Origin of the sequence: Pseudomonas sp. MPC6 (assembly GCF_006094435.1) — a bacterium.
GTDB lineage: Bacteria > Pseudomonadota > Gammaproteobacteria > Pseudomonadales > Pseudomonadaceae > Aquipseudomonas.
In genome coordinates, this window is record NZ_CP034783.1 from 6227134 (window position 1) to 6342476 (window position 115343).

Annotated in this window: 113 protein-coding genes, 6 tRNA genes, 3 rRNA genes and 1 pseudogene (2 of these 123 only partly in view); 31 read left to right on the top strand and 92 right to left on the bottom strand. The window is 58.8% G+C overall.

What is annotated here, in order from left to right; all coding sequences use genetic code 11:
* The 3 genes from ispA to ELQ88_RS31015 form a co-directional block, all read left to right on the top strand.
* Positions 1–627: the 3' portion of a (2E,6E)-farnesyl diphosphate synthase gene (ispA, locus tag ELQ88_RS31005; RefSeq protein ID WP_128872464.1), read on the top strand. The gene continues 261 nt to the left of window position 1, outside the view; 627 of the gene's 888 nt are visible here — the last part of the coding sequence; the start codon falls outside the window, past its left edge; its stop codon occupies positions 625–627.
* Between the two features lie 92 nt (positions 628–719).
* Positions 720–2618, top strand: coding sequence for a 1-deoxy-D-xylulose-5-phosphate synthase (gene dxs / locus ELQ88_RS31010; RefSeq protein ID WP_128872465.1), 1899 nt, complete (start codon positions 720–722; stop codon positions 2616–2618).
* A gap of 122 nt (positions 2619–2740) precedes the next feature.
* On the top strand, positions 2741–4624 hold the full coding sequence (locus ELQ88_RS31015; RefSeq protein WP_138969221.1) for a TonB-dependent receptor: 1884 nt from the start codon (positions 2741–2743) through the stop codon (positions 4622–4624).
* A 39-nt stretch (positions 4625–4663) separates the two neighbouring features.
* On the opposite strand, the gene ELQ88_RS31020 is transcribed toward ELQ88_RS31015, so the two are convergent.
* The 12 genes from ELQ88_RS31020 to nrdR all read right to left on the bottom strand — a co-directional run bounded on the left by ELQ88_RS31020 (position 4664) and on the right by nrdR (position 13483).
* Complete coding sequence (locus ELQ88_RS31020) at positions 4664–5464, bottom strand: cobalamin-binding protein (RefSeq protein ID WP_128872467.1); 801 nt, start codon at positions 5462–5464, stop codon at positions 4664–4666.
* On the bottom strand, positions 5464–5883 hold the full coding sequence (locus ELQ88_RS31025) for an MFS transporter (RefSeq protein WP_128872468.1): 420 nt from the start codon (positions 5881–5883) through the stop codon (positions 5464–5466). Before ELQ88_RS31025 ends, ELQ88_RS31020 begins: the two co-directional genes overlap by 1 nt.
* Complete coding sequence (gene ribA / locus ELQ88_RS31030) at positions 5880–6497, bottom strand: GTP cyclohydrolase II (RefSeq protein ID WP_128872469.1); 618 nt, start codon at positions 6495–6497, stop codon at positions 5880–5882. Before ribA ends, ELQ88_RS31025 begins: the two co-directional genes overlap by 4 nt.
* A 257-nt stretch (positions 6498–6754) precedes the next feature.
* Entirely contained in the window at positions 6755–7483 is a 729-nt protein-coding gene (locus tag ELQ88_RS31035) for a transporter substrate-binding domain-containing protein (protein WP_138969222.1), read from the bottom strand.
* A gap of 22 nt (positions 7484–7505) precedes the next feature.
* A complete protein-coding gene (locus tag ELQ88_RS31040; RefSeq protein WP_128872471.1) occupies positions 7506–8009 on the bottom strand; it encodes a phosphatidylglycerophosphatase A in 504 nt (167 codons plus the stop codon).
* Entirely contained in the window at positions 8006–8971 is a 966-nt protein-coding gene (gene thiL, locus ELQ88_RS31045; protein WP_138969223.1) for a thiamine-phosphate kinase, read from the bottom strand. Before thiL ends, ELQ88_RS31040 begins: the two co-directional genes overlap by 4 nt.
* 18 nt (positions 8972–8989) lie before the next feature.
* Entirely contained in the window at positions 8990–9490 is a 501-nt protein-coding gene (gene nusB / locus ELQ88_RS31050; protein WP_008153530.1) for a transcription antitermination factor NusB, read from the bottom strand.
* Positions 9487–9963: a 6,7-dimethyl-8-ribityllumazine synthase gene (gene ribE, locus ELQ88_RS31055; protein WP_128872473.1), complete on the bottom strand. Its 477-nt coding sequence runs from the start codon at positions 9961–9963 to the stop codon at positions 9487–9489. The genes nusB and ribE overlap by 4 nt, the downstream gene beginning before the upstream one ends.
* Before the next feature lie 91 nt (positions 9964–10054).
* A complete protein-coding gene (ribBA, locus tag ELQ88_RS31060) occupies positions 10055–11146 on the bottom strand; it encodes a bifunctional 3,4-dihydroxy-2-butanone-4-phosphate synthase/GTP cyclohydrolase II (RefSeq protein ID WP_064680021.1) in 1092 nt (363 codons plus the stop codon).
* Positions 11147–11176: 30 nt separating this feature from the next.
* On the bottom strand, positions 11177–11842 hold the full coding sequence (locus ELQ88_RS31065; RefSeq protein ID WP_128872474.1) for a riboflavin synthase: 666 nt from the start codon (positions 11840–11842) through the stop codon (positions 11177–11179).
* A 46-nt stretch (positions 11843–11888) separates the two neighbouring features.
* Positions 11889–13022, bottom strand: coding sequence for a bifunctional diaminohydroxyphosphoribosylaminopyrimidine deaminase/5-amino-6-(5-phosphoribosylamino)uracil reductase RibD (gene ribD, locus ELQ88_RS31070; RefSeq protein WP_138969224.1), 1134 nt, complete (start codon positions 13020–13022; stop codon positions 11889–11891).
* On the bottom strand, positions 13019–13483 hold the full coding sequence (gene nrdR / locus ELQ88_RS31075) for a transcriptional regulator NrdR (RefSeq protein ID WP_003228656.1): 465 nt from the start codon (positions 13481–13483) through the stop codon (positions 13019–13021). The genes ribD and nrdR overlap by 4 nt, the downstream gene beginning before the upstream one ends.
* 128 nt (positions 13484–13611) lie before the next feature.
* On the opposite strand from nrdR, the gene ELQ88_RS31080 reads away from it, so the two are divergent.
* From ELQ88_RS31080 to trxA, 3 genes are all read left to right on the top strand, one after another.
* Entirely contained in the window at positions 13612–14070 is a 459-nt protein-coding gene (locus ELQ88_RS31080; RefSeq protein WP_138969225.1) for a YbaY family lipoprotein, read from the top strand.
* Complete coding sequence (locus tag ELQ88_RS31085) at positions 14067–14723, top strand: 50S ribosomal protein L11 methyltransferase (RefSeq protein ID WP_138969226.1); 657 nt, start codon at positions 14067–14069, stop codon at positions 14721–14723. The genes ELQ88_RS31080 and ELQ88_RS31085 overlap by 4 nt, the downstream gene beginning before the upstream one ends.
* Positions 14724–14908: 185 nt before the next feature.
* Positions 14909–15781: a thioredoxin gene (gene trxA / locus ELQ88_RS31090; protein ID WP_128872478.1), complete on the top strand. Its 873-nt coding sequence runs from the start codon at positions 14909–14911 to the stop codon at positions 15779–15781.
* Positions 15782–16162: 381 nt separating this feature from the next.
* Here the strand turns inward: trxA and ELQ88_RS31105 are convergent, their stop codons facing one another.
* Complete coding sequence (locus tag ELQ88_RS31105; protein ID WP_128872479.1) at positions 16163–16507, bottom strand: hypothetical protein; 345 nt, start codon at positions 16505–16507, stop codon at positions 16163–16165.
* A gap of 134 nt (positions 16508–16641) precedes the next feature.
* Between ELQ88_RS31105 and ELQ88_RS31110 the strand changes: the two genes are divergently transcribed.
* From ELQ88_RS31110 to ELQ88_RS31130, 6 genes and pseudogenes are all read left to right on the top strand, one after another.
* Positions 16642–17220 carry a DUF2796 domain-containing protein gene (locus ELQ88_RS31110; protein ID WP_138969227.1) on the top strand — a complete coding sequence of 193 codons (579 nt, stop codon included), beginning with the start codon at positions 16642–16644 and terminating at the stop codon, positions 17218–17220.
* Between the two features lie 39 nt (positions 17221–17259).
* A pseudogene (locus ELQ88_RS34905) lies at positions 17260–17337 on the top strand (YqgE/AlgH family protein); the annotation flags it as partial.
* Positions 17338–17365: 28 nt separating this feature from the next.
* Positions 17366–18076, top strand: coding sequence for an ABC transporter ATP-binding protein (locus ELQ88_RS31115; protein WP_128872481.1), 711 nt, complete (start codon positions 17366–17368; stop codon positions 18074–18076).
* Between the two features lies 1 nt (position 18077).
* Positions 18078–19343, top strand: a complete 1266-nt coding sequence (locus ELQ88_RS31120) for an ABC transporter permease (protein WP_138969228.1) — start codon at positions 18078–18080, stop codon at positions 19341–19343.
* Positions 19344–19354: 11 nt separating this feature from the next.
* A complete protein-coding gene (locus tag ELQ88_RS31125) occupies positions 19355–19873 on the top strand; it encodes a DUF3299 domain-containing protein (protein ID WP_138969229.1) in 519 nt (172 codons plus the stop codon).
* 221 nt (positions 19874–20094) lie between these two features.
* On the top strand, positions 20095–20793 hold the full coding sequence (locus ELQ88_RS31130; RefSeq protein ID WP_128872484.1) for an OmpW family outer membrane protein: 699 nt from the start codon (positions 20095–20097) through the stop codon (positions 20791–20793).
* 112 nt (positions 20794–20905) lie between these two features.
* On the opposite strand, the gene ELQ88_RS31135 is transcribed toward ELQ88_RS31130, so the two are convergent.
* Together ELQ88_RS31135 and ELQ88_RS31140 are read right to left on the bottom strand one after the other, a co-directional pair.
* Positions 20906–21844, bottom strand: a complete 939-nt coding sequence (locus ELQ88_RS31135; protein ID WP_128872485.1) for an NAD-dependent epimerase/dehydratase family protein — start codon at positions 21842–21844, stop codon at positions 20906–20908.
* A complete protein-coding gene (locus ELQ88_RS31140) occupies positions 21837–22721 on the bottom strand; it encodes a sugar nucleotide-binding protein (RefSeq protein WP_128872486.1) in 885 nt (294 codons plus the stop codon). Before ELQ88_RS31140 ends, ELQ88_RS31135 begins: the two co-directional genes overlap by 8 nt.
* Before the next feature lie 215 nt (positions 22722–22936).
* Between ELQ88_RS31140 and ELQ88_RS31145 the strand changes: the two genes are divergently transcribed.
* A complete protein-coding gene (locus ELQ88_RS31145; RefSeq protein WP_138969230.1) occupies positions 22937–27253 on the top strand; it encodes a DEAD/DEAH box helicase in 4317 nt (1438 codons plus the stop codon).
* A gap of 135 nt (positions 27254–27388) precedes the next feature.
* Here the strand turns inward: ELQ88_RS31145 and ELQ88_RS31150 are convergent, their stop codons facing one another.
* On the bottom strand, positions 27389–29506 hold the full coding sequence (locus ELQ88_RS31150) for a mechanosensitive ion channel domain-containing protein (RefSeq protein WP_138969231.1): 2118 nt from the start codon (positions 29504–29506) through the stop codon (positions 27389–27391).
* 286 nt (positions 29507–29792) lie between these two features.
* Between ELQ88_RS31150 and ELQ88_RS31155 the strand changes: the two genes are divergently transcribed.
* The 5 genes from ELQ88_RS31155 to ELQ88_RS31175 all read left to right on the top strand — a co-directional run bounded on the left by ELQ88_RS31155 (position 29793) and on the right by ELQ88_RS31175 (position 34785).
* Positions 29793–31004: an MFS transporter gene (locus ELQ88_RS31155; protein ID WP_138969232.1), complete on the top strand. Its 1212-nt coding sequence runs from the start codon at positions 29793–29795 to the stop codon at positions 31002–31004.
* 205 nt (positions 31005–31209) lie between these two features.
* The gene (locus ELQ88_RS31160) at positions 31210–31725 is read left to right on the top strand and encodes a DUF72 domain-containing protein (RefSeq protein ID WP_138969233.1); all 516 of its coding nucleotides are present in this window, start codon (positions 31210–31212) and stop codon (positions 31723–31725) included.
* The gene (locus ELQ88_RS31165; protein WP_138969234.1) at positions 31722–32519 is read left to right on the top strand and encodes an endonuclease/exonuclease/phosphatase family protein; all 798 of its coding nucleotides are present in this window, start codon (positions 31722–31724) and stop codon (positions 32517–32519) included. The genes ELQ88_RS31160 and ELQ88_RS31165 overlap by 4 nt, the downstream gene beginning before the upstream one ends.
* Positions 32516–33799: a cardiolipin synthase ClsB gene (clsB, locus tag ELQ88_RS31170; protein ID WP_138969235.1), complete on the top strand. Its 1284-nt coding sequence runs from the start codon at positions 32516–32518 to the stop codon at positions 33797–33799. Before ELQ88_RS31165 ends, clsB begins: the two co-directional genes overlap by 4 nt.
* On the top strand, positions 33799–34785 hold the full coding sequence (locus ELQ88_RS31175) for a lysylphosphatidylglycerol synthase domain-containing protein (protein WP_138969236.1): 987 nt from the start codon (positions 33799–33801) through the stop codon (positions 34783–34785). Before clsB ends, ELQ88_RS31175 begins: the two co-directional genes overlap by 1 nt.
* Positions 34786–34886: 101 nt before the next feature.
* On the opposite strand, the gene ELQ88_RS31180 is transcribed toward ELQ88_RS31175, so the two are convergent.
* The 3 genes from ELQ88_RS31180 to ELQ88_RS31190 form a co-directional block, all read right to left on the bottom strand.
* Positions 34887–35645, bottom strand: a complete 759-nt coding sequence (locus ELQ88_RS31180; protein ID WP_128872493.1) for an alpha/beta fold hydrolase — start codon at positions 35643–35645, stop codon at positions 34887–34889.
* Positions 35635–36744, bottom strand: a complete 1110-nt coding sequence (locus ELQ88_RS31185; protein ID WP_138969237.1) for a DUF3182 family protein — start codon at positions 36742–36744, stop codon at positions 35635–35637. The genes ELQ88_RS31180 and ELQ88_RS31185 overlap by 11 nt, the downstream gene beginning before the upstream one ends.
* 204 nt (positions 36745–36948) lie before the next feature.
* Entirely contained in the window at positions 36949–37941 is a 993-nt protein-coding gene (locus ELQ88_RS31190; protein ID WP_128872495.1) for a GlxA family transcriptional regulator, read from the bottom strand.
* Positions 37942–38042: 101 nt separating this feature from the next.
* Here ELQ88_RS31190 and ELQ88_RS31195 point away from each other — a divergent pair, with 101 nt between their 5' ends.
* Positions 38043–38597: a cysteine hydrolase family protein gene (locus ELQ88_RS31195; RefSeq protein WP_128872496.1), complete on the top strand. Its 555-nt coding sequence runs from the start codon at positions 38043–38045 to the stop codon at positions 38595–38597.
* Between the two features lie 149 nt (positions 38598–38746).
* Positions 38747–40951 carry an OsmC domain/YcaO domain-containing protein gene (locus ELQ88_RS31200; protein WP_128872497.1) on the top strand — a complete coding sequence of 735 codons (2205 nt, stop codon included), beginning with the start codon at positions 38747–38749 and terminating at the stop codon, positions 40949–40951.
* A 186-nt stretch (positions 40952–41137) separates the two neighbouring features.
* Here the strand turns inward: ELQ88_RS31200 and ELQ88_RS31205 are convergent, their stop codons facing one another.
* Positions 41138–41662: a single-stranded DNA-binding protein gene (locus tag ELQ88_RS31205; RefSeq protein WP_007896798.1), complete on the bottom strand. Its 525-nt coding sequence runs from the start codon at positions 41660–41662 to the stop codon at positions 41138–41140.
* Positions 41663–41671: 9 nt separating this feature from the next.
* Positions 41672–43069 carry an MFS transporter gene (locus ELQ88_RS31210; protein ID WP_138969238.1) on the bottom strand — a complete coding sequence of 466 codons (1398 nt, stop codon included), beginning with the start codon at positions 43067–43069 and terminating at the stop codon, positions 41672–41674.
* 191 nt (positions 43070–43260) lie between these two features.
* On the opposite strand from ELQ88_RS31210, the gene uvrA reads away from it, so the two are divergent.
* On the top strand, positions 43261–46095 hold the full coding sequence (gene uvrA, locus ELQ88_RS31215) for an excinuclease ABC subunit UvrA (protein ID WP_138969239.1): 2835 nt from the start codon (positions 43261–43263) through the stop codon (positions 46093–46095).
* Positions 46096–46235: 140 nt separating this feature from the next.
* On the opposite strand, the gene bfr is transcribed toward uvrA, so the two are convergent.
* The 55 genes from bfr to tyrS all read right to left on the bottom strand — a co-directional run bounded on the left by bfr (position 46236) and on the right by tyrS (position 88761).
* The gene (gene bfr, locus ELQ88_RS31220; protein ID WP_128872499.1) at positions 46236–46700 is read right to left on the bottom strand and encodes a bacterioferritin; all 465 of its coding nucleotides are present in this window, start codon (positions 46698–46700) and stop codon (positions 46236–46238) included.
* A gap of 149 nt (positions 46701–46849) precedes the next feature.
* Entirely contained in the window at positions 46850–48304 is a 1455-nt protein-coding gene (locus ELQ88_RS31225; RefSeq protein WP_128872500.1) for a catalase, read from the bottom strand.
* 204 nt (positions 48305–48508) lie between these two features.
* Complete coding sequence (gene rplQ, locus ELQ88_RS31230; protein ID WP_008145500.1) at positions 48509–48895, bottom strand: 50S ribosomal protein L17; 387 nt, start codon at positions 48893–48895, stop codon at positions 48509–48511.
* Between the two features lie 42 nt (positions 48896–48937).
* Entirely contained in the window at positions 48938–49939 is a 1002-nt protein-coding gene (gene rpoA / locus ELQ88_RS31235) for a DNA-directed RNA polymerase subunit alpha (protein WP_003176403.1), read from the bottom strand.
* 22 nt (positions 49940–49961) lie between these two features.
* Positions 49962–50582 carry a 30S ribosomal protein S4 gene (rpsD, locus tag ELQ88_RS31240; protein WP_003210056.1) on the bottom strand — a complete coding sequence of 207 codons (621 nt, stop codon included), beginning with the start codon at positions 50580–50582 and terminating at the stop codon, positions 49962–49964.
* A gap of 18 nt (positions 50583–50600) precedes the next feature.
* Positions 50601–50990, bottom strand: a complete 390-nt coding sequence (gene rpsK / locus ELQ88_RS31245) for a 30S ribosomal protein S11 (protein WP_002555466.1) — start codon at positions 50988–50990, stop codon at positions 50601–50603.
* 30 nt (positions 50991–51020) lie between these two features.
* Positions 51021–51377 (bottom strand): 30S ribosomal protein S13, encoded by a 357-nt coding sequence (rpsM, locus tag ELQ88_RS31250; protein WP_003186020.1) that lies wholly within the window; start codon positions 51375–51377, stop codon positions 51021–51023.
* Positions 51378–51506: 129 nt separating this feature from the next.
* Positions 51507–51623, bottom strand: a complete 117-nt coding sequence (gene rpmJ / locus ELQ88_RS31255; RefSeq protein ID WP_002555468.1) for a 50S ribosomal protein L36 — start codon at positions 51621–51623, stop codon at positions 51507–51509.
* A gap of 28 nt (positions 51624–51651) precedes the next feature.
* Positions 51652–52980: a preprotein translocase subunit SecY gene (secY, locus tag ELQ88_RS31260; RefSeq protein ID WP_128872501.1), complete on the bottom strand. Its 1329-nt coding sequence runs from the start codon at positions 52978–52980 to the stop codon at positions 51652–51654.
* Positions 52981–53418 carry a 50S ribosomal protein L15 gene (gene rplO / locus ELQ88_RS31265; RefSeq protein ID WP_064680056.1) on the bottom strand — a complete coding sequence of 146 codons (438 nt, stop codon included), beginning with the start codon at positions 53416–53418 and terminating at the stop codon, positions 52981–52983.
* A gap of 3 nt (positions 53419–53421) precedes the next feature.
* Positions 53422–53598 carry a 50S ribosomal protein L30 gene (gene rpmD / locus ELQ88_RS31270; protein ID WP_003186033.1) on the bottom strand — a complete coding sequence of 59 codons (177 nt, stop codon included), beginning with the start codon at positions 53596–53598 and terminating at the stop codon, positions 53422–53424.
* 2 nt (positions 53599–53600) lie between these two features.
* Positions 53601–54101: a 30S ribosomal protein S5 gene (gene rpsE / locus ELQ88_RS31275; RefSeq protein ID WP_007943782.1), complete on the bottom strand. Its 501-nt coding sequence runs from the start codon at positions 54099–54101 to the stop codon at positions 53601–53603.
* A gap of 3 nt (positions 54102–54104) precedes the next feature.
* Complete coding sequence (gene rplR, locus ELQ88_RS31280; protein WP_003186037.1) at positions 54105–54455, bottom strand: 50S ribosomal protein L18; 351 nt, start codon at positions 54453–54455, stop codon at positions 54105–54107.
* Between the two features lie 10 nt (positions 54456–54465).
* Positions 54466–54999, bottom strand: coding sequence for a 50S ribosomal protein L6 (gene rplF / locus ELQ88_RS31285; protein ID WP_003176412.1), 534 nt, complete (start codon positions 54997–54999; stop codon positions 54466–54468).
* A gap of 12 nt (positions 55000–55011) precedes the next feature.
* Positions 55012–55404 (bottom strand): 30S ribosomal protein S8, encoded by a 393-nt coding sequence (gene rpsH / locus ELQ88_RS31290; protein ID WP_003186040.1) that lies wholly within the window; start codon positions 55402–55404, stop codon positions 55012–55014.
* A gap of 209 nt (positions 55405–55613) precedes the next feature.
* Positions 55614–55919 (bottom strand): 30S ribosomal protein S14, encoded by a 306-nt coding sequence (rpsN, locus tag ELQ88_RS31295; RefSeq protein ID WP_003176414.1) that lies wholly within the window; start codon positions 55917–55919, stop codon positions 55614–55616.
* A 13-nt stretch (positions 55920–55932) separates the two neighbouring features.
* Positions 55933–56472, bottom strand: a complete 540-nt coding sequence (gene rplE / locus ELQ88_RS31300) for a 50S ribosomal protein L5 (protein ID WP_003176415.1) — start codon at positions 56470–56472, stop codon at positions 55933–55935.
* A 22-nt stretch (positions 56473–56494) separates the two neighbouring features.
* The gene (gene rplX / locus ELQ88_RS31305) at positions 56495–56809 is read right to left on the bottom strand and encodes a 50S ribosomal protein L24 (protein WP_003176416.1); all 315 of its coding nucleotides are present in this window, start codon (positions 56807–56809) and stop codon (positions 56495–56497) included.
* An 11-nt stretch (positions 56810–56820) separates the two neighbouring features.
* Positions 56821–57189, bottom strand: coding sequence for a 50S ribosomal protein L14 (gene rplN, locus ELQ88_RS31310; RefSeq protein ID WP_002555479.1), 369 nt, complete (start codon positions 57187–57189; stop codon positions 56821–56823).
* Between the two features lie 23 nt (positions 57190–57212).
* On the bottom strand, positions 57213–57479 hold the full coding sequence (gene rpsQ, locus ELQ88_RS31315; protein WP_003176419.1) for a 30S ribosomal protein S17: 267 nt from the start codon (positions 57477–57479) through the stop codon (positions 57213–57215).
* Between the two features lie 2 nt (positions 57480–57481).
* Positions 57482–57673, bottom strand: a complete 192-nt coding sequence (rpmC, locus tag ELQ88_RS31320; protein ID WP_008030901.1) for a 50S ribosomal protein L29 — start codon at positions 57671–57673, stop codon at positions 57482–57484.
* On the bottom strand, positions 57673–58086 hold the full coding sequence (gene rplP / locus ELQ88_RS31325; RefSeq protein ID WP_007943783.1) for a 50S ribosomal protein L16: 414 nt from the start codon (positions 58084–58086) through the stop codon (positions 57673–57675). The genes rpmC and rplP overlap by 1 nt, the downstream gene beginning before the upstream one ends.
* 12 nt (positions 58087–58098) lie before the next feature.
* The gene (gene rpsC / locus ELQ88_RS31330) at positions 58099–58785 is read right to left on the bottom strand and encodes a 30S ribosomal protein S3 (RefSeq protein WP_003176422.1); all 687 of its coding nucleotides are present in this window, start codon (positions 58783–58785) and stop codon (positions 58099–58101) included.
* 13 nt (positions 58786–58798) lie between these two features.
* Positions 58799–59131, bottom strand: a complete 333-nt coding sequence (gene rplV, locus ELQ88_RS31335) for a 50S ribosomal protein L22 (protein WP_003103908.1) — start codon at positions 59129–59131, stop codon at positions 58799–58801.
* A 13-nt stretch (positions 59132–59144) separates the two neighbouring features.
* On the bottom strand, positions 59145–59420 hold the full coding sequence (rpsS, locus tag ELQ88_RS31340; protein ID WP_002555486.1) for a 30S ribosomal protein S19: 276 nt from the start codon (positions 59418–59420) through the stop codon (positions 59145–59147).
* 16 nt (positions 59421–59436) lie between these two features.
* The gene (rplB, locus tag ELQ88_RS31345; RefSeq protein WP_032884535.1) at positions 59437–60261 is read right to left on the bottom strand and encodes a 50S ribosomal protein L2; all 825 of its coding nucleotides are present in this window, start codon (positions 60259–60261) and stop codon (positions 59437–59439) included.
* Positions 60262–60275: 14 nt separating this feature from the next.
* Positions 60276–60575 carry a 50S ribosomal protein L23 gene (rplW, locus tag ELQ88_RS31350; RefSeq protein WP_002555488.1) on the bottom strand — a complete coding sequence of 100 codons (300 nt, stop codon included), beginning with the start codon at positions 60573–60575 and terminating at the stop codon, positions 60276–60278.
* Complete coding sequence (rplD, locus tag ELQ88_RS31355; RefSeq protein WP_007896707.1) at positions 60572–61174, bottom strand: 50S ribosomal protein L4; 603 nt, start codon at positions 61172–61174, stop codon at positions 60572–60574. The genes rplW and rplD overlap by 4 nt, the downstream gene beginning before the upstream one ends.
* 12 nt (positions 61175–61186) lie before the next feature.
* Positions 61187–61822 carry a 50S ribosomal protein L3 gene (gene rplC, locus ELQ88_RS31360; protein ID WP_003186059.1) on the bottom strand — a complete coding sequence of 212 codons (636 nt, stop codon included), beginning with the start codon at positions 61820–61822 and terminating at the stop codon, positions 61187–61189.
* An 80-nt stretch (positions 61823–61902) separates the two neighbouring features.
* Positions 61903–62214 (bottom strand): 30S ribosomal protein S10, encoded by a 312-nt coding sequence (gene rpsJ / locus ELQ88_RS31365; protein WP_003186070.1) that lies wholly within the window; start codon positions 62212–62214, stop codon positions 61903–61905.
* 158 nt (positions 62215–62372) lie between these two features.
* A complete protein-coding gene (gene tuf, locus ELQ88_RS31370) occupies positions 62373–63566 on the bottom strand; it encodes an elongation factor Tu (RefSeq protein ID WP_007896660.1) in 1194 nt (397 codons plus the stop codon).
* A gap of 31 nt (positions 63567–63597) precedes the next feature.
* Positions 63598–65703 (bottom strand): elongation factor G, encoded by a 2106-nt coding sequence (gene fusA, locus ELQ88_RS31375; protein ID WP_128872502.1) that lies wholly within the window; start codon positions 65701–65703, stop codon positions 63598–63600.
* A 30-nt stretch (positions 65704–65733) separates the two neighbouring features.
* The gene (gene rpsG, locus ELQ88_RS31380; protein ID WP_002555493.1) at positions 65734–66204 is read right to left on the bottom strand and encodes a 30S ribosomal protein S7; all 471 of its coding nucleotides are present in this window, start codon (positions 66202–66204) and stop codon (positions 65734–65736) included.
* 118 nt (positions 66205–66322) lie between these two features.
* A complete protein-coding gene (gene rpsL / locus ELQ88_RS31385; protein WP_002555494.1) occupies positions 66323–66694 on the bottom strand; it encodes a 30S ribosomal protein S12 in 372 nt (123 codons plus the stop codon).
* Between the two features lie 216 nt (positions 66695–66910).
* A complete protein-coding gene (gene rpoC, locus ELQ88_RS31390; RefSeq protein ID WP_128872503.1) occupies positions 66911–71110 on the bottom strand; it encodes a DNA-directed RNA polymerase subunit beta' in 4200 nt (1399 codons plus the stop codon).
* A 64-nt stretch (positions 71111–71174) separates the two neighbouring features.
* Positions 71175–75248 carry a DNA-directed RNA polymerase subunit beta gene (rpoB, locus tag ELQ88_RS31395; RefSeq protein WP_128872504.1) on the bottom strand — a complete coding sequence of 1358 codons (4074 nt, stop codon included), beginning with the start codon at positions 75246–75248 and terminating at the stop codon, positions 71175–71177.
* Positions 75249–75468: 220 nt separating this feature from the next.
* Entirely contained in the window at positions 75469–75834 is a 366-nt protein-coding gene (rplL, locus tag ELQ88_RS31400; RefSeq protein WP_128872505.1) for a 50S ribosomal protein L7/L12, read from the bottom strand.
* Between the two features lie 80 nt (positions 75835–75914).
* Positions 75915–76415: a 50S ribosomal protein L10 gene (gene rplJ / locus ELQ88_RS31405; protein WP_008145489.1), complete on the bottom strand. Its 501-nt coding sequence runs from the start codon at positions 76413–76415 to the stop codon at positions 75915–75917.
* A gap of 198 nt (positions 76416–76613) precedes the next feature.
* Positions 76614–77309 carry a 50S ribosomal protein L1 gene (rplA, locus tag ELQ88_RS31410; RefSeq protein WP_128872506.1) on the bottom strand — a complete coding sequence of 232 codons (696 nt, stop codon included), beginning with the start codon at positions 77307–77309 and terminating at the stop codon, positions 76614–76616.
* A complete protein-coding gene (gene rplK / locus ELQ88_RS31415; RefSeq protein WP_128872507.1) occupies positions 77309–77740 on the bottom strand; it encodes a 50S ribosomal protein L11 in 432 nt (143 codons plus the stop codon). The genes rplA and rplK overlap by 1 nt, the downstream gene beginning before the upstream one ends.
* A gap of 117 nt (positions 77741–77857) precedes the next feature.
* Entirely contained in the window at positions 77858–78391 is a 534-nt protein-coding gene (nusG, locus tag ELQ88_RS31420; RefSeq protein ID WP_007896622.1) for a transcription termination/antitermination protein NusG, read from the bottom strand.
* Positions 78392–78400: 9 nt separating this feature from the next.
* A complete protein-coding gene (gene secE, locus ELQ88_RS31425; RefSeq protein WP_128872508.1) occupies positions 78401–78769 on the bottom strand; it encodes a preprotein translocase subunit SecE in 369 nt (122 codons plus the stop codon).
* 45 nt (positions 78770–78814) lie between these two features.
* Positions 78815–78890: transfer RNA gene (locus ELQ88_RS31430), tRNA-Trp, on the bottom strand.
* Positions 78891–79059: 169 nt separating this feature from the next.
* Positions 79060–79135, bottom strand: a tRNA-Thr gene (locus tag ELQ88_RS31435).
* 26 nt (positions 79136–79161) lie between these two features.
* Positions 79162–79235, bottom strand: a tRNA-Gly gene (locus ELQ88_RS31440).
* Positions 79236–79259: 24 nt separating this feature from the next.
* Positions 79260–79344: transfer RNA gene (locus ELQ88_RS31445), tRNA-Tyr, on the bottom strand.
* A gap of 142 nt (positions 79345–79486) precedes the next feature.
* Positions 79487–79927: a hypothetical protein gene (locus ELQ88_RS31450; protein WP_128872509.1), complete on the bottom strand. Its 441-nt coding sequence runs from the start codon at positions 79925–79927 to the stop codon at positions 79487–79489.
* 7 nt (positions 79928–79934) lie between these two features.
* Positions 79935–80684 (bottom strand): pantothenate kinase, encoded by a 750-nt coding sequence (locus tag ELQ88_RS31455; protein WP_138969240.1) that lies wholly within the window; start codon positions 80682–80684, stop codon positions 79935–79937.
* Entirely contained in the window at positions 80674–81633 is a 960-nt protein-coding gene (gene birA, locus ELQ88_RS31460) for a bifunctional biotin--[acetyl-CoA-carboxylase] ligase/biotin operon repressor BirA (RefSeq protein ID WP_138969241.1), read from the bottom strand. The genes ELQ88_RS31455 and birA overlap by 11 nt, the downstream gene beginning before the upstream one ends.
* A 136-nt stretch (positions 81634–81769) precedes the next feature.
* Positions 81770–81885, bottom strand: a 5S ribosomal RNA gene (gene rrf, locus ELQ88_RS31465).
* Positions 81886–82041: 156 nt separating this feature from the next.
* Positions 82042–84933, bottom strand: a 23S ribosomal RNA gene (locus ELQ88_RS31470).
* A gap of 239 nt (positions 84934–85172) precedes the next feature.
* A tRNA-Ala gene (locus ELQ88_RS31475) sits at positions 85173–85248 on the bottom strand.
* Between the two features lie 10 nt (positions 85249–85258).
* Positions 85259–85335, bottom strand: a tRNA-Ile gene (locus ELQ88_RS31480).
* A gap of 125 nt (positions 85336–85460) precedes the next feature.
* Positions 85461–86997 (bottom strand): 16S ribosomal RNA (locus ELQ88_RS31485).
* Together the 16S, 23S and 5S rRNA genes with 2 tRNA genes alongside form the textbook arrangement of a ribosomal RNA operon.
* A gap of 564 nt (positions 86998–87561) precedes the next feature.
* Positions 87562–88761 (bottom strand): tyrosine--tRNA ligase, encoded by a 1200-nt coding sequence (gene tyrS / locus ELQ88_RS31495; RefSeq protein ID WP_138969242.1) that lies wholly within the window; start codon positions 88759–88761, stop codon positions 87562–87564.
* A gap of 214 nt (positions 88762–88975) precedes the next feature.
* Between tyrS and ELQ88_RS31500 the strand changes: the two genes are divergently transcribed.
* Both ELQ88_RS31500 and ELQ88_RS31505 read left to right on the top strand, forming a co-directional pair.
* Positions 88976–90415 (top strand): peptidoglycan DD-metalloendopeptidase family protein, encoded by a 1440-nt coding sequence (locus tag ELQ88_RS31500; protein WP_138969243.1) that lies wholly within the window; start codon positions 88976–88978, stop codon positions 90413–90415.
* Positions 90416–90418: 3 nt separating this feature from the next.
* Positions 90419–91510 carry an anhydro-N-acetylmuramic acid kinase gene (locus ELQ88_RS31505; RefSeq protein WP_138969244.1) on the top strand — a complete coding sequence of 364 codons (1092 nt, stop codon included), beginning with the start codon at positions 90419–90421 and terminating at the stop codon, positions 91508–91510.
* Between the two features lie 70 nt (positions 91511–91580).
* Here the strand turns inward: ELQ88_RS31505 and erpA are convergent, their stop codons facing one another.
* Together erpA and argC are read right to left on the bottom strand one after the other, a co-directional pair.
* Positions 91581–91931, bottom strand: a complete 351-nt coding sequence (gene erpA, locus ELQ88_RS31510) for an iron-sulfur cluster insertion protein ErpA (protein WP_007947969.1) — start codon at positions 91929–91931, stop codon at positions 91581–91583.
* Between the two features lie 168 nt (positions 91932–92099).
* Positions 92100–93134: an N-acetyl-gamma-glutamyl-phosphate reductase gene (gene argC, locus ELQ88_RS31515; protein WP_128873941.1), complete on the bottom strand. Its 1035-nt coding sequence runs from the start codon at positions 93132–93134 to the stop codon at positions 92100–92102.
* 135 nt (positions 93135–93269) lie between these two features.
* On the opposite strand from argC, the gene hemJ reads away from it, so the two are divergent.
* The 6 genes from hemJ to coq7 all read left to right on the top strand — a co-directional run bounded on the left by hemJ (position 93270) and on the right by coq7 (position 97914).
* Complete coding sequence (hemJ, locus tag ELQ88_RS31520) at positions 93270–93698, top strand: protoporphyrinogen oxidase HemJ (RefSeq protein ID WP_138969245.1); 429 nt, start codon at positions 93270–93272, stop codon at positions 93696–93698.
* A gap of 30 nt (positions 93699–93728) precedes the next feature.
* Positions 93729–94697 carry a nitronate monooxygenase family protein gene (locus tag ELQ88_RS31525; RefSeq protein WP_138969246.1) on the top strand — a complete coding sequence of 323 codons (969 nt, stop codon included), beginning with the start codon at positions 93729–93731 and terminating at the stop codon, positions 94695–94697.
* A 90-nt stretch (positions 94698–94787) separates the two neighbouring features.
* Positions 94788–95762, top strand: coding sequence for a DUF805 domain-containing protein (locus tag ELQ88_RS31530; protein WP_128873943.1), 975 nt, complete (start codon positions 94788–94790; stop codon positions 95760–95762).
* A gap of 62 nt (positions 95763–95824) precedes the next feature.
* On the top strand, positions 95825–96613 hold the full coding sequence (locus tag ELQ88_RS31535) for an SDR family oxidoreductase (protein ID WP_138969247.1): 789 nt from the start codon (positions 95825–95827) through the stop codon (positions 96611–96613).
* 79 nt (positions 96614–96692) lie between these two features.
* Positions 96693–97031, top strand: a complete 339-nt coding sequence (locus tag ELQ88_RS31540) for a histidine triad nucleotide-binding protein (RefSeq protein ID WP_128873945.1) — start codon at positions 96693–96695, stop codon at positions 97029–97031.
* 235 nt (positions 97032–97266) lie between these two features.
* A complete protein-coding gene (gene coq7, locus ELQ88_RS31545) occupies positions 97267–97914 on the top strand; it encodes a 2-polyprenyl-3-methyl-6-methoxy-1,4-benzoquinone monooxygenase (RefSeq protein ID WP_128873946.1) in 648 nt (215 codons plus the stop codon).
* Between the two features lie 170 nt (positions 97915–98084).
* Here coq7 and ELQ88_RS31550 read toward each other — a convergent pair whose 3' ends face one another.
* Positions 98085–98507: an OsmC family protein gene (locus ELQ88_RS31550; protein ID WP_060541609.1), complete on the bottom strand. Its 423-nt coding sequence runs from the start codon at positions 98505–98507 to the stop codon at positions 98085–98087.
* Positions 98508–98753: 246 nt separating this feature from the next.
* Here ELQ88_RS31550 and crp point away from each other — a divergent pair, with 246 nt between their 5' ends.
* Positions 98754–99398, top strand: a complete 645-nt coding sequence (crp, locus tag ELQ88_RS31555; RefSeq protein ID WP_128873947.1) for a cAMP-activated global transcriptional regulator CRP — start codon at positions 98754–98756, stop codon at positions 99396–99398.
* Between the two features lie 24 nt (positions 99399–99422).
* On the opposite strand, the gene ELQ88_RS31560 is transcribed toward crp, so the two are convergent.
* From ELQ88_RS31560 to ELQ88_RS31575, 4 genes are all read right to left on the bottom strand, one after another.
* Entirely contained in the window at positions 99423–100124 is a 702-nt protein-coding gene (locus tag ELQ88_RS31560) for a lipoate--protein ligase family protein (RefSeq protein WP_128873948.1), read from the bottom strand.
* 98 nt (positions 100125–100222) lie between these two features.
* The gene (gene trpC, locus ELQ88_RS31565) at positions 100223–101059 is read right to left on the bottom strand and encodes an indole-3-glycerol phosphate synthase TrpC (RefSeq protein ID WP_138969248.1); all 837 of its coding nucleotides are present in this window, start codon (positions 101057–101059) and stop codon (positions 100223–100225) included.
* A complete protein-coding gene (gene trpD, locus ELQ88_RS31570) occupies positions 101056–102105 on the bottom strand; it encodes an anthranilate phosphoribosyltransferase (protein WP_128873950.1) in 1050 nt (349 codons plus the stop codon). The genes trpC and trpD overlap by 4 nt, the downstream gene beginning before the upstream one ends.
* 9 nt (positions 102106–102114) lie before the next feature.
* Entirely contained in the window at positions 102115–102708 is a 594-nt protein-coding gene (locus ELQ88_RS31575) for an aminodeoxychorismate/anthranilate synthase component II (protein ID WP_128873951.1), read from the bottom strand.
* Positions 102709–103114: 406 nt separating this feature from the next.
* Between ELQ88_RS31575 and estP the strand changes: the two genes are divergently transcribed.
* Positions 103115–105022, top strand: coding sequence for an esterase EstP (gene estP, locus ELQ88_RS31580; RefSeq protein WP_138969249.1), 1908 nt, complete (start codon positions 103115–103117; stop codon positions 105020–105022).
* A gap of 81 nt (positions 105023–105103) precedes the next feature.
* On the opposite strand, the gene trpE is transcribed toward estP, so the two are convergent.
* From trpE to ELQ88_RS31625, 9 genes are all read right to left on the bottom strand, one after another.
* Entirely contained in the window at positions 105104–106585 is a 1482-nt protein-coding gene (trpE, locus tag ELQ88_RS31585; RefSeq protein WP_128873953.1) for an anthranilate synthase component I, read from the bottom strand.
* Between the two features lie 71 nt (positions 106586–106656).
* Positions 106657–107475: a phosphoglycolate phosphatase gene (locus ELQ88_RS31590; protein WP_128873954.1), complete on the bottom strand. Its 819-nt coding sequence runs from the start codon at positions 107473–107475 to the stop codon at positions 106657–106659.
* The gene (gene rpe, locus ELQ88_RS31595; protein WP_028621492.1) at positions 107472–108146 is read right to left on the bottom strand and encodes a ribulose-phosphate 3-epimerase; all 675 of its coding nucleotides are present in this window, start codon (positions 108144–108146) and stop codon (positions 107472–107474) included. Before rpe ends, ELQ88_RS31590 begins: the two co-directional genes overlap by 4 nt.
* A 257-nt stretch (positions 108147–108403) precedes the next feature.
* Positions 108404–109228 (bottom strand): ABC transporter permease, encoded by an 825-nt coding sequence (locus ELQ88_RS31600; protein ID WP_128873955.1) that lies wholly within the window; start codon positions 109226–109228, stop codon positions 108404–108406.
* A 12-nt stretch (positions 109229–109240) separates the two neighbouring features.
* Positions 109241–110488: an ABC transporter permease gene (locus ELQ88_RS31605; protein WP_128873956.1), complete on the bottom strand. Its 1248-nt coding sequence runs from the start codon at positions 110486–110488 to the stop codon at positions 109241–109243.
* Between the two features lie 193 nt (positions 110489–110681).
* Entirely contained in the window at positions 110682–111725 is a 1044-nt protein-coding gene (locus tag ELQ88_RS31610; RefSeq protein WP_138969250.1) for an ABC transporter substrate-binding protein, read from the bottom strand.
* Between the two features lie 49 nt (positions 111726–111774).
* Positions 111775–112899, bottom strand: coding sequence for an ABC transporter ATP-binding protein (locus ELQ88_RS31615; RefSeq protein ID WP_128873958.1), 1125 nt, complete (start codon positions 112897–112899; stop codon positions 111775–111777).
* Between the two features lie 341 nt (positions 112900–113240).
* On the bottom strand, positions 113241–113882 hold the full coding sequence (locus ELQ88_RS31620; protein WP_178084723.1) for a response regulator transcription factor: 642 nt from the start codon (positions 113880–113882) through the stop codon (positions 113241–113243).
* Between the two features lie 22 nt (positions 113883–113904).
* Positions 113905–115343: the 3' portion of a sensor histidine kinase gene (locus ELQ88_RS31625; RefSeq protein ID WP_138969251.1), read on the bottom strand. Its footprint extends 964 nt past the window's final position; 1439 of the gene's 2403 nt are visible here — the last part of the coding sequence; its start codon lies off the right edge, out of view; its stop codon occupies positions 113905–113907.

The following is a 115343-nucleotide window of genomic DNA, read 5'->3' on the forward strand; positions in this document are numbered from 1 at the left end:
ATGGATGACGACGACCTGCGTCGTGGCCAGCCGACCACGCACAAGAAATTCGACGAAGCCTGCGCGATCCTGGCGGGCGACGGTTTGCAGAGCCTGGCCTTCAGCGCCCTGCTCGACCCGCGCCTGAGCGCTGTGGATGCCGAGATCCGCCTGCAAATGGTCAGCGCCCTGGCGTTGGCGGCAGGCCCGGCCGGCATGGTCGGCGGCCAAGCCATCGACCTCGGTTCGGTCGGTTTGAAGCTCGATCAGAAAGCCCTTGAGTACATGCATCGGCACAAGACCGGTGCGCTGATCGAGGCCAGCGTCCAACTCGGCGCCCTGGCCAGCGGCCGTGCCGAGAAAGACCAATTGAAGTCGCTGCAGGCTTATGCCCAAGCCATCGGCCTGGCGTTTCAGGTGCAGGACGACATTCTCGACGTCGAAAGCGATACCGCAACCCTCGGCAAACGCCAGGGTGCCGACATCGCGCGGGACAAGCCGACCTATCCGGCCCTGCTCGGCCTCGACGCAGCCAAGGCCTACGCCCTGGAACTGCGCGATCAGGCCTTGCATGCACTGCGACCGTTTGACGCGGCCGCCGAACCGTTGCGCGACCTGGCCCGCTATATCGTCGGCCGGCGCAGCTGACGGCGTATCCGCCAACTTGAGACCTACGCGTGGGCAGGGGGCGATGCATCAGGTAAACTGCCGCATCTTTTATACCTATAACGATTCGCCTGATGCCCACGACGTTTCATGAGATTCCCCGCAAGCGCCCGACCACGCCCCTGCTCGACCGTGCCAACACGCCGGACGGCCTGCGCCGGTTGGGCGAAGCCGAGCTGGAAACCCTGGCCGATGAGTTGCGCCTGGAATTGCTCTACACGGTCGGTCAGACCGGCGGGCATTTCGGTGCCGGCCTGGGCGTCATCGAGCTGACCATCGCGTTGCATTACGTCTTCGACACCCCGGACGACCGGCTGGTGTGGGATGTGGGTCATCAGGCCTATCCGCACAAAATCCTCACGGGCCGTCGCGAGCGCATGGGCACCCTGCGCCAGAAAGACGGCGTCGCCGCTTTCCCGCGGCGCTCCGAGAGCGAGTACGACACCTTTGGCGTCGGCCACTCCAGCACCTCGATCAGCGCAGCGCTGGGCATGGCCATCGCCGCCCGCCTGCAGAACAGTGATCGCAAGGCAATCGCGGTGATCGGCGACGGTGCGTTGACTGCCGGCATGGCGTTCGAGGCGCTGAACCATGCGCCGGAAGTGAACGCCAACATGCTGGTGATCCTCAACGACAACGACATGTCGATCTCGCGCAACGTTGGCGGGCTGTCGAACTACCTGGCGAAGATTCTTTCCAGCCGCACTTACGCGAGCATGCGCGAAGGCAGCAAAAAGGTCCTGTCGCGCCTGCCCGGTGCCTGGGAAATCGCCCGTCGCACCGAAGAATACGCCAAAGGCATGCTGGTGCCCGGCACGTTGTTCGAAGAGCTGGGCTGGAACTACATCGGCCCGATCGACGGCCACGACCTGCCGACCCTGATCGCCACCCTGCGCAACATGCGCGACCTGAAAGGCCCGCAATTCCTGCACGTGGTGACCAAGAAAGGCAAAGGCTTCGCCCCGGCGGAAGTCGACCCGATCGGTTACCACGCCATCACCAAGCTCGAACCGGTGGACGCGCCGGCCGCTGCGCCGAAAAAAGCCAGCGGGCCGAAGTATTCCGGCGTGTTCGGCGAATGGCTGTGCGACATGGCCGCTGCCGACCCGCGGTTGGTGGGCATTACCCCGGCGATGAAAGAAGGCTCGGACCTGGTGGCGTTCAGCGAGCGTTTCCCGCAGCGTTACTTCGACGTGGCGATTGCCGAGCAACACGCCGTGACCTTCGCCGCCGGCATGGCGTGCGAAGGCGCGAAACCGGTGGTGGCGATCTATTCGACGTTCCTGCAACGGGGTTACGACCAGCTGGTGCATGACGTGGCCGTGCAAAACCTCGATGTGCTGTTTGCCATCGACCGCGCAGGCCTGGTGGGCGAAGACGGCCCGACGCACGCGGGCAGCTTCGACCTGTCGTTCCTGCGCTGCATCCCCGGCATGTTGGTGATGACCCCGAGCGATGAAAACGAACTGCGTAAAATGCTCACCACCGGCCACCTGTTCGACGGCCCGGCGGCGGTGCGTTATCCGCGCGGCTCCGGCCCGAACGCGACGATCGAGAAAGACCTCGAGCCGATCGAAATCGGCAAGGGTGTCGTTCGCCGCCAGGGCAGCAAGGTCGCCCTGCTGGTGTTCGGCGTGCAGCTGGCAGAGGCGTTGAAAGTGGCCCAGACGCTGGATGCGACCGTGGTCGACATGCGCTTCGTCAAGCCGTTGGATGAGGCACTGGTGCGCGAGATCGCCGGCAGCCACGAGCTGTTGGTGACCGTCGAAGAGAACGCGATCATGGGCGGTGCCGGCGGCGCGGTCAGCGAGTTCCTCGCCCGGGAAAACATCCTCAAGTCGATGCTGCATCTGGGCTTGCCGGACAGCTACGTCGAGCACGCCAAGCCTGCGCAGATGCTGGCGGAGTGCGGATTGGATGAGGCTGGAATCGAGGCATCGATTCGTCAGCGCCTGCAATTGCTCAATTTGTAAACCCAATCGCCTCCTGTAGGAGCCGGCTTGCTGGCGAAGGCGTCCTCAAGGACGCCAAAAGCTTCGCTGGCAAGCCAGCTCCTACAGGGGACCGAGTTTTCTTCGATTTCTACGAATAATCCATGAATCTCTCCCGCCTCGCCCTGACGCTGACCCTTCTGCCGTCCGGCCCACTCCTGGCCGACACCTTCGAACGCGACCAGGCCCTGAAACTGCCCGATGTTCTGATCAGTGCCAACCGCCAGGTCGAAGCCCGCAACGACAGCAGCGCCGCCAATACCGTGTTCACCCGCGAAGACATCGATCGCCTGCAACCGGGCAGCGTCACGGATTTGCTGCGTCGGGTACCGGGGGTGCAGATCGGTCAAACCGGCGGGCGCGGCAGCCTGCCGGGGGTGTACATACGCGGAACCAAGTCGGCGCAGAGCCTGGTGCTGGTGGACGGTCAACGCATCGGCAACTCCACCTCCGGCGACAGCAACCTGCAACACATCAATATCGAGCAGGTCGAGCGCGTGGAAGTGCTGCGTGGCTCGCGTTCGGTGATTTACGGCAGCGATGCGATTGGCGGGGTGATTCAGATATTTACCCGTCGTGGCGGCGAACAAGGCCTGCATCCGCGCCTGCACGTGGGCTTTGGCAGCAACCAGACCTGGGAACGCAGCCTCGGGCTATCCGGAGGTGATGAGCAAACCCGCTTCAACCTTGGCGCGAGCCTCGATGAAACGGCCGGGATCAATCGCACCCACGCGTCTTATCCGAGCGATGGCGATCACGATGAGTACCGCAACAAGTCGCTCAGTTTGAGCCTGAGTCACGCTCTCACCGATGACATCGAAATCGGCGCCAACCTGCTCGATAACCGCGGCAAAAGCGCATTCGACAATCCGTTCGGCCGCTTCGACATGACCACGTTCGAATCGGTTCAGGAACAGCCCTACAACGAATTCACGGTCAGTGGCGCCAGCAGTTACCTCGACGCGAAGATCAACGAGGCGTGGAAAACCCGCGTCGAAGTCAGCCACAGTGAAAACCGCGAGAAGACATTCGACAAGCTCAGCGCGGAACGCAGCGTATTCAACACTTATCGCGACTCGGTGAACTGGCAGAACGATCTGACCCTGAGCGACCGCAACAGCCTGATCCTCGGCGGCGACTGGTACGAAGACCGCATCAACAGCAGCACACCCTTCGACGAAGACAGCCGCTGGAACCGCGCGGCGTTCATCCAGCATCGCTATCAGGCGGACAGCTTCTCCACGGAGTTGGGGTTGCGCCGCGACCAGAACCAGCAGTTCGGCGGCCAGAACAGCTGGAGCGGCACCTTCACCCTGCCGCTGGCCCCGGACAACGACCTGTTGCTGACCTACAGCGAAGGTTTCCGCGCACCGACGTTCAATGACCTGTATTACCCGGACTTCGGCAACCCGGACCTCAAGCCCGAGACTTCGAAAAGCTACGAGCTGCAATGGCGCAGTCAGCTGACTGAAACCAGCCGGCTGGAAGCTTCGCTGTATCGTACGGACCTGGAAGACGCGATTATTTTCGGCAGCAACTCACGGCCGCAGAACGTTGCCTCGGCCCGGATCAACGGGTTTGAAGCGGCATTGAAGCAGGAGCTGTTTGGCTGGCAGAGTAACCTCGCAGTGGCAATCATCGACCCGCGGGACCGCGACAGTGGCCACACGCTAGCCCGTCGTGCGCGGCGGACCTTGAGCCTGGATCTGGATCGGCAGTTCGACCGCCTGGGCTTAGGCGCGAGCTGGCAGGCAGTGAGCAGCAGCTATGACGACGAGAACAATCAGCAGCCGTTGGGTGGGTACGCCTTGCTGGGGTTGCGCAGCAGTTGGGAGCTGAATCGCGAGGTCAAGCTTGAGCTGAGGGTGGATAACCTGCTGGACAAGGGTTACAGCCGGGCGCTGTACAGCCATGACAGTAGTCAGTATGGGTATCGCGAGGAAGGTCGGGCGTGGATGTTTGGGGTGACCTGGACGCCGGGGCTCTGACCTGACGATTGCAGTGTCTGGACTGGCCTCATCGCGATCTCACCGGTCCGGCGCAATGACCTGGCACAGCTTGGCAGTCGCCTCGATCATCTGCCCACTCGGCCGCTCCAGGCCTTTATCCGTCACCAGCAGCAATTGCCCCTGCGCCACCGCCGCCACCTGCGGCCACACCTTCCACGCATCGAGCTGCGCCTGATCACCGGCCAGAATCACCTCGGGATTGCGCTGCAGCACCGCTTCGATACTGACTTGAGGCGCCGGCAATGCCAAGTCGGCGAACACATTGCGCGCGCCGCACACCTCAAGCGCATCACTGATGATCTGCCCGCCACCAACGGTGTACAGCGGCCGATCCCAAACCTGGTAAAACACCCGCAACGGCTCATCCCGACGATAACGCTGGCGTAACGCATCCAGTTGCTGACGCAAATTCCCCGCCAATGAAACACCACGCTGCGGCCTGCCGAGTTGCGTGGCAATCGCCTCGATCTGCGCGGCGAGTTGTTCGAGGTTGTGGGGTTCGGCGACGTAGGTCGGTATGTTCAGCCGCTTGAGCTGCTCACGCTGGGCCGGGCCGACGCTGCCGGGCCAGAGCAGCAGCAAGTCGGGTTTCAGGCTGAGCAGCTGCTCCATGTCCAACTGACCATAGCGGCCAACCGAAGGAATATCTTTGAGTTCGGCAGGACGTTCACCGGCATCCAGCACACCCACCAGAAGATCGGCTGAACCCAGTTCGACGACGATTTCGGAGAGCGATGGCGCCAGGCTGACCACGCGTTCGACCGCAGTCGCCGAGCCGCTGGCGGCCAGCAGCAACACTGCCAGCCAGACGCAGCGCATCAACCGAGTTGACGCGGAATACGGTAGAGGTAGAACAGCACCAGGGTCGACAGCGCCAGCAGCATCAGCGGCACCGCTTCAAGGCCGACGAACACCGCCAACGCACCGATCCACGCCGGCAGGGCGGCGGCGAGGAATGCGGTACGACGCTTGGCGGCCAGGGCGATCCAGGCGGCGGGTTCGTCAGGGGTGTCGAGGGCTTTCTGGGTGGCGATCAGCCCGTGTTTGTAGCCACCAAAGAATTTCAGGCTGATAAACATCGAGGCCACACCGGCGATGAACAATGGCATCGCCAGCACTGGCAGGATCGCCTCGCCCTGGCCAAACACGCCGTTGATCACGAACAGTGGCGCCAGGGCCAGCGCCAGGTATTGCCACCAATTGACGGACAGTCGCCGCCGCACCTGACCGCGGGTCACGCCCGGTCTGCCTCGCCCTGGTGTTCGTTGCCCATCATGTGGTCGAGCTTGCTGGCCTTGGTGGCCAGGTACAGTTTGTTGTGCGGATTGTGGCCGGTGTGCAGCGGTACGCGCTCGGCGACCACGATACCCATGTCGGTCAGAGCTTTGACCTTGCGTGGGTTGTTGGTCATCAAACGCAGGGATTCAACGCCCAGGTGCTGCAGCATCGGCAGGCACATGGCGTAATCGCGCTGGTCGGCGGCAAAGCCCAGGCGCTCGTTGGCTTCGACGGTGTCGGCACCGCCATCTTGCAACTCATAGGCGCGGATCTTGTTCAGCAAACCAATGCCACGGCCTTCCTGACGCAAGTAAAGCAATACGCCACGGCCTTCACGGGCGATGGCCTGCAAGGCTGCTTCGAGCTGCGAGCCGCAATCGCAGCGCTGGCTGAACAAGGCATCGCCCGTCAGGCATTCGGAGTGCAACCGGCCGAGTACCGGGGCACCGTCGACGAACTCACCCAGACTCAGCACGACGTGCTCGCGCCCGTTTTCCTCATCGAGGAAGCCGTGCATGGTGAATTGCGCAAAAGGCGTTGGCAGCTTGGAAGCGGCGACAAAAACGACAGGCACCGGTGTGCTCCTGATCTATAGGTACTGGAGATTCGCAGACGCGGCATTGTAACAGCAGGTTCCAACTGACGCTTAGGCTGAATTATGGGGCATAACGATCAAAATGTTTGATCACTGAATCCGCATTACGACCTGTAGGAGCAAGCTTGCTCGCGATGGTGTATCAGATACGCAGGTGTCGACTGACACTCCATCGCGAGCAAGCTCGCTCCTACAGTAGGTTAATCGCCAGTTTCAAGAGCCGGGTTCAATTCGAATCAAAACGGATAAGGCTGCTTCCAACGCTCGAAAATCGGTTTCAGCCGGCCGCTTTTCACCAATTGTTCCATGCGTTGGTCGAACAGCGCCATCAATGCACGGGCCCTGGGCGTATCGGCGAAGCACAGGTACAGCGGCAATTCCGCTATATGGGTGCGACGGAACTGCGAGGGATCCCTGGCCCGCTTGACGACGTAGTCGACCTCGGTCAGTGCATCGATGTAAAAGTCGGCGCGATTGTGAACCAGCATCGACAGGATTCCAGTACGCCGCAAGACTTCGTTGTAGCGACGCACGTTGGGCAGGTAGTCCTGATAATCGTAGCCGCGGACCCAGGCCAATCGGTAACTGCCCAGGGTTTCCGGGGTCGGCGCCGGGTTGCTGGACAGGCCCAGGGCATAGATGTGATCGGTATCGAAGCGCCAGCGCGGATAGAGCAAATCCTTGGCCTCGTCGCGATAGGAACCGACACAAGCGTCCACTTCACCCCGCTGGGCCAGCCCCATGGCGCGCACGTAGGGCTCGGTACGGATATCCAGCTTGACCCCGGCCGGCTCGAACACCTCGCGCAACACGTCCCAGCCCAAGCCGTGACCGTCAGCGGCGGTGTAGTCTTCCCAGTCTTCGCTGGCCAGATGAATCACGGAGGGGGTCGTCGGTTCATCCGCCGCCTGGGCAAGGGCACCCAGCATCGCGAACACCATGACCAGCAGCCAGCGTCGAGCCATCCCTAGTCCCCTGTTGCGCCACTCAGGCGAAAATCCATACCAGCCCCTGCATCGCCAACCACGCAAACACCCCGGCCAATACATCGTCGAGCATGATCCCGACGCCACCATGCACATGCCGGTCGATCCAGTGAATCGGCCACGGCTTGAGGATATCGAAGAAACGGAACATCAGAAAACCTGCCAGCAACCAATACCAACCTTCCGGTACCAGCCACAGGGTGATCCACATCCCGACCATTTCGTCCCAGACGATGCCTTCGTGGTCGTGTACCCGCAAATCGTCAGCCACCTTGCCGCACAGCCAGAAGCCGAACAGCATGGTGATGCCCAGCATCAGCCAGTAACCCCAGTCGGGCAACATCTGCCACAACGGAATAAAGGGTAGCGCAACTAACGAACCCCAGGTACCCGGTGCTTTTGGCAGGGTGCCCGAGCCGAAGCCGAACGCGATGAAATGCCAGGGATTGCGCCAGACCGAGGGCGGTACGAACTCCGCAGGGACTTGATTGGGATGATCTGTCACGGTGTCTCCCGAAAATGTTGATAACCCCGGGTTTGCGGGGTGATGTCTTGCCCGTCGGCATCCAGCAATGTCACGCCCTGCCCCGCGATGACTCGCCCGACCACATGGATCGGCCAGCCGCCAGCCAGCAATGGCGCTAACTCGACGGTCGGCAAGGTGAAGGCCAGCACGTAATCGTCACCGCCGCTGAGCGCTGCCGATTCGGCGCCCGACTGACCGAGCAAGGCCACTAAAGCCTTCGACAGCGGCAAACGGTCCCGTTCAACTTGAATGCCGACCTTCGATGCCAGGGCGATATGCCCACAGTCGGCGAGCAGGCCGTCGGAGATGTCCAGCGCCGAGGTCGCCTTGCCCCGCAACGCGATGCCCAGCCCCAGCTGCGGTTGTGGCGACCAGTAATGCGCCAGCAGCGGATCGGCGATAGCCGGTTCAGCCGTACGCTGGCCGAGCACCAGCGGCAAGGCGCCGGCGGCTTTACCCAGGTCACCGCCTACGCACAACAAATCGCCTGGCTTCGCGCCGCCACGGGTCAACGCCAAACCACTGGGCACACGCCCGAACACGGTCATGGTAAGGCTCAATGGCCCACGGGTGGTATCGCCGCCTACCAGTGCCACACCGCAGCCCTGCGCCATGAGGTTCAAACCACGGGCGTAGGCCTCCAGCCAATCGGCAGTCACCGTCGGCAAGGTCAAGGCAAGGGTAAAGGCAACAGGAGTGGCGCCCATGGCAGCCAGGTCGCTGACGGCCACGGCCAGCGAGCGCTGACCGAGCAGAAACGGGTCGCAGGGGTCTGCGAAATGCACACCGGCCACGAGGGTGTCGGTGGAAACAGCCAACTGCTCCCCGGGGGGAACAGCCAGCAAGGCGCAATCGTCACCGATCCCCAGAGCAACGCCCTCGCCGCCCTGCGCACAGGGCGCGGCGGCGAAGAAATTGCGGATCAGCTCAAATTCGCCCATGGCAGCTGCAAGCGCTTGTCAGCGCTTGAACGCCTTCACTTCAGCTTCACGCAGACGCGGGGCCAGTTTGTCGAGCACACCGTTGACGAACTTGTGGCCGTCGGTGGAGCCGAAGACTTTCGCCAGCTCGATACCTTCGTTGATCACAACGCGGTACGGCACGTCGACGCGCTTGAGCAGTTCCCAGGTCGACAGGCGCAGCACGGCCAGTTCAACCGGGTCCAGTTCTTCGATGGTGATGTCCAGGCACGGCGTCAGTGCAGCGTCGATCTCAGGCTTGTGAGCCGGAACGCCGTGCAGGATGTCGTGAAAGTAAGCGGCATCGACATCGCTGAAATCGTTATCGACCCGGAACTGCGCTTCGATCTCGTTCAAAGATTGCTTGGCCATGTGCCATTGGTACAGCGCCTGGGTCGCGAGCTGACGGGCTTCGCGACGCTTGACGCTTTTCGATGGCTTGCCGGCGTCCGCAGGCTTTGGATCGCGCGGGTTGAAACGATCGCTTTCGTCGCTAATCACTTGGCCTCCAACTGCGCCAGCAGGCTGACCATTTCCAGGGCGGACAGGGCAGCTTCAGCACCTTTGTTGCCGGCCTTGGTGCCGGAACGTTCGATGGCTTGCTCGATGGAATCAACGGTCAGCACGCCGAAAGCGACCGGCAAACCGAACTCCATGGACACCTGGGCCAGGCCCTTGGTGCACTCGCCCGCCACGTATTCGAAGTGCGGAGTACCGCCACGAATGACCGCGCCCAGGGCGATGATGGCTGCGAACTCGCCTTTCTGAGCGACTTTCTGCGCAACCAGCGGGATTTCGAAGGCGCCAGGCGCACGGATGATGGTGATGTCGCTTTCGCTCACGCCATGGCGAACCAGGGCATCAACTGCACCGCTGACCAGGCTTTCAACCACGAAGCTGTTGAAACGGCCCACTACCAGAGCGTAGCGGCCTTTAGGGGCGATGAAGGTACCTTCGATGGTCTTCAGGGTCATTCGTTAGATCTCTTAAAGAGCCGGGACGCGTTTTCTACGCATCCCTCAGTGATTTGTTAACCGCGAATACAGGCCCGCAAACTGCCGGTCATTATTCGGAGGGCACGTATTCTACAACTTCCAGATCGAAACCGGATATCGCATTAAATTTCATCGGCGCACTCATCAGGCGCATTTTGCGCACGCCCAGGTCCCGAAGGATCTGCGAACCGGCACCGACGATGCTGTAGGTGGTCGGTTTTTTCGCCGGGACGTGCTCCGCGGTTTCACGGATGTGTGCCAGCAACACGTCGCCATCGAGCGGGTGACCGAGCAACAGCACCACGCCGCTGCCGGCCTCGGCAACCGCGGCCATGGCGGCGCGCAGGCTCCAGCGGCCGGGCTGCTTGACCATCAGCAAGTCGCGCAGCGGGTCCATGTTGTGCACCCGGACCAGGGTCGGCTCTTCGCCGCACACGGTGCCCAGGGTCAACGCCATGTGCACGTCGCCTTCCACGGAATCACGATAGGTCACCAGGTTGAATTGGCCCAGTTCGCTGTCCAGTGGCTGCTCGGCAATCCGCTGAACGGTACGTTCGTGGATCATCCGGTAGTGGATCAGGTCGGCGATGGTGCCGATCTTGATGTTGTGCTCGGCCGCAAAAGCCTCAAGTTCGGCGCGACGGGACATGGTGCCGTCGTCGTTCATCACTTCGCAGATCACCCCGCTCGGCTCGAAACCGGCCATGCGCGCCAGGTCGCATGCCGCTTCGGTGTGGCCGGCACGGGCCAGGGTACCGCCGGCCTGGGCCATCAGCGGGAAGATGTGGCCGGGGCTGACGATGTCTTCAGCCTTGGCGTCTTTCGCGGCGGCGGCCTGCACGGTGCGCGCACGGTCGGCCGCGGAGATGCCAGTGGTCACGCCGGTGGCCGCTTCGATGGACACGGTGAACTTGGTGCCGAAACCGGAACCGTTGCGCGGCGCCATCAACGGCAGCTTCAGCAGTTCGCAGCGCTCGCGGCTCATCGGCATGCAGATCAGGCCACGGGCGTGCTTGGCCATGAAGTTGATGTGTTCGGGCTGGCAGCACTCGGCGGCCATGATCAGGTCGCCTTCGTTCTCGCGGTCTTCGTCATCCATGAGGATGACCATCTTGCCTTGGCGGATATCTTCAACCAGCTCTTCGATGCTATTGAGCGCCACAAGGCACCCCCCTTCTTTCAAAATTGAGTTTCAGGATTTGAGGTAGCCGTTGGCGGCCAGAAAGCTTTCGGTAATGTTGCCACCGGAGGTTGGCTCTGCGGCCTTGTCGCCCAGCAACAGGCGCTCCAGATAACGTGCCAGCAAGTCCACTTCCAGGTTCACCCGGCGACCTGGCTGATAAGACGCCATGATGGTTTCGCTCAGGGTATGCGGAATGATCGTCAGCAGGAACTCGGCGCCATCGACCGCGTTCACGGTCAGGCTGGTGCCGTCGACGGTGATCGAGCCTTTGTGGGCGATGTACTTCGCCAGTTCTTTGGGGGCGCGGATGCGGAATTCCACGGCACGCGCGTTTTCGGTGCGGGCAACCACTTCGCCCACGCCATCGACATGACCGCTGACCAGGTGCCCGCCCAGACGTGTGGTCGGGGTCAGGGCTTTTTCGAGGTTGACCGGGCTGCCGCTTTTCAGGTCGTTCATGGCGGTGCAGTCGAGGGTTTCACGGCTGACGTCTGCAGCAAAACCGTTACCCGGCAATTCAACCGCCGTCAGGCATACGCCATTGACCGCAATGCTGTCGCCCAGTTTGACGTCGCTCAAATCGAGCTTGCCGGTGTCTACGTGTACCCGCACATCTCCGCCTTTTGGGGTCAATGCACGAATACTGCCGATGGATTCGATGATGCCGGTAAACATGGAGTCCTCCTCGAGAACAGGGCCGTCGCGTGGCGCAGGCCGGGAATTATACGCTCGCTGCTGGCACAGGAATGGCGATGACTCGCCAATCATCGCCAACCGCACGGATTTCGGTGATTTTGAGCTCGGGTGCGTCTTTCATCTGCGCCAGCGGCCAGTCCAGCAACGGCCGTGCCGAGGAGCCAAGGAACTTGCCGGCGATGAAAATCTGGAATTCGTCGACCAGTCCCTGCCGGGCAAAGGCGCCGGCGAGACGCGGACCCGCTTCGACCAACACTTCGTTGACGCCACGATGGGCGAGCTCGACCAGCAGTTTGCGCAGGTCGACCAGGCCATCTTCACCGGCCACGATCAGGCATTCCGGACCGTTGGCGTATTGCTCTTCGACGGCCATGCAAGTGGCAACCAGCGCCGGGCCGGCCTTGAAGAACGGCGCATCCAGCGGCACGCGCAGGCGGCCGTCGATCAGCACGCGCAACGGCGGACGGCTCATCGCCAACGCCGTTTGTTCCGCGTCCAGGCCCAACTCGTCGGCACGCACGGTCAAGCGGGCGTTGTCGGCCAGCACCGTGTCGGCGCCGGTCAGCACCACGCTGGCCTGGGCGCGCAGGCGTTGTACCGCCGAACGCGCTGCAGTGCCGGTGATCCACTGGCTTTCGCCGCTGTCCATCGCCGTGCGACCGTCCAGGCTCATGGCCAACTTGACCCGCACGAACGGCAAGCCGTGTTCCATGCGTTTGAGGAAGCCTTCATTGAGCTTGCGCGCCTCGCCTTCCAGCACGCCGCTGTCGGTCGCGATGCCGGCCTGGGCCAGGCGTTGCAGGCCGCGACCGGCGACTTCCGGATTCGGGTCCTGCATCGCCGCCACCACCCGCGCCAGCCCGGCATTCACCAACGCATCGGCGCAGGGCGGCGTGTGGCCGTGATGGCTGCAAGGTTCGAGGGTCACGTAGGCCGTGGCGCCCCGCGCCTTGTCGCCAGCGGCGCGCAGGGCGTGGACTTCGGCATGGGGTTCGCCGGTGCGCACGTGCCAGCCTTCGCCGACGATTTGCCCGTCACGCACGATCACGCAGCCCACCCGCGGGTTGGGGTGTGTCGTGTAATGACCTTTGCGCGCCAGTTCCAGCGCGCGGGCCATGTAATGGGCGTCGAGGATGGCTTGTTCTGGGGAGATGGTCATTCTTTCACCGGCTCACGGGCCAGGCGATCGATCTCTTCGCGGAACTCGTTGAGGTCCTGGAAGCGCCGATACACGGAGGCGAAACGAATGTAGGCGACTTCGTCGAGCTTTTGCAGCTCGGCCATCACCAGTTCACCGACCACGAGGGATTTGACCTCGCGCTCGCCGGTGGCGCGCAGTTTATGTTTGATGTGCACCAGCGACGATTCGAGGCGCTCGACACTCACCGGGCGCTTCTCCAGCGCACGCTGCATGCCGGCACGCAGTTTTTCTTCGTCGAACGGCTGGCGGCTGCCGTCGGTTTTGATCAGGCGCGGCAACACCAGTTCAGCCGTCTCGAACGTCGTGAAACGCTCGCCGCAGGCCAGGCATTCGCGCCGGCGGCGCACCTGTTCGCCTTCGGCGACCAGACGCGAGTCGATGACCTTGGTGTCGTTGGCACCGCAGAATGGACAGTGCATGGTGGCAGGCAACAAAAAAAGGGAGGGCCATGGTAGCGCATCCGGGTGGCAAGACAAGCCATAGGCTTTGCGGTATACAGACGGGTTATATCGTTTGATCCATGGATTTCACCCAGCTGGAGCCACCAATGTCCATACGACCGCTTATTTTGCTCAGTCTTTTCAGCCTGCTGGTGGCCTGTAGCAGCGATGCGCCCCAGCCACCGACACCCGGCCCAGCGCCGCAACAGGCGCAAAAGAAAGCCAAGGAGTCTGCCGACCTCGGCCCGTTGCCCGCGTATCAACGTGAATTGAGCGGCACCTTGCAAGGCGTGCCGGCCGGCGCAGAAGTCGAACTGGCGCTGCTGGTGATCGACAACCAGGACCGCCCGCAACAATTGCTCGCCAGCTCCAGCCTGATCGGCACCAACCAGGTGTTGCCATTTCGCCTGCGTTTCAACCCCGAATCCTTTCCGGCAGGTGTCCGCGTTGAACTGCGTGGCCGCGCCAGCCAGTCCGGTCAGTTGATTTTGCACCTGCCGTCGCAAGTCATCACCCAGCCAACGACCCAGGCGATGGGTCAACTGCAGTTCGTCAAAGCACCATGATTGCACCGCTCGACCTGCAACAGGCGTTGGCCGGACTGCTCGGTGATGCACAGCTGGTGGCTTGTGCCTTGCCGGATACCGAACTGAAGCTTTGGCTGATCGACGGCGACAAGATGGACCGCGCCTTCAGCCCGGAAGAAACCCGGCGGATTCTGCATGAGCCGCCGTACTGGAGTTTCTGCTGGGCCAGCGGGCTGGCGGTGGCCCACTATCTGACTGAATTCCCTGAATGGGTCAAAGGCAAGCGGGTGCTGGATTTCGGCGCCGGTTCCGGGGTGGCGGGGATTGCCGCCGTCAAGGCCGGGGCGCTGGAAGTGGTGGCGTGCGACCTGGATCCGCTGGCAATCGCCGCGTGTCGGGCGAATGCCGAACTCAATGAGGTACAGCTCAGCTACTCGACGGATTTTTTTGCCGAGGCGGATCGGTTCGATCTGATTCTGGTGGCCGATGTGCTGTATGACCGGGCGAATCTGCCGCTGCTCGACGAGTTCCTGAGCCGCGGCCGGGAAGCGTTGGTGGCGGATTCGCGGGTGAGGGATTTTCGTCATCCGCTGTATCGGCGCATCGAGATGCTGGAGGCGATGACCTTGCCCGATCTAGCCGAGCCTGAAGAGTTCCGGCATGTGAGCCTGTATCACGCGCGGCGCGGCTAAAAGCATCGCGAGCAAGCTCGCTCCCACAAGTTCAGCGGTGCTCTCAAGACCGCCGCTGAACCTGTGGGAGCGGGCTTGCTCGCGAAGGCGCCCGATCAGGCAACACACCTCCCGACGCCCCACCCTTCCGGCCACACCCCGCCAAGCCGTATAGTTGCCCCATCCACGCTTTTACGAGATCCTCCATGAGTCAGGAAATGCCGTACATCTTCGACGCCACCACTGCCGACTTCGAGCAATCGGTGATCGAGAACTCTTTCCACAAACCGGTGCTGGTGGATTTCTGGGCCGAATGGTGTGCGCCGTGCAAGGCGCTGATGCCGATGCTGCAAACCATCGCCGAGAGCTATCAGGGCGAGTTGCTGCTGGCCAAGGTCAATTGCGACGTCGAGCCGGACATCGTCTCGCGCTTCGGCATTCGCAGCCTGCCGACGGTCGTGCTGTTCAAGGACGGTCAGCCGGTGGACGGTTTTGCCGGTGCGCAACCGGAATCCGCCGTGCGCACAATGCTTGAACCCCATGTGCAGATGCCGCCGCCCGCGGCAGCCGATCCATTCGAACAGGCTCAGGCACTGTTCGATGACAACCGCTTTGCCGACGCCGAAGCCGCCCTTACAGTGCTGCTGGGCGAAGACAACACCAACGCCGGGGCGCTGATTCTTTACGCCCGCTGCCTCACCGAACGAGGCGAGTTGGGCGAAGCGCAAACCGTGCTCGACGCGGTCAAGAGCGATGAACACAAGGCGGCCCTGGCCGGTGCCAAGGCACAGATCCAGTTTCTCGGCCAGGCCAGGGACCTGCCGGATGCGGCGGACCTGAAAGCGCGCCTGGCGAAAAACCCGCAGGACGATGAAGCGGTGTACCAGCTGGCGATCCAGCAGCTGGCCCGCCAGCAGTACGACGCAGCGCTGGATGCCTTGCTCAAGCTGTTCATCCGCAATCGCAGCTACAGCGAAGGCTTGCCGCACAAGACGTTGCTGCAGGTGTTCGAACTGCTGGGCAACGATCACCCGCTGGTGACCACCTATCGCCGCAAGTTGTTTGCTGCGCTGTATTGAGGGTCACTGCAAACCGCGTCATCGTTCATCGCCAGCAAGCCGGCGCCCGGTAGGAGCTGGCTTGCCAGCGAAGAGGCCGTCACATCCAGCATTAATGTTGTCTGACACGCCGCTTTCGCCGGCAAGCCGGCTCCTACAGTATCGGGATCATCCCAAATTCCCCGAACGCCCCTGTGGGAGCTGGCTTGCCAGCGAAGAGGCCGTCACATCCAGCATTAATGTTGTCTGACACGCCGCTTTCGCCGGCAAGCCGGCTCCTACAGTATCGGGATCATCCCAAATTCCCCGAACGCCCCTGTGGGAGCTGGCTTGCCAGCGAAGAGGCCGTCACATCCAGCATTAATGTTGTCTGACACGCCGCTTTCGCCGGCAAGCCGGCGCCTACAGCCAGCGGTACAGCGGTGTATCCCCGCCGCTCTCTACCTTCACGTCCGGGCAATGCCGCAGTCGCACCAGCAGCCGCTTGCCCGACGCCGCACTGCCCGTCAGCCCTTCAAGCTGCTCCAGCAGATCCGGCCCGCTCAATTGCCCGGCCTTGCGCAGCAGGTCCTTGGCAATCTGCCACAGGGCATCATCCTGATTCACCGGTTTGGCCGCGGCGACAACGGCCTCGGCCTCGGGTTTGCTCACCTGCAACTGCGCACCCAGCCGTGCCCAGTCGGCGTCATCGAGCTCCAGCGTCAAATCCACCGGCCAGTCACCGATGCTTCCGCGTATACGCAACATAAGTCTGCTCCTGCACATTTCTGACTCACATGCTCCCATGGGACTTGTGCAACGCCAAGCGGGCGGTCAAACTCTGCGCACTTATGTTATAAGATCACATAACAAAATATTCATTTTACTTCCGGAGACTCGTCATGCGCCGTCTGCTTCTCGCTCTGCCGTTTGCCTTGCTGCCGCTGGCCGTCGCCCATGCTGGCGACGAACATGACCATGAGCACGGCAGCCTTGGCGTCCACGAACACGGGGTCGGTCGCTTGAATGCAGCGCTGGACGGCCAGACCCTGGAACTGGAACTGGAAAGCCCGGCGATGAACCTGGTGGGTTTCGAACACGCCGCCACCACCGACGCCGACAAGGCCAAGGTCGCCGCCGTCCGAGCGCAGCTGGAAAAACCATTGGCGCTGTTCAATCTGCCAACAGCCGCCGGCTGCGTGGTGGCGACCCAGGAACTGGAAAGCCCGTTGTTTGGCGACAAGCCGGATGCCGACGATGATCACGACCATGACGCCAAGGACGAGCATCACCACGACCACAGCGACATCCACGCGCATTACCAATTCAGTTGCTCGGCCCCCGGCGCGCTGAAGACCCTGGACCTGGCGAACATATTCAATACCTTCCCGGCGACCCGGAAGATTCAGGTACAACTGATCGGCCCGAGCGGGCAGCAAGGGGTCGAAGTGACGGCCACGGCGGCTGCCCTGAAATTCTAAATTCACCGTCGATCCCCTGTAGGAGCGAGCTTGCTCGCGATGGTAGGCAACGATAACGCTGAAAGCCTGACACCCCGCGGCGCTCTCAGGTTGATCGCGAGCAAGCTCGCTCCTACGGGTCATCAACATTTATGAAGCCGGTTAAATGACCCAAGCACTCATCGAACTCACCGACCTGGGCTTCAGCTGGCCCGGTCACCCGCCACTGCTGGATATCCCGGCGTTTCGCCTGGAGCCGGGTGAAACCTTGTTCCTCAAAGGCCCCAGCGGCAGCGGCAAGACCACCCTGCTCGGCCTGCTCGGTGGGGTGCAGAAACCCGATCGCGGCAGCATCCGCCTGCTCGGCCAGGAACTGACCGAACTCGGCGCGGGCGCGCGTGATCGTTTTCGTGTCGATCACACCGGCTACATCTTTCAGCAATTCAACCTGCTGCCGTTTCTCTCGGTGCGCGAGAACGTCGAGTTGCCCTGCCACTTCTCCAGACTGCGCGCCGAACGGGCGATCCAGCGCCACGGCAGTGTCGATCAGGCCGCCGCCACCTTGCTCGCGCATTTGGGCCTGAAGGATCAAAGCATGCTCGGCCGTCGCGCCGATTCGTTGTCCATCGGCCAACAGCAACGGGTCGCCGCCGCACGGGCGTTGATCGGCCAGCCGGAACTGGTGATCGCCGATGAACCGACTTCGGCCCTGGATTACGACGCCCGGGAGAATTTCATCCGCTTGCTGTTCGCCGAATGCCGCGAAGCCGGATCGAGCCTGTTGTTCGTCAGTCACGACCAGAGCCTGGCGCCGTTGTTCGATCGCAATCTGTCGCTGGCCGATCTCAATCGCGCCGCCACCCCGTTCGAGGTCTGAGATGTATTTGTTCCGTCTAGCCATGGCCAGCCTGGCTAACCGCCGCTTTACCGCGATCCTCACCGCGTTCGCCATCGCCCTGTCGGTCTGCCTGCTGCTGGCGGTGGAACGGGTGCGTACCGAGGCCAAGGCCAGTTTCGCCAGCACCATCAGCGGCACCGACCTGATTGTCGGCGCCCGTTCCGGCTCGGTGAACTTGCTGTTGTACTCGGTGTTCCGCATCGGCAACGCCACCAACAATATCCGCTGGGACAGCTTCGAACACTTCGCCAACAACCCGAAAGTGAAGTGGGCGATCCCGATGTCCCTCGGTGACTCCCATCGCGGATATCGGGTGATGGGCACCACCGAGGCGTACTTCGAGCATTACCAGTACGGCCGCCAACAACACCTGGCGCTGGCCGCCGGTCGTGCCTTCGCCACAGACCCGTTCGAAGTGGTGCTCGGAGCCGAAGTCGCCGACGCATTGCACTACAAGTTGGGCGAAAAACTGGTGCTGGCCCACGGCGTGGCCGTGATCAGCCTGGTCAAGCACGACGACAAACCGTTCACCGTGGTCGGCATTCTCAAGCGCACCGGCACCCCGGTAGACCGCACGTTGCACATCAGCCTCGGCGGCATGGAGGCGATCCATGTCGATTGGCACAACGGCGTGCCGGCCCGCGGCAACGGTCGGATCAGCGCCGATCAGGCCCGCAACATGGACCTGACGCCGCAAGCGATCACCGCGTTCATGCTCGGTCTCAACAGCAAGATTTCGACCTTTGCCCTGCAGCGCGAGATCAATGAGTTCCGGGGCGAACCGATGCTGGCGATCCTGCCGGGGGTGGCGCTGCAAGAACTGTGGAGTTTGATGAGTACGGCGGAAAAGGCCTTGTTCGTGGTGTCGCTGTTCGTGGTGTTGACCGGGTTGATCGGCATGCTCACCGCCATTCTCACCAGCCTCAACGAACGGCGGCGCGAGATGGCGATTCTGCGCTCGGTGGGCGCCCGGCCTTGGCACATTGCGACCTTGCTGGTGCTGGAAGCGTTTGCGTTGGCGCTGTCGGGGGTGATAGCCGGCGTGGCGCTGCTCTATGTGGGCATCGCCGCCGCCCAGGGTTATGTCCAGGCCAATTACGGCTTGTATCTGCCCCTTGCCTGGCCAAGCGAATATGAATGGACGCTGCTCGGTGGCATCCTGTGCGCCGCCTTGCTGATGGGCAGCGTGCCGGCCTGGCGCGCGTATCGCCAATCCCTGGCTGATGGCCTGTCGATCCGACTATGAGGACGCTGAAGATGCCCCGCGCTGTGCTTGCGCTGTTGATGCTGGTCGCCCTGCCGCTGTGGGCGGCCGCGCCGAAAGACCTGACCTGGTCGGAAATGATCCCGCCTGACGCCGCACCGGAAGTGCCGAACATGACGCCACTGCACGACCTGTCGCAAATGGGCGACGCGCTGGCTGCTGAATCGGCGCCCGCGGCCAGGCAGGACATGCCGGATGCGCCGGTGGTGAACACCCTCGATGGCCAGAACATCCGTTTGCCTGGCTACATCGTGCCGCTGGAAGTCAGTGAAGAAGGTCGCACGACGGAGTTTTTGCTGGTGCCTTATTTCGGCGCCTGCATTCATGTGCCGCCACCGCCATCGAACCAGATCGTGCATGTGAAAAGCGCAGTCGGTGTGAAACTCGATGAGTTGTATCAGCCGTACTGGATCGAGGGGGCGCTGCAGGTCAAGGCATCGAGCAGTGAGTTGGCTGATGCGGGGTATCAGATGGAGGCGGACAAGATTTACGCGTATGAACTGCCGGAGTGAATCCGACCATTTTGTGTTCAAGGAAGGCCCCTTCGCGGGCAAGCCGCGCTCCTACAAGGACACCACCAATCCCGTAGGAGCGAGGCTTGCCCGCGAAGAGGCCCTCAAGAACATTACAAGAACCAAGGCCATCACTGTTTCATTGAGCTGAATCAAAAGACCGGACCAGACGCTTCCGTACCATTGGACATCGAACATTTTTAACGTCCTCTGGAGCCTCCATGCACAAGTCCTTGCTCAGCGCTTCGCTGTTCGCCCTCGCGCTCGCAGCCCCGCTCGCCCATGCCCATGACGCCGGCGACATCATCGTTCGTGCCGGTGCGATCACCGTCAACCCGGAAGCCGACAGCTCCAGCGTCAAGGTCGATCAAGGCCCGCTGGCGGGTGCCGACCTGGGCGGCAAGGCCACCATGAGCAGCGACACGCAACTGGGCCTGAACTTCGCGTACATGCTCGACAGCCATTGGGGGATCGAGCTGCTCGCGGCCTCGCCGTTCGAACATGACGTGAAGCTCAAGGGCACCGCCCTGGGGGCGGCCAACGGTAAACTCGGCAGCCTGAAACACCTGCCGCCAACCTTGAGCGTCGTGTACTACCCACTGGACGCGAAGTCCGTGTTCCAGCCGTATGTCGGTGCCGGTATCAACTACACCTGGATCTATGACGAGCACGTCGGCAGTGAAGCCAGCGCCAACGGTTTCAGCAACTTCAAGGCGGAGAACTCCTGGGGCATGGCGTTTCAGGTGGGCGCTGACTACATGCTGACCGACAACGTGATGATCAACGCCCAGGTGCGCTACATCGACATCGATACCACTGCGACTGTGGAGAATAACGCCGTGGCGCAGGGCACCCGCGCCAAGGTCGATGTCGACGTGGATCCGTTCATCTACATGGTTGGGCTCGGTTACAAATTCTAAGCCCGCCACCAGCTCTCTATAGGAGCTGGCTTGCCAGCGATGGTCTCAAGAACGACGCCTTTATTCAGAAAGAACGCGTTATCGTTGACGTCCATCGCGAGCAAGCTCGCTCCTACAATGAGTGGAGTCCCAGCAACCGCGCCAGACCAACGCGCAGCGGGGTTTGCTGCGGATAGGTAAAGCGCTCCAGCAATCGCCGGTTGTTCGCCCGTGAATGGCGAATGTCACCCGAGCGCGCCGGGCCGTAGCTCACGGGCGGCAACTGACCGACCACCGCCTCCAGCGCTTCAAGCATTTGCTTGAGGGTGGTGGCCTGGTTCCAGCCGACATTGACTGCGCCAACCTCGACCTGTGGTTGCTCGATGGCTTGCACCAGCAAGTCGACCAGGTCTTCGACGTAGACAAAATCACGCGTCTGCTCGCCATCACCGAACACGGTGATCGGCAGGCCTTTCTGCGCCCGCTCGCTGAAAATGCTGATGACCCCGGAATACGGCGAGGACGGATCCTGTCGCGGGCCGAAGATGTTGAAGAAACGGAAGATCACCGGTTCCAGAGCATGTTGGCGACGGTAGAAATCGAAATAATGCTCGCTGGCCAATTTGTCCGATGCGTACGGCGTCAACGGGGCCTTGGGCGTCTCTTCATCGATCGACTCACCTTCGCCGTTATTGCCGTAGACCGCTGCGCTGGATGCAAACAGCACCCGCTTGACGCCGGCCTGGCGCATGGCTTCGCAGACATTCAGCGAGCCGATGAAGTTGCTCTGGTGAGTCTTCACCGGATCGTCCACCGACGCCTGCACCGAAGCCACCGCCGCCAGGTGCGCGACCGCGCTGCAGCCGACCATCGCCCGCGCCACCAGTGCCGAGTCGGCAACATCGCCCAAAATCAGTTCGACCTTGGGGTTATCCAACGGCAGATTACTGCGTTTGCCGGTGGACAGGTCATCGAGAATCCGCACCGAATGGCCCTTGGCGAGCAAGGCATCCGTCAGGTGCGAACCGATGAAACCGGCACCGCCGGTGATGAAAACAGGGCCGTCAGCCATGGCGATAAAACCTATCCAGTAAGCCCGGGAGTGCCGCGCGCCAGGCGCGGGGCTTGATGCCGAACGTGTGCAGAATTTTCTTGCAGGCCAGCACCGCGTGTTGCGGCTCTTCGGCGGCATCCGGACGCGCGGCGTGAGCCTGGGCGGTCGGTGCTTCGATGGCCAGCGGGTGCAAGGCACGGGCTTCGGTCAGGATCGCCTGCCCCAGCGCCAGCGGCGTGGTCGCCTCATGCCCGGCGTAATGATAGGTGCCCCACAGCGGCGCGGCACAATCGAGTTGCTTGAGTACCGAAATGATCACCCGTGCGGCGTCATCCACGGGCGTCGGATTGCCTCGACGGTCGTCGGCCATCAGCAGTTCTTCAGGCGTTTCTGCCCGAGCGAGAAAACGCCCGAGGCTGCCGTCGGGACTGTCATCGAGCAACCAGCCGAAACGCAGCAGCACATGTTGCGGACAAGTGGCGCGTACACTTTTCTCGATCCGCCACAAGGCCTGACCGCGCAGCCCCAGGGGCACAGGCTCGTCTTTTTCGCTGTAGGCCGTGGCTCGGGAGCCATCGAACACGCGATAGCTCGACGGTTGCAGCAGAACGATGTTGTGATGCTGGCACAGCTCGGCCAGACGCTCGATCGCCCGTTCCTGCCCGGCCAGACGCTCCTCGCTGACCACCTCCGCCTGGAACCAGTCGAAGTAGTAGGCGAGGTTGATCAGCGCGTCCGGGCGGGTGTCGTCGAGCAGTTGCGTCAGGCTCGCGGCATCCCAGCCGTCTTGCGGTGGGCGGGGGGCGAGGAAGCCGATGTCTTCCTCCGCACCGAGGCGAATCAGCGCCTGCCCAAGGGCATTTCCGCCGCCCAGTAACATAAGGCGCATTCGCATAGAGTCAGCAGGCCCAGTCTGATTGGAACAATGGCTAATCGACATTGCGCGCGGGCAATGTCGTCGATAGTGCCGGAATCGTTGCATTTTGCGGGTTTAGAGCGCAACCGTCATCCGTAAAGTGTACATCTCCCGCAATTGTGGTGCTGCCACTGGCCAATAGAGAGCTTGAGCGGTACTTGCAACTTCACACCCCCACCCGCATAAATTACCCCATGAACCTGCCCATCCCCGCAGACAGCGCCCTGACAGGCTTCCACCCTGCCGTCAGCGCCTGGTTCGGCAACACGTTCCCGACGGTCACCGCCGCCCAGGCCCGGGCGTGGCCGTTGATTCGCCAGCACCGTTCAACATTGATCGCCGCCCCCACCGGGTCCGGCAAGACCCTCACCGCGTTTCTCGCGGTGATCGATGACCTGGTCCACCGCGGCCTGGAAACCGCCGGTGGCCTGCCCGACGAAACCCTGGTGGTCTACGTCTCGCCGCTGAAAGCCTTGTCCAACGACATCCAGATCAACCTGCAAAACCCGTTGGCCGGCATTACCGAGCAATTGCGCCTGATGGGCCTGCCCGAACTGCAGATCACGACCGCCGTGCGCACGGGCGATACGCCGCAAAAAGACCGCTCGGCCATGCGCAGGACAGCACCGCACATTCTGGTGACCACGCCGGAATCGCTGTACGTGCTGCTTGGCTCCGACTCGGGTCGGCAAATGCTCAAGACCACGCGCACGGTCATCGTCGACGAAATCCATGCCATTGCCGCCAGCAAACGCGGCAGCCACCTGGCCCTGAGCCTGGAACGCTTGCAGGCACTGTGCACGCAACCCTTGATGCGCATCGGCCTGTCTGCCACGCAAAAGCCGATCGAAGCGGTCTCGCGTTTTCTGGTCGGTCGCGACCGTCCGTGCGACATCATCGATATCGGCCACGCCCGGCCGCGCGACCTGGACATCGAAGTGCCGCCCGTGCCGTTATCGGCGGTGATGGCCAACGATGTCTGGGAACTGGTGTATGACCGCCTCGCCGCCCTCGCCCGCGAGCACCGGACCACGCTGATCTTCGTCAACACCCGGCGCCTGGCCGAACGCCTGAGCCGGCACTTGAGCGAGCGTCTGGGCAAGGACGCGGTCGCCGCCCACCACGGCAGCCTGGCCAAGGAGTTTCGCCTCGACGCCGAGCAACGGCTCAAGCGCGGCGACCTGCAAGTGCTGATCGCGACCGCCTCGCTGGAGTTGGGGATCGACATCGGCGACGTCGACCTGGTCTGCCAGATCGCCTCGCCGCGCTCGATTGCCGGGTTTCTGCAACGGGTCGGCCGCTCCGGGCACCAGGTCGGCGGCACGCCCAAGGGGCGGTTGTTTGCCACCACCCGCGATGACTTGATCGAATGCATCGCCCTGCTCGACTGCGTGCGTCGCGGCGAACTCGACACCTTGCAGATTCCCCGGGCACCGCTGGACGTACTCGCGCAACAGATCATCGCTGAAGTCAGCTGTCAGGAATGGCAGGAGCAGGCACTGCTGGAGCTGTTCCGCCGGGCCTCGCCTTATGCCGAACTCGACGAACAGCATTATCAGGCGCTGCTGCACATGCTCGCCGACGGCTACAACGGGCGTCAGGGCATCCGCAGCGCTTACCTGCACCGCGACGCCGTGACCCGCACGTTGCGCGGTCGTCGGGGCAGCAAACTGACCGCCGTGACCAGTGGCGGGACCATCCCGGACAACGCCGACTACAGCGTATTGCTGGAGCCTCAAGGGCTGAACATCGGCAGCGTCAACGAAGACTTCGCGGTGGAAAGCATCGCCGGCGACGTCTTCCAGCTAGGCAACACCTCTTATCGAATCCTGCGGGTGGAAACCGGCAAGGTCCGGGTCGAAGACGCTCAGGGTCAGCCGCCGACCATCCCGTTCTGGCTTGGTGAAGCACCCGGTCGCAGCGATGAACTGTCGTTTGCCGTGGCACGCTTGCAAGGGCAACTCGATGACCTGCTGGGCGCCACGCCCGGTGACTTGCAGCCCGCGCTCGACTGGTTGACCGACACCCTGGGCCTCAATCTGGCCAGTGCCGAGCAACTGGTGGATTACCTGGCTCGTGCACGGCTGACCCTCGGCGCCCTGCCCTCGCAAGACACGCTGGTGATGGAGCGGTTTTTCGACGAGTCCGGCGGCACCCAACTGATCATCCACACCCCGTTTGGCAGCCGTATCAACCGCGCCTGGGGGATGGCCCTGCGCAAGCGCTTCTGCCGCACCTTCAACTTTGAACTGCAGGCGGCCGCCAGCGAGGACGCCATTGTGCTGTCGCTGTCCAGCAGCCACAGCTTTGAGCTGGATGAGGTCTGGCGGTATCTGCACAGCCACCGCGCCGAGCACATCCTGACTCAAGCGGTGCTCGAAGCGCCGCTGTTCGGCGTACGCTGGCGCTGGAATGCCGGGGTGGCGCTGGCGCTGCCGCGTTACACCGGTGGGCGCAAAGTCGCACCGCAGATCCAGCGGATGAAAAGCGAAGACCTGATCGCCAGCGTGTTTCCCGATCAGATTGCCTGCGTGGAAAACCTCGCCGGCGAACGGGAGATTCCCGAGCATCCCCTGGTGGAACAAACCCTGGACGATTGCCTCCACGACGCCATGGACTGTGAAGGCTGGCTGGCCTTGTTGCGCCGCATGGAGCGTGGCGACGTGCGCCTGATCAGCCGCGACCTGCCTGCCCCCTCGCCGCTGGCGGCAGAAATCCTCAGCGCCCGGCCCTACACCTTTCTCGACGATGCGCCGCTGGAAGAGCGTCGCACGCAAGCCGTGCTCAATCGTCGCTGGACCGACCCGCAATCCACCGACGACCTCGGGGCGCTGGATGCCGAGGCCATTCAAGCCGTGCGCGACGAAGCCTGGCCCGCGCCCACGGGCATCGATGAAATGCATGAGACGTTGATGAGCCTGGCGTGCATCACCGATGCCGAGGCACAGGCCAACCCTCATTGGCGCGAATGGCTGAACGCCTTGGCCGACAGCGGCCGCGCCAGTCGCTTGCAGATCAACCCGGCGCAATCACTGTGGCTGGCGCTGGAGCGGCTGACCTGTGTGCAGGCGATTTATCCACACGCCCCATTGTCGCCGCCGCTGGAGGCGTTGCCGGGTTTCGATGAAGTCTGGAACACGGACGCTGCGGCACTTGAGGTGGTTCGCGGGCGGCTCAGCGCCTTTGGTCCGTTGCCGCTGCACGCGATTGCCGCCCCCTTGGGACTACCGACGATTCAGGTCACCCAGGCGCTGGCCCAACTGGAGCGCGAAGGCTATGTGCTGCGCGGCCAGTTCACGCCCGGAGCCCCGCAGGAAGAGTGGTGCGAACGGCATCTGCTGGCGCGTATTCATCGCTATACGGTCAAGCGTCTACGGCGGGAAATCGAGCCGGTAGCGCTGCAGGACTTCATGCGCTTTCTGTTTGACTGGCAGCATCTGTCCGCGGCGACCCAAGGCCAGGGCAGCGCGGTGTTGCCGGCGATTGTCGCTCAGTTCGAAGGCTACCCTGCCGCGGCTTCGGCCTGGGACAGCGACATTCTGCCGGCGCGGATCAAAGGGTATTCGGCGAGCTGGCTGGATGATCTGTGTCGCAGCGGCAAGCTGGTCTGGACCCGCCTGACTGCGCGCAACAAGAGCGCCAGCATGGCGTTGCGCAGCACGCCGATTCTGCTGCTGCCGCGCAGTCAGGTCGGGTTGTGGAGCAGCCTGACCGAGCAAACCCCGGTCGACGAACTGTCGCCGAAAACGCAAAAGGTTCACCAAGCCCTCAGTCAACACGGCGCACTGTTTTTCGATGAGCTGATGCACGAAGCGCACCTGCTGCGCTCGGAGCTGGAAATCGCCTTGCAGGAGCTGGTAGGCGCCGGACTGGTGAACGCCGACAGCTTCGCCGGCCTGCGAGCGCTGATCACCCCCGCCAGTAAACGCCAGGCCCGCAGCAGCCGACGCGGGCGCGGGGCGTTTGTCGGCGGGATGGACGATGCCGGGCGCTGGGCCTTGCTGCGCCGCGCAGCTGCCGCGCCGGTGGTGGATAACAAACGTCCGGCGCCGACGCCGGGCGATACCCTTGAACATATCGCCATGACCTTGCTGCGCCGCTATGGCGTGGTGTTCTGGCGTCTGCTGGAACGCGAGGCGGACTGGCTGCCAAGTTGGCGGGAATTGCTGCGCACCTTCCATCGGCTGGAGGCGCGGGGTGAGATTCGCGGCGGGCGGTTTGTCAGTGGTCTGGCGGGCGAGCAGTTCGCATTGCCTGAAGCGATTCCGTTGCTGCGCGAAGTTCGGCGCCGGCCCCATGACGGGAGTCTGGTAGCCGTGTGCGGGGTTGATCCGCTGAACCTCGCGGGTACGCTGTTGCCCGGCGCGAAAGTGCCGGCGTTGGCGAGTAATCGGTTGGTGTATCGCGATGGATTGCCGGCGGCGGCGGAGATTGCCGGCAAGCAGGTTTTCTGGCTGGAGTTGGATCAACAAGCCAGTGCTGAGGTGCGTAGCAAGCTGATCCGGCATTGATGTTGTCTGGCCTGGCCTCTTCGCGGGCAAGCCCGCTCCCACAGGGGATTTGTGTCGATCACAAAATCATGGTCCAACACAGATCGAATGTGGGAGCGGGCTTGCTCGCGAAGAGGCCATCAGCATCAACACAAGCTACTGGGTCCGCGGCTGATCCGGCAACAACACCGACGAATGCTCCGCCATCCCCCCGGCGTCTTCCGGCTCATCCACCCGGCGCCCAGGCATCAACACCTGCTGTGGATAAGTCTGCGCGAAATGCACCCACGGGCTGTTATCCACAAGCTTTTTCAAGCGCTGATTGAACGCCCGGCTCACCGCATATTGCCCGCCCGACACAGTGCGGAACTGCGCCGTCAGCACCACGCCGTTGAGGTCCATCTTGTCGACGCCAAACACATCCAGCGGCCCTTGCAGGTTGTACTTGAGGAACGCATCGTCACGGATCGAATCACCCGCCTCGCGGATCAGTTCGATGGCCTTGTCCACGTCAGTGTCATAGGTGAACTGCACCGAGAAAAACGCATAAGCGAATTGTCGCGATTGGTTGGTCACCGCCTTGATCTGCCCGAACGGCACCGAGTGCACGAACCCCTTGCCGTCACGCAGGCGCAACGTGCGGATGGTCAGGCCTTCGACCGTACCGGCGTGACCGGAATCGAGCACCACCCAGTCGCCGATCGACAAGGTGTCTTCGATGATGATGAACAGCCCGGTGATGACGTCCTGCACCAGTTGCTGCGAGCCGAAACCGATGGCCAGGCCGACCACCCCGGCGCCGGCCAGCAGCGGTGCGACGTTGATGCCCAGGTTGGCCATGGTGGTGATCGCACAGATCACCACCAGGATGATTTTGATCGCGTTGCGCAGCAGCGGCAGGATGGTTTTGACGCGTGTACTGGGTTGCGCCGCGCGTTTGTTGACCGGCGGTTTCAGTGCTTCCTGGATCGCCGTATCGAGCACTACCCAGAGCAGCCAGGTGACCAGAAAGATAAGCCCGATGCTGCTCAACGAATCGCTGATGGCACGGCCCACCGAGTTGCGCTCGGCAAACTCGAATAGCGACACACCCCAGATCCGCCCGAGGACTTCAATGAAAGCCACCGCCATGACGATCCGCGACAAGGCGTGCAGCAGGCTGAGAAACCGCTCCTTGTAAGCGCTGCTGCGCTTGAGCGCTTCGGCCTGGCTCGACTTGAACATATGCTGGAAGATCGTGCTGAGAAATACCGTGGCAATCAGCAAAATGGTGGTGAACAGCGCACAGCGCAGCGCCTTTTGATTGTCCTCGCCGACGCCGATCAGGTTGATCACCGAGACCATGACCATCAGCAGGATCGGCCAATACCAGAGCCAGGAAAAAATTCGCAGCGATTCCTGTAACGAAGGCTGTTTGAGGCGTTGGGCCAGCGGTCGATTGCGAATCAGGTGCGCCACCGGACGACGCAGATGGATCACCAGCAAACCGAAGATGATCGAGGCGAACAGACCGGTAAACACCGCAATGCCGCTGGTGATATTGGCGCCCAGTTGCCGGGCGATTTGCGGGCTGGTCAAGGCGTCGCTGAGCGCTGCGAGGAAGCCGATCAGAAACAGCGGTCTGGGGCAGTAATCGCGGATGAGCTGCACCGCCGTGCGCTTGTGTCCGGTGTTGAACATGACAATCACGCAGAGCAGCATCGAGGTGGAGAAAATGCCGCTGCTGGTGGCGTAGGCGAAGCACAATGCCAGGGCGCGACCCACCGAGGCTGGCAGGAAGTGGCTGACATAGAGCGTCAAGGGCAGGCAGATCACGGCCGGCAAGGTGTAAGGCAGCAAGTAGGTGAGCAAACCCTGGCTGCGTTGGCGGGTCCGCAGCCAGTGCCCCTGGTTCAGGCGTTTGGCGAGAATGCCACCGAGTACGGTGAGCAAGGCAAAGACACCGAGCCAGACCCCGGACAACATCAGAAAATCACCCGCCTCGCTCCAGCCTGAACGACTCGAGGGCCGATTGACCAGCTTGTCCACTTCATCCACCGCCCGATCCGCCCGCAAGCGCCAGGCGTCGACCAGGTTTTCGTTGAGATCGAGCTTGTCCTGAACGTCGTCGATGCTGGAGCTGATGGCCCCGAGCAAACCGCCCTGCACCAGTGGCTCGGCCTTTGCGGCTTCCTCCGTGGCGTCAGGAACACCCGGCAGTGTGGCGGCTTCCAGCTCGTTGCTGCCTAAGAACAGCAACGCCCCCAGCAGTATCGCGGTCTTGAATTTGAGCAAAACGCGGAGCTCCTTGAAAAGGGACTGTCAGGAACTGATTGAAAAATGACGGTCAAGTTCACACACCGCCTTGTCGGAGCCGGCTTGCTGGCGAAGGGGCCCTTGAGTGGTGCGGTGTTGTTGAGACCGCCTTCGCTGGCAAGCCAGCTCCTACAAGGGACCGGGTAATGCCGATGGGGGGATCTTTGCGCAGAGCTCAAATATCAAATGCCCATCCCTCTATTTTTCCGCACAACCGAAACCCCGACACTGCGCTCCATCAATCAAATCCACCGGAGTTGCAGCCATGCCCATTGCCTTGCTCGCGCTGACCCTCAGCGCCTTCGCCATCGGGACGACAGAGTTCGTCATCGTAGGCTTGTTACCCACTATAGGCGCCGACCTCGGTGTTAGCCTGCCATCTGCAGGGCTGCTGGTCAGCCTCTATGCCCTGGGTGTCGCCATCGGTGCCCCGGTCTTGACCGCCCTGACCGGTAAAGTCCCGCGCAAATTGCTGCTGTTGTCGCTGATGGTGCTGTTCACCCTCGGCAACCTGCTGGCGTGGCAAGCACCGAGCTACGAATCGCTGATCATTGCGCGGATCGTCACCGGTCTGGCCCACGGGGTGTTTTTCTCGATCGGTTCGACCATCGCCACCAGTCTGGTGCCAAAGGAAAAAGCGGCCAGCGCGATCGCCATCATGTTCACCGGCCTGACCGTGGCGCTGGTCACCGGCGTGCCGCTGGGGACCTTCATCGGTCAGCATTTCGGCTGGCGTGAAACCTTCCTCGCCGTGTCCACGCTGGGTGTCATCGCCTTTATCGGCAGCCTGCTCTATGTACCGAAGAACATCACCCACAGCAAACCGGCCTCGCTGCTGGAACAATTGCAGGTACTCAAGCAACCCCGCTTGTTGCTGGTGTATGCGATGACCGCAGTCGGCTACGGCGGCTCATTCACCGCGTTTACCTTCCTGGCACCGATTCTCCAGGACGTTTCAGGCTTCAGCGCCAGCACTGTCAGCCTGGTGTTGCTGGTTTACGGGATCTCGGTGGCGGTCGGTAATATCTGGGGCGGCAAACTGGCAGACAAACATGGCCCGATCAGAGCCTTGAAAGTCATTTTCGCCCTGCTCGCCGCAGTCCTGTTCGTGCTGACCTTTACCGCGGGCAACCCATGGCTGGCCCTGGCGACCGTGCTGGTCTGGGGAGCAGTCGCGTTCGGTAACGTACCGGGCCAGCAGGTTTATGTAGTGCGCCAGGCCGAACACTACACCCCAAATGCAGTGGATGTGGCTTCCGGCCTGAACATCGCCGCCTTCAACCTCGGCATTGCCGGTGGCGCCTGGGGCGGTGGATTGATCGTCGCTCATCTGGGCTTGATCCATACGGCGTGGATTGGCGGCCTGGTGGTGCTGGTGGCGTTGGCGCTGACTGCCTGGAGTGGTCGTCTCGATCGGTTGGGTCCGGTGTATGCCGAACCGGCTGAAGGCTCGGCCCGCGTCATCGCTGGCCACTGACAGCCCCTGTGGGAGCTTGCTCGCGATGATGGCGGCACATTCAACAGGATGTGACTGATGGACCGCTATCGCGAGCAAGCTGCCACATTAGCGCTTTGGTGTTCTTCAGAGTCTGTACCGTCCGTAGTTCCGTCGAAACTTTATCCCTCGCCCCGCAGTCAGCAAAAGATAGCGGCAGTCCGAGGACCATTAGACGGGAGGCGATATGGCGGCGATTCACATTGGCATTTCAGGTTGGCGGTACACGCCCTGGCGGGGGGATTTCTACCCGAAGGGGTTGACCCAGAAGCGCGAATTGCAATTCGCGTCGCGGGCCGTCAACAGCATCGAAATCAATGGATCGTTTTACGCCCTGCAACGGCCCGAACGTTACGCCCAGTGGTACGCCGAAACGCCGACGGGCTTCGTGTTCAGTGTCAAAGCGCAACGCTTCATCACCCACATCAGGCGCCTGCGTGACATTCACACCCCCCTGGCCAATTTTTTCGCCTCCGGGGTGCTGGAACTCTGGCACCAGGGCAAGCAACCGAGCGACCCCCAGTTGATCGCGCCGCAGCAAAAACCCAAGGTGCGCAAATCCCGCGAGGTGTTCTGCTATTTCGACAATGACATCAAAGTCCGCGCGCCCTTCGATGCACGCAGCCTTCTGCAGCGCTTGCATCTCGACACAAATCTTGCCACTGCCCCCGGCGAGCCCGCTGCCGAAGGAGTGCTGCCATGAATAGTTCCGAGCAGCTCAGCGTATCGGATGATCAGCCACACACCATTGCCGCGGTACGCCGCTTCACCGTCCTGACGGTCAACACCCACAAGGGCTTCACCGCCTTGAACCGGCGCTTCATCCTGCCCGAATTGCGCGAAGCGGTGCGTAGCGTGTCGGCCGACGTGGTGTTCTTGCAGGAGGTTCACGGCACCCACGAGCATCATCCGGCGCGTTACAGCAACTGGCCGCAGATGCCGCAGTATGAATTCCTCGCCGACACCCTGTGGCCGCAGTTCGCCTATGGGCGCAACGCGGTCTACCCGGCGGGGGATCACGGCAATGCGCTGCTGTCGAAATTCCAGATCATTCGCCATGACAATCTCGACGTGTCCATCAGCGGCCATGAGAACCGCGGCATCCTGCATTGCGTGCTGCGCCTGCCCGGCGACGGCCAGGAAGTGCACGCCATTTGCGTCCACCTGGGCCTGCGCGAAAGCCACCGTAATGCACAGCTGAAGCTATTGGCCAGCCGCCTTGCAGAGTTGCCGGCCGAGGCGCCGGTGGTGGTCGCCGGTGACTTCAACGACTGGCGCCAGCGCGCCGACGCGCTGCTCAAGCCCTGCGGTCTGCGAGAAGTGTTCGCCGAACTCCACGGCAAACCGGCGCGCAGTTTCCCGGCACGCCTGCCGGCGTTGCGCCTGGACCGCATCTACGTGCGCAACCTCAAGGCCAGCCGTCCGCAAGTGTTGGCGGCGCGCCCCTGGTCCCACCTCTCCGATCACGCACCGCTGTCGGTGGAGATCGAGTTATGAGCAGCCCGTCGATGGAAAAAACCAGCGTGGAACACTTATCCACCACCCCGCCGGTCCGTGAGCCCGGCACGGTCGACGTCGAATACGGCTGGCAGGGCAACAATCTCGTGGAGCTGCTGGAAAACGGCGAAGCGTATTTTCCTAGGGTGTTCGAGGCCATGCGCCAGGCCAAGAGTGAAATCCTCCTGGAAACCTTCATCGTGTTCGAGGACAAGGTCGGCAATGAACTGCAGCAAGTGCTGATCGATGCCGCCAGACGCGGGGTGCGAGTCACCGCCAGTCTCGACGGTTTTGGCTGCGGCGAATTGAGCTCCGCCTTTCTCGCGGCGTTGAGCGAGGCCGGCGTGCGTATCCAGATATTCGATCCCGCTCCCAAGCACTTCGGCATTCGTACCAACTGGTTCCGTCGCCTGCACCGCAAGATAGTGGTCGTAGATGGCACGATTGCGTTCATTGGCGGGATCAATTTTTCCGCCGACCACCTGGCCGACTTCGGTCCCGAGGCCAAACAGGATTATTCGGTGGAAGTACAAGGCCCGGCAGTGGCCGACATCCATCACTTCGCACTGCTGCAAAGCGGCCGGCCGGCCCGGGCCAAATACTGGTGGCAACGTCGCCGCCAGCGGCGCCAGGAACTGGCCTTCACCGATCACGACGGCCAGGTGCGACTTGTCTATCGCGACAATGGCGAACACACGACCGATATCGAAGAGGTATACCGCCAGGTGCTGCGCAGCGCCCAACGGCGCGTGGTGATCGCCAACGCCTACTTCTTTCCCGGTTATCGCCTGCTGCGCGAAATCCGCAACGCGGCCCGGCGTGGCGTCGATGTGCGCCTGATCCTCCAAGGCCAGCCCGACATGATGGTGGCCAAACTCGCCGCGCGCATGACCTATGACTACCTGCTCAAATCCGGCGTGCAGATTTATGAATACTGCGAACGCCCGCTGCACGGCAAAGTCGCGCTGGTGGATGAGGACTGGAGCACGGTGGGTTCGAGCAACCTGGACCCGTTGAGCCTGTCCATGAACCTGGAAGCCAACGTGTTGATCCGCGATCGCGCCTTCAACCGGATATTGTCCGAACGCCTCGAGGACCTGAGTGACAATCACTGCAAGGCCATGTCCGTGGACAAATCACCCCGCGGACGGGTCTGGCACATGACCGTCGGCTTCCTGGTGTTCCACTTCCTGCGCCACTTCCCGGCCTGGGCCGGTTGGCTGCCGGCGCACAAGCCGCGCCTGAAACCTTTTTCCCACACCGCCCGGAGTGACACCTGATGAGCCACTCTGAAACACAACCGGCCACCCACGCCGACCACCCGCACAAGTCGCGCTGGAGCCGCTGGAAAAAACCGCTGACGATGCTGTTTTTCCTGGCGCTGATCGTACTGTTCACGATGCTCGCCCAGCGCATCGAGTGGGATGAAGTGTTCAGCAACCTCGCTGATTTCAAGGTTCGCACGCTGATCATCGCGTGCGGGGTGACGTTGGTCAGTTTTCTGGTCTACGCCTGCTTCGACCTGATCGGCCGTACCTACATTCGCCAGGACCTGACATGGAAGCAAATCCTGCCGGTGGGGATCATCAGCTACGCCTTCAACCTCAACCTGAGCGCCTGGGTCGGTGGCGTTGCCATGCGGTATCGCCTGTACTCGCGTCTAGGGGTGAGTAAAGGCAACATCGCGAAGATCCTCGGCCTGAGCCTGGCGACCAACTGGTTCGGCTACATGGTCATTGCTGGCGCAGTGTTCACCAGCGGGCTGGTACGGATGCCGCCAGGCTGGAAGCTGAGCACCGGCGCGTTGCAAGGTGTGGGCGTGTTGTTGCTATTGGTGAGCGCGGGATACCTGGTGGCCTGTCAGTTTTCCCGGCGCCGGGAATGGTCGATCCGCGGGGTGGAAATCAATCTGCCGTCCCTGCGCATGGCGATCCTGCAACTGGCTCTCGGGGCGCTGAACTGGTCGCTGATGGCGGCGGTGATTTTCACCCTGTTGCCGAGCAAACTGGACTATCCGCTGGTGCTTGGGGTGCTGTTGATCAGCGCGATCGCCGGAGTGATCACGCATATTCCTGCCGGGCTTGGGGTGTTGGAAGCGGTATTCGTGGCGCTGCTGCAACATGAGGCTTCACGGGGGAGCCTGGTGGCGGGGCTGCTGGCGTATCGGGCGATCTATTTCATCTTGCCGCTGTTGATTACGGTGGTGATGTATCTGGTTGTCGAGGCCAAGGCCAAGTCATTGCGGATTGCGAAGAAACCCAAGTGATCGCCAGGGTCTGCCATGGCACCTTCGCGGGCAAGCCTCGCTCCTACGGATTTGGGTCTTTGTAGGAGCGAGGCTTGCCCGCGAAGAATCCACCGCCGATCTCAAGTCGATTGAATGATGCTCAACCGCTCACCCACCACCATCTCCGTGATCCAGTCCACCAGGATCGAGGTGTATGCCTGTTGCGAAACCGGGTCGCTCAAGGCGTGGTCCGACCCGTCGATAATCCGGTGCGTCAGGGAATGCGTCTGCTGACAGGCCGCCCGGTAACTCATGATGGTGGCGTGCGGCACATAGTCATCGGTCTCGGATTCGACCAGCAGCACATCCCCGGTAAATTGCGAACAGGCATGCAGCGCGCGATTAGTGTCGGCGCGAACCAGCGTGCTGCGGTAGTCACGCAGGTCGGGCTTGTCCAGGTCACGCTTGGGTGTATTCCATTGATCGTCGCGATACAGCGCCGGCACTCGCAGCGCCAACCAGCGAACAGGGCGCAACGACGTCAGGATCGATGCCAGATAACCCCCATAACTGGTGCCGACGACGGCAATCGCCGAGGTGTCGAGCGCCGGATGGGCCAGCAACCGGTCATAAGCCGCCAGCAGGTCGCGCAGGTTGTCTTCACGCGTCACCCGTGTCAGTGGAATGCCGGTGCCCCCGGTGTGCCCGCGCAAGTCGAACGTCAGGCACACACATCCCAAACCGGCGATACCTTTCGCCCGTTCCAGGTCGCGCTCCTGGCTGCCGCCCCACCCATGCACGAACAACACGCCCGGGACTTTTGACTTGGGGCTGAGGAAGGTCCCGGTCATCTGTTCATCATCGATGTCGATCTGAATGGTTTCGCTTCTAGCCGTCATAGGATTTAACCGTTACGTACTTGAGTAGAAAATCACTGTGCTGCGCCGGCCCGCGGTAGACCTCGATGGCGTCCGCAGGCAGGGGCTGATCGATGTAGGTTTCCACCGAAGACACACGAATCGCACGCATCCCCGGATCGTTGACGAAGCTCTGCAACGCCGCCAATTCGGCACTGCTGGCACCGCCCATGCGCCAGGATTGCTCCAGCACACCGCTGCGCGGCTTGCCGTTACTGTCCAGCCCCTGGGCAATGTCGTAGTTGCGCCTTGAGGCGTAGAAGCCTGGATAAGATTCATCCGCGGCGCTGTCGAAGACCTGCGCTTGCCGGATCGCCAGACGCACATCGTCGGGCAGCGCCAACTCGAGCAGGTCCTCGTAATAACCCTGCACCACGAGCAGATTGGAGCCTCCATAAACCTGCTCGCCTTGACCGTCTTCGGTCAAGTATTGATCACCGCAATAACTCAACACTTTGCCGCCGATAAAGCTCTGGCCGACGCTGTGGGTGATGACTTTGTCCAGATCCTGCTCGAGCACCACGCCATCGGTGAACAGCGTTCTGGCATCGGGCCGGGCCAGAATCGCATCAAACTGGTCGAGGCTTTTGATCACTTCTTGACCGCGTCCGGCGCAGGCATGGATGGGCTTGAGGCGAATGGGTCCGGTGTAGAGCAGGTGTTCTGCCGCGGGACGCGCATCGTCCAGAGAAAACACACTGAGACCATCCAGCACAACGCTGCGCACGCGCTCGGAAAACAGCGACGACCACCCTTGCGGGGCGTGGGCATTTTTACTGCGCAATCCGTGGCTGATGGCTTTGGTGCAGATGAAGTCATGGTCGACATACCCTCCCCACAAATCATCCGGCCCTTTCACGCCCAACGCCAGGGCGGCCGCGGCGCCGACCAGGGTCTGGGTAGGCAACAGGTAAAGGTCATGGCCGCGGTGTGATCCAGGGTCGTAACTGCCACCGAATTTGAGCCCGAGGATGTGCGCCAGCCAACGGGCCAGCGCGCGATTGGTTTCGACTTCGTGCAGTGGAGCGTCGGGGTGCACCGAATGGGCGACCACCAGTTTCTTGCGGTTTGCTGGGGTCATGCATCCCCCTTCGATCGGCACGTGATGAATGTAGTGTCAGGGGTGCAGGGATCAGGCCAAGGGTGGCTGGCACGGAACGTTTTTTAAATCAGCCAGTTGTGGGAAAAGTGATGGCACTAAGCCTGTTTTAATCTGCATGAAACCTTTCAAGACTCCTGCATTTTGCACGACTGACGCTTCCACAGAGTATTCAGGGTGAAGCGTCTATCGGGTTGCGGCACTGGATGTCACCCCAAACCGCGCCCGATAATCACTCGGCGCCAGCCCGGTAATTTTTTTGAACATCGCCCGAAACGCCCCAGGATCCTGATACCCGACGGTCCAGGCGATATGATCGATAGTGCCGTTGGTGAACTCAAGCATTTCCCGGGCCTTGCCGACCCGCAGATGCTGGCAGTACTCGGTAGGTTTCAAACCCGTCGCCGCGCGGAATCGGCGCAGGAACGTGCGCTCTTCCAACCCTGCCCGCTCGGCCATCGCCGTCAGCGACACATCGGTCGCGCCAGTGCTTTGCAGCCAATGCTGAACCTTGAGTATCGACGCATCGCCATGGCTGAGAATTGGTGAAAAATTGCTGCCGCATTCGCTCGCGGCGTCGCTGTGTTCCACCACCAGGAACCGCGCGGTACTGGTGGCGATGCTCGGCCCGAGCAGGCGGTTCACAAGACGCAAACCCAGCTCGGACCAGGCCATCAAGCCGGCGGTCGTAATCAAGTCGCCGTCATCGACGATGGGCGTATCGGCCTTGAGTCTGATCGCCGGATAACGCTCGGCGAACGTCTTGGCCGAGGTCCAGTGGGTGGTGGCGCTACGACCGTCGAGCAGGCCGCTTTCGGCCAACAGGATCGAGCCCACGCAAACGCCGCCCAGGATCGCGCCATTGGCATGTTGCTGACGAAGCCAGCGGATCAACGCCCGGGGTGCCTGGCCTTCGGAAAAACCGGCGATCGACGGCGGTATCAACACCGCAACCAATGCGCTGTCGAGGACGGGATGGCTGTCATAGACCCGCTCGGGGACCTGCTCGCCATCGACCTGCCAATGGCTGACCCGCAACTGCGGCAACTGTGCGCTCTGGTGCTCGGCGGCAATCCGGTTCGCCACGGCGAACAAGTCCGTCAGCCCGTGCACCGCGGCCATCTGCGCGCCGGGATAGATCAGCACCGCCAGTTCGACGATTGCCCTTTCTGCGTCCATTGTCAGTTTTCCCCCTGTTATTGTCGGTGCGGCCAATCCTCGGACGGCCTGCCAGACCCAATACTTCATTCCACACCAAGACACACTTCGAGGAAACAATCATGACCAGGCAAGCACTCATCGTAGTCGATATCCAGAACGACTACTTCCCACAGGGCAAGTGGCCACTGGTCGGTGCCGACGCCGCTGCGGACAACGCCGTACGCTTGCTCAAAGCCTTTCGCGACGCCGGTGATTCGGTGGTGCACATCCGCCACGAGTTCGCCTCCGACGACGCACCGTTCTTCACCCCCGGCTCTGAAGGCGCGAAGCTGCACCCCAAGGTGCTCAACCGCGCCGACGAGCCGGTCGTGCTCAAGCACTTCGTCAATTCATTCCGCGAAACCGAACTGAAATCGATCCTCGACGAGCAAGGCATCAAGGATCTGGTGGTGGTCGGCAGCATGAGCCACATGTGTGTCGACGGCATCACCCGCGCCGCAGCCGACCTGGGCTACACCGTCACCGTCATTCATGACGCCTGTGCGTCCCGCGATCTGGAATTCAACGGTCTTACCGTTCCGGCAGCCCACGTACACGCGGCCTTCATGTCGGCCTTGGGTTTTGCCTATGCGAGCGTGGTGTCCACCGACGAGTTCCTGGCCGCCAACGGCTAAAACGCCCTCAAAACCATAAGGCCAGTAGCGCTCGCCCGCTATTGGCCTTTTGGTAAACCTGGCTCAGGACCAGACAACCACAAGACTTACCGCTGAAAAGCCGGATAATGGCGGCCAAATCGTCTATCCCGTTATTCTGGTAATCCCCCATGGAAATCAAGGTCAACTTTCTCGACAACCTTCGGCTTGAAGCCAAGTTCGATGACTTCACGGTGGTGGCCGATCAACCTATCCGCTACAAGGGCGATGGCTCGGCGCCGGGTCCGTTCGACTATTTCCTGGCGTCGTCGGCACTGTGTGCGGCGTACTTTGTGAAGTTGTACTGCAGCACCCGTAATATCCCCACCGATAACATCCGCCTGTCGCAGAACAATATTGTTGACCCGGAAAACCGCTACAACCAGATTTTCAAGATCCAGGTCGAACTGCCGGCGGACATCTCGGACAAGGACCGCCAGGGCATCCTGCGTTCCATCGACCGTTGCACCGTGAAAAAAGTGGTGCAAGCCGGGCCTGAGTTTGTGATCGAAGAGGTGGAAAACCTCGACGCCGATGCCCAGGCGTTGCTGATGCCCGCTGCCAATTCCGAGACGGGCACCTACATCGTGGGCAAGGATCTGCCGCTGGAGCAGACCATCGCCAATATGTCGGCCATCCTGGCGGACCTGGGCATGAAGATTGAAATCGCCTCGTGGCGCAATATCGTGCCCAATGTCTGGTCGCTGCACATCCGCGATGCGCACTCGCCGATGTGCTTTACCAACGGCAAGGGTGCGACCAAGGAAGGCGCGTTGGCGTCGGCGTTGGGCGAGTTTATCGAGCGACTCAACTGCAACTTCTTCTACAACGACCAGTTCTGGGGCGAAGACATCGCCAACGCAGCGTTTGTGCACTACCCGGATGAACGCTGGTTCAAGCCTGGGCGCAAAGATGCACTGCCAGCCGAGATTCTCGACGAGTACTGCCTGAAGATTTACAACCGTGACGGCGAGCTGCGCGGTTCCCATCTGATCGATACCAACTCGGGCAATGAAGAGCGCGGCATCTGCTCACTGCCGTACGTGCGCCAGTCGGACGGCGAAGTGGTGTATTTCCCGTCAAACCTGGTTGAAAACCTGTTCCTGAGCAACGGCATGAGTGCCGGTAACACCTTGGCCGAAGCCCAGGTGCAGTGCCTGTCGGAGATTTTCGAGCGCGCGGTGAAACGCGAAATCATCGAAGGCGAATTTGCCCTGCCGGATGTGCCGGCCAATGTGCTGGCGAAATACCCCGGGATCCTGGCCGGGATTCAGGCGCTGGAAGAACAGGGGTTCCCCGTGCTGGTGAAGGATGCGTCCCTGGGCGGTGAGTTCCCGGTGATGTGCGTCACGCTGATGAACCCGCGTACCGGCGGTGTGTTCGCCTCGTTCGGTGCTCACCCGAGCCTGGAAGTGGCGCTGGAACGCAGCCTGACCGAATTGCTGCAGGGCCGCAGCTTCGAAGGCCTCAACGACTTGCCCCAGCCGACGTTTGAAGGCCATGCAGTGACCGAGCCGAATAATTTCGTCGAGCACTTCATCGACTCCAGCGGCGTGGTGTCGTGGCGCTTCTTCAGCTCGAAGTCGGATTACGAGTTCGTGGAGTGGGACTTCTCCGGCCAGGGTGAAAACTCGAATGCCGAGGAAGCCGCGACCTTGTTCGGCATTCTCGAAGGCATGGGCAAGCAAGTGTACATGGCGGTCTACGAGCATATCGGCGCTAAGGCGTGCCGCATCCTGGTGCCGGACTATTCGGAAATTTACCCGGTAGACGATCTGATCTGGGACAACACCAACAAGGCGCTGTTCTTCCGCGCCGACATCCTGAACCTGCATCGCCTGGACGAAGATGAACTGAAAGCGCTGGTCGAGCGCCTGGTGGAAAGCGAGCTGGACGACTACACCGACATCACCAGCTTGATCGGCATCGAATTCGACGACAATACCGCCTGGGGCCAGCTGACGATCCTGGAGTTGAAGCTGCTGATTTATCTCGCCTTGCAGCAAGTTGAAGAGGCGAAAGAAGCGGTGGAAATGTTCCTGCAGTACAACGACAACACGGTTGAGCGCGGCTTGTTCTATCAGGCCGTCAACGTGGTGCTGGAGATGAAGCTGGACGAAGACTTGGAACTGGAAGACTACGAAGCCAACTTCCGCCGGATGTTTGGCAACGAGCGGATGGACGCAGCGATCGGATCGGTCAACGGCAGCGTGCGCTTCCATGGCTTGACGCCGACCAGCATGAAACTGGAGGGGCTCGATAGACACCTGCGCCTGATCGACAGCTACAAGAAACTGCACACGGCTCGGGCTAACGTGACGACTTCATCCCGTTGACCTCGATCCTGTAGGAGCCGGCTTGCTGGCGATCCAGGCAGCGCGGTTAATCAGGTAAACCGCGTAATCGTTCATCGCCAGCAAGCCGGCTCCTACAACTGGTGCGCAAAAGAAAACCCCCGACCAGTCGAGAGGACTGATCGGGGGCTTCAGGGCTAAACTTTACAGATTAGTCTAAGGTATGCGCTAGAACGGGATATCGTCATCAAAGCTGTCGAAATCCGGAGCCGGCTGCGGAGCGGCCTGCTGCTGTGGCGCCGGACGCGACTGTTGCGGTGCCGACTGCTGTGGACGCGGAGCCTGTTGGCGTGGGGCCGGAGCGGACTGCTGGTAGTTATTGCCCCCGCCTTGTTGATCGCCCTGCTGTGGACGGCCGCCCAGCAGTTGCATGGTGCCTTGCATGTCGACCACGATTTCAGTGGTGTAACGCTTGATGCCGTCTTTTTCCCACTCGCGGGTCTGCAGTTTGCCTTCGATGTAAACCTGCGAACCTTTACGCAGGTATTCGCCGGCGATTTCCGCCACCTTGCCGAACATCGACACACGGTGCCATTCGGTCTTCTCGACCTTTTGACCGGTTTGCTTGTCGGTCCACTGTTCGCTGGTCGCCAGACTCAGGTTGGTCACGGCGTTACCGTTCGGCAGGTAGCGAACTTCGGGATCCTGGCCGCAAGTGCCGACCAATATGACTTTGTTAACCCCACGGGCCATAACGTTCTCCTAGGCTTCGCACGCTGTCGCGGCCGGGTTGTTCACCAGACGCTCGAGGGTGGTGCGATCCAATAGTTCTGTGTCCAATTTGATGTAAATGGCCGCTTCATCCGCGACTATCACTGCATCTGTTACCCCTACGACGGCCATCAGGCGCTCGACCAGACCCGCTTCGCGGATGGCCTCGGGCGACAGCGGCAAGCGCAGGCTCGTGACGTAGGGCGGTTCGCGCATGGTAACAGCAAAGGCCAACCAGAGGGCAGCCAGCCCGGCGCATCCAAGGAAGACAACCGACAAACCGCCATGCTGGAACAGCCAGCCGCCGAGGATCCCGCCCAGCGCCGAACCGAGGAACTGGCTGGTGGAATAAACCCCCATCGCCGTGCCCTTGCCGCCCGCCGGTGAAACCTTGCTGATCAGCGATGGCAATGAAGCTTCCAGCAAGTTGAACGCGGTGAAGAACACCACCGTCCCGATCACCAGAGCCCGCAAGCTATCGCCGAACTGCCAGAAGAATAGCTCAGTGAGCATCAGCGTCAGCACTGCGCCTAATAAAACTCGTTTCATTTTGCGTTTCTTCTCGCCGTAGATGATGAACGGGATCATGGCGAAGAACGAAATCAGCAGCGCGGTCAGGTACACCCACCAGTGCTGCTCCTTGGGCAGACCGGCTTTTTCGACCAGGGCCAGGGGCAATGCAACGAAGCTCGACATCAACATCGCGTGCAACACAAAAATGCCCAGGTCCAGGCGCAGCAGGTCCGGGTGCTTGAGCGTCGGCAGCAGCGCCTGACGCGCGACGCCGGACTCGCGATGCTGCAACGGTCCGGTGGAGCGCGGCACCATGAACATCACGACCAGAATGCCGAACAGCGCCATGCCGCCCGTGGCCAGGAACAGCCCGGACAGACCGAAAGCGCGCGTCAGCAGCGGCCCCACCACCATGGCGACAGCGAACGACAGACCGATAGTCATGCCGATCATGGCCATGGCCTTGGTCCGGTGCTGTTCGCGGGTCAGGTCCGACAACAGCGCCATCACCGCCGCTGAAATCGCCCCGGCACCTTGCAGGATGCGTCCGGCAATCACGCCCCAGATCGAATCGGCATTGGCCGCCAGGAGGCTGCCGAGGGCGAAGACGATCAGTCCCAGGTAAATCACCGGGCGCCGGCCGATGCGATCGGATATGAAACCGAAAGGAATCTGAAAAATCGCCTGGGTCAGGCCGTAAGCGCCGATCGCCAGCCCGATGAGGGCCGGGGTCGCTCCCGCCAGATCCATGCCATAGGTCGCCAGTACCGGCAACACCATGAACATGCCAAGCATACGGAACGCGAACACCAGGGCCAGACCGCTTGCTGCGCGTGTCTCACTGCCACTCATGCGTTCGCTGTGGGGATCGTGCATGGAAAAACCTCATGTGAACCGGCGGCGATTCTACCAGTCCCATCGATTGACGGGGTATATCGCGACGCTTTGACGCGCTTCGCTGACAGACTCTTCATGTAAGGCAACAATCCGCTCGTTTGACAGTGTGCATCCATCCAGTATTTGGCCGTATACTCCTACGTTTTCGACGCCCGCCAAGCGAGGCCATTTTGGACAAGATCCTGATTCGTGGGGCCCGAACCCACAACCTGAAGAACATCGACCTGACCCTGCCACGGGACAAACTGATCGTTATCACCGGACTGTCCGGATCCGGCAAATCTTCCTTGGCATTCGACACGCTGTACGCCGAAGGGCAGCGCCGCTACGTCGAATCGCTGTCGGCCTACGCCCGGCAGTTCCTGTCGATGATGGAAAAACCTGACGTCGACACCATCGAAGGTTTGTCGCCAGCCATTTCCATCGAACAGAAATCGACTTCGCACAACCCGCGTTCGACGGTCGGCACCATCACTGAGATCTACGACTACCTGCGCCTGCTCTACGCTCGCGTAGGTATTCCGCGCTGCCCGGATCACGACATTCCGCTGGAAGCCCAGACCGTCAGCCAGATGGTCGACCTGGTCCTCGCGCAACCGGAGGGCAGCAAGCTGATGCTGCTGGCCCCGGTGATCCGCGAGCGTAAAGGCGAACACCTGTCGGTTTTCGAAGAGCTGCGCGCACAAGGCTTCGTTCGGGCCCGGGTCAACGGCAGGCTGTGCGAGCTGGACGAGCTGCCGAAGCTGGACAAACAGAAGAAGCATTCGATCGATGTGGTGGTCGACCGCTTCAAAGTGCGCCCCGATCTGCAACAGCGTCTGGCCGAGTCGTTCGAGACCGCGCTGAAGCTGGCGGACGGCATCGCTCTGGTGGCGCCGATGGACGACGAGCCGGGTGAAGAGATCATCTTCTCCGCGCGCTTCGCCTGCCCGATCTGCGGCCACGCCATCAGCGAGCTCGAACCCAAGCTGTTCTCTTTCAACAACCCGGCCGGTGCGTGCCCGACCTGCGATGGCCTGGGCGTAAAGCAGTTCTTCGACATCAAGCGCCTGGTCAATGGCGAACTGACCCTGGCCGAGGGCGCGATACGCGGCTGGGACCGGCGCAACGTGTATTACTTCCAGATGCTCGGGTCGCTGGCCTCGCACTACAAGTTCAGCCTGGAAGTGCCGTTCAACGAACTGCCGGCCGATCAGCAGAAATTCATCCTGCATGGCAGTGGCTCGCAGAACGTCGACTTCAAATACTTGAACGACCGTGGCGATATCGTCAAACGCTCGCACCCGTTCGAAGGCATCGTGCCGAACCTCGAGCGTCGCTACCGCGAAACCGAGTCGGCCTCGGTCCGTGAGGAATTGGCCAAGTTCCTCAGCACCCAGCCTTGCCCTGATTGCCGTGGTACTCGTCTGCGTCGCGAAGCGCGGCACGTTTGGGTCGGCGAGAAAACGCTGCCGGCGGTGACCAATCTGCCGATTGGCGATGCTTGCGAATATTTTGGCGGGCTGAAGCTGACTGGCCGCCGCGGTGAGATTGCCGACAAGATTCTCAAGGAAATCCGCGAGCGCCTGCAGTTCCTGGTCAACGTGGGTCTTGATTATCTGTCGCTGGATCGCAGTGCGGATACGCTGTCTGGCGGTGAGGCCCAGCGGATTCGTCTGGCCAGCCAGATTGGTGCCGGCCTGGTGGGGGTTCTGTACATCCTCGACGAGCCATCGATTGGCCTGCACCAGCGCGACAATGACCGGTTGCTCGGCACGCTCAAGCACCTTCGGGATATCGGCAACACGGTGATCGTGGTCGAGCACGACGAAGATGCGATTCGTCTGGCCGATTACGTGGTCGACATTGGCCCGGGCGCTGGCGTGCATGGCGGGCATATCGTCGCCGAAGGCACGCCGGCCGAGGTCATGGCTCACCCTGACTCGCTGACGGGCAAGTATTTGTCGGGACGGGTAAAGATCGCCGTTCCAGCCAAACGCACTCCGCGCAATAAAAAGTTGTCGCTGTCGCTCAAGGGCGCACGCGGCAATAACTTGCGCGATGTCGACCTGGACATCCCGATCGGCTTGCTCACCTGCGTGACCGGCGTGTCCGGTTCGGGCAAGTCGACGCTGATCAACAACACCCTGTTTCCGTTGAGCGCCACGGCCCTCAACGGTGCCACGACCCTGGAGGCTGCCGCCCACGACAGCATCAAGGGCCTGGAACATCTGGACAAGGTGGTCGACATCGACCAGAGCCCGATCGGGCGTACGCCGCGCTCCAACCCGGCGACCTATACCGGGCTGTTCACGCCGATTCGCGAACTGTTCGCCGGCGTGCCGGAGTCCCGCTCGCGTGGCTATGGTCCAGGACGTTTCTCCTTCAACGTGAAGGGCGGGCGCTGCGAGGCCTGCCAGGGCGATGGCCTGATCAAGGTAGAGATGCACTTCCTGCCGGACATCTATGTCCCGTGCGACGTCTGCAAAAGCAAGCGCTACAACCGCGAAACGCTGGAGATCAAGTACAAGGGCAAGAACATTCACGAAACCCTGGAGATGACCATCGAGGAAGCTCGAGTGTTCTTCGACGCGGTTCCGGCGTTGGCGCGCAAGCTTCAGACGCTGATGGATGTGGGCCTGTCGTACATCAAGCTGGGGCAATCGGCGACCACGTTGTCGGGGGGTGAAGCCCAGCGGGTGAAACTCTCCCGCGAACTGTCCAAACGCGACACCGGCAAGACGTTGTACATCCTCGATGAGCCGACCACCGGCCTGCATTTCGCGGATATCCAACAACTGCTCGACGTCCTGCATCGTCTGCGCGACCACGGTAATACCGTGGTGGTCATCGAGCACAACCTCGACGTGATCAAAACGGCCGACTGGTTGGTGGATCTGGGGCCGGAAGGCGGTTCCAAGGGCGGGCAGATCATTGCTGTCGGCACGCCGGAAGAAGTGGCGGAGATGAAGCAGTCTCACACCGGGTTCTACCTCAAGCCGTTGTTGGAGCGGGATCGGGCCTGAATCCGGCCCATGAAAAAGCCCCTGTCACGTTGTCGGTGACAGGGGCTTTTTGTTAAGAACCTGTGGGAGCCAAGCTTGCTGGCGATAGCGGTCTCATGGACGCCTTCGCCGGCAAGCCGGGCTCCTACAGTTCCGCAGCATCAGAACTGCGATTGCAGGTAATTCTCCAGCCCGATCAACTTGATCAGACCCATCTGCTTTTCAAGCCAATAGGTGTGGTCTTCTTCGGTGTCATGCAATTGAACCCGCAGCATCTCGCGGCTGACATAGTCCTTATGCTGCTCGCAGAGTTTGATGCCCTTGCAGAGCGCGGCGCGGACTTTGTATTCCAGGCGCAGGTCAGCAGCGAGCATGTCAGGCACAGTGGTGCCAACATCAAGGTCGTCCGGACGCATACGCGGTGTGCCTTCGAGCATCAGAATCCGGCGCATCAGGGCATCAGCGTGTCCGGCTTCTTCTTCCATCTCGTGATTGATACGTTCGTAGAGCTCGGTGAAACCCCAGTCCTCGTACATCCGCGAATGGATGAAATATTGATCACGCGCCGCCAGCTCGCCGGTCAGCAACGTGTTGAGGTAATCGATTACGTCTGGGTGGCCTTGCATCGCCCTACATCTCCCTGCTTTAAAGTCTGTAGTTTGAACCAACCTCGGCGCAAGGTCACTCACTTCGCGCTATAAAAGCGAAGATATTCTGAGAAAAGCAGCTTAAATAACGCAAAAACCGCCCAAATGAGGGCGGTTCTGCTTCTCGTTTAGACTTCGTTAAGCTGTACGCCCAATACCTTTGCGATTGCTTCTCCATACGCCTGATCGGCCCTGAAGAAATGCTGCAATTGACGGTCAATCACATCACCGGAAACCCCGGCCATTGCACCGGCGATGTTGTTGACCAGCAGGTTTTTCTGCTCAGCGCTCATCAACCGAAACAGTGCGCCGGCGTGGCTGTAGTAGTCGGTATCTTCGCGGTGATCGTAGCGATCCGCCGCGCCGCTCAGCGCCAAGGCAGGCTCGGCATAACGAGGAGCCTGTTTCGGCGACTCGACGTAGCTGTTTGGCTCATAGTTAGGTGCCGCACCGCCATTGGCGCCGAACGCCATCGACCCATCACGCTGGTAGCTGTTCACCGGACTGCGAGGCGCGTTCACCGGCAGTTGCTGGTGGTTGGTGCCGATACGGTAGCGGTGAGCATCCGCGTAAGCGAACACCCGACCTTGCAGCATGCGGTCTGGCGACAGCCCGACGCCGGGTACCATGTTGCTCGGACCGAACGCAGCCTGTTCCACTTCTGCGAAGTAATTCAGCGGATTGCGGTTGAGTTCCAGTTCGCCGACTTCGATCAGCGGAAATTGTTTCTGCGACCAGGTCTTGGTGACGTCGAAAGGGTTCTCATGGTGCGCCGCGGCTTGAGCCTCGGTCATGATCTGAATGCACACGCGCCATTTCGGAAAATCACCACGTTCGATCGCCTCGAACAGGTCACGCTGTGCGTAATCCGGATCGGTACCGGCCAGGCGTGCCGCATCTGCCGGGGCCAGGTTTTTGATCCCTTGCTGGGTCTTGTAGTGCCATTTCACCCAGTGCCGCTCGCCATTGGCGTTGATCAGGCTGTAGGTGTGGCTACCAAAGCCGTGCATGTGACGGTAACCGTCGGGAATGCCGCGGTCCGAGAACAGAATGGTGACCTGGTGCAACGCCTCAGGTGAATGCGACCAGAAGTCCCACATCATCTGCGCACTTTTCAGGTTGCTTTGCGGCAGGCGCTTTTGGGTGTGGATAAAATCCGGAAATTTGAGTGGGTCACGAATGAAAAATACCGGCGTGTTGTTGCCGACAATGTCCCAGTTACCTTCCTCGGTATAGAACTTCAGGGCGAATCCGCGTGGATCGCGCTCGGTGTCGGCCGAACCGCGCTCACCGCCGACGGTGGAAAACCGCAGGAAGGTTGGGGTTTGCTTGCCGATGGACTCAAACAGCTTGGCGCTGCTGTACCCGGTGATGTCACGCGTTACAGTGAACGTACCGTAAGCACCCGAGCCTTTGGCGTGTACACGGCGCTCAGGGATGTTTTCACGGTTGAAGTGGGCAAGCTTCTCGATCAGGTGGAAGTCGTCGAGCAGCAGCGGGCCACGAGGGCCAGCGGAACGGGAATTCTGATTGTCGGCGACAGGAGCGCCACTGGCGGTGGTAAGCGTTTTACTTTGGCTCATGCGATCTCATCCTTTGTCGGTCTTGAACGGCCGGCTAATCGGCTGACTCGGAGTATCGACCAGGAACACGACGCCATCAAATTTATTAAATCGCCTGCGCCGATAGAAAATACTAATCCTTAGCATGACGGCGACGGCCCAGGCTTTTCGAGCGCGCACAAAAAACCGGGCACAAGGCCCGGTTTTTCGTTTCAGACTGACGTCTTACTCAGCGGATACAGCTTCACCACCGGCAGGACGATCAACCAACTCGACGTACGCCATAGGCGCGTTGTCGCCAGTGCGGAAGCCGCACTTGAGGATGCGCAGGTAGCCACCCTCACGGGTAGCGTAACGCTTGCCCAGGTCGTTGAAGAGCTTACCAACGATAGCTTTCGAACGAGTACGGTCGAAAGCCAGACGGCGGTTAGCCAGGCTGTCTGTCTTGGCCAAAGTGATCAGCGGCTCAGCAACGCGACGCAGTTCTTTAGCTTTCGGCAGTGTAGTTTTGATCAGCTCGTGCTCGAACAGCGACACTGCCATGTTTTGAAACATGGCCTTGCGGTGCGAGCTAGTGCGGCTCAGGTGACGACCACTTTTACGATGACGCATGGTTCATTCCTTACCAAACACAACGTTCGGTGATTACGACGATCAGGCAGTCGCCTTGTCGTCCTTCTTAAGACTTGCAGGCGGCCAGTTGTCGAGGCGCATGCCGAGGGACAGACCGCGGGAGGCCAGAACGTCCTTGATTTCAGTCAAGGATTTCTTGCCAAGGTTCGGAGTCTTCAACAGCTCTACTTCGGTACGCTGAATCAGGTCACCGATGTAGTAGATGTTTTCCGCCTTAAGGCAGTTAGCCGAACGTACAGTCAGTTCCAGATCGTCAACCGGGCGAAGCAGGATCGGATCGATCTCGTCTTCCTGCTCGATTACCACTGGTTCGCTGTCACCTTTGAGGTCGACGAACGCAGCCAACTGCTGTTGCAGAATGGTTGCAGCACGGCGGATAGCCTCTTCAGGATCCAGGGTACCGTTGGTTTCCAGATCAATAACCAGCTTGTCCAGGTTAGTACGCTGCTCGACACGGGCGTTTTCCACCACGTATGCGATACGGCGAACCGGGCTGAACGAAGAGTCAAGCTGCAAGCGACCGATGCTGCGGCTTTCGTCTTCATCGCTCTGACGCGAGTCTGCCGGTTCATAACCACGACCACGAGCTACGGTGAGCTTCATGTTCAAGGCGCCGTTAGACGCCAGGTTAGCGATTACGTGATCGGGGTTAACGATCTCGACATCATGATCCAGCTGAATATCGGCAGCGGTAACCACCCCCGAACCCTTCTTCGACAAGGTCAGCGTAACTTCGTCACGGCCGTGCAGCTTGATAGCCAGACCTTTAAGGTTCAACAGGATTTCAATTACGTCTTCCTGTACACCTTCGATGGCGCTGTACTCGTGGAGCACACCGTCAATCTCGGCCTCGACTACTGCACAGCCGGGCATTGAGGACAACAGGATGCGGCGCAGCGCGTTGCCCAGGGTGTGGCCAAAACCACGCTCGAGAGGCTCGAGAGTGATCTTGGCGCGGGTTGGACTGACAACCTGCACATCAATATGGCGGGGTGTCAGGAACTCATTTACCGAAATCTGCATGGATGCACCTATTTTCTAGCCCTTACTTGGAGTAGAGCTCGACAATCAGGCTTTCGTTGATGTCGGCGGACAGATCACTGCGAGCTGGAACGTTCTTGAAAACGCCCGACTTCTTCTCAGTGTCTACTTCTACCCATTCTACGCGGCCACGTTGGGCACACAGATCGAGAGCTTGGACAATGCGAAGTTGGTTCTTTGCTTTCTCGCGAATCGCGACCACGTCACCAGCACGAACCTGGTACGACGGCACGTTTACGGTCTGACCGTTAACGCTGACGGATTTGTGCGATACCAGCTGACGGGATTCGGCACGAGTAGAGCCAAAACCCATACGGTATACAACGTTGTCCAGACGGCATTCGAGCAGTTGCAACAGGTTTTCGCCGGTTGCACCTTTCTTGCCAGCAGCTTCTTTGTAGTAGCCGCTGAATTGACGCTCGAGAACGCCGTAGATACGACGGACCTTCTGCTTTTCACGCAGTTGGGTGCCGTAATCGGACTGGCGACCGCGGCGTTGGCCGTGGATACCAGGTGCTGCTTCAATGTTGCACTTCGATTCGATCGCGCGCACGCCGCTCTTCAGGAAGAGATCGGTGCCTTCGCGACGAGCGAGTTTGCATTTTGGACCAATGTAACGAGCCATTCTTTACAATCTCCTGGATTACACGCGGCGCTTCTTCGGCGGACGGCACCCGTTGTGCGGGATTGGCGTCACGTCGGTGATGCTGGCGATCTTATAGCCACAGCCGTTCAAAGCACGGACAGCAGACTCACGACCTGGACCTGGACCTTTGACGTTAACGTCGAGGTTTTTCAGGCCGTATTCCAGCGCAGCTTGACCAGCACGTTCAGCAGCTACTTGAGCAGCAAACGGGGTGGACTTGCGGGAACCGCGGAAACCCGAACCACCGGAGGTAGCCCAAGAAAGCGCGTTACCTTGACGGTCGGTGATGGTCACGATTGTGTTGTTAAAAGAAGCATGGATGTGGGCGATGCCATCAACCACTGTCTTTTTAACTTTTTTACGAGGACGAGCAGCAGGTTTTGCCATGATAATTTTCCTGTCGATTCGCTGGGGCGATTACTTGCGGATCGGCTTACGCGGACCTTTACGGGTACGCGCGTTAGTCTTGGTACGCTGACCGCGTACTGGAAGACCACGACGATGACGCAGACCGCGATAGCAACCGAGGTCCATCAAACGCTTGATTTTCATGTTGATTTCGCGACGCAGGTCACCTTCAGTGGTGAACTTCGCCACTTCGCCACGCAGCTGTTCAATCTGCTCGTCGCTCAGATCCTTGATCTTTGCGGCTGGGTTTACCCCAGTCACTGCACAAATTTTCTGTGCAGTTGTGCGACCAACACCATAGATGTAGGTCAGCGAGATAACAGTGTGCTTGTTATCTGGAATGTTAACGCCTGCAATACGGGCCATTCAGTGGGACTCCAATTGACAGCTACCTACGCCCCGGAAGCCAAGAAATAGGGCGCGAGATAATATCGCTGTAATAACAAATAATCAACCCGGCAGCGCACTAGCTGCCGGGCTTCAAGCGGATCACACTCAGCCTTGGCGCTGTTTGTGACGCGGTTCCGCGCTGCAAATTACTCGAACAACACCTTCGCGGCGAATAATCTTGCAGTTACGGCACAGCTTTTTCACCGATGCACGAACTTTCATCACCAACTCCTCGAACCTTATGGGGTACTCAGCGCAACATGCCGCTGCCGTAGCCCTTCAGGTTGGCTTTCTTCATCAGGGATTCGTACTGGTGCGAAACGAGGTGCGATTGTACTTGGGACATGAAGTCCATCACAACCACGACGACGATCAGCAACGAGGTCCCGCCAAGGTAGAACGGAACGTTTGCTGCAACCACCAGGAACTGGGGCAACAGGCACACGGCCGTCATATATAGAGCACCGAACAGGGTCAAACGGGTCAGAACGCCATCAATGTAGCGCGCCGACTGCTCGCCTGGACGGATGCCCGGAATAAAGGCACCGGACTTCTTCAGGTTTTCCGCTACGTCTTTCGGATTGAACATCAACGCCGTATAGAAGAAGCAGAAGAAAATAATCCCTGCACTAAACAGCAGAATATTCAACGGCTGACCAGGAGCGATCGACTGCGAGATGTCCTGCAACCAGCCCAAACCTTCGGACTGGCCGAACCAGGTACCCAACGAAGCCGGGAACAGCAAGATGCTGCTCGCGAAAATAGCCGGAATAACACCGGCCATGTTCACCTTCAGCGGCAAGTGGCTGGTCTGCGCAGCGAAGACCTTGCGGCCCTGCTGGCGCTTGGCGTAGTGAACAGCAATACGACGCTGACCACGCTCAATGAACACCACGAAACCGATAATCGCTACTGCCAGCAAACCGATGGCAACCAGGGCGAAAATGTTGATATCACCCTGACGCGCAGACTCGAAAGACTGCCCGATCGCTCTCGGAAGACCGGCGACGATACCTGCGAAAATCAACATCGAGATACCGTTGCCAACACCACGCTCAGTAATCTGCTCACCCAGCCACATCATGAACATCGCACCAGCCACAAAAGTGGATACCGCGACGAAATGGAAGCCAAAGTCACCAGTGAACGATACGCCCTGCCCCGCCAGACCAATGGACATGCCAATGGCCTGAACAAGAGCGAGGACGACAGTGCCGTAGCGGGTGTACTGGGCGATCTTGCGACGCCCAGATTCACCTTCCTTCTTCAACTGCTCCAGTTGCGGGCTGACGGCGGACATCAGTTGCATGATGATCGATGCCGAAATGTACGGCATGATCCCCAGTGCAAAGATGCTCATCCGTTCCAGCGCGCCGCCGGAAAACATGTTGAACAAGCTAAGAATGGTCCCCTCATTCTGTCGAAACAGGTCCGCGAGTCGGTCCGGGTTGATACCTGGAACCGGGATGTGTGCGCCTATTCGGTAGACGATAATCGCCAGGAACAGAAAACGCAGACGAGCCCAGAGTTCAGACATACCGCCTTTGCCGAGCGCAGAGAGAGCACCTTGCTTAGCCATTTATTCCTCGAACTTGCCGCCAGCTGCTTCGATAGCCGCACGCGCACCTTTGGTGGCGCCGATTCCCTTTCCGATGGTGACAGCGCGAGTAACTTCGCCGGACAGCATGATTTTCACACGCTGTACGTTGACGTTGATCACGTTGGCATCTTTCAGGGACTGCACGGAGACGATGTCGCCTTCCACTTTAGCCAGCTCGGACAGACGCACTTCTGCGCGGTCCATGGCCTTCAGGGAAACGAAACCGAACTTCGGCAGGCGACGATGCAGCGGCTGTTGACCGCCTTCAAAGCCTGGAGCGATGGTGCCACCGGAGCGGGAGGACTGACCTTTGTGGCCACGGCCACCGGTCTTGCCCAAACCACTACCGATACCACGGCCCGGACGATGCTTTTCGCGACGGGAACCCGGCGCTGGACTCAGATCATTGAGTTTCATCGATTAACCCTCGACACGCAGCATGTAGTAAGCCTTGTTGATCATCCCGCGATTCTCGGGAGTATCAAGTACTTCTACAGTGTGACCGATGCGACGCAGACCCAGACCCTTAACGCACAGTTTGTGGTTAGGGATGCGGCCGGTCATGCTTTTGATCAGCGTAACTTTAACGGTAGCCATGATCAGAAGATCTCCTTGACGCTTTTGCCACGCTTGGCGGCAATGGATTCAGGAGACTGCATGGCCTTCAAACCTTTGAAAGTGGCGTGAACCACGTTTACCGGGTTAGTCGAGCCGTAGCACTTGGCCAGAACGTTCTGAACGCCAGCAACCTCGAGGACAGCACGCATAGCGCCGCCAGCGATGATACCGGTACCTTCAGAAGCAGGCTGCATGTACACCTTCGAAGCGCCGTGACCGGACTTCATTGCGTACTGCAGCGTGGTGCCGTTCAGATCAACTTGGATCATGTTGCGGCGAGCAGCTTCCATTGCCTTCTGGATCGCAGCAGGCACTTCACGTGACTTGCCACGGCCGAAGCCAACACGCCCTTTACCATCACCAACCACGGTCAACGCGGTGAAAGTGAAGATACGGCCGCCTTTAACGGTTTTGGCTACGCGGTTAACTTGAACCAGCTTCTCAATGTAGCCTTCGTCGCGCTTTTGGTCGTTATTTGACATAACTTAGAACTCCAGCCCAGCTTCACGAGCAGCATCAGCCAGCGCCTTGACGCGGCCGTGATACTTGAAGCCAGAGCGGTCGAAAGCCACCTGCGAGACGCCAGCGGCTTTTGCACGCGTAGCGACCAGCTGGCCAACCTTAGTGGCCGCGTCGATGTTGCCAGTGGCGCCATCACGCAGTTCTTTATCCAAAGTCGAGGCAGATGCCAGGACTTTGTTGCCGTCGGCCGAAATGACCTGGGCGTAGATGTGCTGCGACGAGCGGAACACGCAGAGACGCACGACTTCGAGTTCGTGCATTTTCAGGCGTGCTTTGCGAGCGCGACGCAGTCGAGTAACTTTTTTGTCGGTCATTTGCTATGCCCTACTTCTTCTTGGCTTCTTTACGACGGACGACTTCGTCCGCGTAGCGCACACCTTTGCCTTTGTACGGCTCTGGTGGACGGAAGTCGCGGATCTCGGCGGCCACTTGACCTACCAGCTGCTTATCGATGCCCTTGATCAGGATATCGGTCTGGCTAGGAGTCTCAGCGGTGATGCCTTCCGGCAGTTCATAATCCACTGGGTGCGAGAAGCCAAGAGCCAGGTTCAGCACTGTGCCTTTTGCTTGCGCTTTGTAACCAACACCGACCAGCTGGAGCTTGCGCTCGAAGCCTTGGCTTACGCCTTGGACCATGTTGTTTACCAACGCACGAGTGGTACCAGCCATTGCGCGAGTCTGTTGATCGCCATTGCGAGCAGCAAAACGCAGCTCACCGGCTTCTTCAACAATCTCAACGGACGAATGGATGTTCAGTTCGAGAGTGCCCTTGGCACCCTTCACCGAAAGCTGTTGGCCTGCGAATTTGACTTCGACACCGGCTGGCAGCTTAACGGGGTTCTTAGCGACGCGTGACATGCTTATCCCCCCTTAGAACACAGTGCAAAGAACTTCGCCGCCGACACCGGCAGCGCGCGCAGCACGATCCGTCATCACACCTTTGTTGGTGGAGACGATAGACACACCGAGACCGCCACGAACTTTCGGCAGATCATCGACGGACTTGTACTGACGCAGGCCTGGACGGCTAACGCGCTTCACTTCTTCGATGACCGGACGGCCTTCGAAATATTTCAGCTCGATAGACAGCAGTGGCTTGATTTCGCTGCTGATCTGATAACCCGCAATGTAACCTTCGTCCTTCAGGACTTTGGCAACAGCTACCTTCAAAGTAGAAGATGGCATGCTTACGACGGACTTTTCAGCCATCTGGGCATTACGGATTCGAGTTAGCATGTCCGCTAACGGGTCCTGCATACTCATGGGCTAGACGCTCCTAATACACAAAAAATTAGCCTTGCGGCTACTACGTGTCGCCGAGCCATCCATGCGAAAAAAGCACGGGCTCAGGCGAGCCGGGTATTCTAGACACACCCCACAAATGAATCAAGCCCCAAAAGGGGCTTGATTCAAGTTCAAGGTCACCGGCGGTCAGGATCTTGCGAGCCTGGACGCCGAGACTTTGACAGTGCTTACCAGCTGGCTTTAACCAGACCAGGTACGTCACCACGCATTGCAGCTTCACGCAGCTTGTTACGGCCAAGGCCGAACTTGCGGTAAACGCCGTGTGGACGACCGGTCAGGCGGCAGCGGTTACGCATGCGCGAAGCGCTTGCGTCACGTGGCTGCTTCTGCAGAGCGACTGTAGCTTCCCAACGTGCTTCTGGACTTGCGTTCAGATCAACGATGATAGCTTTCAGTGCTGCACGCTTTTTGGCGTACTTGGCAACCGTGAGCTGACGCTTCAGCTCGCGGTTTTTCATGCTCATCTTGGCCATTTTCCTACTCCAATCAGTTGCGGAACGGGAATTTGAAAGCACGCAACAGGGCGCGACCTTCATCATCGTTCTTGGCAGTGGTGGTCAGGGTAATGTCCAGACCGCGGAGAGCATCGATCTTGTCGTAGTCGATTTCCGGGAAGATGATCTGCTCTTTAACGCCCATGCTGTAGTTACCACGACCATCGAAGGACTTGGCATTCAGGCCGCGGAAGTCGCGAACCCGAGGCAGGGAGATCGACAGCAGACGATCCAGGAACTCGTACATACGCTCACGGCGCAGGGTCACTTTGACGCCGATCGGCCAACCTTCACGGACTTTAAAGCCAGCGATGGATTTCCGAGCGTAAGTCACAACGACTTTCTGACCGGTGATCTTTTCCAGGTCGGCAACAGCGTGCTCGATAACTTTTTTGTCACCGACCGCTTCGCCCAGACCCATGTTCAGGGTGATTTTTGTAACGCGTGGAACTTCCATCACGTTCGAAAGCTTAAGTTCTTCCTTAAGTTTCGGTGCGATTTCCTTCCAGTAAATCTCTTTTAGTCGTGCCATGGTCTTATCTACCTAGCAGTGTTCAAGCATCAACCGCTTTTTGGGTCGACTTGAAGACACGAATTTTCTTGCCGTCTTCTACTTTGAAACCAACGCGATCAGCCTTGTTGGTTTCGCCGTTGAAAATGGCGACGTTAGAAGCGTCCAGTGGAGCTTCTTTTTCGACGATACCGCCTTGCACGCCCGACATCGGGTTAGGCTTGGTATGACGCTTTACCAGGTTCAGACCGCCGATAACCAGACGGTTATTAGCGAGAACCTTAAGCACCTTACCGCGCTTACCTTTGTCTTTGCCGGCGATCACGATGATCTCGTCGTCACGACGAATCTTTTGCATGTCGGATCTCCTTACAGCACTTCTGGGGCGAGCGAGACGATCTTCATGAACTTCTCAGTACGAAGTTCACGGGTCACTGGCCCAAAGATACGGGTGCCGATCGGCTCTTGCTTGTTGTTCAGAAGAACAGCAGCGTTGCCATCAAAGCGGATAATGGAGCCATCAGCACGACGTACGCCGTGACGAGTGCGGACTACAACAGCAGTCATCACTTGGCCTTTTTTCACTTTACCGCGAGGAATTGCTTCCTTCACGGTAACTTTGATGATGTCACCGATACCAGCGTAACGACGATGGGAGCCACCCAGCACCTTGATGCACATAACGCGGCGTGCGCCGCTGTTATCGGCCACATCGAGCATGGATTGAGTCTGAATCATATAATTTCTCCGACCCCTAGTCCTTAGACTTCCACAGCGCGTTCGAGAACATCAACCAGCGCCCAAGACTTGGTCTTGGCCAAAGGACGAGTTTCACGAATAGTGACTTTGTCGCCGATGTGGCACTGATTGGTTTCGTCGTGCGCGTGCAGCTTAGTCGAACGCTTAACGTATTTACCGTAGATCGGGTGCTTTACGCGACGCTCGATCAGAACGGTGATGGTCTTGTCCATTTTGTCGCTGACAACACGGCCAGTCAGCGTACGGACGGTTTTTTCGGCTTCAGCCATGATTACTTACCTGCCTGCTGTTTGAGCACAGTCTTCACGCGAGCGATGTCACGCTTAACTTGCCGGAGCAGGTGAGACTGCCCCAACTGGCCAGTTGCTTTCTGCATACGCAGATTGAACTGGTCGCGCAGCAGGCCGAGCAGTTGCTCGTTAAGCTGCGGCGCGTCTTTTTCACGAAGTTCGTTCGCTTTCATCACATCACCGTCCGTTTAACAAAAGCGGTGGCGAGCGGCAGCTTTGCAGCAGCCAGGGCAAAAGCCTCACGCGCCAGCTCTTCAGAAACGCCCTCGATTTCATACAGGACTTTGCCTGGCTGAATCTGGGCAACCCAGTACTCCACACTACCCTTACCTTTACCCATCCGAACTTCGAGGGGCTTTTTGGAAATAGGCTTGTCCGGGAATACACGGATCCAGATCTTGCCGCCACGTTTAACGTGACGGGTCAGTGCACGACGCGCTGACTCGATCTGACGAGCGGTGAGACGACCACGAGCTACAGACTTCAGCGCATATTCGCCGAAGCTGACTTTGCTACCGCGCTGAGCCAGACCACGGTTGTGGCCTGTCATCTGCTTGCGGAACTTCGTACGCTTTGGTTGCAACATTTGGCGTACCCCTTACTTAGCAGCTTTTTTACGAGGCGCTGGTGCTTGTGGTTTCAGTTCTTCTTGGCGACCACCAATTACTTCGCCCTTGAAGATCCAAACCTTTACACCGATCACACCGTAAGTGGTGTGAGCTTCGTAGTTGGCATAGTCGATGTCGGCACGCAGGGTGTGCAGTGGCACACGACCTTCGCGATACCATTCAGTACGTGCGATTTCAGCACCGCCGAGACGACCGCTCACTTGGATTTTGATGCCTTTGGCACCAATGCGCATGGCGTTCTGTACAGCGCGCTTCATAGCGCGACGGAACATTACGCGACGCTCCAGCTGCTGAGCTACGCTCTGCGCAACCAACATACCGTCGAGTTCCGGCTTGCGGATTTCTTCGATATTGATGTGCACAGGCACACCCATTTGTTTGGTCAGGTCCTGACGCAGTTTCTCAACATCTTCACCTTTCTTCCCGATAACGATACCTGGACGAGCGGTGTGGATGGTGATACGTGCAGTTTGAGCCGGACGATGGATATCGATACGGCTTACGGACGCGCTTTTTAGTTTGTCTTGGAGATACTCACGCACCTTCAGATCAGCGAACAAATAGTCCGCATAAGTCCGACCGTCTGCGTACCAGACGGAGGTGTGCTCCTTGACGATTCCCAGGCGAATGCCAATGGGATGTACTTTCTGACCCATCTCTTCGACTCCGTTACTTGTCAGCAACCTTGACAGTGATATGGCAAGACCGCTTGACGATGCGATCAGCACGGCCTTTGGCACGTGGCATGATTCGCTTCAGCGAACGCCCTTCGTTGACGAAAACGGTGCTGACTTTAAGGTCATCAACGTCTGCGCCTTCGTTATGCTCGGCGTTGGCTACGGCCGACTCCAGCACTTTCTTCATGATCTCGGCGGCTTTCTTACTGCTGAAAGCCAACAGGTTGAGCGCTTCGCCCACCTTCTTCCCGCGGATCTGGTCGGCGACCAAGCGGGCTTTCTGGGCGGAGATTCGAGCGCCCGACAACTTAGCGGCTACTTCCATCGTTCCTTACCCCTTAACGCTTGGCTTTCTTGTCTGCCACGTGCCCACGATATGTGCGGGTACCGGCAAACTCGCCCAGTTTGTGGCCGACCATGTCTTCGTTCACGAGAACTGGAACATGTTGACGACCGTTATGCACTGCAATGGTCAAACCGACCATTTGTGGCAGGATCATCGAACGACGCGACCAGGTTTTCACTGGTTTGCGATCGTTCTTTTCCGCCGCCACTTCGATCTTCTTCAGTAGGTGAAGATCAATAAAAGGACCTTTTTTCAGAGAACGTGGCACTGTCGTATCCCTCTATTTACTTGCGACGACGGACGATCATTTTGTCGGTACGCTTATTACCACGAGTCTTCGCGCCCTTAGTCGGGAAGCCCCATGGCGATACCGGATGACGACCACCAGAGGTACGACCTTCACCACCACCATGTGGGTGGTCAACCGGGTTCATGGCAACACCACGAACGGTTGGGCGAACGCCACGCCAGCGTTTGGCACCAGCTTTACCCAGCGAACGCAGGCTGTGCTCGGAGTTCGAGACTTCGCCCAGGGTCGCGCGGCATTCAGCCAGCACTTTACGCATCTCACCAGAACGCAGACGCAGGGTCACGTAGACACCTTCACGAGCGATCAGCTGAGCCGAAGCACCAGCGGAACGAGCGATCTGAGCGCCTTTACCTGGCTTCAATTCGATGCCGTGTACGGTGCTACCAACTGGAATGTTACGCAGTTGCAGAGCGTTGCCCGGCTTGATCGGTGCCAGGGCACCTGCGATCAGCTGGTCGCCAGCACTCACGCCTTTAGGCGCGATGATGTAGCGACGCTCGCCATCTGCGTACAGCAGCAGAGCGATGTGAGCAGTACGGTTTGGATCGTATTCGATACGCTCGACAGTGGCAGTGATGCCATCTTTGTCGTTGCGACGGAAATCGACCAGACGATAATGCTGCTTATGGCCACCACCGATGTGACGAGTGGTAATGCGACCATTGTTGTTACGACCACCAGTCTTCGATTTTTTCTCGAGCAGCGGTGCGTGAGGAGCGCCTTTATGCAGCTCCTGGTTGACCACCTTGACCACAAAACGGCGGCCAGGGGAAGTCGGTTTGCATTTAACGATTGCCATGATGCACCCCTTCCTTACTCAGCACTGCTGCTGAAATCGAGATCTTGGCCTGGCTGAAGGGAGATAACTGCCTTCTTCCAGTCATTACGCTTGCCCAGACCGCGAGCAGTGCGCTTGCTCTTACCCAGAACATTCAGGGTAGTAACACGCTCTACTTTCACGCTGAACAGGCTTTCGACGGCCTTCTTGATTTCCAGCTTGGTTGCGTCAGTTGCAACCTTGAAAACGAACTGGCCTTTCTTGTCAGCCAGAACCGTAGCCTTCTCGGAAACGTGCGGGCCAAGCAGAACTTTAAATACGCGTTCCTGGTTCATCCCAGCAGCTCCTCGAATTTCTTCACGGCCGACACGGTGATCAACACCTTGTCGTATGCGATCAGACTAACTGGATCGGAACCTTGCACGTCACGTACATCAACGTGTGGCAGGTTGCGAGCAGCCAGGTACAGGTTCTGATCAACCACTTCAGACACGATCAAGACGTCAGTCAGGCCCATGCCGGTCAGTTTGTTCAGCAGATCTTTGGTCTTCGGTGCATCAACAGCGAAGTCCTGAACCACAACCAGACGATCAGTACGCACCAGCTCAGCAAGGATGGAACGCATTGCTGCGCGATACATCTTCTTGTTCAGCTTCTGGGTGTGATCCTGAGGACGAGCTGCGAAAGTGGTACCGCCGCCACGCCAGATTGGGCTACGGATAGTACCGGCACGAGCACGGCCAGTACCTTTCTGACGCCATGGGCGCTTACCGCCACCACGAACGTCGGAACGGGTCTTTTGCTGCTTGCTACCTTGACGGCCGCCGGCCATGTAGGCCACGACTGCTTGGTGAACCAGCGTCTCGTTGAATTCGCCGCCAAATGTCAGTTCGGAAACTTCGATCGCTTGAGCGTCATTTACATTTAATTGCATGTCAGCTTCCCCTTAACCGCGAGCCTTGGCTGCTGGACGTACAACCAAGTTGCCGCCAGTAGCGCCAGGAACAGCACCCTTGACCAACAACAGATTGCGTTCAGCGTCCACGCGCACTACTTCGAGGGACTGCACGGTCACGCGCTCAGCGCCCATATGACCGGACATTTTTTTGCCCTTGAATACACGACCAGGAGTCTGGCACTGGCCGATAGAGCCTGGAACGCGGTGGGACACGGAGTTACCGTGGGTATTATCTTGCCCGCGGAAATTCCAACGCTTGATCGTACCCTGGAAGCCTTTACCCTTGGACTGACCGGTTACATCAACCAGTTGACCAGCGGCGAAGATTTCAGCGTTGATCAGATCGCCGGCCTGGTACTCGCCTTCTTCAAGGCGGAATTCCATTACGGTACGACCAGCGGCAACGTTCGCTTTAGCGAAGTGGCCAGCCTGAGCAGCTGTAACACGCGAAGCACGACGCTCGCCTACAGTGACCTGCACTGCACGATAGCCATCGGTCTCTTCAGTTTTGAACTGGGTGACGCGATTCGGCTCGATCTCAATGACCGTGACCGGAATGGAGACACCTTCTTCGGTGAAAATACGGGTCATACCGCATTTACGACCGACTACACCAATAGTCATGTTGTAAACCTCATGAGTGTACGGGGCTTTCACCCGCTATGGCCGCCCATTTCAGAGCGTTACACGACTAAGACCGAGTCTTAGCCGAGGCTGATCTGCACTTCCACACCGGCCGCAAGATCAAGCTTCATAAGAGCATCAACGGTTTTATCCGTTGGCTGGACGATGTCCAGAACGCGCTTATGAGTACGGATCTCGTACTGGTCACGCGCGTCTTTGTTGACGTGCGGGGAGACCAGAACGGTGAACCGCTCTTTACGGGTAGGCAGTGGAATTGGACCACGCACTTGAGCACCAGTACGTTTCGCGGTTTCCACGATTTCCTGGGTGGATTGGTCGATCAGGCGATGGTCAAAAGCCTTCAACCTGATACGGATTTGCTGATTTTGCATTGGATTTCAGACTCCGGCTGCTATTCCCACCGAGCGCAATACGCCCGTTAAAAGGAGGCGCAATTCTATAGACGCCCCATATGGGTGTCAACCCAATAAAAAAGCCCCCCGCTGAGCGGGGGGCTTCTTCAACTCATCGAAGCCTGCTCAAAAAGAGCTTACTCGATGATTTTGGCTACGACGCCAGCGCCGACGGTACGACCGCCTTCACGGATAGCGAAACGCAGACCGTCTTCCATTGCGATGGTCTTGATCAGGGTGACAACCATTTTGATGTTGTCGCCTGGCATTACCATTTCAACGCCTTCCGGCAGTTCGCAGTTACCAGTCACGTCAGTAGTACGGAAGTAGAACTGTGGACGGTAGCCTTTGAAGAACGGAGTGTGACGACCGCCTTCTTCTTTGCTCAGTACGTACACTTCAGCTTCGAACTTGGTGTGCGGCTTGACCGAACCTGGCTTAACCAGAACCTGGCCACGCTCAACGTCGTCACGCTTGGTACCACGCAGCAGAACGCCGCAGTTCTCGCCAGCACGACCTTCGTCGAGCAGCTTACGGAACATTTCAACACCGGTGCAGGTGGTGACGGTAGTGTCACGCAGACCAACGATTTCCAGTGGATCCTGAACCTTGACGATACCGCGCTCGATACGGCCAGTTACAACAGTACCGCGACCGGAGATCGAGAATACGTCTTCGATTGGCATCAGGAACGGCTTGTCGATAACACGGACTGGATCTGGGATGTAGCTGTCCAGAGTCTCAACCAGTTTACGAACGGCAGTGGTGCCCATTTCGTTGTCGTCTTGGCCGTTCAGAGCCATCAGAGCCGAACCGATGATGATCGGAGTGTCGTCACCTGGGAAGTCGTAAGTGCTCAGCAGATCGCGCACTTCCATCTCAACCAGTTCCAGCAGCTCAGCGTCGTCAACCATGTCAGCCTTGTTCAGGAAGACAACGATGTACGGAACGCCAACCTGACGGGACAGCAGGATGTGCTCACGGGTTTGTGGCATCGGACCATCAGCGGCCGAGCAAACCAGGATAGCGCCGTCCATCTGAGCAGCACCGGTGATCATGTTCTTCACATAGTCAGCGTGACCTGGGCAGTCAACGTGAGCGTAGTGACGGATCAGCGAGTTGTATTCAACGTGCGCGGTGTTGATGGTGATACCACGAGCCTTTTCTTCCGGAGCGCTGTCGATCTTGTCGAAAGCAACAACGGCCGAACCGAAAACTTCGGAGCAGACGCGAGTCAGAGCAGCGGTCAGCGTGGTTTTACCGTGGTCGACGTGACCGATGGTGCCAACGTTGACGTGCGGGAGGGTACGGTCAAATTTTTCTTTAGCCACGACAATTAACTCCTAGCCTAAAGGGGCTGAATCAGCCTTGTTTTTTGGTAACAGTTTCGACGATGTGCGACGGAGCTGTATTGTATTTTTTGAATTCCATAGAGTAGCTTGCGCGACCTTGGGACATGGAACGGACGTCGGTCGCATAACCGAACATCTCACCCAGCGGAACTTCGGCGCGAATCACTTTGCCGGAGACCGTGTCTTCCATACCCAGGATCATGCCGCGACGACGGTTAAGGTCGCCCATCACGTCACCCATATAGTCTTCAGGTGTAACCACCTCTACCGCCATGATCGGCTCAAGCAACTCACCACCGCCCTTCTGGGCCAGTTGCTTGGTCGCCATGGAAGCAGCCACCTTAAACGCCATCTCGTTCGAGTCGACGTCGTGGTAGGAACCATCAAACACGGTAGCCTTCAGGCCGATCAGCGGATAGCCGGCAACAACACCGTTCTTCATCTGCTCTTCGATACCCTTCTGGATAGCCGGGATGTATTCCTTGGGAACTACACCACCCACTACTTCGTTCAGGAATTGCAGACCTTCCTGACCTTCGTCAGCAGGTGCAAAACGAATCCAGCAGTGACCGAACTGGCCACGACCGCCGGACTGGCGAACGAACTTGCCTTCGATTTCGCAGCTCTTCGTGATGCGCTCACGGTACGAAACTTGCGGCTTACCGATGTTGGCTTCGACGTTGAACTCACGGCGCATCCGGTCAACCAGGATGTCCAGGTGCAACTCGCCCATGCCGGAGATGATCGTTTGACCAGTCTCTTCATCAGTCTTGACGCGGAAAGACGGGTCTTCCTGAGCAAGTTTGCCCAGAGCGATACCCATTTTTTCCTGGTCGTCCTTGGTCTTAGGCTCTACGGCAACCGAAATAACCGGCTCCGGGAAGTCCATGCGAACCAGGATGATTGGCTTGTCAGCGTTGCACAAAGTCTCACCAGTGGTGACGTCCTTCATGCCGATCAAGGCCGCGATGTCACCAGCGCGTACTTCCTTGATTTCTTCACGGGCGTTTGCGTGCATTTGCACCATACGACCCACGCGCTCTTTCTTGCCTTTGACCGAGTTGATCACGCCGTCGCCGGAGGCCAACACGCCCGAGTAAACGCGGACGAAGGTCAAGGTACCCACGAATGGGTCGGTAGCGATCTTGAACGCCAGGGCCGAGAACGGCTCGCTGTCGTCTGCATGACGTTCCATTTCCTTGGTCTCGTCATCCGGGTCGGTACCCTTGATGGCAGGAATGTCGGAAGGAGCCGGCAGGTAGTCGATCACGGCGTCGAGAACCAGGGGAACGCCCTTGTTCTTGAAGGAAGAACCGCAAACAGCCAAGACGATCTCACCAGCGATAGTACGCTGACGCAGAGCGGCCTTGATTTCCGCGTTGGTGAGTTCTTCACCTTCGAGGTACTTGTTCATCAGCTCTTCGCTGGCTTCGGCCGCAGCCTCAACCATGTTGCCGCGCCATTCGTCAGCCAGTTCCTGCAATTCAGCAGGGATAGGCTTGCGAACTGGAACCATGCCTTTGTCAGCGTCGTTCCAGTAAACAGCTTCCATGGCCATCAGATCGATCTGACCCTGGAAGTTGTCTTCGGAACCGATGGCCAACTGGATCGGCACCGGAGTGTGACCCAGACGCTGCTTGATCTGACCGATCACGCGCAGGAAGTTCGCACCAGCACGGTCCATCTTGTTTACGTAAACAAGACGTGGAACGCCGTATTTGTTGGCTTGACGCCATACGGTTTCCGACTGAGGCTCAACACCCGAGGTGCCGCAGAACACAACGACCGCGCCGTCGAGAACACGCAGGGAACGCTCAACTTCAATAGTGAAGTCAACGTGGCCCGGGGTGTCGATGACGTTGAAGCGGTATTGGTCCTTGTGCTGCTTCTCGGAACCCTGCCAGAAGGCGGTGATTGCAGCAGAAGTAATGGTAATACCACGCTCCTGCTCCTGCACCATCCAGTCTGTGGTCGCGGCGCCGTCATGCACCTCGCCCATTTTGTGACTTTTGCCAGTGTAAAAAAGGACGCGCTCGGTGGTGGTGGTTTTACCAGCATCCACGTGAGCAACGATACCAATGTTACGGTAGCGATTAATCGGTGTAGTACGAGCCATAAAGCCCTCGCAAAATTAGTGACGCTAAAATTAGAAGCGGTAGTGCGAGAAAGCCTTGTTGGCTTCAGCCATACGGTGCACGTCTTCACGCTTCTTAACTGCAGCACCTTTGCCTTCGGCAGCGTCCAGCAGTTCACCGGCCAAACGCAGAGCCATAGACTTCTCGCCGCGCTTGCGGGCGAAGTCTACCAACCAGCGCATTGCCAGAGCATTACGACGGGACGGACGAACTTCAACCGGAACCTGGTAAGTAGCACCGCCTACACGGCGCGACTTCACTTCGACCAGCGGAGCGATGGCGTCGAGAGCTTTCTCGAAGATTTCCAGGGGGTCGCTGTTCTTGCGTTCTTTAACCTTTTCCAGCGCGCCATAAACGATACGCTCGGCAACGGCTTTCTTGCCGCTTTCCATCACGTGGTTCATGAACTTGGCCAGGATCTGGCTGCCGTATTTTGGATCGTCAAGCACTTCGCGCTTGGCTGCTACGCGTCTTCTTGGCATGGATAAGCCCTCAAACGGTCTTCAGGTTCGCTCGGAATCGGTGCCCTTTCGGGACGCCTCCGACCTTACTCTTATCGACTCAGAAAAATAGAAAATCGGTTTTTACAAAAAGCCACTACTACTTAGGCTTCTTGGTACCGTACTTCGAACGACCCTGGTTACGACCTTTAACGCCGGAAGTATCCAAAGAACCGCGTACGGTGTGGTAACGAACACCTGGCAAGTCTTTTACACGACCGCCGCGGATCAGTACCACGCTGTGCTCTTGCAGGTTGTGGCCTTCACCGCCGATGTACGAGGAAACCTCGAAACCGTTGGTCAGACGCACACGGCATACTTTACGCAGTGCCGAGTTAGGTTTTTTCGGCGTGGTGGTATACACACGGGTGCATACGCCACGACGTTGCGGGCAGTTCTGCAGCGCAGGCACGTCGGATTTCTCGACGATACGCTTACGCGGCTGACGTACCAGCTGGTTGATAGTTGCCATCTACTAGCTCCACTGTTGTCTTGCGACGCTATTGTCTTGCAAGAAAAGCAAAATGGCAGGAACGAATTCCCGCCAAATTTAGGGGTACAAGAGTCTAAAGAGGATCTTGCCCCCAGTCAAGGCAAGGCCCCGACCTCCCCACTCATCCAACCTCGACAAATTGTCTCGATTCGATGAACGGAGCGACCAGGGCCTTACGCTCATTTACCGCAGAACTCAGTTACCGCTCGAGTTCAGCGCTTCGGTCAGTGCAGCTTCCACTTCACTGGCGCTTACGCGCAACGGTTTGTCCGCTTCACGGCGACGCTTGCGCTCGCTGTGATAAGCCAGACCGGTACCGGCCGGGATCAGACGACCCACAACCACGTTTTCTTTCAGGCCGCGCAGGTAATCGCGCTTGCCGGTTACCGCCGCTTCGGTCAGTACGCGAGTGGTTTCCTGGAAGGAAGCCGCCGAGATGAACGATTCGGTGGACAACGACGCCTTGGTGATACCCAGCAACACACGAGTGAACTTGGAAACGAATTTCTCGTCGCCAGCCAGACGTTCGTTCTCTACCAGAACGTGAGTCAACTCCATCTGGTCGCCCTTGATGAAAGTCGAGTCGCCGGATTCAGCGATTTCAACCTTACGCAACATCTGACGCAGGATGGTCTCGATGTGCTTGTCGTTGATCTTCACGCCTTGCAGACGGTAAACGTCCTGGATCTCGTTCACGATGTACTTGGCCAGCGCACTCACACCCAGCAGACGCAGGATGTCGTGTGGATCGCTCGGGCCGTCGGAGATAACTTCGCCGCGGTTTACCTGTTCGCCTTCGAAGACGTTCAGGTGACGCCACTTCGGAATCAGCTCTTCGTACGGATCGGTACCGTCGTTCGGGGTAATAACCAGACGGCGCTTGCCTTTGGTCTCTTTACCGAACGCGATGGTGCCGCTGACTTCCGCCAGGATCGAGGCTTCTTTCGGACGACGGGCTTCGAACAAGTCGGCAACACGCGGCAGACCACCGGTGATGTCACGGGTCTTCGAAGTCTCTTGCGGGATACGAGCGATAACATCACCGATCGCAATCTTCGCACCATCCGCAACACCGACCAGGGCGTTGGCTGGCAGGAAGTACTGAGCGATAACGTCAGTGCCTGGCAGCAACAGATCCTTGCCGTTGTCATCAACCATCTTCACAGCAGGACGGATATCTTTACCGGCAGCTGGACGGTCTTTGGCGTCGAGTACTTCAATGTTGGTCATACCGGTCAATTCGTCAGTCTGACGCTTGATCGTGATGCCTTCTTCCATGCCCACGTAGGTCACGGTACCTTTCATTTCGGTAACGATCGGGTGAGTGTGCGGATCCCACTTGGCCACGATTGCGCCAGCGTCGACCTTGTCACCTTCTTTAACCGAAATCACGGCACCGTACGGCAGCTTGTAACGCTCGCGCTCACGACCGAAGTCATCAGCGATCGCCAGCTCACCGGAACGGGACACGGCAACCAGGCAGCCATCCACTCGCTCAACGTGCTTCAGGTTGTGCAGACGGACGGTACCGCCATTCTTCACCTGAACGCTGTCGGCTGCGGAGGTCCGGCTTGCCGCACCACCGATGTGGAACGTACGCATGGTCAGCTGGGTACCCGGCTCACCGATGGACTGGGCAGCGATAACGCCGACCGCTTCACCGATGTTCACCTGGTGACCACGAGCCAGGTCACGGCCGTAGCACTTGGCGCAAATGCCGTAGCGGGTTTCGCAGCTGATCGGCGAACGCACGATCACTTCGTCGATGCTGTTGAGCTCGATGAACTCGACCCACTTCTCGTCTACCAGAGTGCCGCCAGGAACGATAACTTCCTCGGTACCCGGCTTGAATACGTCACGGGCAATGACACGACCCAATACGCGCTCACCCAGCGGCTCGACAACGTCACCGCCTTCAATGTGCGGCGTCATTACCAGGCCATGCTCGGTGCCGCAATCGATCTCGGTCACGACCAGATCCTGCGCCACGTCTACCAGACGACGAGTCAGGTAACCGGAGTTCGCCGTTTTCAACGCGGTATCCGCCAAACCTTTACGAGCACCGTGAGTGGAGATGAAGTACTGAAGTACGCTCAAACCTTCACGGAAGTTCGCAGTAATCGGCGTTTCGATGATGGAACCGTCCGGCTTGGCCATCAGGCCACGCATACCGGCGAGCTGACGGATCTGCGCAGCAGAACCCCGTGCGCCCGAGTCGGCCATCATGTACATCGAGTTGAAGGATTCCTGGTCGACTTCGACGCCATGACGGTCGATGACTTTCTCTTTCGAGAGGTTGGCCATCATCGCCTTGGAAACTTCGTCGTTCGCCTTGGACCAAAGGTCGATCACTTTGTTGTACTTCTCGCCCTGGGTTACCAGGCCGGAGGCGTACTGACTTTCGATCTCTTTCACTTCATCAGTAGCAGCATTGATGATGCGGGCTTTTTCATCCGGGATAACGAAGTCGTTAACACCGATGGAAACGCCGGAAATGGTCGAATAGGCAAAACCGGTGTACATCAACTGGTCAGCGAAGATCACGGTCTCTTTCAAACCAACCACGCGGTAGCACTGGTTGATCAGCTTGGAGATCGCCTTTTTCTTCATCGGCTGGTTGACGACGTCGTACGACAGGCCAGGTGGAACAACCTGGAACAACAGCGCACGGCCGACAGTGGTGTCGACGATACGGGTGTTCTTGACGCTGCCGCCATCACGATCGTTGACGGTTTCGTTGATCCGCACTTTGACCTTGGCATGCAGTGCAGCTTCGCCGGCACGGAACACACGGTCAACTTCTTGCAGATCCGCGAACACACGACCTTCGCCCTTGGCGTTGATCGCTTCACGCGTCATGTAGTACAGACCCAATACAACGTCCTGCGACGGAACGATGATTGGCTCACCGTTGGCTGGCGACAGAATGTTGTTGGTCGACATCATCAACGCACGCGCTTCCAGCTGGGCTTCCAGCGTCAGCGGTACGTGCACGGCCATTTGGTCGCCGTCGAAGTCGGCGTTGTACGCAGCACAGACCAGAGGGTGCAGCTGGATAGCCTTACCTTCGATCAGTACCGGTTCAAACGCCTGGATACCCAGACGGTGAAGGGTCGGTGCACGGTTGAGGAGAACCGGGTGTTCACGGATCACTTCAGCGAGAACGTCCCAAACCTCTGGCAGCTCGCGCTCGACCATTTTCTTGGCAGCTTTGATGGTGGTCGCGAGACCACGCATTTCCAGCTTGCCGAAAATGAACGGCTTGAACAGCTCGAGGGCCATTTTCTTCGGCAGACCGCACTGGTGCAGACGCAGGGTCGGACCTACGGTAATTACCGAACGACCGGAGTAGTCAACACGCTTACCGAGCAAGTTCTGACGGAAACGACCTTGCTTACCCTTGATCATGTCAGCCAGGGATTTCAGAGGACGCTTGTTGGAACCGGTGATAGCGCGGCCACGACGACCGTTGTCGAGCAGTGCATCGACGGCTTCCTGCAACATACGCTTTTCGTTGCGCACGATGATGTCCGGAGCGGACAGATCGAGCAGACGCTTCAAGCGGTTGTTACGGTTGATCACTCGACGATACAGATCGTTGAGGTCGGAAGTCGCGAAGCGACCGCCATCCAGCGGGACCAGTGGACGCAGATCTGGCGGCAGAACCGGCAGAACGGTCAGCACCATCCATTCTGGAAGGTTGCCGGAACCCTGGAAGGCTTCCATCAACTTCAGACGCTTGGATAGCTTCTTGATCTTGGTTTCGGAGTTGGTTTGCGGAATTTCTTCGCGCAGACGGCCAATCTCGTGTTCCAGGTCGATAGCGTGCAGCAGTTCACGGACAGCTTCAGCACCCATGCGGGCATCGAAATCGTCGCCGAACTCTTCCAGCGCTTCGAAGTACTGCTCGTCGTTGAGCAGCTGACCTTTTTCAAGGGTGGTCATGCCTGGATCGATAACGACATAGCTCTCGAAGTAGAGAACGCGTTCGATATCACGCAGGGTCATGTCCATCAGCAAGCCGATACGCGACGGCAGCGATTTCAGGAACCAGATGTGGGCAACCGGGGAAGCCAGTTCGATGTGCGCCATGCGCTCACGACGAACTTTGGCCAGCGCGACTTCAACGCCGCACTTCTCGCAGATCACACCACGGTGCTTCAAGCGCTTGTACTTACCGCACAGGCACTCGTAATCCTTTACCGGGCCAAAGATCTTGGCGCAGAACAGGCCGTCACGCTCAGGTTTGAACGTACGGTAGTTGATGGTTTCCGGCTTTTTAACTTCACCGAACGACCACGAACGGATCATCTCAGGCGATGCCAATCCAATACGGATGGCGTCGAACTCTTCGACTTGACCCTGGTTTTTCAGCAAATTCAGTAGGTCTTTCAAGGCCTTTCCTCCTGGCGGAGCAGAGAGCGGGCAATCCTGCCCCGCTCTCGATTCGCGTCACGTGTTATTCGGTTTCCAGATCGATATCGATGCCGAGGGAACGAATTTCCTTGATCAACACGTTGAAGGACTCGGGCATGCCCGGCTCCATACGGTGATCGCCATCCACGATGTTTTTGTACATCTTGGTACGGCCGTTCACATCGTCCGACTTCACTGTGAGCATTTCTTGCAGAGTGTAAGCAGCACCGTATGCTTCCAGTGCCCAGACCTCCATCTCCCCGAAACGCTGACCACCGAACTGCGCCTTACCACCCAGCGGCTGCTGAGTAACCAGGCTGTACGAACCGGTAGAACGAGCGTGCATCTTGTCGTCTACCAAGTGGTTCAGCTTCAGCATGTACATGTAGCCAACAGTAACCGGGCGCTCGAACTTGTTGCCGGTACGGCCGTCGGTCAGCTGCATCTGGCCGCTTTCTGGCAGGTCTGCCAGTTTCAGCATGGCCTTGATTTCGCTTTCCTTGGCACCGTCGAACACTGGAGTGGCCATTGGAACGCCGCCACGCAGGTTCTTCGCCAGATCCAGGATTTCCTGGTCGGAGAAGCTGTCCAGATCTTCGTTGCGACCGCCGATCTCGTTGTAGATCTCGTGCAGGAACTTGCGCAGATCGGCAACTTTACGCTGCTCTTCGATCATGCGGTTGATCTTCTCGCCCAGACCTTTGGCCGCGAGGCCCAGGTGGGTTTCAAGGATCTGACCAACGTTCATACGCGAAGGTACGCCCAACGGGTTGAGGACGACGTCGACCGGGGTGCCATTGGCATCGTGCGGCATGTCTTCAACCGGCATGATCACGGAGACCACACCTTTGTTACCGTGACGACCGGCCATCTTGTCGCCCGGCTGGATGCGGCGACGGATTGCCAGGTAAACCTTGACGATTTTCAGCACGCCTGGAGCCAGGTCATCGCCCTGCTGCAGTTTGCGCTTCTTGTCTTCGAACTTGTCGTCCAGCAGACGGCGGCGATCAACGATGTAAGCCTGAGCCTTCTCGAGCTGCTCGTTCAGAGCATCTTCAGCCATGCGCAGTTTGAACCACTGGCCATGCTCAAGACCGTCGAGAATTTCGTCGGTGATGTCCTGACCTTTCTTCAGGCCGGCGCCGCCTTCGGCTTTGCGGCCGACCAGAGCGGAACGCAGACGTTCGAAAGTCGCGCCTTCAACGATACGGAACTCTTCGTTCAGGTCCTTGCGGATCTCGTCGAGCTGGGTCTTCTCGATCGACAGTGCACGAGCATCACGCTCAACGCCGTCACGAGTGAAGACCTGTACGTCGATGACGGTACCCTTGGTGCCGGTAGGCACGCGCAGGGAGGTGTCTTTAACGTCGCTGGCTTTTTCACCAAAGATGGCACGCAGCAGTTTTTCTTCCGGAGTCAGTTGAGTCTCGCCTTTCGGAGTGACCTTACCGACCAGGATGTCGCCTGCGCCAACTTCAGCACCTACGTAAACGATACCGGCTTCGTCCAGTTTGTTCAGTGCCGCTTCACCCACGTTCGGGATGTCGGCAGTGATTTCCTCTGGCCCAAGCTTGGTGTCACGTGCCACACAGGTCAGTTCCTGAATGTGGATCGTGGTGAAGCGATCTTCTTGAACAACTCGTTCCGACAGGCAGATGGAGTCTTCGAAGTTGTAACCGTTCCAGGCCATGAACGCGATGCGCATGTTCTGACCCAGCGCCAGCTCACCCATGTCGGTGGACGGACCGTCAGCCATGATGTCGCTGCGCTGAACCCGATCACCTTTACGCACCAGCGGACGCTGGTTGATGCAGGTGTTCTGGTTGGAGCGGGTGTACTTGGTCAGGTTGTAGATGTCGACACCGGCTTCACCGGTTTCAACTTCGTCATCGGCAACACGAACCACGATACGGCTGGCATCAACGGAATCGATCACGCCGCCACGACGAGCCACGACGCAAACGCCGGAGTCACGGGCTACGTTACGCTCCATGCCGGTACCGACCAGCGGCTTGTCAGCGCGCAGGGTGGGTACAGCTTGACGCTGCATGTTCGAACCCATCAACGCACGGTTGGCGTCGTCGTGCTCGAGGAACGGGATCAGCGACGCTGCAACCGAAACTACCTGCTTCGGCGATACGTCCATCAAGGTGACGTCTTCCGGCGCCTTGACGGTGAACTCGTTCAAGTGACGAACAGCTACCAGTTCGTCGATCAGCATTTTCTTGTCGTTCATCGTGGCCGAAGCCTGAGCGATCACGTGATCAGCTTCTTCGATGGCGGACAGGAACACGATCTCGTCGGTGACCAGAGCGTCTTTCACCACACGGTACGGGCTCTCGAGGAAGCCGTACTGGTTGGTGCGCGCATAGGCGGCCAGGGAGTTGATCAGACCGATGTTCGGACCTTCCGGCGTTTCGATCGGGCAAACACGACCGTAGTGAGTCGGGTGTACGTCACGAACTTCAAAGCCGGCACGCTCACGAGTCAAACCGCCAGGGCCGAGTGCAGACACACGACGCTTGTGGGTGATCTCGGACAGCGGGTTGTTCTGGTCCATGAACTGGGACAGCTGGCTGGAACCGAAGAACTCTTTCACCGCCGCAGCCACTGGCTTGGCGTTGATCAGGTCTTGCGGCATCAGGCCTTCGCTTTCAGCCATCGACAGACGCTCTTTGACCGCACGCTCAACACGTACCAGGCCAACGCGGAACTGGTTCTCGGCCATTTCGCCTACGCAGCGAACACGACGGTTACCCAGGTGGTCGATGTCATCGACGATGCCTTTACCGTTACGGATGTCGACCAGAGTCTTCAGGACCGCGACGATGTCTTCCTTGCACAGCACGCCCGAACCTTCGATCTCGGTACGACCGATACGACGGTTGAACTTCATCCGGCCGACCGCAGACAGGTCGTAGCGCTCAGGGCTGAAGAACAGGTTGTTGAACAGGGTCTCGGCAGCGTCTTTGGTTGGCGGCTCGCCTGGACGCATCATGCGATAGATCTCGACCAGCGCTTCCAATTGGTTGCTGGTGGAGTCGATCTTCAGGGTGTCGGAGACGAACGGACCGCAGTCGATATCGTTGGTGTACAGAGTTTCGATGCGAACAACCTGGGACTTGGCGATTTTTGCCAGGATCTCGGTGTTCAGCTCGGTGTTGCACTCTGCCAGGATTTCGCCGGTTGCCGGATGCACGATGACCTTGGCGGTAGTGCGACCCAGGACGTAGTCCAGAGGCACTTCCAGGGTCTTGAGACCGGCTTTTTCGATCTGGTTGATGTGGCGCGCAGTAATACGGCGACCAGCCTCAACGATGACCTTGCCCTTCTCGTCCTGAATATCAAGAACAGCGATTTCACCACGCAGACGCGAAGCAATCAGTTCCAGACTGAGGGTTTCGCCGCTCAGGTGGAAAACGTTGGTGGTGTAGAACGCGTCGAGCACTTCTTCAGTGGTATAGCCGAGCGCGCGCAGCAGTACCGATGCAGGCAGCTTGCGACGACGGTCGATACGCACGAACACGCAGTCTTTCGGGTCGAACTCGAAGTCCAGCCACGAACCGCGGTAAGGAATGATGCGCGCGGAGTACAGCAGTTTGCCGGAGCTGTGCGTCTTGCCACGGTCGTGGTCGAAGAACACGCCTGGAGAACGGTGCAGCTGGGAAACGATTACTCGTTCGGTACCGTTGATTACGAAGGTACCGTTTTCAGTCATCAACGGGATTTCGCCCATGTAGACTTCTTGCTCTTTGATGTCCTTGATCGCTTTGTTCGACGATTCTTTGTCGAAAATGATCAGGCGCACTTTTACCCGCAAAGGTACGGCGTAAGTTACACCGCGCAATACGCATTCTTTGACATCAAATGCCGGTTCGCCCAGGCGATAACCGACGTACTCCAGCGCAGCATTGCCGGAGTAGCTGATGATCGGGAAAACGGATTTGAAGGCCGCATGCAGGCCCACGTCGCGGAACTGATCTTTAGTCGCTCCCGCCTGCAAGAATTCACGATACGAATCCAGCTGGATTGCCAGGAGATACGGCACATCCATGACGTCCGGCAACTTGCTAAAGTCCTTGCGGATACGTTTTTTCTCAGTATATGAGTAAGCCATCAGCGTTCCCCAGCTTGGTCACCTGCTTGTTTGGCCCCTCCCGACGGGAGCAGCCAGAAAATCGTGCAAACCCCATGGTTTGCGCCACCGCATCGGGTGGTTACAGCTCGTTACCAGCGCCGACCCAGTCGGCTGCCAATAACGGAAAAAGGCCGGTGGCAAGAGCCACCAGCCATCAGCCTTTCGCTTAACGCTCGGGCTGGAGACGCAAAGTCGATGCTTACTTCAGCTCGACTTTAGCGCCTGCTTCTTCCAGAACAGCTTTGGCTTTTTCAGCAGCGTCTTTCGATACTGCTTCCAGAACCATGCCAGGGCAGCCGTCAACTACAGCCTTGGCTTCTTTCAGGCCCAGACCGGTCAGCTCACGTACAGCCTTGATCACGTTAACTTTCTTCTCGCCAGTCTCAACCAGATTGACGTTGAATTCAGTTTGTTCTTCAACAACGGCAGCAACAGCGGCTGGACCTGCGGAAGCAGCGGCAGCGGAAACGCCGAACTTCTCTTCCATGGCCTTGATCAGCTCAACGATTTCCAGAACGGATTTTTCGCCGATTGCTTCGATGATTTGGTCGTTAGTCAGAGACATGACTATAAATTCCTGTATTGGGGTGACAGCCTACGCGGCCATCGAAATAAACAAAAAACGCTGAAAGGAGTCGCTCAGCCTTAGGCTGCAGCAGCTTCTTTCTGGTCGCGAAGAGCCGCCAGAGTACGAGCCAATTTGCTGGTTGCGCCTTGAATCACGCTCATCAGCTGAGAAATTGCTTCGTCACGGGTCGGCAGGCTTGCCAGTACGTCGATCTGATTAGCTGCGAGGAACTTGCCCTCGAACGCAGCTGCCTTGATCTCGAACTTGTCCTGACCTTTTGCGAACTCTTTGAAAATACGGGCAGCAGCGCCCGGATGATCTTTGGAGAATGCAATCAAGGTCGGGCCGGTGAACACGTCGTTGAGCACGTCATACTGAGTGCCAGCAACGGCGCGCTTGAGCAGGGTGTTACGTACAACACGTACGTAAACGCCAGCTTCACGAGCCTCTTTACGGAGTCCGGTCATAGCGCCTACTGTTACGCCACGGGCATCAGCCACGACAGCGGACAGAGCAACTTGGGCAGCCTTGTTGACTTCAGCGACGATGGCCTTCTTGTCTTCAAGTTTAATTGCCACGGGAAAAACTCCTGCTTGTTACCGTTTCATCCAACCGAAGCCGGATGTCGTTTTGGTGTCTGATTCGGTAAGGAACCGGGAGCACCATCTGCGTAGGCTTGAGGTTTAAGACTTGCGTCGCCTACGGTCTTGGATAGCCCCCGCCAGGCAGGGACCCCAATCTTTCAATTGGCGCAATCGCTTGCGCCAATTTTTGTCTTACGCTTCCAGCGAACCTTGGTCGATGACCAGGCCCGGGCCCATGGTGGTGCTCAGGGTGATGCGCTTGACATAAATGCCTTTCGAGGAAGCCGGCTTGATACGCTTCAGATCAGAGATCAGGGCTTCAACGTTTTCCTTCAGCTTGACGGCATCGAAGCCGACTTTGCCAACGGAGGTGTGGATGATGCCGTTTTTGTCGGTGCGATAACGAACCTGACCAGCCTTGGCGTTTTTAACCGCGGTAGCTACGTCTGGGGTTACGGTGCCGACTTTAGGGTTAGGCATCAGGCCACGTGGACCGAGGATCTGACCCAACTGGCCTACAACGCGCATGGCATCCGGGGATGCGATCACTACGTCATAGTTCAGGTCGCCGCCTTTCATTTCGGCAGCCAGATCGTCCATACCTACACGGTCAGCGCCGGCAGCCAGAGCGGCCTCGGCAGCTGGACCCTGGGTGAACACGGCAACGCGAACGGTCTTGCCAGTGCCGTGTGGCAGCACAGTAGCGCTACGAACGACCTGGTCGGATTTACGCGGGTCAACACCCAGGTTTACAGCAACGTCGAACGACTCGCTGAACTTGACAGTCGACAGCTCAGCCAGCAGGGCGGCAGCGTCTACAAAGTTGTAGGACTTGCCTGCTTCGATTTTGCCGGCGATAGCCTTTTGACGCTTGGTCAGCTTAGCCATTACACACCCTCCACGTTAAGGCCCATGCTACGAGCAGAACCGGCGATAGTACGCACGGCTGCATCCATATCAGCTGCAGTCAGATCCGCGTTTTTGGTTTTCGCGATATCTTCCAGCTGAGCACGGGTCACGGTGCCAACCTTAACGGTGTTCGGACGAGCGGAACCGCTAGTCAGACCGGCCGCCTTCTTCAGCAGAACCGAAGCAGGGGTGGATTTGGTTTCGAACGTGAAGCTACGGTCGCTGTAGACAGTGATGATCACTGGAGTCGGCAGGCCTGGCTCAATACCCTGAGTACGGGCGTTGAAAGCCTTGCAGAATTCCATGATGTTCACGCCGTGCTGACCCAGAGCAGGACCAACAGGTGGGCTTGGGTTAGCCTGAGCGGCCTTCACTTGCAGCTTGATGTAAGCGGTAATTTTCTTGGCCATGAGGCACTCCAATTACGGGTTCAAACGCCTCGAAAGGCTCCCCGGTTACTTGCGCGTTTATCCCAGTGACGACAAAACCCCACAGCCTGAGGCTGCGGGGTTGGGATGCTTGCTCAGCTAGACCTTTTCGACCTGGCTGAACTCAAGCTCTACCGGAGTAGAGCGTCCGAAAATAAGCACTGCCACTTGGATCCGGCTCTTTTCGTAGTTAACTTCTTCAACCGTGCCGGTAAAATCGGCAAACGGCCCGTCGTTGACCCGTACCGACTCGCCCGGCTCGAACAACGTCTTCGGCTTCGGCTTGTCGCTACCGTCAGCAACACGACGCAGAATCGCTTCTGCCTCTTTATCTGTGATCGGTGCAGGCTTATCAGCAGTACCGCCGATGAAACCCATCACCCGAGGCGTATCCTTGACCAAGTGCCAAGTACCCTCGTTCATGTCCATCTGGACCAGCACATAACCTGGGAAGAATTTGCGCTCGCTTTTGCGTTTCTGGCCATTACGCATTTCAACCACTTCTTCAGTGGGAACCAGAATTTCGCCGAAGCCATCTTCCATGCCAGCCAGCTTTACGCGCTCTACCAACGAGCGCATGACATGCTTCTCGTAACCGGAGTAAGCATGCACAACGTACCAACGCTTAGCCACGGGACACCCTTAGCCGACAATCAAGGAAACAAGCCAGCCGAGCAGGGAATCAAGCCCCCACAACAGCAACGCCATAACCAGGACAACAGCCACAACGATCAACGTGGTCTGCGTGGTTTCTTGGCGAGTTGGCCATACGACTTTACGAATCTCGGTGCGAGCTTCCTTCACCAGCACAAAGAAAGACTTGCCCTTGACTGTCTGCAGGCCTACAAAGGCAGCTACAGCAGCAATGACAAGCAAAGCAAGTACACGGTACAGGATCGGCGAAGCAGAGTAATACTGATTGCCAACAACGCCAACAACCACCAAAGCAGCCACTACTAGCCACTTGAGCAGATCGAAGCGAGAGCCTTGAGCTTCAGCTTTAGGAGTCATCTATGAAGATCCTGTGAAAAGAAAGCCAAACCCACCAAGTGAATCTGGCAGGTCAGGAGGGAATCGAACCCCCAACCTACGGTTTTGGAGACCGTCGCTCTGCCAATTGAGCTACTGACCTAGAACAAAATCAGGCCGACCATTATGCCGGCCCGAAAAAGACTTTACAACAATTTACTCAATGACCTTTGCACTCCGCCAGCACCGAGACTCAAACCACCCTCAGGGACAACGAAACACAACCAGACCATTAAAACAAAGGCAGATATTTTCATATCTGCCTTGTTATATGGAGCTCTTGAGCGGATTTGAACCGCTGACCTCACCCTTACCAAGGGTGTGCTCTACCAACTGAGCTACAAGAGCGTAACACTTTGCAGGATCTGCAAACTTGGAGCGGGTAGCGGGAATCGAACCCGCATCATCAGCTTGGAAGGCTGAGGTTCTACCACTAAACTATACCCGCGAGGCTTGCAGCTCTCGCTAAAAATGGTGGAGGGGGAAGGATTCGAACCTTCGAAGTCGTAGACGTCAGATTTACAGTCTGATCCCTTTGGCCGCTCGGGAACCCCTCCTAAGCGAGCCGGCATTCTATACTACGCCGGCCTTCTGTCAAGCATTTTCTCATTAAAAACCTGAGGTTAGCTGCGTTGACCTCGCTTCGCAGCGTTAACCGTTAAAGGTGTTCACTGCGGAGCGGGCGCCATTCTATGCAAACTATTGAGCAGGTGCAACCCCCTCGCATGGCATTATTTTATGTTTTAACTCATTGAATTCTTTGGAAAGGTTTTTCAGCTGCGAATCATCCAGCCAACGCCGGCTTTCGGGTGCCACACGCACCCAGTAACCTGCAGATTCAGCGGAATCCTTCGGCAATGACTGGAATTTGATTTCCATGCCATTCAATCGCCGCTCTACCGCCTGCGCGGCGTCCTGACGTGCAAAACCGCCCAGATACAGGCAACCATCATCCGCCCGGGGCGATTTTTCTTTATCTCGAGCCGCGTCACTCGCCTCACTCAACAGGCGGATATCCTGCTGCGAACCTCGGTACAAGCTCAACGGCGTTACATCTTTCGCACGCAGAGGCGCCTCTTGTTGGTGCCAGATGTAATAGAACACATTGAGAACGAGCAGCAGCAGGAACAACCAACGCATAAAAACCTCAGGACAGGGGACATGCCATAGCCAAGCCTACGAACACCAGGTCTGGAACCACCCTGGCCTCGGGCACGATCCCGGAGACCAGATCTGCATCCCCCCCAGTGAGGAACACAGTAAAATCCTCCCCCCAGTAGCTGCGCGCCATCTCCAGCTGGGTCAGGACAAAACCCCTGAGCATCAGCGAACACCCTCGCTCCACTGCCTCGACGGTGGTGCGACCCGGGACGAGACTTTCCAGGGCGCGCTCAGCGGCGAGATCCCCATAGCGGATTCTACGAGTATGGGTCCGCAACTGATTGCGCATCAGGGGCATTCCCGGGCAGATGAAGCCGCCGAGATGCTCCCCATCGCCGGCAATGAAGTCGGCAGTGACTGCAGTACCGAAATCGAGTACCAGGCAGGCACCCGAGGCCAGGTGAAACCCGCCGAGCATCGCCAGCCAACGATCGAGCCCCAGCCGCTCGAATTCCTCATACCCGTTACGGACACCAGACATTTCGCGAGCCGGCGCGGCACAGACCACCGACACACCGAAAGCTTGCGTGAGCAGCGCAATCAACGCCTGGGTTTCTTCAGGGGTCCTGACACTGACCAACCGGCAAAACTTGAGAGCGATCCCCTTGAGCGCCTCCAAGCTCTCCAGCAAAGCGAGATCCGAATCAACGACACCCTCACCCACCACCCGACGGACATCCGCATGGAGCACCCGCCACTTGATGAAACTGTTTCCGCAGTCGAGCTCAAGAATCATCACGCAACCTCAGGCTGAGCTCACCACCACTAAAGACTTTTTCCAAACCGCCCACCTTCAAGCGCAAGGCACCCTGGTTATCAATACCCAGCACTTCGCCATCTATTTGGTTTACGCCTGCAATCAGCGACACAGCGCGCCCCTGCCAAAGATGATTTTGCTCCCACTCCGACTGGATAGCTGAAAATCCGCCGACCTGATGCTGACTCAAATAGGCCTGGAGCTTCTCCCCCAAGGCGGCAACGAGGTGATTGCGATCAAATACCTTGCCTGACTCAAGCCGCATGGACGTCCACTGCTGATCAACCTCGTCAGTCATCTGCATGTTCACATTAATCCCGACACCCAAGACCACATGGCAGACATCAGCGGGATCCCCCACCAATTCGAGCAATATCCCTGCGATCTTTTTTTGCCCTACCAGCACATCATTCGGCCACTTCAGCCCTGCTGCCGAAATACCCAGCTCTCGCAAGGCCTGCATTACCGCAAGCCCGACGACCAGGCTCAAGCCCTCCAGCTGCCGCATTCCCCCCTCAATACGCAACACCAGGCTGTAATAGATGTTTTCCGCAAAAGGGCTGGCCCATTTTCGCCCGCGCCGCCCTCGCCCGGCAGTCTGCCGCTCGGCAAGCACCAGGAATGGCGCAGCCTGGCCGCGCTCGATGGCGCGCAAGGCTTCGGCGTTGGTGGAGTCGATTGAGTCGAAGACCAGAACGGGCCAGTCGCAGGAAGGGGCCCGCGCGCTGATGCCGAGAGGATCAAGCAGCGTCAAGGGTGCAGCCAGCTGATACCCGCGCCCGCGTACCTTGTGAATGGACAAGCCAAGCTCAGCTTCCAAATGCTGAAGCTGCTTCCATACCGCGCTACGACTGATACCCAAGGCAATGCCCAGGGCCTGGCCGGAATGAAACCGACCATCTTTAAGAAGCTCTAACAACGTCAGCATGCAAGTCTCGCCTCACAATGAGGTCCGCATGATAGCCATGCACCGAGCCGTTGCATAGAAACCCTGGGGGTCGGATTTCCTGCGAACAAAAACAAAACCCCTACCTGCATACGCAGATAGGGGTTTCGGAATTCAATCTTGACGATGACCTACTCTCACATGGGGAAACCCCACACTACCATCGGCGATGCATCGTTTCACTGCTGAGTTCGGGATGGGATCAGGTGGTTCCAATGCTCTATGGTCGTCAAGAAATTCGGGTACTGAGTCGTAGCCAGTCGGCTTCGCTTCAGCAAATCGGGTATGTGATAGCTTTCGGTGTTTAGTGAGATTCGAACTTTCGGTTCATTTCGTCTTCACACACCGCAATCTGGCCTCTTTCGAGTTCACAAATTGCTTGGGTGTTATATGGTCAAGCCTCACGGGCAATTAGTATTGGTTAGCTCAACGCCTCACAGCGCTTACACACCCAACCTATCAACGTCGTAGTCTTCGACGGCCCTTCAGGGGACTCAAGGTCCCAGTGAGATCTCATCTTGAGGCTAGTTTCCCGCTTAGATGCTTTCAGCGGTTATCTATTCCGAACATAGCTACCCGGCAATGCCACTGGCGTGACAACCGGAACACCAGAGGTTCGTCCACTCCGGTCCTCTCGTACTAGGAGCAGCCCCTCTCAAATCTCAAACGTCCACGGCAGATAGGGACCGAACTGTCTCACGACGTTCTAAACCCAGCTCGCGTACCACTTTAAATGGCGAACAGCCATACCCTTGGGACCGGCTTCAGCCCCAGGATGTGATGAGCCGACATCGAGGTGCCAAACACCGCCGTCGATATGAACTCTTGGGCGGTATCAGCCTGTTATCCCCGGAGTACCTTTTATCCGTTGAGCGATGGCCCTTCCATACAGAACCACCGGATCACTAAGACCTACTTTCGTACCTGCTCGACGTGTCTGTCTCGCAGTCAAGCGCGCTTTTGCCTTTATACTCTACGACCGATTTCCGACCGGTCTGAGCGCACCTTCGTACTCCTCCGTTACTCTTTAGGAGGAGACCGCCCCAGTCAAACTACCCACCATACACTGTCCTCGATCCGGATAACGGACCTGAGTTAGAACCTCAAAGTTGCCAGGGTGGTATTTCAAGGTTGGCTCCACGCGAACTGGCGTCCACGCTTCAAAGCCTCCCACCTATCCTACACAAGCAAATTCAAAGTCCAGTGCAAAGCTATAGTAAAGGTTCACGGGGTCTTTCCGTCTAGCCGCGGATACACTGCATCTTCACAGCGATTTCAATTTCACTGAGTCTCGGGTGGAGACAGCGCCGCCATCGTTACGCCATTCGTGCAGGTCGGAACTTACCCGACAAGGAATTTCGCTACCTTAGGACCGTTATAGTTACGGCCGCCGTTTACCGGGGCTTCGATCAAGAGCTTCGCGTTAGCTAACCCCATCAATTAACCTTCCGGCACCGGGCAGGCGTCACACCCTATACGTCCACTTTCGTGTTTGCAGAGTGCTGTGTTTTTAATAAACAGTCGCAGCGGCCTGGTATCTTCGACCGGCATGGGCTTACGCAGTAAATGCTTCACCCTCACCGGCGCACCTTCTCCCGAAGTTACGGTGCCATTTTGCCTAGTTCCTTCACCCGAGTTCTCTCAAGCGCCTTGGTATTCTCTACCCAACCACCTGTGTCGGTTTGGGGTACGGTTCCTGGTTACCTGAAGCTTAGAAGCTTTTCTTGGAAGCATGGCATCAACCACTTCGTGTTCTAAAAGAACACTCGTCATCAGCTCTCGGCCTTAGAATCCCGGATTTACCTAAGATTCCAGCCTACCACCTTAAACTTGGACAACCAACGCCAAGCTGGCCTAGCCTTCTCCGTCCCTCCATCGCAATAACCAGAAGTACAGGAATATTAACCTGTTTTCCATCGACTACGCTTTTCAGCCTCGCCTTAGGGACCGACTAACCCTGCGTCGATTAACGTTGCGCAGGAAACCTTGGTCTTTCGGCGTGGGTGTTTTTCACACCCATTGTCGTTACTCATGTCAGCATTCGCACTTCTGATACCTCCAGCAAGCTTCTCAACTCACCTTCACAGGCTTACAGAACGCTCCTCTACCGCATCACCTAAGTGATACCCGTAGCTTCGGTGTATGGTTTGAGCCCCGTTACATCTTCCGCGCAGGCCGACTCGACTAGTGAGCTATTACGCTTTCTTTAAAGGGTGGCTGCTTCTAAGCCAACCTCCTAGCTGTCTAAGCCTTCCCACATCGTTTCCCACTTAACCATAACTTTGGGACCTTAGCTGACGGTCTGGGTTGTTTCCCTTTTCACGACGGACGTTAGCACCCGCCGTGTGTCTCCCATGCTCGGCACTTGTAGGTATTCGGAGTTTGCATCGGTTTGGTAAGTCGGGATGACCCCCTAGCCGAAACAGTGCTCTACCCCCTACAGTGATACATGAGGCGCTACCTAAATAGCTTTCGAGGAGAACCAGCTATCTCCGAGCTTGATTAGCCTTTCACTCCGATCCACAGGTCATCCGCTAACTTTTCAACGGTAGTCGGTTCGGTCCTCCAGTTAGTGTTACCCAACCTTCAACCTGCCCATGGATAGATCGCCCGGTTTCGGGTCTATTCCCAGCGACTAGACGCCCTATTAAGACTCGCTTTCGCTACGCCTCCCCTATTCGGTTAAGCTCGCCACTGAAAATAAGTCGCTGACCCATTATACAAAAGGTACGCAGTCACCCAACAAAGTGGGCTCCCACTGCTTGTACGCATACGGTTTCAGGATCTATTTCACTCCCCTCTCCGGGGTTCTTTTCGCCTTTCCCTCACGGTACTAGTTCACTATCGGTCAGTCAGTAGTATTTAGCCTTGGAGGATGGTCCCCCCATATTCAGACAAAGTTTCTCGTGCTCCGTCCTACTCGATTTCATGACTAAGAGATTTTCGCGTACAGGGCTATCACCCACTATGGCCGCACTTTCCAGAGCGTTCCGCTAATCTCAAAGCCACTTAAGGGCTAGTCCCCGTTCGCTCGCCACTACTAAGGGAATCTCGGTTGATTTCTTTTCCTCAGGGTACTTAGATGTTTCAGTTCCCCTGGTTCGCTTCTTAAGCCTATGTATTCAGCTTAAGATACCTAACTTATGTTAGGTGGGTTCCCCCATTCAGACATCTCCGGATCAAAGTCTGTTTGCCGACTCCCCGAAGCTTTTCGCAGGCTACCACGTCTTTCATCGCCTCTGACTGCCAAGGCATCCACCGTATGCGCTTCTTCACTTGACCATATAACCCCAAGCAATCTGGTTATACTGTGAAGACGACATTCGCCGAAAATTCGATAATACTCAATTAAGAGCAACTCACAAATTTTACCTTAGCCTGATCCAACACCAGTGAAAGTGTTGTTCAGTCTATCTTTCTATCACATACCCAAATTTTTAAAGAACGATCTAATCAAAGACTAGAAATCAATATTCACAACGGAATACTCATTTCTAAACTCTAACGTCAGAAGCAGTAAATGGTGGAGCCAAACGGGATCGAACCGTTGACCTCCTGCGTGCAAGGCAGGCGCTCTCCCAGCTGAGCTATGGCCCCATAACAAAATTGGTGGGTCTGGGCAGATTCGAACTGCCGACCTCACCCTTATCAGGGGTGCGCTCTAACCAACTGAGCTACAGACCCAATTTTGATGCTTAGCGCAATCAAACTTGAAGCGTGTAGCTTAAAGCTTGAAGCTGCTTCTATCGTCTTCTTCAATGAATCAAGCAATTCGTGTGGGAGCTTATGGAGCAGCTGATGTCGTCGATTAAGGAGGTGATCCAGCCGCAGGTTCCCCTACGGCTACCTTGTTACGACTTCACCCCAGTCATGAATCACACCGTGGTAACCGTCCTCCCGAAGGTTAGACTAGCTACTTCTGGTGCAACCCACTCCCATGGTGTGACGGGCGGTGTGTACAAGGCCCGGGAACGTATTCACCGCGACATTCTGATTCGCGATTACTAGCGATTCCGACTTCACGCAGTCGAGTTGCAGACTGCGATCCGGACTACGATCGGTTTTCTGGGATTAGCTCCACCTCGCGGCTTGGCAACCCTCTGTACCGACCATTGTAGCACGTGTGTAGCCCAGGCCGTAAGGGCCATGATGACTTGACGTCATCCCCACCTTCCTCCGGTTTGTCACCGGCAGTCTCCTTAGAGTGCCCACCATTACGTGCTGGTAACTAAGGACAAGGGTTGCGCTCGTTACGGGACTTAACCCAACATCTCACGACACGAGCTGACGACAGCCATGCAGCACCTGTCTCAATGTTCCCGAAGGCACCAATCCATCTCTGGAAAGTTCATTGGATGTCAAGGCCTGGTAAGGTTCTTCGCGTTGCTTCGAATTAAACCACATGCTCCACCGCTTGTGCGGGCCCCCGTCAATTCATTTGAGTTTTAACCTTGCGGCCGTACTCCCCAGGCGGTCAACTTAATGCGTTAGCTGCGCCACTAAGAGCTCAAGGCTCCCAACGGCTAGTTGACATCGTTTACGGCGTGGACTACCAGGGTATCTAATCCTGTTTGCTCCCCACGCTTTCGCACCTCAGTGTCAGTATCAGTCCAGGTGGTCGCCTTCGCCACTGGTGTTCCTTCCTATATCTACGCATTTCACCGCTACACAGGAAATTCCACCACCCTCTACCATACTCTAGCTTGTCAGTTTTGAATGCAGTTCCCAGGTTGAGCCCGGGGATTTCACATCCAACTTAACAAACCACCTACGCGCGCTTTACGCCCAGTAATTCCGATTAACGCTTGCACCCTCTGTATTACCGCGGCTGCTGGCACAGAGTTAGCCGGTGCTTATTCTGTCGGTAACGTCAAGACACCAACGTATTAGGTTAATGCCCTTCCTCCCAACTTAAAGTGCTTTACAATCCGAAGACCTTCTTCACACACGCGGCATGGCTGGATCAGGCTTTCGCCCATTGTCCAATATTCCCCACTGCTGCCTCCCGTAGGAGTCTGGACCGTGTCTCAGTTCCAGTGTGACTGATCATCCTCTCAGACCAGTTACGGATCGTCGCCTTGGTGAGCCATTACCTCACCAACTAGCTAATCCGACCTAGGCTCATCTGATAGCGCAAGGCCCGAAGGTCCCCTGCTTTCTCCCGTAGGACGTATGCGGTATTAGCGTCCGTTTCCGAGCGTTATCCCCCACTACCAGGCAGATTCCTAGGCATTACTCACCCGTCCGCCGCTCTCAAGAGAAGCAAGCTTCTCTCTACCGCTCGACTTGCATGTGTTAGGCCTGCCGCCAGCGTTCAATCTGAGCCATGATCAAACTCTTCAGTTCAAACATCTTTGGGTTTTTAAGAAACCCTAAACTTGGCTCAGCAATCGTTGGTTACATCTTTGATTTCTCGCGGAGTAACTTGTGATGCTGATAATCTTGTTGACTATCAGTCTGACTCCACAAGCACCCACACGAATTGCTTGATTCAGTTGTTAAAGAGCGGTTGGTTAAGATCTTTCGTCTCAACCGAGGCGCGCATTCTACGCTTTCCTCTGCTGCTGTCAAGCGGTTATTTTCAGAAGTTTTCAAAGTTTCGCTTGGAAATCTTTAACAACTTCAACCACTTGGCGCTTCCGATCTCTCGTCAGCGGGAGGCGAATTCTACAGCGTTAGTCGCTGCTGTCAACACCTCTTTTTCTCCGCTTTCGACCGAGAAGATCGAACCGTTAACAGAGCCAAACAACACTGCCCTATCAACTCCTTCTGGGCTTCGATGAACTGAAGTAACTCGCTGCCGAAAACTGCGTAACTCTTTGTTTACCAAGGAGTTTTCCGTTTCGACTGCGCCGGAAGTGGGGCGAATTATAGACTTACAGAATCTGCCGTCAAGCCTTAAATTACGCTTTATTCGGATTTAAGCGTAATACGCGCAAACGCCTTCTTCCCGGCCTGGCAAACATGCGTCGCGCCCAGTGCATATATAAAGGTGCGATCGACCACCTCTCCATCTATACGCACGCCACCGGAACCGAGCAGGTCTCGCGCCACGGCAGAGTTCTTCACCAGGCCTGCCTTATTAAGGACGGCAGCGATCGGCATATCTTCAGTCGCAGTCAATTCGATTTCCGGCAAATCATCCGGCAGCTCGCCGTCCTTCATGCGATTGCCCGCCCCACGGTGAGCATTGGCCGCAGCTTCCTCGCCATGGAAACGCGCAACAATTTCTTCAGCCAGTTTGATCTTGATGTCTCGCGGATTGGCACCCGCCTCGACATCCGCGCGCAATGCGTTGATCTCATCCATGGAGCGGAAGCTGAGCAATTCGAAATAGCGCCACATCAGCACATCAGGGATGGACACCAGCTTGCTGTACATGACGCCCGGCGCTTCCTGAATACCGACGTAGTTGCCCAAGGACTTGGACATTTTCTTCACACCATCCAGACCTTCGAGCAACGGCATGGTCAGAATGCACTGGGGCTCCTGACCATAACCACGCTGCAGCTCACGCCCCATCAACAGGTTGAACTTCTGGTCGGTTCCGCCAAGCTCGACGTCAGCGCGCAATGCGACAGAGTCGTACCCCTGCACCAGCGGATAGAGGAACTCATGAATGGCAATCGGCTGATTGGTCGTATAGCGCTTGTCGAAGTCGTCGCGCTCGAGCATGCGCGCAACGGTGTACTGCGAAGTCAGGCGGATGAAGTCGGCCGGCCCCATCTGATCCATCCAGGTTGAGTTGAACGCCACCTCTGTCCTGGCCGGATCAAGAATCTTGAATACCTGCGTCTTGTAGGTCTCGGCATTTTCGAGAACCTGCTCGCGGGTGAGCGGAGGACGCGTCGCGCTCTTGCCGCTCGGATCGCCGATCATCCCGGTGAAGTCACCTATAAGGAAGATTACCTGGTGACCCAGGTCCTGGAACTGGCGCAGCTTATTAATAAGCACGGTGTGACCCAGGTGCAAATCCGGCGCGGTCGGATCGAAGCCCGCCTTAATACGCAGCGGCTGGCCACGCTTGAGCTTTTCGACCAGCTCGGCCTCGACCAACAATTCTTCCGCACCACGTTTGATCAGCGCTAGCTGCTCTTCAACCGACTTCATAACAGACCCGCAAGGCTCGAATTCAAAGGGGACCAACCATACAAGATCGCGCGTCAAATACAAAGTTTTGCCCGGCGCACGGACGCCAATCCACCGACAGAGCGTCCGCGGACTTGCTTCAGAGATGATTTGGTTATATTTTATACAGTTATTTCATGTTCATCATGTCATTCATCTTTTCCCAATTCATCTTTTTCAAAGTCAAACATTACCTATGACCAAAAAACCGTCTAAAGCGCCGCCGCTTTACCCGAAGACCCACCTGCTCGCAGCGAGTGGCATCGCCGCGCTCCTGAGCCTGGCGCTTCTGGTATTCCCTTCCAGCGATGTTGAAGCCAAAAGAACGACCCTGAGTCTTGAACTGGAAAGCCCTGCTGAACAACTGACACAAGATCAAGACGCTGCCGAAGCCGTCCAGGCCACAAACGAGCCACAAGAGTCCCCTTTCGCGCAGATCGAAAACAGCACCGAAGAGACCGCGCAAACCGCTGAGTCCGCGTCGGAACCTGCACCTGCAGCAGCACCTGTGCCTGCCATCGAAGAAAAGAAAGCTCCCAGCCACAGGGAAGTGGTCGTCGCCAAAGGCGACACGCTCTCTACGCTGTTCGAGAAAGTCGGCCTACCCGCCACTGCGGTGTATGAAGTAATGGCCAGCGGCAAACAAGCCAAGCTGTTCAGCCAGCTCAAGCGCGGCCAGAAGCTCGAGTTCGAACTCAACCCGGAAGGCCAACTGGTCAACCTGCACAGCAAGGTCAGCGATCTTGAAACCATCAGCCTGACCAGGAATGACAAGGGCTATGCCTTCAACCGCATTACCGCCAAACCGACCGTACGCTCTGCCTACGCTCACGGCGTGATCAACAGTTCGCTGTCGCAGTCTGCCGCTCGCGCCGGCCTGTCCCACAGAATGACCATGGACATGGCCAGCGTGTTTGGCTATGACATCGACTTTGCCCAGGACATTCGCCCGGGCGACCAGTTCGACGTGATCTACGAGCAGAAAGTTGTCAATGGCAAAGCCGTCGGCACTGGTCCGATCCTTTCCGCGCGCTTCGTCAACCGCGGCAAGACCTACACTGCGGTGCGTTACACCAACAAACAAGGCAACAGCAGCTACTACACCGCAGATGGCAACAGCATGCGCAAGGCGTTCATCCGGACGCCAGTGGACTTCGCCCGCATCAGCTCGAAATTCTCCATGGGCCGCAAGCACCCGATCCTGAACAAGATCCGCGCGCATAAAGGTGTCGACTATGCCGCACCACGTGGCACCCCGATCAAAGCGGCCGGCGACGGCAAAGTCCTGCTGGCCGGTCGCCGCGGCGGCTACGGCAATACCGTGATCATCCAGCACGGAAATACCTACCGCACGCTTTACGGCCACATGCAAGGTTTCGCCAAGGGCGTCAAGACCGGTGGCAGCGTCAAGCAGGGCCAGGTGATTGGCTATATCGGTACCACCGGACTTTCCACCGGCCCGCACTTGCACTATGAGTTCCAGGTCAATGGCGTACACGTCGACCCGCTGGGCCAGAAGGTGGCGATGGCCGATCCGATCTCCAAGGCCGAACGCGCACGCTTCCTCGCGCAGAGCCAGCCATTGATGGCGCGCATGGACCAGGAGAAAGCCACCATGCTGGCTTCGAAGCGCTAAGTCATGACGCTCTATATAGGTGTGATGTCCGGGACCAGCCTTGACGGACTGGACATTGCGCTGATCGAGCAAACCCCGGCGATCAGTCTGATCGCCACGCACTACATCCCGATGCCTGACTCCCTGCGCGCCGAGCTGCTTGGCTTGTGCGCCAGTGGCCCGGACGAGATCGCCCGCTCCGCCATCGCCCAGCAGAACTGGGTGAAGCTGGCCGCTCAGGGTATTCATGCCCTCCTTGATCAACAACACCTGAAACCTGCAGACATTCGCGCGATTGGCAGCCACGGCCAGACCATTCGCCATGAACCGTCGCGCGGGTTCACGGTACAGATCGGCAACCCTGCCCTGCTGACCGAGCTGACCGGCATCACCGTCGTCAGCGACTTCCGCAGCCGCGACGTCGCGGCTGGCGGCCAGGGCGCACCCTTGGTTCCGGCCTTTCACGAGGCCTTGTTTGAAGAACAGGCAGGAAACCGCGCGGTATTGAACGTCGGCGGCTTCAGCAATCTCAGCCTGATCGAACCTGGCAAACCTGTAGCCGGTTTCGACTGTGGTCCCGGGAATGTGCTGCTGGATGCCTGGATTCACCAGCAACGCGGCGACCATTTTGATCGTGACGGCCAATGGGCCGCCAGCGGCAAGGTCGAACCCGTCCTGCTGAAGGCATTGCTCAGCGATCCGTTTTTTGTGACCAAGGGTCCGAAAAGCACCGGTCGCGAGGTATTCAATCTGCCATGGCTGACCGGGCACTTGTCACAGCTACCCGCTTTCGCCGCCGAAGACGTGCAGGCAACTCTGCTTGAACTGACCGCACTGACCATCGTCGAGTCATTGCAAAGTGCTCAATCAGATACCCGGCAATTGCTGGTTTGCGGCGGTGGTGCGCACAACGCCACGTTGATGGACCGCCTGGCCAGCCTGCTGCCCACGGCTAAAGTCAGCAGCACCGCGGCTTGCGGTGTCGACCCGGACTGGGTTGAAGCCATGGCCTTTGCCTGGCTGGCCCACTGCTGCCTGGAAGGCATCGCAGCCAATCGCCCCAGCGTCACCGGCGCGCGAGGCCTGCGTGTACTGGGCGCCATCTACCCCGCCTGAATCCAAACTCCGGACAGCAAAACGCCGCAGGGCTCTGAGGCCATGCGGCGCCTTGTGAAGCTCTACGCCATCAGATCGAGAACGAAGAGCCGCAACCACAGGTGGTGGAGGCGTTCGGGTTCTTGATGACGAAACGCGAACCTTCCAGACCTTCCTGATAATCCACCTCGGCACCTGCCAGGTACTGGAAGCTCATCGGATCGACGACCAGACTCACACCCTCGCGCTCGACGATGGTGTCGTCATCGGCCACTTCTTCATCGAAGGTGAAGCCGTACTGAAAACCTGAACAACCGCCGCCCGTAACGAATACGCGCAGCTTCAAGCGATCATTCCCCTCTTCATCGACCAGGCTCTTCACCTTGTGCGCGGCACCGTGGGTGAATTGCAAAGCCGTGGGGGTGAAGGATTCGACGCTCATGCTGACTATCTCCCGGCGTTACGCCGCCATAATGCGTGATGGCGTGCATTATCCGCTTCTCCTAGAAAATCGGTCAACTATTGTTACGGTATATCAATCAAACCCATCGTCCATCCGGAATGCAAAAAGGCCCGTCAGACGGGCCTTTTTGTCGAGCGCAATCCAGACTTACGGCAGCATGCCCGCGTGGGACAGGCCCAGGCGCTCATCCAGTCCGAACAGAATGTTCAGGTTCTGCACCGCCTGACCCGACGCGCCTTTGACCAGATTATCGATCACCGACAACACCACCACCAGATCACCGTCCTGCGGCCGATGCACGGCGATCCGGCACACATTGGCACCGCGCACGCTGCGGGTTTCCGGATGACTGCCAGCAGGCATGACATCGACGAACGGTTCGTTGGCATAACGCTTTTCAAACAGCGCCTGCAAATCCACCGAGCGATCCACGACAGTGGCGTAGAGCGTGGAGTGAATGCCGCGAATCATTGGCGTCAAGTGCGGGACGAAAGTCAGACCGACGTCCTTGCCCGCTGCACGCCGCAGACCCTGGCGGATTTCCGGCAAGTGACGGTGTCCCTTGACCGCGTAGGCCTTCATGCTTTCCGATGTTTCGGCATACAGCGAACCTACGGAGGCACCACGGCCGGCACCGCTGACACCGGATTTGCAGTCTGCGATCAAGCGAGTGGTATCGGCCAGACCGGCTTCGAGCAACGGCAGGAAACCCAATTGCGTGGCCGTCGGGTAGCACCCGGGTACGGCGATCAGGCGAGCCTGCCTGATCTGCTCGCGATTGACTTCCGGCAAGCCATAGACCGCCTCTTCCAGCAATTGCGGCGCACCGTGCGGCTGACCGTACCACTTGGCCCATTCCTCGGCGTCTTGCAGACGGAAGTCGGCCGACAGGTCGATGACCTTGGTCCCGGCCGCGAGCAAATCACCGGCCAAGGCATGGGCTACACCGTGAGGCGTTGCGAAGAACACCACGTCGCAGGCGCCCAGGGTCTTGATGTCCGGAACGCTGAACGCCAGGCCATCGTAATGACCGCGCAGGTTCGGGTACATATCAGCCACGGCCAGACCGGCCTCGGATCGGGAAGTGATCACTGCCACTTCAGCTTGCGGATGCTGCGCCAACAGACGCAGCAGTTCGACACCGGTGTAACCCGTGCCGCCGACGATACCGACCTTGACCATAAACCTGCCCTCAACGAACTCACTGGAAAGCCGTCGATCATAGGGCCCGTATCGTTCTGCGACAACCGCCAAGGTGACGTGCGGAGCCTCAAGCCTCTACTATCGCGTTTACCGTGAACCTGGGAATAACTGAAAATGCTTTATCTATGGCTCAAAGCGCTGCACATCGTCAGCATGGTCTGCTGGTTTGCCGGCCTGTTCTACCTGCCGCGCCTGTTCGTCTATCACGCGCAAAGCGAAGACACCGTCAGCAAGGAACGCTTCAGCATCATGGAGCGCAAGCTGTACCGCGGCATCATGGGACCGGCGATGATCGCCACGCTGATTTTCGGCATCGCACTGATCGCCCTGAACCCCGGCATATTCAGTCAGGGCGCCTGGATTCACGCGAAGTTGACGCTGGTGGTGATCCTGATCGGCTACCACCACATGTGCGGCGCCCAGGTGAAACGTTTTGCCCGTGGCGAAAACACCCGCAGCCATGTCTTTTATCGCTGGTTCAATGAAGTGCCGGTTCTGATATTGCTGGCTATCGTAATTCTGGTCGTCGTTCGGCCGTTCTGATTTCAAGCACAACTCACCGGGGTACTTCCAATGTCGCTGCCCGCTTTGCTCGAACAACGTTTGCGCCTGCCCGTGGTGGCGGCGCCAATGTTCCTGATTTCCAACCCGCAACTGGTGCTCGCCTGCTGTCGAAATGGTGTAGTGGGCAGCTTTCCAGCGCTGAATCAACGCGAGAGCAGTGGCTTCAAGGCCTGGCTGGAAGAGATCGAAGCAGGGCTGGCGACACTGGACAACCCTGCGCCTTACGCCGTGAACCTGATCGTCCACAACAGTAACCCGCGCCTGCAAGCGGACCTGGAGATCTGTATCGAGCACAAAGTGCCGATCGTGATTACCAGCCTGGGGGCCGTGAAGGAACTGGTCGATGCCGTCCACGGCTATGGCGGCCTGGTGTTTCACGACGTGACGACCCGTCGCCATGCCGAGAAAGCCGCCGAGGCCGGGGTAGATGGCTTGATCGCCGTGGCGGCGGGTGCCGGTGGACACGCCGGCACCTGGAGCCCGTTTTCGCTGATTGCCGAAATCCGCCAGTTCTTCGACAAAACCCTGCTGCTGGCCGGTTGCCTGAACCACGGACACGAAATTCTTGCCGCGCAATTGCTCGGCGCGGACCTCGCCTACTTCGGCACGCGATTCATCGGCACTACCGAAAGTCATGCACCTGACGCCTACAAGCAGATGTTGCTGACGTCCAGAGCCGCGGACATCGTCCATACTCCAGCCGTGTCGGGCGTACCGGCGAGCTTCATGCGCCAAAGCCTGGAGGCCGCCGGTTTCGACATGGCGGCATTGCAAGGCAAGGGTGAGGTCAACTTCGGCGCCAAGCTCAAGCCGTTGAGCGATGAAGCCAAGGCCTGGAAAACCGTATGGTCCGCGGGCCAGGGCGTCGGCGAAATCGATGACCTGCCGAGTGTCGATCAATTGGTTGCACGCCTGGACGATGAATACCGCCAGGCCCTGGAACAGGCGGCACAGCTGCGTGATCGCTGGCCGCGCTGACAGGACAACTCGGCCAGTTGCTCCCGGCCGGCCTACACGCCGGCTGCGCACCACTCCATTCAAATTTTTCGCGACAAGGATGCCTCGCCCATGAGCGAAAACCGTTACAAGATCGTATTCGACGGCGCTCTGCTGCCTGGTGTCGAGGCCACCACCGCCAAACTCAATCTCGCCGAGCTATTCAAATCCGATGTCGCTGCCATCGAGCGGCTGTTCAGTGGCCGGCCGGTTGCACTCAAACGCGACCTGTCACAGGCCGATGCCCAGACTTATCTGCAGGCGCTGACGAAAACCGGCATCGATGCCCGGATCGAACGTGAACCCCAGGTCGAACTGAACCTGTCTGAGGTGCACGAACACACGCCTGCCGACCCACCTCCAGCGCCAGATCCGGAATCACCCTACGCACCGCCGCGCGCGGCTGTCGGCGAAGCGCTGCCGGCGTTCGCCACGCTCAAGGCATTCAGTTTCGACGGCCGTATCGGCCGCTTGCGCTATCTGGCCTGGACGATGGTTCTGATGCTGGTGACGTTTGGCATCAGCGCCATGCTGGTTTTTTTCGGCCTCACCCTTATCAGTACGGATTCCAGCGCCGGGCTGATTCTCGGGGGGCTGTTGGCCTTTACGCTCATCGTGGTGTTCGGCTTCATCAGCATCCAGTTCAGCGTCCAGCGCCTGCATGATATCGGCTGGTCCGGCTGGCTCTGGCTGCTGACGCTCGTGCCGATCGTGGGCAGCTTCTTTCCGTTCGTGATGATGCTTATGCCGGGCAACCACACCGCCAATCGATACGGAGCACCACCACCGCCCAACAGCCCAGCGGTCAAGATCCTGTCTGCGCTATGGCTGGTATTTACCGCGATCCTGTTGATCGGCGGGCTGTCCGGCGGGCTCACTGCGATCCATAGCGAATACGAAAGCGCCACCGAGCGCCTCTATGAAAGTGACTCGGTCACCGCCGAGGGGATCGAAGATCAAACCGCTGTGGAAGCAGAGCCTGCGCCAAATTCAGCTGACGATGCAGCCGAAGAAGCCCGGCCCCCTGTAGACTCTGCGAAAGAATGAACAGCGCTTCCCGCCCGTGACACCTGCGTCGCCGGCGCGGAGCTGTTGCGATGGAGAACTGCATGACCCGTTACGCTCTGATCACTGGCGCTTCCAGCGGCATCGGCCTGGCGATGGCCGAAGCGCTGGCCCGGCGCGGCCGCAGCCTGATTCTGGTGGCCCGACAGCGTGATCAGCTGGAAAGCATTGCAATTGAACTGACTCAACGTTTTGGCGTGGAAGTGTTATTCCGGGCCTGTGACCTGGGCGAACCGTTGCGTCTGTCCGGGTTTCTGCTGGAACTGGAGGAAGGTGATCGCCAGATCGATCTGTTGGTCAACTGCGCCGGCATGGGTACCTGCGGTCCTTTTCTGGCCCAGGACTGGATGACCGAGCAGGATCTGATCGAGGTGAACATCCTCGCCCTCACCCGCCTGTGTCATGCGGTCGGCAACAGCATGGCCTTGCAGGGTGGCGGGCAGATCCTGAACGTCGCCTCGGTCGCCGCATTCCATCCGGGCCCGTGGATGAGCACTTATTACGCCAGCAAAGCCTATGTGTTGCATTTTTCCGAAGGGTTGCGCGTCGAGTTGAAGAAATGTGCGGTCAAGGTGTCGGTGCTCTGTCCTGGCCCGACTCGCACCGCATTTTTCCGCACCGCGCAACTGGACACCGGCAAACTGGTCGACAGCAAACTGCTGATGAGTCCCGAGGAAGTCGCGCTCTATACCGTGCGGGCACTGGAGAAAAATCGCGCCATCATCATTCCGGGCCGACGTAACCGCTGGCGCGCCTTTCTGCCGCGCCTGGGTTCACGCTGGCTGACCCGGACAATCGCCGGCATGGTCAACAAGGCCTATTGTCCACGCTGAATGGTCCTACGGTAAAACGCTGGGCTGGCGCATCTCCCATGGGTACACTCAGTCCAGCCCAAACAACGGAGAAACTGCTGTGGATACTCTGTTCACCAAGATCATCAACCGGGAAATCCCGGCGAAGATCATCTACGAGGACGACCAGGTACTGGCCTTCCACGATATCGCCCCACAGGCACCGGTACATTTTCTGGTGATCCCGAAAAAATCCGTGCGCACCCTGAACGACCTCACCGAGGACGACAAGGCATTGGCCGGGCATATTCTGTTCACTGCCCAGCGCCTGGCGCTGGAACTGGGCTGCGAAGAAGGTTTCCGTGTGGTCATGAACTGCAATCCACTGGGCGGGCAGACGGTCTATCACATTCATATGCATGTATTGGGTCAGCGCCAGATGCATTGGCCGCCGGGCTGATCCACCACGCCCTTGTATCTTGTAGGAGCGAGCTTGCTCCGGGCGGCGTTCCGACGATGGGCTCAAGAGCGCGACGTTTAACCAGTAAACACGCGTTAACGTTAGCGACCATCGTCGGAACGCCGCCCGGAGCAAGCTCGCTCCTACAGAGCGCGGTGTGATCCCATGACCCAGCACAAACCTTCACCGGCCGATTGGGTTAAACTGGCCGCCGAGATTCTTCCCGGAGGTCAGCATGACTACCCAACGTCACTACTCGCCGATTGACCGTCTTCTGTTGCAAGCCGATGCCGCGATGCGAACCCTGCTGCCCTCCAGCGGCCAACCGTACCGTCCGTCGCCCGCTATCGTGCAGCCGGATGCGAAAATGAGCGACGAAGACACCCGGCACGTTGCCGGCCTGATGCGTATCAACCATACCGGCGAAGTCTGTGCCCAGGCGTTGTATCAGGGTCAAGCCCTGACCGCCAAACTGCCGCAAGTGCGGGCCGCGATGGAACACGCTGCCGAAGAAGAAATCGACCATCTGGTCTGGTGCGAGCAACGTATCCATCAGCTAGGTAGCCACACCAGCATTCTCAATCCACTGTTTTACGGCATGTCGTTCGGGATTGGCGCGGTGGCCGGGCTGATCAGCGACAAAATCAGCCTGGGTTTCGTTGCGGCTACCGAGCATCAAGTCTGCAAGCACCTGAATGAACACCTTGAGCAACTGCCGGCGGAAGATGAAAAGTCCCGGGCGATCCTCGAGCAGATGCGCATCGATGAAGAGCAGCATGCTGAAAGCGCGCTGGATGCTGGCGGTTTCCGCTTTCCGGCGCCAGTGAAATTCGGGATGGGTCTGTTGGCCAAGGTGATGACCAAGAGCACTTATCGGATCTGACGGCTGCGTTGTTTGACAGGGCCTCTTCGCAGGCAAGTCGGATCGCCGCGCCGCCGCTGCCACAGGGGTGGACTTTCAGCCAATAAAAAGGCGACTGCCGTCAGGTAGCCGCCTTTTTATTGCCTGAAGTTTATTGCCTGAAGCTTCAGGCTGCCCTGTTGCGCGGCGATTCAACCGAGCTCGACGATCTCGTAATCGTGGGTGATTGCAACACCGGCCGCGCCGAGCATGATCGACGCCGAACAATATTTCTCTGCTGACAGTTCGATGGCGCGTTTGACCTGGGCTTCTTTCAGCCCACGGCCTTTGACCACAAAGTGCATGTGGATCCTGGTAAAAACTTTCGGATCCTCGGTCGCGCGTTCGGCTTCGAGGAAAGCTTCGCAGCTTTCGACGGCCTGGCGGGACTTCTTGAGGATACTGACCACGTCGAAATTACTGCAACCGCCAACACCCAGCAGAAGCATTTCCATTGGCCGGACACCCAGGTTGCGACCGCCGGCTTCAGGCGGGCCGTCCATGACCACGACATGACCGCTGCCGGATTCGCCGAGGAACATGGCTTCGCCAGCCCATTGGATGCGTGCCTTCATCGCCAAGACTCCACTGTATAAAAAAGGGTCGCCAGCTTAGCACAGGGCCCTTGATTGGCAGCGCTCGCCTTCCAGGACATACCTTCCGCCCCCGTAGGTAAATGCTCGAATATTGCAGGAAGTGTCTGTTAAGCTGCGGCAATTAGCTGGCGCATAGCCAGCCTCGTTGCCGACAACAACGATTGCGGTCTTCGCCAGCCCCTGGAAAAAACCAACCACACCGTGCAGTCTTTTCGGGATAGAACCATGGTTGCTATTGCGCCCACGCCCAAAATCAAAAACCTCGACAAACTGTTGATGCATTGCCAGCGCCGTCGCTACCAGGCCAAGACCAATATCATCTGCGCCGGGGATCGCTCGGACACGCTGTTCTTCATCATCAAAGGCTCGGTCACCATCCTGATCGAGGACGACGATGGTCGCGAAATGATCATCGCCTACCTGAACACCGGGGACTTTTTTGGTGAACTGGGACTGTTTGAACAGGCCGGCCTCGAACAGGAACGCAGCGCTTGGGTGCGCGCGAAGGTCGAATGTGATGTCGCGGAAATCAGCTATGTGAAATTCCGCGAATTGTCCCGGCAGGATCCGGACATTCTTTACGTGCTCAGCGGGCAAATTGCCCAACGTCTGCGCAACACCACCCGCAAGGTGGGCGACTTGGCGTTTTTTGACGTGACCGGACGTGTTGCTCGCTGTCTGCTGGAACTGTGCAAACAGCCAGATGCCATGACCCACCCCGACGGCATGCAGATCAAGGTGACCCGTCAGGAAATCGGACGGATCGTAGGCTGCTCCCGTGAAATGGTCGGACGCGTGCTCAAGGATCTGGAAGAGCGTGACCTGGTGGACGTCAAAGGCAAGACCATGGTGGTCTTCGGTACGCGCTAAGCCCGAAAACTCAAGCGTTGAAACTCAAGCACCGAGCATCTCCGCCAGCAATTGGCGGTACAGCCCGTCGAGCCGTTCCAGCGCATCCGGGGCGGCGAATTTTTCATGCAGGGCGATGTGGCTCTCGGCGCGAACCCGCTGTTCAAGACCACAGGCTTCATTGAAGCGGTTGACTGCCGCGACCATCGACTCGCGCTCGTTATCCAGTAACAACGCACCGTGTACCAACCCTACCGGACGCGACCCGCCTTTGCTCTGGCGCCAGCGCTGAGCGGTGCCGACCATCTTGCGTCCATCGAGGTTGACGTTGAAACGGCCATCGCAGAATGCCCCATCCACTTCCCCCAGGGACGAGACACCGCCCAACTCATCCAGCAGCTGACAAATCGGCTCGCAGAGTCGCCGGTAGGCGGTTTCGATACGGTTCTGGTCACCTTCGCTACGCGGTGGCGCGTAGACCAGCGCGATGTTGATGGTCGATGCCGATTGCGGTACTGGCTCACCGCCGGTTTCGCGCAACAACACAGGCCAACCTGCCGCCGCGGACACCTCGCACGCGGCTTCGAACCCAGGCAGACGATTCAATCGGCGCGGCATGACCAGCGCCTTGTCACTTGGTTGCCAGAACAGCAAACCAAATTCCGAGTCACCCGTGCATACATGGGCCAACAGGTCCTGTTCGGCAAGCAGGCCGGTTTCGACGGTTAGAGAGGTTGGATGGGACATGGATGACTCCGTAAGACATGAAGTCTTTGGGGTACTTGATGGCCTCTTCGCGGGCAAGCCCGCTCCTACAGGGGATCGGGTTGCCAGCAAAGATATTGTCAGTCGAGCGTGGAGCCGCTGACAGGAACGCCGCGCTCAGGGAAAAACAGACGCTGCAGCTCGGTACCCGGATTTTCAGCGCGCATAAACGCCTCGCCGACCAGGAACGCATACACGTCGCTGATTTCCATCAGTTCGACATCGGCTCGATTGAGAATGCCGCTTTCGGTAATCACCAATCGATCACGCGGGATACGCGGCAACAGATCAAGCGTGGTTTCCAGATTGACGTCGAAGGTGTGCAGGTTGCGGTTGTTGACACCGATCAGCGGAGTATCGAGTGTTTTCAACGCCCGTTCCAGCTCATCGCCATCGTGGACTTCCACCAGCACATCGAGGCCGACGCTTTTGGCCACGGCCGCCAGCTCGGCCATTTTCACGTCATCCAATGCGGAAACGATCAACAGCACGCAGTCAGCGCCCAGGGCGCGGGCTTCGACGATCTGGTACGGATCGATCATGAAGTCCTTGCGGATCACCGGCAGTTTGCATGCCGCACGCGCCTGCTGCAGGTACGCATCGGCCCCCTGGAAGTAATCGATATCGGTGAGCACCGACAGGCAGGTCGCCCCGCCCCGCTCGTAGCTGACAGCGATGTCGGCGGGAACGAAGTGCTCGCGGATCACGCCTTTGCTCGGCGAGGCTTTCTTGATTTCAGCAATGACGGCCGGCTGCTTGAGCTTGGCCTGATCGATCAATGCCTGGGCAAAACCCCGTGGGGCATCGGCCTGCTTGGCCAGGCTTTCCAGCTCGGCGAGACTGACACGAGCACTGCGCTCGGCGACTTCCTGGACTTTGCGGGCCAGAATGTTTTCCAGAACCGTCGGTACACTCATCCCTCATTCTCCACCTTGAATACCGCGGTAAACGCACCCAACTCCTCGAGTTTTTCCCGAGCGAGACCGGTGTGCAGCGCATCGTGCGCCAGGGCGACGCCCTCTTTCAACGTGCTGGCAAGGTCGGCGGCATACAGCGCGGCACCGGCATTGAGCACGATCATCTCGGCGGCTTTCTGACCGTTTTCGGTCTTACGCTTGCCCAGGGCATCGCGAATCAGTTCAAGTGACTGGGCCGGACTTTCAACCACCAGACCATACAAGCTCTGGCTCTTTATACCGAGGTCTTCCGGCTGGACCCAGTATTCTGTTATTTCGTCGTTTTTCAGTTCAGCCACATAGGTGGGTGCCGCCAGGCTGAACTCGTCCAGACCGTCCTGGGAATGCACCACCAGCACATGTTTGCTGCCCAGGCGCTGCAACACCTCGGCCAATGGCCGGCACAACGCCTGATTGAACACACCCACTACCTGATGTTTCACCCCGGCCGGATTCGTAAGCGGGCCGAGCATGTTGAACAAGGTGCGCAAGCCCAACTCCCGGCGCGGGCCGGCGGCGTGCTTCATGGCACTGTGGTGGGTCTGGGCAAACATGAAACCGATGCCGACGTTATCGATGCAGCGTGCCACTTGAACCGGTGTCAGGTTCAGGTAGATCCCTGCCGCTTCCAACAGGTCGGCACTGCCGCTTTTACCCGAGACCGCACGGTTACCGTGCTTGGCCACGGTGCAACCGGCTGCTGCGACGACAAACGAAGAAGCGGTGGACACGTTGAAAATGTTCGCCCCGTCACCGCCGGTGCCGACCACATCGACGACGCCGTCCAGCGTCTTGAGTTCGACCTTGTCCGCCAGCTCGCGCATGACCGACACCGCACCCACGATCTCATCGATGCTCTCGCTCTTCATGCGCATCGCCATCATGAACGCGCCAATCTGTGCGTCGGTGCACTGCCCGGTCATGATTTCGCGCATCACATCGCGCATTTCGTCGGTGCTGAGGTCGAGATGATCGACGATACGGCTCAGGGCTGTCTTGATGTTCATTAAAAGTCCTTAGCGCGTGCCGCCGGTTTGTTTGAGAAAGTTGGCGAACAGCTCGTGACCCTGTTCGGTCAGGATCGACTCAGGGTGGAACTGCACGCCTTCGATGTTCAATGTCTTATGGCGCAGGCCCATGATCTCGTCCACCGAGCCGTCTTCAAGCTGGGTCCAGGCGGTCAGCTCGAGGCAGTCCGGCAGGGTTTCGCGCTTGACGATCAGCGAGTGATAGCGGGTGACCGTCAGCGGATGATTCAAGCCTTCGAAAACGCCCTTGTCCTCATGGAACACCGGGCTGGTCTTGCCGTGCATGACGTGACGGGCACGGACCACATCGCCGCCAAACGCCTGGCCGATGGATTGATGGCCCAGGCAAACACCCAGAATCGGCAGTTTGCCGGCGAAATGCTTGATCGCTTCGATCGAGATACCGGCCTCGGTCGGGGTGCAAGGACCGGGTGAGACCACGATCCGCTCCGGGTTGAGGGCTTCGATCTGGGCGATGGTGAGCTCATCGTTGCGCACGACTTTGACCTGGGAGCCGAGCTCACCAAGGTACTGCACAACGTTGTAGGTAAAAGAGTCGTAGTTATCGATCATCAGCAACATGGCGTTAAGAACCTCTTGAATTCACTGACTTTAATACGGCCTTCAAAGGATTTGCCCGCAGCGTCCTGCACTTTGTCAGTCGCTGGAATCGCGCAGCAAAGCGGTTTGTCTTGCGGGTAAAGAAGGCAAAGCGGTAAAGATCCGGCCGGGCCGGCAGAAGGATTCAGGCGCGCCAACGCCAACGGGCGTGTGCCTTGATGACTTGATCCAGGAGTTTGCTGACGATCAACACGGGGAAGGTCTCATTCATACGTATTGGCACAGTAACTTAGCTGGGCAGAGCGTGCAATATGGGGCGATCGAAGCGCGGTGAAACAATCGCGGGTTCGCGCCGAATGGCAACAGACTCTATAGTTTTTGGCACTGACGTTTCGTTCACTAAAATAATAAATAAACGGATTTGCTCATGATCAAACCGACGTTGGCCCTACCCCTTGCCGCCTGCTTGCTCGCCATGGCCTGTACCCAGGCGATCGCGGCGCCCAATCCTTACTCGACCTTCATCGTCTTCGGCGACAGTCTCAGCGATGCCGGGCAGTTTACCGACACCGGCGGGCCGGCCGGAGCAACCCTGCGCTTTACCAACCGTACCGGGCCGGTCTACTTCGATGGCAGCGGCGAGGTCTACTCCGCCAACTCGACACAACTATTGGGTGGCAAACTCGGATTCTCCGCGGACCAGACGGCCGCCTCGACCTCGGCCGCGCGCGTCAGCCAGGGCCTGCCTGACGGCAACAACTGGGCCGTCGGCGGTTATCGCACCGACCAGATCCTCGATTCGATTACCACTGTATCCGCCACTGGCGAGCGCACTCGTCCTGGCTACCTGGCCGCCAACAACCTGCGTGCCGACCCGAATGCGCTGTATTTCCTCTCCGGCGGCGGTAACGATTTCCTCCAGGGCCGGGTGCTCAACCCGGCCCAGGCCGGCGCGGCGGCAGATCGACTGGCAGACAGCGCCCAGGTTTTGCAGACCGCCGGCGCCCGGTACATCATGGTCTGGCTGTTGCCTGACCTGGGTTTGACGCCCGCCATCAACGGCAGTCCCCAACAGCCCGGTATCTCGCAACTGAGTGGCCTCTTCAATCAGCGCCTGGTGACGCGACTCGGGGGCATCGACGCCGAGATCATCCCGCTGAACGTTCCATTGCTGTTGCAGGAAACCGTCGCCGATCCGGCACGATTCGGACTGGCCACCGACCAGAACCTGGTGGCTACCTGTTTCAGCGGCAATGGCTGCGTTGAAAACACCGCCTATGGCATCAACAGTGCAACGCCGGACCCGAGCAAGCTGATCTACAACGATGGCGTTCACCCGACCGAAACCGGGCAGAAGCTGATTTCCGATTACGCCTATTCCCTGCTGGCCGCGCCGTGGGAACTGACGCTGCTGCCGGAGATGGCCCACGCCACGCTACGTGCGCACCAGGATGAACTGCGCAGCCAATGGCAATCGGATTGGGAGAGCTGGCAGGCAGTCGGCCAATGGCGCGCGATTGTCGCAGGCGGCGGCCAGCATCTGGATATCGATGGTCAAAGCAGCGGTGCCAGTGCCGATGGCAGCGGTTCCAACCTGAACATCGGCGGTAGCTATCGCCTCAATGAAGCCTGGCGAGTCGGTGTGGCGGCAGGCTTTTATCGGCAGAACCTTGAAGCTGGCAGCAATGATTCGGACTACAAGCTCAACAGCTACCTGGCCACCGCCTTCGCCCAGTTCGAGCAGAATCGCTGGTGGGCCGATGCCGCGTTGACCGGTGGCAAGCTGGATTACGACAATCTCAAACGCAAATTCGACCTGGGCGCCAGCGAAAGGGCGGAAAAAGGTGATACCGACGGCCGCCTATGGGCCTTCAGCACCCGCCTCGGCTACGACATTGCGCAACCGGGCAGCGAATGGCACTTGTCGCCGTTCATCAGCGCCGATTACGCGAAAGTGGAAGTCGACGGTTACTCGGAAAACTCCAATCGCTCCACAGCGTTGACTTTTGATGACCAGAAACGCGACTCGAAACGGCTGGGCGCCGGTCTTCAGGGCAAATACCAGATCACTGCGCAGACTCAAGTGTTCGGCGAATACGCCTTCGAGCGGGAATACGAGGACGACACTCAGAAAGTGAACATCGCCCTCAATAGCCTGCCGTCCCTGGACTTTGAGCTCGACGGTTACACACCGCAAAGTCATTTGAATCGCGTGAGCCTGGGGGTCAGCCACAAATTGACGGCTGATCTGGCTTTGCGTGGTGGGTACACGTTCCGCAAGGACGATGACTTTACCCAGCAAGGGCTCAACGTTGGGGTTGTGTTGGACTTCTGATCCATTTAATAGCCAGCACAAAAAAACGCGGTGCCCTCACAGGCGCCGCGTTTTTTATGGTGGTGAGGCCCTTGTGGGAACTCAGGCGTCCGGGGTTTGCTCGGCAAGCGCCACCGCACGGAACATCGCGCGGCGTTTGTTCAGGGTTTCTTCCCATTCCAGCGCCGGCACCGAGTCGGCGACAATGCCGCCACCGGCCTGCACATGCAGCTCGCCGTTCTTGATCACCGCAGTGCGGATCGCGATGGCGGTGTCCATATTGCCGTTCCAGGCGTAATAACCGACCGCTCCGCCATACACGCCACGCTTGACCGGCTCCAGCTCGTCGATGATTTCCATCGCGCGAATCTTCGGCGCCCCGGACAAGGTACCGGCCGGCAGAATCGCCCGCAGTGCATCCATCGCCGTCAGCCCGGCCGTCAGTTGCCCGGTGACGTTGGACACGATGTGCATGACGTTGGAGTAACGCTCGATCACCATTTTTTCGGTGAGCTTCACCGAGCCGATTTCCGAAACGCGACCGGTATCGTTACGGCCCAGGTCAATCAGCATCAAGTGCTCGGCGATTTCCTTGGCGTCGGACAGCAGGTCTTTTTCCAGCGCAACATCGGCCTCTTCGTTGGCGCCCCGCGGACGGGTGCCGGCGATCGGACGTACGGTGATCAGGTTGTCTTCCACCCGCACCAGCACTTCCGGCGAACTGCCGACGACGTGGAAGTCGCCGAAGTTGAAGAAGTACATGTAGGGCGTCGGGTTGAAGCAGCGCAGCGCTCGGTACAGATCGATCGGTGCAGCCTTGAAGTCGATCGACATGCGCTGGGACGGTACGACCTGCATGCAGTCACCCGCCAGGATGTATTCCTTGATGGTGTCGACGGCTTTTTCGTAATCGTCCTGGGTGAAGCTTGAGCGAAATACCGGATCGGCAGACTGCTGCTTGCTGAAATCCAGGCCTCGGCGCGGTGCGATCGGCTGACGGAGTTTTTCCAGCAGCGCTTCAAGACGTGCCTGTCCGAGCTCAAAAGCATCGGCCTGCGACGGATCGGCCAGGACAATCGCGTGCATCTTGCCGGCGAGGTTGTCGAACACCACCACCGCGTCGGAGACCATCAACAGGATGTCCGGCACGCCCAGTGGATCCGGATTCGGGCATTTGCCCAGGCGCTTCTCCACATAACGTACGCAGTCGTACCCGAAGTACCCCACCAGGCCGCCATTGAACCGCGGCAGGCCGGGGATGGTCGGCACGTTGTAACGAGCCTTGAATTCTTCGACGAAGGTCAGCGGGTCTTCAGCCTCATGACTTTCAATCTCGACGCCATCGTGGGTCACGCTGATGTGATGATCGTGAACCCGCAGCACGGTGCGGCATGGCAAACCAATGATCGAATAACGGCCCCACTTTTCGCCGCCCTGCACCGATTCGAGCAGGTAGGAGTTCGGCTCATCGGCCAGTTTCAGGTAGATCGACAGCGGGGTGTCGAAGTCGGCCAGGGTTTCGCAGGCAAGCGGGATGCGGTTGTAGCCGGCAGCGGCCAAACGCAGGAATTCTTCGCGGATCATGGGGTAGCCTCGTGGCTTGAGGGTCTAACAGTCAGGTATGCAAACGCGCCGGGATGCCGGCCAGGAACAAGTCAGGCGCGCCAACGCCAGCGGGCCAGGGCCTTGATGACTTTCATCCAGAGTTTGCGAGTGACCACCACGATGGCGTTTCCAGAAGGGGGTTGAACAGCGTCGGCCAACGTTATCTCAGCGGCCGGATCCAGGCAACCGCGAATTAGCTTGCGCAGATCGTCGATCACCAGCGCCGGCGACTCTTCGGCAATCGGCCGGCCATGGTTATAGCCATAACTGAGCGCCACGCATTTGACCCCCGCCGCTTTCGCCGCCTGTACATCGCTGCGCGAGTCGCCGACGAACAACGATTGGGATGCCGGAATATTGGCCATTTTCATGACGAAAAACAGTGCGGCCGGGTCCGGTTTCTTCTGTGGCAAGGTGTCGCCACCGATGATCCATTTGAAGTAACGACCGATTTTCATCTGATCCAGCAGCGGTGCGACGAAGCGCTCCGGCTTGTTGGTGATCAGGGCCATTTCCACGCCTTGCTTGTTCAGCCACTTGAGGGTGTCACGCACGCCAGGGTAAACCACCGTCAGCTCGTGACCGTCCTCATAAAAGCCGTTGAACAACTCCAGGGCATGCTCGGCCTCGACCTCATCGACACCCTCGGCGTCGATGTGGTTGGCCAGTGCCCGGCGCACCAGCATGTGCACACCGTTACCGACCCAATCACGCACCGACTCGATCCCGGCAGGCGCGCGGCCGAGTTTGAGCAGCATGTTATCCACAGCCGCCGCGAGGTCGGGGACCGAATCGACCAGCGTGCCATCCAGATCGAACATCACCAGCCGCGGCAGAGCGCCCGGGAATAGCTGCTCAAAACCACTCATGGGCGGGTCAGCGCCAGTTCGGAACGCATCTTTTCAATCACCTCTTGGTAGTTCGGTGCATTGAAGATCGCCGAGCCGGCGACGAAGGTATCGGCGCCAGCGGCGGCGATTTCGCGAATATTGTTCACGTTCACGCCACCGTCGATTTCCAGGCGGATATCCCGACCGGAGGCATCGATCAGTGCCCGCGCTTCACGCAGCTTGTCGAGAGTGCCAGGAATGAACTTCTGCCCGCCGAAGCCCGGGTTGACGCTCATCAGCAAGATCATGTCGACCTTGTCCATCACGTACTTGAGCACGTCCAGCGGCGTCGCCGGATTGAACACCAGGCCCGACTTGCAGCCGCCTTCGCGGATCAATTGCAGGGAGCGGTCGACGTGCTGCGTGGCTTCCGGGTGGAAGGTGATATAAGTCGCGCCGGCCTCGATGAAGTCGCCGACAATGCGGTCCACCGGGCTGACCATCAGGTGCGCGTCGATCGGCGCGGTCACGCCGTACTTGCGCAGCGCGGCGCAGACCATCGGGCCGATGGTCAGGTTCGGCACGTAATGGTTGTCCATGACATCGAAGTGAACGAAGTCGGCGCCGGCGGCCAGGACGTTGTCCACTTCCTCGCCCAGGCGGGCGAAATCGGCGGAGAGAATCGACGGAGCAATGACGAAGGGCTGCATGACGCACCTTTTTTGAGCAGAATCTCGATGGCGCGCATTGTATACCGCATGCTTTGACGCGCGCGACGTGACCGCGATGATCAGTACGCCGCTCGGGAGATCTTTTCGATATCGACGGTGCTCGATTTGCGCATTGTCCCCTGTAGGAGCCGGCTTGCTGGCGAAGGGCATAACGCCGTGTGTCGGGCGAACCGCGTTGCGCCATTCGCCAGCAAGCCGGCTCCTACAGGGATCGGCATCAAATATAACGACCGTTGTCAGACCTGGGCGGTACGCAGTTTTTCGCTGCGGCCACGCAGCCATTCCAGGGTCAGCAACAGGATCACCGAGAAGGCAATCAGCAGCGTCGCTGCGGCAGCAATGGTCGGGCTAAGGTTTTCGCGGATGCCGCTGAACATCTGCCGCGGCAAGGTCGCTTGCTCGGGACCGGCGAGGAACAGGGTCACCACCACTTCATCGAACGAGGTGGCGAACGCGAACAGCGCACCGGAAATCACTCCGGGAGCGATCAACGGCAAGGTCACCCGACGGAACGCTGTCAATGGCGAAGCCCCCAGGCTTGCAGCGGCCCGCACCAGGTTTTGATTAAACCCCTGCAACGTCGCCGACACCGTAATGATCACAAACGGCACACCCAACACCGCATGCACCACGATCAGCGAGAAGAAGCTGTTGCCCAGCCCCAGCGGGGCGAAGAACAGATAGCTGGCCACACCGATGATCACCACCGGTACCACCATCGGCGAAATCACCAGCGCCATCACCAGCGGCTTGCCCCGGAAGTCGCCTCGGGTCAGACCAATCGCCGCCAGCGTACCGAAGATCATCGCCAGCACCGTGGCCGCCGGAGCGACGATGATGCTGTTCTTCAACGCCCGCATCCATTCCGCCGAAGCGAAGAAGTCGTGATACCACTGCAGCGAGAAGCCTTGCAGCGGGTACACCAGGAAACTCCCGGAGTTGAACGACAGCGGAATGATCACCAGCACCGGCAGAATCAGGAACAACAGGATCAAGCCGCAGAGAATCCGCAAGCTGTAGAACCACGCCCGCTCGATGGGTGACATATAAGGACTCAGCATTTCGTTCTCCCCTTAGCTCAGGCGCAGGCGACTGGCGCCCACCAGCCAGTTGTAAATCAGATACAGCACCACGGTCGCCAGCAGCAGCAACCCACCGAGCGCGGTCGCCATGCCCCAGTTGATGCTGGTGTTGGTGTAGAAGGCGACGAAGTAACTGACCATCTGATCGTTCGGGCTGCCCAGCAAGGCCGGGGTGATGTAGTAACCGATGGCGAGGATGAACACCAACAGGCAACCGGCACCGACACCGGCATAGGTCTGCGGGAAGTACACCCGCCAGAAGCTGGCGAACGGGTGACAGCCAAGGGAAATAGCCGCACGCATGTAAGTCGGCGAGATGCCTTTCATCACGCTGTAGATCGGCAGGATCATGAACGGCAGCAGGATGTGCACCATCGAGATGTAGACCCCGGTGCGGTTGAACACCAGTTCCAGCGGCTTATCGATGATGCCCATGGCCATCAGGCCGCTGTTGATCAGGCCGCCCGATTGCAGCAGTACGATCCACGCGGCGACCCGCACCAGAATCGAGGTCCAGAACGGCAGCAGCACCAGAATCATCAGCAGGTTGCTTTGCCTCGATGGCAGGTTCGCCAGCAGATAGGCCAATGGATACGCCAGCACCAGGCAGATCACGGTGATGACCAGGCCCATCCAGAAGGTACGGGCGAAGATATCGAGGTAGATGGCCTGATCGGGGGTGGCGGGGGCGATTTCGCCAAGGTCGTCGATCCGGTGGTCCACTGCCGCCAGCAGGTAGTACGGCGTAATGCTGCTGGTGTTGCGGCGTACGGCTTGCCAGTAGGCCGGGTCGCCCCAGCGCTCGTCGAGACTTTCCAGCGCTTCTTTATAAGAGGCCGGTTCGGTGGCGAACGGCAAGGCGCGTGCGGTTTTGGTCAGCAGGCTGCGATAGCCGGCCAACTCCATGTTCAAGCGCTTGGACAGGTCGCCCAGGGTCTGGTTCTTGCGGGCTTCTGCCAGGTCTTCACTGGCCGCCTTGTAAACCGGTTCAGCAGGCAGGCCGCGGCCGTCCCAGCTGGCGATGGCTGCCACGGTTCGCGGCATGCCGCCGACCACTTCCGGGTTACCGACGCTTTTGTAGAGCAGCGCCACGATCGGCACCAGGAACACCAGCAGCAGAAACAGCACCAGCGGCGCGATCAAGGCCTGGGCCTTCCAGCGGTTGATCCGCTCGGCATGCTTGAGCCGCTGCTTCAAGGTGGGGTCTGTGCCCGCGTTCAGGGGAATGGCGGTGGCCATGGCGTACTCCGAAAATCTTTGATCGTTACAAAGGAAGGCAAGCCACCTCTGTTCTTGATAACTACACATCACCCCTGTAGGAGCGAAGCTTGCCCGCGAAGACGGTGTGCCAGTCAACATCGATGTTGAATGTACCGACGCCTTCGCGGGCAAGCCTCGCTCCTACAGGAGTGGATAAGCCCACGGGGTGGTCTTATTTTGCAGCCCAGGAATTGAAACGCTGCTCGAGCTGCTCGCCGTTGTCAGCCCAGAAGCTGACGTCGATCTGCACCTGGTTGGCGATGTTTTCCGGGGTGGTCGGCATGTCCTTCAGGACATCCTTGGCCAACAGCGGTACGGCTTGTACGTTGGCTGGGCCGTAAGCGATGTTTTCCGAATAGGTCTTCTGCTGTTGCGGCTGCACCGAGAACGCGATGAATTTCTTCGCCGCTTCAGCACGTGCCTTGTCCAGACCTTTTGGAATGGCCCAGGCGTCGAAGTCGTAGATGCCGCCGTTCCACACCACTTTCAGGTTGCTTTCTTTCTGCACCGCAGCGATCCGGCCGTTGTAGGCCGAGCTCATGACCACGTCACCGGAAGCGAGGTATTGCGGCGGCTGTGCGCCGGCTTCCCACCACTGGATGCTTGGCTTGAGCTCATCGAGCTTCTTGAACGCGCGATCCTGGCCATCCTTGCCGGCCAGCACCTTGTAGACGTCTTTCGGCGCAACGCCGTCGGCCATCAGTGCGAATTCCAGGGTGTACTTGGCGCCTTTACGCAGGCCGCGTTTACCCGGGAATTTCTTGGTGTCCCAGAAATCCACCCAACTGGTCGGTGCGGTTTTCAGCTTGTCGGCGTTGTAGGCCAGCACGGTCGACCACACGAAGAAGCCCACGCCGCAAGGCTGGATAGCGCCTTTGACGTAGTCTTCATTCTTGCCGAACAGCGCGGGATCGAGTTGCTCGAACATGTCTTCGTCGCAACCACGGGACAGTTCCGGCGATTCAACTTCCACCAGGTCCCAGGACACGCTCTTGGTGTCGACCATGGCCTTGACCTTGGCCATCTCGCCGTTGTACTCGCCCGCCACGATCTTGCCGTTGCCTGCCGCTTCCCACGGTGCGTAGAAGGCTTTGACCTGCGCCGCCTTGTTCGCCCCGCCAAAGGACACCACGGTCAGGTCCGGGCCCGCCGCCATCGCGTGTGCCGCACCGATCATGCCCATGACCAAAGCGGTGAATTTCAGGGATCTCAACATTTATTGTTCTCTCCACGTGCAGGGTTGGTGTTGTTGAAGCAGGGGGCGATCAATGCGCCTCTAGAAGCGGGTCGAGCGCGCGAACGTGTTCGACCTGCCAGCCAAGCGGTACCACGTCGCCAACCGCCAGCTCGGGATCGAGCTCGGCAATCGGTTGTTTCACGAAGAAGTCGGTCTTGCCGCAGACTTCCAGGCGAACCCGGACGTGGTCGCCCAAATAGATGAATTCCTCCACCCTCCCCGAGAAGCGGTTGACGCAGGATTCGCTCGAACCATTGAGGCTCACGCGTTCCGGGCGAATCGACAGCGTGACGGGCTCGCCGGTCTTGCCGACATTGACCGCCAGGGCTTCAACCTTTTCACCGCGACCCAGTTCGACGACGCAACGGTCGCCTGTGTGGCTGTGCAAGCGGCCATTGAGACGGTTGTTCTCGCCGATGAAGTTGGCGACGAAGGTGTTTTTCGGTTCTTCATAGAGGGAACGCGGCGCAGCGATCTGCTGGATTTCGCCCTGATGGAATACCGCCACACGGTCGGACATGGTCAGGGCTTCGCCCTGGTCGTGGGTCACGTAGACCACCGTTACGCCCAGACGCTGGTGCAGATGCTTGATCTCCATCTGCATGTGTTCGCGCAGTTGTTTGTCCAGCGCGCCGAGGGGTTCGTCCATCAGCACCAGTTGCGGTTCGAACACCAAGGCACGGGCCAGAGCCACACGTTGTTGCTGACCACCGGACAACTGCGCCGGGTAACGCTGGGCGAACGCATCGAGCTGGACCATGCTCAGGACTTTTTTGACCTTGTCGCTGACATCGTTCTTGTTCAAACCGCGCACGGTCAACGGGAACGCCAGGTTCTCGGCCACCGTCATGTGCGGGAATAACGCGTAGTTCTGGAACACCATGCCGATGTCGCGCTTGTGCGGCGGCACGTTGTTGATGGAACGCCCGGCCAGCAGGATTTCGCCGGCGGTCGGGGTCTCAAAACCGGCGAGCATCATCAGGCTGGTGGTCTTGCCGGAGCCGGACGGCCCGAGCAAGGTGAGGAATTCGCCTTTGCGAATGTCCAGGTTGAGGTCTTTGACGATCAGGTTCTCGCCGTCGTAGCTCTTCTGCACTCCACGAAAGCTGACCAGAATGTCGCTGGCCCCTGCGCTTGAATCGACCTGGCTCATACCCACACCTTTGTTGTTGATGACTGCTGTGGACTAAGCCTAGTGGACACCGGTGACCACGCAAATCGGGGCGCAGGAGAGAATGGCCTCAGCCGGATGGAAGGTTGGGGGTAGGGATTGCCCTACAAGGATGGCGGGGATGGGCATGTCGATGAGAGATAGCGCCAAGCGATGCGCTGCAAGCCGCACGGGCAGGCATAACCGATGTGTCGTAAATAGATATGCCGACGCAGGCCCCGTGTAGGAGCTGGCTTGCCAGCGAAGGCGTCTTCGAACCTTGCGCCAATCTCAAGGACGCCTTCGCTGGCAAGCCAGCTCCTACAGGGGGACCGCGTACACATTCAGAGGAGCTTGTGCTCCATGGCGTACTTCACCAGCTCCGCCAGGGAGGTGATGTTGAGCTTCTGCATCAGTCGCGCCTTGTGGGTGCTGATGGTCTTGCTGCTCAAGGCCAGTTGCTGGGCGATGTCGTTGACGTTGGCGCCTTGTGCCAGGCGTTCGAACACCGAGAATTCACGCTCCGAGAGCAACGAGTGCAACGGCCGCGAGTCGGTAAGCCCGACTTCGAAGACCATGCGATCGGCCAGGTCCGGATCAATATAACGCCCGCCCGCGGCGACTTTGCGGATCGCCGTCAGCAGCAAGGCCGGATCGCTGTCCTTGGTGGCGTAACCGGCGGCGCCGACCTTCAATGCACGGGCGGCCATTTGTGCTTCGTCGTGCATCGACAACACCAGAATCGCCGGTGGATTGTTCAGTGCGCGAATCCGCGGAATGGCTTCCAGACCATTGACCCCGGGCATGGAGATATCCAGCAACACCACTTCGCAGGGGACATGACGCAAGGTTTCGAGCAACTGCTCGCCATTGCTCGCCTCCCCTACCACCAGAAGGTCCTTGGCCAGGCCGATCAACTGCTTGATGCCTTCGCGGACGATGGTGTGGTCTTCGGCTACCAGTACACGGATCACATACTTCTCCATTCTTCTTATGTCAGAGCCAAGATCATTCGCGAGCTTCACCCACCGGCACTCGCACACTCAAGGTCGTGCCTTCCCCCGGTTCACTTTCAAGCGACAGCCGACCACCCATGATCAACACCCGCTCGCGCATGCCGACCACTCCAAAGGAGGTCGACCTGCCGGTAGCGGGGACGAATCCTACGCCATCATCACTGACCGTCAGGCACAACTCGTCGCCTTCCAGCGCCAATGTCAGTTCGACAGTATGCGCCCGGGCATGGCGCATGACATTGGTCAGCGCTTCCTGAAGGATCCGGAACAAGCCAATCGCCTTGGCATCACTGAGCACTGGCAGATTGTCCGGCACCTGCACCAGACACGGAATCTGCGTACGCGCCTCGAAACGGCGGGCCTGCCATTCGATGGCCGATGCAATCCCGGCATCGAGAATCGGTGGGCGCAGCGCCGTCGCCACGTCGCGCACCTGTTGGAACAACTGAGCGATCAAGCGCTTCATGCTGTTCAAACGATCGTGCAGACCGGGGTCGAGCTGGGCGTAGGCCAGTTCGCACATGGACGTTTCCAGCTTCAACACGGTCAACATCTGACCCAGCTCGTCATGAACTTCCCGGGCGATGTGGGCCTTTTCCTCCTCCCGCACACTCTCCAAGTGAGCGGACAACTCACGCAATTGCCCCCGGGAGCTCGCCAGTTCGAGTTCGACGCGCTTGCTCTCGCTGATGTCCCAGACAATGCCGTCCCAGACATAGGCACCGTCTTCGAGCCGGCGGGTAATGGCCTTGATCTCCGCCCAGCGTTGCTCGCCCGAACGAGTGAGAATCCGCCCTTGCCAAGACCAGTCGCTGTCGGTGTCCAGCGCATGGTCCTGAGTCTGGTGATAGCTGGCCTTGTCGTCCGGATGCACCAGGCTGCGCAGGCCTTTGTCGCGATGAGCCAGGGTGGCCGGCGAGTAACCTACCAGGCTCTCGCTGCCTTCGCTGATGTAGGCAAAGTCGATCTGCCCGGTGACCGGCGCACGTTCCAGCCGGAAGACCAGTCCCGGAACATTGGCGGCGATCCCTTGCAGTCGCGCTTCGCTTTCCTGCAGCGCAGCCAGGGCGCGGCGACGTTCGGTGACATCATTGAGGTAAACCACCAGGTATTCGCCATCACGAAAACGCAGGAAGCTCAACGAAACATCTGTCGGCAGAATGCTGCCATCGGCGCGCACACAGTGGGTCTCGTAACTTTGCGGGCCGTCTTCACTGGCCCGGGCGCGCTTCCACAGGTTCAGCCAGCGGTCCATGTGCAGACCCGGCTCAATATCGATCAACGGTCTGTCGAGGATCCCGCCTGGCGGATAGCCCAACATGGTTTCGGCCGCGCAGTTGGCGTAGCGCACATGGCTGTCCCAGTTGACCCAGAGAATACCGACGGTGCTCTGGTCGATGGAAAACTGCGTGAGGCGCAAGGCTTCTTCGC

Bases quoted from the DNA above. Each gene is read 5' to 3' on its own strand.
- ribE (WP_128872473.1), bottom strand. From the start codon at position 9,963: ATGACCCTGAAGACCATCGAAGGTACCTTCATCGCCCCTAAAGGCCGC.
- trpE (WP_128873953.1), bottom strand. From the start codon at position 106,585: ATGATCCGCGAAGAATTCCTGCGTTTGGCCGCTGCCGGCTACAACCGC.
- rplK (WP_128872507.1), bottom strand. From the start codon at position 77,740: ATGGCCAAGAAAATTACCGCTTACATCAAGCTGCAAGTGAAGGCCGCT.
- ELQ88_RS31620 (WP_178084723.1), bottom strand. From the start codon at position 113,882: ATGGAGAAGTATGTGATCCGTGTACTGGTAGCCGAAGACCACACCATC.
- ELQ88_RS31135 (WP_128872485.1), bottom strand. From the start codon at position 21,844: ATGGCTGACGGCCCTGTTTTCATCACCGGCGGTGCCGGTTTCATCGGT.
- rpsJ (WP_003186070.1), bottom strand. From the start codon at position 62,214: ATGCAAAATCAGCAAATCCGTATCAGGTTGAAGGCTTTTGACCATCGC.
- ELQ88_RS31600 (WP_128873955.1), bottom strand. From the start codon at position 109,228: ATGCTGAGTCCTTATATGTCACCCATCGAGCGGGCGTGGTTCTACAGC.
- rplL (WP_128872505.1), bottom strand. From the start codon at position 75,834: ATGTCTCTGACTAACGACCAAATCATCGAAGCAATCGGCGAAAAATCC.
- ELQ88_RS31450 (WP_128872509.1), bottom strand. From the start codon at position 79,927: ATGCGTTGGTTGTTCCTGCTGCTGCTCGTTCTCAATGTGTTCTATTAC.
- rpsK (WP_002555466.1), bottom strand. From the start codon at position 50,990: ATGGCAAAACCTGCTGCTCGTCCTCGTAAAAAAGTTAAAAAGACAGTG.
- rplO (WP_064680056.1), bottom strand. From the start codon at position 53,418: ATGAAACTCAATGATCTGAGTCCAGCGCCGGGTTCCCGTCGCGAAAAG.
- rplC (WP_003186059.1), bottom strand. From the start codon at position 61,822: ATGACTATTGGTGTAGTCGGTCGTAAATGCGGTATGACCCGTATTTTC.
- ELQ88_RS31160 (WP_138969233.1), top strand. From the start codon at position 31,210: ATGGCGGCGATTCACATTGGCATTTCAGGTTGGCGGTACACGCCCTGG.
- ELQ88_RS31125 (WP_138969229.1), top strand. From the start codon at position 19,355: ATGCCCCGCGCTGTGCTTGCGCTGTTGATGCTGGTCGCCCTGCCGCTG.
- ELQ88_RS31185 (WP_138969237.1), bottom strand. From the start codon at position 36,744: ATGACCCCAGCAAACCGCAAGAAACTGGTGGTCGCCCATTCGGTGCAC.
- rpsL (WP_002555494.1), bottom strand. From the start codon at position 66,694: ATGGCAACTATCAACCAGCTGGTACGTCAGCCGCGTAAGCGTATCGTC.
- ELQ88_RS31455 (WP_138969240.1), bottom strand. From the start codon at position 80,684: ATGATTCTTGAGCTCGACTGCGGAAACAGTTTCATCAAGTGGCGGGTG.
- ELQ88_RS31500 (WP_138969243.1), top strand. From the start codon at position 88,976: ATGACCAAAAAACCGTCTAAAGCGCCGCCGCTTTACCCGAAGACCCAC.
- ELQ88_RS31165 (WP_138969234.1), top strand. From the start codon at position 31,722: ATGAATAGTTCCGAGCAGCTCAGCGTATCGGATGATCAGCCACACACC.
- ELQ88_RS31550 (WP_060541609.1), bottom strand. From the start codon at position 98,507: ATGAAGGCACGCATCCAATGGGCTGGCGAAGCCATGTTCCTCGGCGAA.
- rplP (WP_007943783.1), bottom strand. From the start codon at position 58,086: ATGTTGCAACCAAAGCGTACGAAGTTCCGCAAGCAGATGACAGGCCAC.
- ELQ88_RS31015 (WP_138969221.1), top strand. From the start codon at position 2,741: ATGAATCTCTCCCGCCTCGCCCTGACGCTGACCCTTCTGCCGTCCGGC.
- tyrS (WP_138969242.1), bottom strand. From the start codon at position 88,761: ATGAAGTCGGTTGAAGAGCAGCTAGCGCTGATCAAACGTGGTGCGGAA.
- rpsQ (WP_003176419.1), bottom strand. From the start codon at position 57,479: ATGGCTGAAGCCGAAAAAACCGTCCGTACGCTGACTGGCCGTGTTGTC.
- estP (WP_138969249.1), top strand. From the start codon at position 103,115: ATGATCAAACCGACGTTGGCCCTACCCCTTGCCGCCTGCTTGCTCGCC.
- ELQ88_RS31210 (WP_138969238.1), bottom strand. From the start codon at position 43,069: ATGCACGATCCCCACAGCGAACGCATGAGTGGCAGTGAGACACGCGCA.
- ELQ88_RS31085 (WP_138969226.1), top strand. From the start codon at position 14,067: ATGATTGCACCGCTCGACCTGCAACAGGCGTTGGCCGGACTGCTCGGT.
- ELQ88_RS31115 (WP_128872481.1), top strand. From the start codon at position 17,366: ATGACCCAAGCACTCATCGAACTCACCGACCTGGGCTTCAGCTGGCCC.
- rpsN (WP_003176414.1), bottom strand. From the start codon at position 55,919: ATGGCCAAGATGAGCATGAAAAACCGCGAGCTGAAGCGTCAGCTCACG.
- rplA (WP_128872506.1), bottom strand. From the start codon at position 77,309: ATGGCTAAGCTGACCAAGCGTCAAAAGGCTATCGCCGGCAAAATCGAA.
- dxs (WP_128872465.1), top strand. From the start codon at position 720: ATGCCCACGACGTTTCATGAGATTCCCCGCAAGCGCCCGACCACGCCC.
- rplF (WP_003176412.1), bottom strand. From the start codon at position 54,999: ATGTCACGCGTCGCTAAGAACCCCGTTAAGCTGCCAGCCGGTGTCGAA.
- hemJ (WP_138969245.1), top strand. From the start codon at position 93,270: ATGCTTTATCTATGGCTCAAAGCGCTGCACATCGTCAGCATGGTCTGC.
- ELQ88_RS31180 (WP_128872493.1), bottom strand. From the start codon at position 35,645: ATGACGGCTAGAAGCGAAACCATTCAGATCGACATCGATGATGAACAG.
- trpD (WP_128873950.1), bottom strand. From the start codon at position 102,105: ATGAACATCAAGACAGCCCTGAGCCGTATCGTCGATCATCTCGACCTC.
- ELQ88_RS31155 (WP_138969232.1), top strand. From the start codon at position 29,793: ATGCCCATTGCCTTGCTCGCGCTGACCCTCAGCGCCTTCGCCATCGGG.
- rplX (WP_003176416.1), bottom strand. From the start codon at position 56,809: ATGCAAAAGATTCGTCGTGACGACGAGATCATCGTGATCGCCGGCAAA.
- ELQ88_RS31225 (WP_128872500.1), bottom strand. From the start codon at position 48,304: ATGAGCCAAAGTAAAACGCTTACCACCGCCAGTGGCGCTCCTGTCGCC.
- fusA (WP_128872502.1), bottom strand. From the start codon at position 65,703: ATGGCTCGTACTACACCGATTAATCGCTACCGTAACATTGGTATCGTT.
- rpe (WP_028621492.1), bottom strand. From the start codon at position 108,146: ATGCAGCCCTTCGTCATTGCTCCGTCGATTCTCTCCGCCGATTTCGCC.
- ELQ88_RS31110 (WP_138969227.1), top strand. From the start codon at position 16,642: ATGCGCCGTCTGCTTCTCGCTCTGCCGTTTGCCTTGCTGCCGCTGGCC.
- ELQ88_RS31525 (WP_138969246.1), top strand. From the start codon at position 93,729: ATGTCGCTGCCCGCTTTGCTCGAACAACGTTTGCGCCTGCCCGTGGTG.
- argC (WP_128873941.1), bottom strand. From the start codon at position 93,134: ATGGTCAAGGTCGGTATCGTCGGCGGCACGGGTTACACCGGTGTCGAA.
- coq7 (WP_128873946.1), top strand. From the start codon at position 97,267: ATGACTACCCAACGTCACTACTCGCCGATTGACCGTCTTCTGTTGCAA.
- rplD (WP_007896707.1), bottom strand. From the start codon at position 61,174: ATGCAATTAAATGTAAATGACGCTCAAGCGATCGAAGTTTCCGAACTG.
- rpoA (WP_003176403.1), bottom strand. From the start codon at position 49,939: ATGCAGATTTCGGTAAATGAGTTCCTGACACCCCGCCATATTGATGTG.
- rpsC (WP_003176422.1), bottom strand. From the start codon at position 58,785: ATGGGTCAGAAAGTACATCCCATTGGCATTCGCCTGGGAATCGTCAAG.
- ELQ88_RS31605 (WP_128873956.1), bottom strand. From the start codon at position 110,488: ATGGCCACCGCCATTCCCCTGAACGCGGGCACAGACCCCACCTTGAAG.
- ELQ88_RS31120 (WP_138969228.1), top strand. From the start codon at position 18,078: ATGTATTTGTTCCGTCTAGCCATGGCCAGCCTGGCTAACCGCCGCTTT.
- rpsG (WP_002555493.1), bottom strand. From the start codon at position 66,204: ATGCCAAGAAGACGCGTAGCAGCCAAGCGCGAAGTGCTTGACGATCCA.
- secY (WP_128872501.1), bottom strand. From the start codon at position 52,980: ATGGCTAAGCAAGGTGCTCTCTCTGCGCTCGGCAAAGGCGGTATGTCT.
- ELQ88_RS31190 (WP_128872495.1), bottom strand. From the start codon at position 37,941: ATGGACGCAGAAAGGGCAATCGTCGAACTGGCGGTGCTGATCTATCCC.
- rplB (WP_032884535.1), bottom strand. From the start codon at position 60,261: ATGGCAATCGTTAAATGCAAACCGACTTCCCCTGGCCGCCGTTTTGTG.
- rpmC (WP_008030901.1), bottom strand. From the start codon at position 57,673: ATGAAAGCGAACGAACTTCGTGAAAAAGACGCGCCGCAGCTTAACGAG.
- rplE (WP_003176415.1), bottom strand. From the start codon at position 56,472: ATGGCACGACTAAAAGAGATTTACTGGAAGGAAATCGCACCGAAACTT.
- nrdR (WP_003228656.1), bottom strand. From the start codon at position 13,483: ATGCACTGTCCATTCTGCGGTGCCAACGACACCAAGGTCATCGACTCG.
- ELQ88_RS31105 (WP_128872479.1), bottom strand. From the start codon at position 16,507: ATGTTGCGTATACGCGGAAGCATCGGTGACTGGCCGGTGGATTTGACG.
- ELQ88_RS31530 (WP_128873943.1), top strand. From the start codon at position 94,788: ATGAGCGAAAACCGTTACAAGATCGTATTCGACGGCGCTCTGCTGCCT.
- crp (WP_128873947.1), top strand. From the start codon at position 98,754: ATGGTTGCTATTGCGCCCACGCCCAAAATCAAAAACCTCGACAAACTG.
- ELQ88_RS31205 (WP_007896798.1), bottom strand. From the start codon at position 41,662: ATGGCCCGTGGGGTTAACAAAGTCATATTGGTCGGCACTTGCGGCCAG.
- rpsE (WP_007943782.1), bottom strand. From the start codon at position 54,101: ATGTCAAATAACGACCAAAAGCGCGACGAAGGCTACATTGAGAAGCTG.
- rplR (WP_003186037.1), bottom strand. From the start codon at position 54,455: ATGACCGACAAAAAAGTTACTCGACTGCGTCGCGCTCGCAAAGCACGC.
- ELQ88_RS31575 (WP_128873951.1), bottom strand. From the start codon at position 102,708: ATGTTGCTGATGATCGATAACTACGACTCTTTTACCTACAACGTTGTG.
- ELQ88_RS31145 (WP_138969230.1), top strand. From the start codon at position 22,937: ATGAACCTGCCCATCCCCGCAGACAGCGCCCTGACAGGCTTCCACCCT.
- ELQ88_RS31505 (WP_138969244.1), top strand. From the start codon at position 90,419: ATGACGCTCTATATAGGTGTGATGTCCGGGACCAGCCTTGACGGACTG.
- rpoB (WP_128872504.1), bottom strand. From the start codon at position 75,248: ATGGCTTACTCATATACTGAGAAAAAACGTATCCGCAAGGACTTTAGC.
- rplQ (WP_008145500.1), bottom strand. From the start codon at position 48,895: ATGCGTCATCGTAAAAGTGGTCGTCACCTGAGCCGCACTAGCTCGCAC.
- ELQ88_RS31560 (WP_128873948.1), bottom strand. From the start codon at position 100,124: ATGTCCCATCCAACCTCTCTAACCGTCGAAACCGGCCTGCTTGCCGAA.
- ELQ88_RS31615 (WP_128873958.1), bottom strand. From the start codon at position 112,899: ATGAGCCAGGTCGATTCAAGCGCAGGGGCCAGCGACATTCTGGTCAGC.
- rplV (WP_003103908.1), bottom strand. From the start codon at position 59,131: ATGGAAGTAGCCGCTAAGTTGTCGGGCGCTCGAATCTCCGCCCAGAAA.
- erpA (WP_007947969.1), bottom strand. From the start codon at position 91,931: ATGAGCGTCGAATCCTTCACCCCCACGGCTTTGCAATTCACCCACGGT.
- ELQ88_RS31035 (WP_138969222.1), bottom strand. From the start codon at position 7,483: ATGGCTCGACGCTGGCTGCTGGTCATGGTGTTCGCGATGCTGGGTGCC.
- birA (WP_138969241.1), bottom strand. From the start codon at position 81,633: ATGCTGACGTTGTTAGAGCTTCTTAAAGATGGTCGGTTTCATTCCGGC.
- ELQ88_RS31130 (WP_128872484.1), top strand. From the start codon at position 20,095: ATGCACAAGTCCTTGCTCAGCGCTTCGCTGTTCGCCCTCGCGCTCGCA.
- ELQ88_RS31200 (WP_128872497.1), top strand. From the start codon at position 38,747: ATGGAAATCAAGGTCAACTTTCTCGACAACCTTCGGCTTGAAGCCAAG.
- rplN (WP_002555479.1), bottom strand. From the start codon at position 57,189: ATGATTCAGACTCAATCCATGCTCGATGTGGCCGATAACAGCGGCGCA.
- ELQ88_RS31140 (WP_128872486.1), bottom strand. From the start codon at position 22,721: ATGCGAATGCGCCTTATGTTACTGGGCGGCGGAAATGCCCTTGGGCAG.
- ELQ88_RS31195 (WP_128872496.1), top strand. From the start codon at position 38,043: ATGACCAGGCAAGCACTCATCGTAGTCGATATCCAGAACGACTACTTC.
- ribD (WP_138969224.1), bottom strand. From the start codon at position 13,022: ATGACCATCTCCCCAGAACAAGCCATCCTCGACGCCCATTACATGGCC.
- clsB (WP_138969235.1), top strand. From the start codon at position 32,516: ATGAGCAGCCCGTCGATGGAAAAAACCAGCGTGGAACACTTATCCACC.
- thiL (WP_138969223.1), bottom strand. From the start codon at position 8,971: ATGGGCGAATTTGAGCTGATCCGCAATTTCTTCGCCGCCGCGCCCTGT.
- rpmD (WP_003186033.1), bottom strand. From the start codon at position 53,598: ATGGCTACCGTTAAAGTTACGCTGATCAAAAGCATGACCGGCCGCATC.
- ELQ88_RS31020 (WP_128872467.1), bottom strand. From the start codon at position 5,464: ATGCGCTGCGTCTGGCTGGCAGTGTTGCTGCTGGCCGCCAGCGGCTCG.
- rpmJ (WP_002555468.1), bottom strand. From the start codon at position 51,623: ATGAAAGTTCGTGCATCGGTGAAAAAGCTGTGCCGTAACTGCAAGATT.
- rpsH (WP_003186040.1), bottom strand. From the start codon at position 55,404: ATGAGTATGCAGGACCCGTTAGCGGACATGCTAACTCGAATCCGTAAT.
- ELQ88_RS31175 (WP_138969236.1), top strand. From the start codon at position 33,799: ATGAGCCACTCTGAAACACAACCGGCCACCCACGCCGACCACCCGCAC.
- ELQ88_RS31590 (WP_128873954.1), bottom strand. From the start codon at position 107,475: ATGAGTGGTTTTGAGCAGCTATTCCCGGGCGCTCTGCCGCGGCTGGTG.
- ELQ88_RS31065 (WP_128872474.1), bottom strand. From the start codon at position 11,842: ATGTTTACCGGCATCATCGAATCCATCGGCAGTATTCGTGCATTGACC.
- trpC (WP_138969248.1), bottom strand. From the start codon at position 101,059: ATGAGTGTACCGACGGTTCTGGAAAACATTCTGGCCCGCAAAGTCCAG.
- ELQ88_RS31080 (WP_138969225.1), top strand. From the start codon at position 13,612: ATGTCCATACGACCGCTTATTTTGCTCAGTCTTTTCAGCCTGCTGGTG.
- secE (WP_128872508.1), bottom strand. From the start codon at position 78,769: ATGACTCCTAAAGCTGAAGCTCAAGGCTCTCGCTTCGATCTGCTCAAG.
- ELQ88_RS31610 (WP_138969250.1), bottom strand. From the start codon at position 111,725: ATGTTGAGATCCCTGAAATTCACCGCTTTGGTCATGGGCATGATCGGT.
- trxA (WP_128872478.1), top strand. From the start codon at position 14,909: ATGAGTCAGGAAATGCCGTACATCTTCGACGCCACCACTGCCGACTTC.
- rpsD (WP_003210056.1), bottom strand. From the start codon at position 50,582: ATGGCTCGTTACATTGGTCCAAAATGCAAACTCGCTCGTCGCGAAGGC.
- rplW (WP_002555488.1), bottom strand. From the start codon at position 60,575: ATGAACCAGGAACGCGTATTTAAAGTTCTGCTTGGCCCGCACGTTTCC.
- ELQ88_RS31535 (WP_138969247.1), top strand. From the start codon at position 95,825: ATGACCCGTTACGCTCTGATCACTGGCGCTTCCAGCGGCATCGGCCTG.
- rpsM (WP_003186020.1), bottom strand. From the start codon at position 51,377: ATGGCCCGTATTGCAGGCGTTAACATTCCAGATAACAAGCACACTGTT.
- bfr (WP_128872499.1), bottom strand. From the start codon at position 46,700: ATGCAAGGCCACCCAGACGTAATCGATTACCTCAACACGTTGCTGACC.